Annotated in this window: 92 protein-coding genes, 3 tRNA genes, 3 rRNA genes, 1 other RNA gene and 2 pseudogenes (2 of these 101 only partly in view); 49 read left to right on the top strand and 52 right to left on the bottom strand. The window is 71.6% G+C overall.

Annotated features, from left to right (window positions below; all coding sequences use genetic code 11):
• From ABIH81_RS09715 to ABIH81_RS09700, 4 genes are all read left to right on the top strand, one after another.
• Positions 1–770 carry the final stretch of a carboxyl transferase domain-containing protein gene (locus ABIH81_RS09715; protein ID WP_349879972.1) on the top strand. It extends 838 nt beyond the left edge of the window, so only the last 770 of its 1608 coding nucleotides appear in the window; the start codon falls outside the window, past its left edge; its stop codon occupies positions 768–770.
• 11 nt (positions 771–781) lie between these two features.
• Positions 782–2797, top strand: a complete 2016-nt coding sequence (locus tag ABIH81_RS09710; protein ID WP_349879971.1) for a biotin carboxylase N-terminal domain-containing protein — start codon at positions 782–784, stop codon at positions 2795–2797.
• Positions 2794–3957, top strand: a complete 1164-nt coding sequence (locus ABIH81_RS09705) for an acyl-CoA dehydrogenase (RefSeq protein WP_349879970.1) — start codon at positions 2794–2796, stop codon at positions 3955–3957. The genes ABIH81_RS09710 and ABIH81_RS09705 overlap by 4 nt, the downstream gene beginning before the upstream one ends.
• An 84-nt stretch (positions 3958–4041) precedes the next feature.
• On the top strand, positions 4042–4749 hold the full coding sequence (locus ABIH81_RS09700) for a hypothetical protein (RefSeq protein ID WP_349879969.1): 708 nt from the start codon (positions 4042–4044) through the stop codon (positions 4747–4749).
• 63 nt (positions 4750–4812) lie between these two features.
• Here the strand turns inward: ABIH81_RS09700 and ABIH81_RS09695 are convergent, their stop codons facing one another.
• Positions 4813–6591, bottom strand: coding sequence for an alpha/beta fold hydrolase (locus tag ABIH81_RS09695; protein ID WP_349879968.1), 1779 nt, complete (start codon positions 6589–6591; stop codon positions 4813–4815).
• A gap of 235 nt (positions 6592–6826) precedes the next feature.
• Between ABIH81_RS09695 and ABIH81_RS09690 the strand changes: the two genes are divergently transcribed.
• On the top strand, positions 6827–7291 hold the full coding sequence (locus ABIH81_RS09690; protein WP_349879967.1) for a hypothetical protein: 465 nt from the start codon (positions 6827–6829) through the stop codon (positions 7289–7291).
• On the opposite strand, the gene ABIH81_RS09685 is transcribed toward ABIH81_RS09690, so the two are convergent.
• The 7 genes from ABIH81_RS09685 to ABIH81_RS09655 all read right to left on the bottom strand — a co-directional run bounded on the left by ABIH81_RS09685 (position 7278) and on the right by ABIH81_RS09655 (position 14999).
• Positions 7278–8753, bottom strand: coding sequence for a protein kinase (locus ABIH81_RS09685; RefSeq protein ID WP_349879966.1), 1476 nt, complete (start codon positions 8751–8753; stop codon positions 7278–7280). The genes ABIH81_RS09690 and ABIH81_RS09685 overlap by 14 nt on opposite strands.
• 30 nt (positions 8754–8783) lie before the next feature.
• Positions 8784–9242: a hypothetical protein gene (locus ABIH81_RS09680; RefSeq protein ID WP_349879965.1), complete on the bottom strand. Its 459-nt coding sequence runs from the start codon at positions 9240–9242 to the stop codon at positions 8784–8786.
• A 135-nt stretch (positions 9243–9377) separates the two neighbouring features.
• Positions 9378–12959 carry an adenylate/guanylate cyclase domain-containing protein gene (locus ABIH81_RS09675; protein WP_349879963.1) on the bottom strand — a complete coding sequence of 1194 codons (3582 nt, stop codon included), beginning with the start codon at positions 12957–12959 and terminating at the stop codon, positions 9378–9380.
• Positions 12956–13744 (bottom strand): MBL fold metallo-hydrolase, encoded by a 789-nt coding sequence (locus ABIH81_RS09670; RefSeq protein ID WP_349881055.1) that lies wholly within the window; start codon positions 13742–13744, stop codon positions 12956–12958. The genes ABIH81_RS09675 and ABIH81_RS09670 overlap by 4 nt, the downstream gene beginning before the upstream one ends.
• Before the next feature lie 129 nt (positions 13745–13873).
• Positions 13874–14335 carry a RidA family protein gene (locus ABIH81_RS09665; RefSeq protein ID WP_174535414.1) on the bottom strand — a complete coding sequence of 154 codons (462 nt, stop codon included), beginning with the start codon at positions 14333–14335 and terminating at the stop codon, positions 13874–13876.
• 5 nt (positions 14336–14340) lie between these two features.
• Entirely contained in the window at positions 14341–14496 is a 156-nt protein-coding gene (locus ABIH81_RS09660; protein ID WP_013289021.1) for a DUF4177 domain-containing protein, read from the bottom strand.
• Between the two features lie 62 nt (positions 14497–14558).
• Positions 14559–14999, bottom strand: a complete 441-nt coding sequence (locus ABIH81_RS09655; RefSeq protein ID WP_349879962.1) for a hypothetical protein — start codon at positions 14997–14999, stop codon at positions 14559–14561.
• Between the two features lie 334 nt (positions 15000–15333).
• Here ABIH81_RS09655 and ABIH81_RS09650 point away from each other — a divergent pair, with 334 nt between their 5' ends.
• From ABIH81_RS09650 to ABIH81_RS09640, 3 genes are read left to right on the top strand one after another with little or no spacing between them, the layout of a single operon-like run.
• The gene (locus ABIH81_RS09650; RefSeq protein ID WP_349879961.1) at positions 15334–15912 is read left to right on the top strand and encodes a hypothetical protein; all 579 of its coding nucleotides are present in this window, start codon (positions 15334–15336) and stop codon (positions 15910–15912) included.
• A gap of 49 nt (positions 15913–15961) precedes the next feature.
• Entirely contained in the window at positions 15962–16936 is a 975-nt protein-coding gene (locus ABIH81_RS09645; protein ID WP_349879960.1) for an ArsA-related P-loop ATPase, read from the top strand.
• A gap of 54 nt (positions 16937–16990) precedes the next feature.
• Positions 16991–18139 carry an ArsA-related P-loop ATPase gene (locus tag ABIH81_RS09640; protein ID WP_349879959.1) on the top strand — a complete coding sequence of 383 codons (1149 nt, stop codon included), beginning with the start codon at positions 16991–16993 and terminating at the stop codon, positions 18137–18139.
• 11 nt (positions 18140–18150) lie between these two features.
• Here ABIH81_RS09640 and ABIH81_RS09635 read toward each other — a convergent pair whose 3' ends face one another.
• Positions 18151–18471 carry a WhiB family transcriptional regulator gene (locus ABIH81_RS09635; RefSeq protein ID WP_013289026.1) on the bottom strand — a complete coding sequence of 107 codons (321 nt, stop codon included), beginning with the start codon at positions 18469–18471 and terminating at the stop codon, positions 18151–18153.
• A 403-nt stretch (positions 18472–18874) separates the two neighbouring features.
• Here ABIH81_RS09635 and ABIH81_RS09630 point away from each other — a divergent pair, with 403 nt between their 5' ends.
• Positions 18875–21316: a transglycosylase domain-containing protein gene (locus tag ABIH81_RS09630; RefSeq protein ID WP_349881054.1), complete on the top strand. Its 2442-nt coding sequence runs from the start codon at positions 18875–18877 to the stop codon at positions 21314–21316.
• A gap of 77 nt (positions 21317–21393) precedes the next feature.
• Here the strand turns inward: ABIH81_RS09630 and ABIH81_RS09625 are convergent, their stop codons facing one another.
• Complete coding sequence (locus ABIH81_RS09625; protein WP_349879958.1) at positions 21394–21849, bottom strand: GatB/YqeY domain-containing protein; 456 nt, start codon at positions 21847–21849, stop codon at positions 21394–21396.
• A gap of 25 nt (positions 21850–21874) precedes the next feature.
• Between ABIH81_RS09625 and ABIH81_RS09620 the strand changes: the two genes are divergently transcribed.
• The 5 genes from ABIH81_RS09620 (at position 21875) to ABIH81_RS09600 (ending at position 25543) form a co-directional block, all read left to right on the top strand.
• A complete protein-coding gene (locus ABIH81_RS09620; protein WP_349879957.1) occupies positions 21875–22768 on the top strand; it encodes a metallophosphoesterase in 894 nt (297 codons plus the stop codon).
• 131 nt (positions 22769–22899) lie between these two features.
• A tRNA-Pro gene (locus ABIH81_RS09615) sits at positions 22900–22976 on the top strand.
• A gap of 40 nt (positions 22977–23016) precedes the next feature.
• The gene (locus ABIH81_RS09610; RefSeq protein ID WP_349879956.1) at positions 23017–23625 is read left to right on the top strand and encodes a hypothetical protein; all 609 of its coding nucleotides are present in this window, start codon (positions 23017–23019) and stop codon (positions 23623–23625) included.
• Between the two features lie 51 nt (positions 23626–23676).
• Entirely contained in the window at positions 23677–24363 is a 687-nt protein-coding gene (locus ABIH81_RS09605) for an HAD family hydrolase (RefSeq protein ID WP_349879955.1), read from the top strand.
• A gap of 76 nt (positions 24364–24439) precedes the next feature.
• A complete protein-coding gene (locus ABIH81_RS09600; protein ID WP_349881053.1) occupies positions 24440–25543 on the top strand; it encodes an ionic transporter y4hA in 1104 nt (367 codons plus the stop codon).
• A 69-nt stretch (positions 25544–25612) separates the two neighbouring features.
• Here ABIH81_RS09600 and ABIH81_RS09595 read toward each other — a convergent pair whose 3' ends face one another.
• Entirely contained in the window at positions 25613–26086 is a 474-nt protein-coding gene (locus ABIH81_RS09595) for a hypothetical protein (RefSeq protein ID WP_349879954.1), read from the bottom strand.
• A 109-nt stretch (positions 26087–26195) separates the two neighbouring features.
• Here ABIH81_RS09595 and ABIH81_RS09590 point away from each other — a divergent pair, with 109 nt between their 5' ends.
• Positions 26196–27485 (top strand): MFS transporter, encoded by a 1290-nt coding sequence (locus ABIH81_RS09590; RefSeq protein ID WP_349879953.1) that lies wholly within the window; start codon positions 26196–26198, stop codon positions 27483–27485.
• Positions 27486–27565: 80 nt separating this feature from the next.
• Here the strand turns inward: ABIH81_RS09590 and ABIH81_RS09585 are convergent, their stop codons facing one another.
• From ABIH81_RS09585 to ABIH81_RS09575, 3 genes are all read right to left on the bottom strand, one after another.
• Complete coding sequence (locus ABIH81_RS09585; RefSeq protein ID WP_349879951.1) at positions 27566–29308, bottom strand: bifunctional metallophosphatase/5'-nucleotidase; 1743 nt, start codon at positions 29306–29308, stop codon at positions 27566–27568.
• 467 nt (positions 29309–29775) lie between these two features.
• Positions 29776–30402 (bottom strand): histone deacetylase, encoded by a 627-nt coding sequence (locus tag ABIH81_RS09580; RefSeq protein ID WP_349879950.1) that lies wholly within the window; start codon positions 30400–30402, stop codon positions 29776–29778.
• A gap of 13 nt (positions 30403–30415) precedes the next feature.
• Positions 30416–31195 carry a phosphodiesterase gene (locus tag ABIH81_RS09575; RefSeq protein ID WP_349879948.1) on the bottom strand — a complete coding sequence of 260 codons (780 nt, stop codon included), beginning with the start codon at positions 31193–31195 and terminating at the stop codon, positions 30416–30418.
• Between the two features lie 177 nt (positions 31196–31372).
• On the opposite strand from ABIH81_RS09575, the gene ABIH81_RS09570 reads away from it, so the two are divergent.
• Entirely contained in the window at positions 31373–32830 is a 1458-nt protein-coding gene (locus tag ABIH81_RS09570; protein ID WP_349879946.1) for a diguanylate cyclase, read from the top strand.
• A 111-nt stretch (positions 32831–32941) separates the two neighbouring features.
• On the opposite strand, the gene ABIH81_RS09565 is transcribed toward ABIH81_RS09570, so the two are convergent.
• Both ABIH81_RS09565 and ABIH81_RS09560 read right to left on the bottom strand, forming a co-directional pair.
• Positions 32942–34003 (bottom strand): aspartate-semialdehyde dehydrogenase, encoded by a 1062-nt coding sequence (locus tag ABIH81_RS09565; protein ID WP_349879945.1) that lies wholly within the window; start codon positions 34001–34003, stop codon positions 32942–32944.
• A gap of 6 nt (positions 34004–34009) precedes the next feature.
• Positions 34010–35275: an aspartate kinase gene (locus tag ABIH81_RS09560; RefSeq protein WP_091425876.1), complete on the bottom strand. Its 1266-nt coding sequence runs from the start codon at positions 35273–35275 to the stop codon at positions 34010–34012.
• Positions 35276–35513: 238 nt separating this feature from the next.
• On the opposite strand from ABIH81_RS09560, the gene ABIH81_RS09555 reads away from it, so the two are divergent.
• A complete protein-coding gene (locus tag ABIH81_RS09555) occupies positions 35514–36275 on the top strand; it encodes a hypothetical protein (protein ID WP_349879944.1) in 762 nt (253 codons plus the stop codon).
• A 10-nt stretch (positions 36276–36285) separates the two neighbouring features.
• Here the strand turns inward: ABIH81_RS09555 and ABIH81_RS09550 are convergent, their stop codons facing one another.
• Positions 36286–37272: a DUF5937 family protein gene (locus ABIH81_RS09550; RefSeq protein WP_349879943.1), complete on the bottom strand. Its 987-nt coding sequence runs from the start codon at positions 37270–37272 to the stop codon at positions 36286–36288.
• A 71-nt stretch (positions 37273–37343) separates the two neighbouring features.
• Between ABIH81_RS09550 and ABIH81_RS09545 the strand changes: the two genes are divergently transcribed.
• Both ABIH81_RS09545 and leuA read left to right on the top strand, forming a co-directional pair.
• A complete protein-coding gene (locus ABIH81_RS09545) occupies positions 37344–38618 on the top strand; it encodes an MFS transporter (RefSeq protein ID WP_349879942.1) in 1275 nt (424 codons plus the stop codon).
• Between the two features lie 237 nt (positions 38619–38855).
• A complete protein-coding gene (leuA, locus tag ABIH81_RS09540; protein ID WP_349879941.1) occupies positions 38856–40601 on the top strand; it encodes a 2-isopropylmalate synthase in 1746 nt (581 codons plus the stop codon).
• A 116-nt stretch (positions 40602–40717) separates the two neighbouring features.
• On the opposite strand, the gene ABIH81_RS09535 is transcribed toward leuA, so the two are convergent.
• On the bottom strand, positions 40718–42154 hold the full coding sequence (locus ABIH81_RS09535) for an MFS transporter (RefSeq protein WP_349879940.1): 1437 nt from the start codon (positions 42152–42154) through the stop codon (positions 40718–40720).
• Positions 42155–42262: 108 nt separating this feature from the next.
• On the opposite strand from ABIH81_RS09535, the gene ABIH81_RS09530 reads away from it, so the two are divergent.
• Together ABIH81_RS09530 and ABIH81_RS09525 are read left to right on the top strand one after the other, a co-directional pair.
• A complete protein-coding gene (locus ABIH81_RS09530; protein ID WP_349879939.1) occupies positions 42263–42922 on the top strand; it encodes an HNH endonuclease family protein in 660 nt (219 codons plus the stop codon).
• Positions 42904–43356 carry a hypothetical protein gene (locus tag ABIH81_RS09525; protein WP_349879938.1) on the top strand — a complete coding sequence of 151 codons (453 nt, stop codon included), beginning with the start codon at positions 42904–42906 and terminating at the stop codon, positions 43354–43356. The genes ABIH81_RS09530 and ABIH81_RS09525 overlap by 19 nt, the downstream gene beginning before the upstream one ends.
• A 52-nt stretch (positions 43357–43408) precedes the next feature.
• On the opposite strand, the gene ABIH81_RS09520 is transcribed toward ABIH81_RS09525, so the two are convergent.
• The 9 genes from ABIH81_RS09520 to ffs all read right to left on the bottom strand — a co-directional run bounded on the left by ABIH81_RS09520 (position 43409) and on the right by ffs (position 53748).
• Entirely contained in the window at positions 43409–44512 is a 1104-nt protein-coding gene (locus ABIH81_RS09520) for an oligopeptide/dipeptide ABC transporter ATP-binding protein (protein ID WP_349879937.1), read from the bottom strand.
• On the bottom strand, positions 44509–45624 hold the full coding sequence (locus ABIH81_RS09515) for an ABC transporter ATP-binding protein (protein WP_349879936.1): 1116 nt from the start codon (positions 45622–45624) through the stop codon (positions 44509–44511). Before ABIH81_RS09515 ends, ABIH81_RS09520 begins: the two co-directional genes overlap by 4 nt.
• 11 nt (positions 45625–45635) lie before the next feature.
• Positions 45636–46604: an ABC transporter permease gene (locus ABIH81_RS09510; RefSeq protein WP_128137904.1), complete on the bottom strand. Its 969-nt coding sequence runs from the start codon at positions 46602–46604 to the stop codon at positions 45636–45638.
• Entirely contained in the window at positions 46601–47605 is a 1005-nt protein-coding gene (locus tag ABIH81_RS09505; protein ID WP_194803309.1) for an ABC transporter permease, read from the bottom strand. Before ABIH81_RS09505 ends, ABIH81_RS09510 begins: the two co-directional genes overlap by 4 nt.
• A gap of 78 nt (positions 47606–47683) precedes the next feature.
• The gene (locus tag ABIH81_RS09500) at positions 47684–49345 is read right to left on the bottom strand and encodes an ABC transporter substrate-binding protein (RefSeq protein ID WP_349879935.1); all 1662 of its coding nucleotides are present in this window, start codon (positions 49343–49345) and stop codon (positions 47684–47686) included.
• A gap of 322 nt (positions 49346–49667) precedes the next feature.
• Complete coding sequence (gene recR / locus ABIH81_RS09495; RefSeq protein ID WP_013289050.1) at positions 49668–50261, bottom strand: recombination mediator RecR; 594 nt, start codon at positions 50259–50261, stop codon at positions 49668–49670.
• Positions 50262–50269: 8 nt separating this feature from the next.
• A complete protein-coding gene (locus ABIH81_RS09490; RefSeq protein ID WP_030502117.1) occupies positions 50270–50578 on the bottom strand; it encodes a YbaB/EbfC family nucleoid-associated protein in 309 nt (102 codons plus the stop codon).
• Between the two features lie 108 nt (positions 50579–50686).
• On the bottom strand, positions 50687–53551 hold the full coding sequence (locus ABIH81_RS09485) for a DNA polymerase III subunit gamma and tau (RefSeq protein WP_349879934.1): 2865 nt from the start codon (positions 53549–53551) through the stop codon (positions 50687–50689).
• Positions 53552–53658: 107 nt separating this feature from the next.
• An RNA gene (ffs, locus tag ABIH81_RS09480) (signal recognition particle sRNA small type) lies at positions 53659–53748 on the bottom strand.
• 81 nt (positions 53749–53829) lie between these two features.
• On the opposite strand from ffs, the gene ABIH81_RS09475 reads away from it, so the two are divergent.
• Positions 53830–53914, top strand: a tRNA-Ser gene (locus ABIH81_RS09475).
• Positions 53915–53984: 70 nt separating this feature from the next.
• Here ABIH81_RS09475 and ABIH81_RS09470 read toward each other — a convergent pair.
• Positions 53985–55205 (bottom strand): RNA polymerase sigma factor, encoded by a 1221-nt coding sequence (locus ABIH81_RS09470; protein WP_349879933.1) that lies wholly within the window; start codon positions 55203–55205, stop codon positions 53985–53987.
• A complete protein-coding gene (locus ABIH81_RS09465; RefSeq protein WP_030273827.1) occupies positions 55202–55534 on the bottom strand; it encodes a YciI family protein in 333 nt (110 codons plus the stop codon). Before ABIH81_RS09465 ends, ABIH81_RS09470 begins: the two co-directional genes overlap by 4 nt.
• A gap of 246 nt (positions 55535–55780) precedes the next feature.
• Between ABIH81_RS09465 and ABIH81_RS09460 the strand changes: the two genes are divergently transcribed.
• From ABIH81_RS09460 to ABIH81_RS09445, 4 genes are all read left to right on the top strand, one after another.
• Positions 55781–56293, top strand: a complete 513-nt coding sequence (locus tag ABIH81_RS09460; protein ID WP_349879932.1) for an NUDIX hydrolase — start codon at positions 55781–55783, stop codon at positions 56291–56293.
• A gap of 51 nt (positions 56294–56344) precedes the next feature.
• Entirely contained in the window at positions 56345–56959 is a 615-nt protein-coding gene (locus ABIH81_RS09455; RefSeq protein ID WP_349879931.1) for a hypothetical protein, read from the top strand.
• A complete protein-coding gene (locus ABIH81_RS09450; protein ID WP_349879930.1) occupies positions 56956–57477 on the top strand; it encodes a hypothetical protein in 522 nt (173 codons plus the stop codon). Before ABIH81_RS09455 ends, ABIH81_RS09450 begins: the two co-directional genes overlap by 4 nt.
• A gap of 179 nt (positions 57478–57656) precedes the next feature.
• On the top strand, positions 57657–58439 hold the full coding sequence (locus tag ABIH81_RS09445; RefSeq protein ID WP_349879929.1) for a transposase family protein: 783 nt from the start codon (positions 57657–57659) through the stop codon (positions 58437–58439).
• A 636-nt stretch (positions 58440–59075) separates the two neighbouring features.
• On the opposite strand, the gene ABIH81_RS09440 is transcribed toward ABIH81_RS09445, so the two are convergent.
• The 3 genes from ABIH81_RS09440 to ABIH81_RS09430 are packed head-to-tail and all read right to left on the bottom strand — an operon-like array spanning position 59076 to position 62206.
• A complete protein-coding gene (locus ABIH81_RS09440) occupies positions 59076–61571 on the bottom strand; it encodes a hypothetical protein (RefSeq protein WP_349879928.1) in 2496 nt (831 codons plus the stop codon).
• Positions 61572–61709: a hypothetical protein gene (locus ABIH81_RS09435; protein ID WP_349879927.1), complete on the bottom strand. Its 138-nt coding sequence runs from the start codon at positions 61707–61709 to the stop codon at positions 61572–61574.
• Positions 61706–62206 carry a DUF3578 domain-containing protein gene (locus ABIH81_RS09430; RefSeq protein WP_349881052.1) on the bottom strand — a complete coding sequence of 167 codons (501 nt, stop codon included), beginning with the start codon at positions 62204–62206 and terminating at the stop codon, positions 61706–61708. Before ABIH81_RS09430 ends, ABIH81_RS09435 begins: the two co-directional genes overlap by 4 nt.
• 135 nt (positions 62207–62341) lie before the next feature.
• Between ABIH81_RS09430 and ABIH81_RS09425 the strand changes: the two are divergent.
• Positions 62342–62611: pseudogene (locus ABIH81_RS09425) on the top strand (tyrosine-type recombinase/integrase); the annotation flags it as partial.
• A 63-nt stretch (positions 62612–62674) separates the two neighbouring features.
• On the opposite strand, the gene ABIH81_RS09420 reads toward ABIH81_RS09425, so the two are convergent.
• Positions 62675–62761: transfer RNA gene (locus ABIH81_RS09420), tRNA-Ser, on the bottom strand.
• Between the two features lie 75 nt (positions 62762–62836).
• On the opposite strand from ABIH81_RS09420, the gene deoD reads away from it, so the two are divergent.
• The 3 genes from deoD to ABIH81_RS09405 all read left to right on the top strand — a co-directional run bounded on the left by deoD (position 62837) and on the right by ABIH81_RS09405 (position 64760).
• Positions 62837–63544: a purine-nucleoside phosphorylase gene (gene deoD, locus ABIH81_RS09415; protein WP_043327826.1), complete on the top strand. Its 708-nt coding sequence runs from the start codon at positions 62837–62839 to the stop codon at positions 63542–63544.
• A 113-nt stretch (positions 63545–63657) separates the two neighbouring features.
• A complete protein-coding gene (locus tag ABIH81_RS09410) occupies positions 63658–64296 on the top strand; it encodes a TetR/AcrR family transcriptional regulator (RefSeq protein WP_349879926.1) in 639 nt (212 codons plus the stop codon).
• A complete protein-coding gene (locus ABIH81_RS09405) occupies positions 64293–64760 on the top strand; it encodes a thioesterase family protein (protein ID WP_349879925.1) in 468 nt (155 codons plus the stop codon). The genes ABIH81_RS09410 and ABIH81_RS09405 overlap by 4 nt, the downstream gene beginning before the upstream one ends.
• 29 nt (positions 64761–64789) lie before the next feature.
• Here the strand turns inward: ABIH81_RS09405 and ABIH81_RS09400 are convergent, their stop codons facing one another.
• The 4 genes from ABIH81_RS09400 to ABIH81_RS09385 form a co-directional block, all read right to left on the bottom strand.
• A complete protein-coding gene (locus ABIH81_RS09400; protein WP_193599503.1) occupies positions 64790–65227 on the bottom strand; it encodes a nucleoside deaminase in 438 nt (145 codons plus the stop codon).
• A gap of 178 nt (positions 65228–65405) precedes the next feature.
• A complete protein-coding gene (locus tag ABIH81_RS09395; protein ID WP_349879924.1) occupies positions 65406–65930 on the bottom strand; it encodes a tRNA adenosine deaminase-associated protein in 525 nt (174 codons plus the stop codon).
• Between the two features lie 122 nt (positions 65931–66052).
• Positions 66053–66223, bottom strand: coding sequence for a hypothetical protein (locus tag ABIH81_RS09390; protein ID WP_018786529.1), 171 nt, complete (start codon positions 66221–66223; stop codon positions 66053–66055).
• A gap of 72 nt (positions 66224–66295) precedes the next feature.
• On the bottom strand, positions 66296–66592 hold the full coding sequence (locus ABIH81_RS09385; protein ID WP_252448434.1) for a hypothetical protein: 297 nt from the start codon (positions 66590–66592) through the stop codon (positions 66296–66298).
• A gap of 175 nt (positions 66593–66767) precedes the next feature.
• Between ABIH81_RS09385 and ABIH81_RS09380 the strand changes: the two genes are divergently transcribed.
• On the top strand, positions 66768–67508 hold the full coding sequence (locus ABIH81_RS09380) for a M23 family metallopeptidase (RefSeq protein WP_349879923.1): 741 nt from the start codon (positions 66768–66770) through the stop codon (positions 67506–67508).
• 57 nt (positions 67509–67565) lie between these two features.
• Positions 67566–68636 (top strand): PHP domain-containing protein, encoded by a 1071-nt coding sequence (locus ABIH81_RS09375; RefSeq protein WP_349879922.1) that lies wholly within the window; start codon positions 67566–67568, stop codon positions 68634–68636.
• 4 nt (positions 68637–68640) lie between these two features.
• Here the strand turns inward: ABIH81_RS09375 and ABIH81_RS09370 are convergent, their stop codons facing one another.
• On the bottom strand, positions 68641–69615 hold the full coding sequence (locus ABIH81_RS09370; protein ID WP_349879921.1) for a DMT family transporter: 975 nt from the start codon (positions 69613–69615) through the stop codon (positions 68641–68643).
• Between the two features lie 73 nt (positions 69616–69688).
• On the opposite strand from ABIH81_RS09370, the gene ABIH81_RS09365 reads away from it, so the two are divergent.
• Positions 69689–71359, top strand: a complete 1671-nt coding sequence (locus ABIH81_RS09365) for a DUF885 domain-containing protein (protein ID WP_349879920.1) — start codon at positions 69689–69691, stop codon at positions 71357–71359.
• A 45-nt stretch (positions 71360–71404) separates the two neighbouring features.
• Here ABIH81_RS09365 and ABIH81_RS09360 read toward each other — a convergent pair whose 3' ends face one another.
• The 3 genes from ABIH81_RS09360 to ABIH81_RS09350 form a co-directional block, all read right to left on the bottom strand.
• Complete coding sequence (locus ABIH81_RS09360) at positions 71405–72940, bottom strand: DUF6114 domain-containing protein (protein ID WP_349879919.1); 1536 nt, start codon at positions 72938–72940, stop codon at positions 71405–71407.
• 77 nt (positions 72941–73017) lie between these two features.
• Entirely contained in the window at positions 73018–73641 is a 624-nt protein-coding gene (locus tag ABIH81_RS09355; protein ID WP_349879918.1) for a DUF6230 family protein, read from the bottom strand.
• Between the two features lie 392 nt (positions 73642–74033).
• On the bottom strand, positions 74034–75191 hold the full coding sequence (locus tag ABIH81_RS09350; RefSeq protein ID WP_349879917.1) for a DUF3068 domain-containing protein: 1158 nt from the start codon (positions 75189–75191) through the stop codon (positions 74034–74036).
• A 113-nt stretch (positions 75192–75304) separates the two neighbouring features.
• Between ABIH81_RS09350 and ABIH81_RS09345 the strand changes: the two genes are divergently transcribed.
• Positions 75305–76531 carry an acyltransferase gene (locus ABIH81_RS09345; protein WP_349879916.1) on the top strand — a complete coding sequence of 409 codons (1227 nt, stop codon included), beginning with the start codon at positions 75305–75307 and terminating at the stop codon, positions 76529–76531.
• A gap of 151 nt (positions 76532–76682) precedes the next feature.
• Positions 76683–77861 carry a glycosyltransferase family 4 protein gene (locus tag ABIH81_RS09340; RefSeq protein WP_349881051.1) on the top strand — a complete coding sequence of 393 codons (1179 nt, stop codon included), beginning with the start codon at positions 76683–76685 and terminating at the stop codon, positions 77859–77861.
• Here the strand turns inward: ABIH81_RS09340 and ABIH81_RS09335 are convergent.
• From ABIH81_RS09335 to ABIH81_RS09325, 3 genes are read right to left on the bottom strand one after another with little or no spacing between them, the layout of a single operon-like run.
• A complete protein-coding gene (locus ABIH81_RS09335) occupies positions 77846–78040 on the bottom strand; it encodes a hypothetical protein (protein WP_349879915.1) in 195 nt (64 codons plus the stop codon). The two genes, ABIH81_RS09340 and ABIH81_RS09335, sit on opposite strands and share 16 nt — an antisense overlap.
• Before the next feature lie 35 nt (positions 78041–78075).
• Positions 78076–79785, bottom strand: coding sequence for a hypothetical protein (locus ABIH81_RS09330; RefSeq protein ID WP_349879914.1), 1710 nt, complete (start codon positions 79783–79785; stop codon positions 78076–78078).
• Positions 79785–81668 (bottom strand): hypothetical protein, encoded by a 1884-nt coding sequence (locus tag ABIH81_RS09325; RefSeq protein ID WP_349879913.1) that lies wholly within the window; start codon positions 81666–81668, stop codon positions 79785–79787. The genes ABIH81_RS09330 and ABIH81_RS09325 overlap by 1 nt, the downstream gene beginning before the upstream one ends.
• A 162-nt stretch (positions 81669–81830) precedes the next feature.
• Between ABIH81_RS09325 and ABIH81_RS09320 the strand changes: the two genes are divergently transcribed.
• A complete protein-coding gene (locus ABIH81_RS09320) occupies positions 81831–86336 on the top strand; it encodes an alpha-(1->3)-arabinofuranosyltransferase family protein (protein WP_349879912.1) in 4506 nt (1501 codons plus the stop codon).
• Entirely contained in the window at positions 86333–87610 is a 1278-nt protein-coding gene (locus ABIH81_RS09315) for a polysaccharide biosynthesis protein (RefSeq protein ID WP_349879911.1), read from the top strand. Before ABIH81_RS09320 ends, ABIH81_RS09315 begins: the two co-directional genes overlap by 4 nt.
• Here the strand turns inward: ABIH81_RS09315 and nudC are convergent.
• Positions 87510–88424 (bottom strand): annotated as a pseudogene (gene nudC, locus ABIH81_RS09310) (NAD(+) diphosphatase); the annotation flags it as partial. The gene ABIH81_RS09315 and the pseudogene nudC overlap by 101 nt on opposite strands.
• 186 nt (positions 88425–88610) lie before the next feature.
• Between nudC and ABIH81_RS09305 the strand changes: the two are divergent.
• On the top strand, positions 88611–90425 hold the full coding sequence (locus tag ABIH81_RS09305; protein WP_349881050.1) for a VanW family protein: 1815 nt from the start codon (positions 88611–88613) through the stop codon (positions 90423–90425).
• Between the two features lie 59 nt (positions 90426–90484).
• On the opposite strand, the gene ABIH81_RS09300 is transcribed toward ABIH81_RS09305, so the two are convergent.
• The 5 genes from ABIH81_RS09300 to ABIH81_RS09280 all read right to left on the bottom strand — a co-directional run bounded on the left by ABIH81_RS09300 (position 90485) and on the right by ABIH81_RS09280 (position 97485).
• Entirely contained in the window at positions 90485–91111 is a 627-nt protein-coding gene (locus tag ABIH81_RS09300; protein ID WP_349879910.1) for an NADPH-dependent F420 reductase, read from the bottom strand.
• 204 nt (positions 91112–91315) lie between these two features.
• Positions 91316–91432 (bottom strand): 5S ribosomal RNA (gene rrf / locus ABIH81_RS09295).
• A gap of 73 nt (positions 91433–91505) precedes the next feature.
• Positions 91506–94614: ribosomal RNA gene (locus tag ABIH81_RS09290) — 23S ribosomal RNA — on the bottom strand.
• A gap of 372 nt (positions 94615–94986) precedes the next feature.
• Positions 94987–96501, bottom strand: a 16S ribosomal RNA gene (locus tag ABIH81_RS09285).
• The 16S, 23S and 5S rRNA genes sit together here, the layout of an rRNA operon.
• Before the next feature lie 696 nt (positions 96502–97197).
• Positions 97198–97485, bottom strand: a complete 288-nt coding sequence (locus ABIH81_RS09280; RefSeq protein ID WP_349879909.1) for a hypothetical protein — start codon at positions 97483–97485, stop codon at positions 97198–97200.
• A gap of 121 nt (positions 97486–97606) precedes the next feature.
• On the opposite strand from ABIH81_RS09280, the gene ABIH81_RS09275 reads away from it, so the two are divergent.
• The 4 genes from ABIH81_RS09275 (at position 97607) to ABIH81_RS09260 (ending at position 101957) form a co-directional block, all read left to right on the top strand.
• Complete coding sequence (locus tag ABIH81_RS09275) at positions 97607–98050, top strand: PRC-barrel domain-containing protein (RefSeq protein ID WP_349879908.1); 444 nt, start codon at positions 97607–97609, stop codon at positions 98048–98050.
• A gap of 266 nt (positions 98051–98316) precedes the next feature.
• A complete protein-coding gene (gene trpS, locus ABIH81_RS09270; protein WP_349879907.1) occupies positions 98317–99375 on the top strand; it encodes a tryptophan--tRNA ligase in 1059 nt (352 codons plus the stop codon).
• Positions 99376–99646: 271 nt separating this feature from the next.
• Positions 99647–101365: an arginine--tRNA ligase gene (argS, locus tag ABIH81_RS09265; RefSeq protein WP_349879906.1), complete on the top strand. Its 1719-nt coding sequence runs from the start codon at positions 99647–99649 to the stop codon at positions 101363–101365.
• 70 nt (positions 101366–101435) lie between these two features.
• Positions 101436–101957 carry an alpha/beta hydrolase gene (locus tag ABIH81_RS09260; RefSeq protein WP_349879905.1) on the top strand — a complete coding sequence of 174 codons (522 nt, stop codon included), beginning with the start codon at positions 101436–101438 and terminating at the stop codon, positions 101955–101957.
• 145 nt (positions 101958–102102) lie between these two features.
• Here the strand turns inward: ABIH81_RS09260 and ABIH81_RS09255 are convergent, their stop codons facing one another.
• Positions 102103–102396 carry a DUF4287 domain-containing protein gene (locus ABIH81_RS09255; RefSeq protein WP_349879904.1) on the bottom strand — a complete coding sequence of 98 codons (294 nt, stop codon included), beginning with the start codon at positions 102394–102396 and terminating at the stop codon, positions 102103–102105.
• Between the two features lie 182 nt (positions 102397–102578).
• On the bottom strand, positions 102579–104117 hold the full coding sequence (locus ABIH81_RS09250; RefSeq protein ID WP_349879903.1) for a non-reducing end alpha-L-arabinofuranosidase family hydrolase: 1539 nt from the start codon (positions 104115–104117) through the stop codon (positions 102579–102581).
• A gap of 310 nt (positions 104118–104427) precedes the next feature.
• Here ABIH81_RS09250 and ABIH81_RS09245 point away from each other — a divergent pair, with 310 nt between their 5' ends.
• From ABIH81_RS09245 to fxsT, 7 genes are all read left to right on the top strand, one after another.
• Entirely contained in the window at positions 104428–106473 is a 2046-nt protein-coding gene (locus tag ABIH81_RS09245) for a hypothetical protein (RefSeq protein ID WP_349879902.1), read from the top strand.
• 10 nt (positions 106474–106483) lie between these two features.
• Positions 106484–108745: a hypothetical protein gene (locus ABIH81_RS09240; RefSeq protein ID WP_349879901.1), complete on the top strand. Its 2262-nt coding sequence runs from the start codon at positions 106484–106486 to the stop codon at positions 108743–108745.
• Positions 108746–109020: 275 nt separating this feature from the next.
• The gene (locus ABIH81_RS09235) at positions 109021–109194 is read left to right on the top strand and encodes a hypothetical protein (protein WP_013289092.1); all 174 of its coding nucleotides are present in this window, start codon (positions 109021–109023) and stop codon (positions 109192–109194) included.
• A gap of 6 nt (positions 109195–109200) precedes the next feature.
• Positions 109201–111507, top strand: a complete 2307-nt coding sequence (locus ABIH81_RS09230) for an FxsB family cyclophane-forming radical SAM/SPASM peptide maturase (protein ID WP_349879900.1) — start codon at positions 109201–109203, stop codon at positions 111505–111507.
• Complete coding sequence (locus tag ABIH81_RS09225) at positions 111504–112346, top strand: AAC(3) family N-acetyltransferase (RefSeq protein WP_349879899.1); 843 nt, start codon at positions 111504–111506, stop codon at positions 112344–112346. Before ABIH81_RS09230 ends, ABIH81_RS09225 begins: the two co-directional genes overlap by 4 nt.
• A 93-nt stretch (positions 112347–112439) precedes the next feature.
• Positions 112440–113630 (top strand): TIR-like protein FxsC, encoded by a 1191-nt coding sequence (locus tag ABIH81_RS09220; RefSeq protein WP_349879898.1) that lies wholly within the window; start codon positions 112440–112442, stop codon positions 113628–113630.
• Positions 113627–115343, top strand: the start of a protein-coding gene (fxsT, locus tag ABIH81_RS09215) for an FxSxx-COOH system tetratricopeptide repeat protein (protein WP_349879897.1). Its footprint extends 2219 nt past the window's final position; the window shows 1717 of its 3936 coding nt (coding positions 1–1717); the start codon lies at positions 113627–113629; its stop codon lies off the right edge, out of view. The genes ABIH81_RS09220 and fxsT overlap by 4 nt, the downstream gene beginning before the upstream one ends.

Here is a 115343-nt window from a genome sequence, read left to right as displayed (position 1 = left end):
CCCGGTACGACCCGGAGGAGTTGCTCGGCATCGCCAGCGCCGACCTGAAGGTGCCGTTCGACCCGCGCGAGGTGCTGGCCCGGGTGCTCGACGACAGCGCGTTCGACGAGTTCAAGCCCGGCTACGGCACCGCGCTGGTCACCGGCTGGGGTGAGCTGCACGGCTACCCGGTCGGCGTGCTGGCGAACGCCCGGGGCGTGCTGTTCAGCGAGGAGGCGCAGAAGGCGGCGCAGTTCATCCAGCTCGCCAACGCGGCGGACACGCCGCTGGTCTTCCTCCAGAACACCACCGGCTACATGGTCGGCACCGAGTACGAGCAGCGCGGCATCATCAAGCACGGCGCCATGATGATCAACGCGGTGTCGAACTCGAAGGTGCCGCACCTGACCGTCAACCTGGGCGCCTCCTACGGCGCCGGCAACTACGGCATGTGCGGCCGGGCGTACGAGCCGCGGTTCCTGTTCACCTGGCCGAACGCGAAGTCGGCGGTGATGGGCCCGGCACAGCTCGCCGGTGTGCTGTCCATCGTGGCCCGGCAGGCCGCCGCCGCGCGGGGACGCGAGTACGACGAGGACACCGACGCCGCCATGCGGATGATGGTCGAGCAGCAGATCGAGTCGCAGTCCGGCGCGCTGTTCCTGTCCGGGCGGCTCTACGACGACGGGGTGATCGACCCCCGGGACACCCGTACCGTCCTCGGGCTGTGCCTGTCGGCGATCCACAACGGACCGGTGAAGGGCGCCGACGGTTTCGGCGTCTTCCGGATGTAGGGGGTTGGCCAATGATTAGAACGCTTCTGGTTGCGAACCGGGGGGAGATCGCCCGCCGGGTCTTCGCCACCTGCCGCGCCCTCGGCGTGGCCACCGTCGCCGTGCACTCCGACGCGGACGCCGACGCGCCCTTCGTCACCGACGCCGACCAGGCCGTACGGCTGCCAGGGAACACGCCGGCCGAGACGTACCTGCGCATCGACGCCATCCTGGACGCGGCCCGGCGTTCCGGCGCGGACGCGGTCCACCCCGGCTACGGGTTCCTGGCCGAGAACGCCGAGTTCGCCGCGGCGGTGACCGACGCGGGCCTGACCTGGGTCGGGCCGTCGGCCAAGGCGATCGCCGCGATGGGCGACAAGATGGCCGCCAAGGCGCTGCTCGCCGACGCGGGCGTGCCGATGCTGCCCACCTGGACCGACCCGGCCGAGGTCACCGCCTTCCCGGTGCTGGTCAAGGCAGCGGCGGGCGGCGGCGGGCGGGGCATGCGGATCGTCCGCGACGCCGCCGGGCTGGCCGAGGCCGTCGCGGGCGCGCGCCGCGAGGCGGCGGCGGCGTTCGGCGACGGCACTGTCTTCATCGAGCGGTACGTGGAACGCGGCCGCCACGTCGAGGTACAGATCTTCGGCGACACCCACGGCAGCGTCGTGGCCCTCGGGGTACGCGACTGCTCGATCCAGCGCCGCCACCAGAAGATCGTCGAGGAGGCGCCGGGTGTGCTGCCCGACGACGTGCGCGCCGCGCTGCACGAGGCGGCGGTGGCGGCCGGGCGCGCCGTCGACTACGTCGGCGCGGGAACCGTGGAGTTCCTGCTCGCGCCGGACGGGCAGGTGCACTTCCTGGAGATGAACACCCGCCTCCAGGTGGAACACCCGGTCACCGAGCTGACCACCGGGCTGGACCTGGTCCGGCTGCAACTGCTCGTCGCCGAGGGCGAGCCGCTGCCGGTCACCACCACGCCACCGGCGGACGGCCACGCCATCGAGGTACGGCTGTGCGCCGAGGATCCGGCCCAGGGCTTCCGCCCGGCCACCGGCACGCTGCGCCGGTTCAGGATTCCCGGGGTGGCCGCCGAGTTCGGTCCGGCCCGCGGCCTGCGCCTGGACTCCGGTGTGGTAAACGGCTCGGCGGTGAGCGTGCACTACGACTCGATGCTGGCGAAGTTGGTGGCCTGGGGGCCCACCCGCACCGAGGCGGCCCGCGCCCTGGCCGGCGCGCTCGCCCGCGCCGAGCTGCACGGCGTGGCCACCAACCGGGATCTGCTGGTCCGCGTGCTGCGCAGCCCGGAGTTCGCATCCGTGGACGTGGACACCGGCTTCCTGGACCGGCACCCGGGGGTGTTCGAGCCGCTGCTGCCGGCCGATCAGCTTCCGGTGGCGGCGCTGGCCGCCGCGCTGGCCGGTGCCGCCGCGCGCCGGGCCGCCGCGCCGGTGCTCGCCGGGCTGCCGTCGGGCTGGCGCAACGTGCCTGCTTTCCCGCAGGTCACCCGGTTCACCGGCCCAGGCGACGAGGAGATCGAGGTGCACTACCGCCTCGACCGCACCGGCGGGCTCGCCGAGTGGGGAAGGAAGGGCCCCCTCTTAACGGATCCGGTAGAGGAAGGGGCCCCTGTTAACACCGAGCTGCCGGTGGTCGAGCTGGTGACGGCCACCCCGGACCGGGTGGTGCTCGACGTCGACGGGGTGCGGCGGGCCTTCCGCGTACACCGGGTGGGGTCGTCGGTCTTCGTGGACGGCCCGGACGGGGCGGCGAGCCTCACCGAGCTGCCCCGCCTGCCCCTGCCCACCGCGGAGCTGGCGGCCGGGTCGCTGCTCGCGCCGCTACCCGGCGCGGTGACCCGGGTGCACGTGGAGGTCGGTCAGCGGGTCGCCGCCGGTGACCTGCTGCTGACGCTCGAAGCGATGAAGCTCGAACATCCCGTGCTCGCCCCCGCCGACGGCGTGGTGACGGAACTGCCGGTGCCGGCCGGCGGCCAGGTCGAGACGGGTGCCGTACTTGCCGTGGTGGACCCCGAGGAGGACTCGCAGTGAACTTCGACCTGACCCCCGAGCAGGACCAGCTCCGCGACGCCGTACGGGCGCTCGGCCGCCGATACGGCCATTCCTACTTCGTGTCCAAGGCGAAATCGGGGCAACACACCACCGAGCTGTGGCACGAGGCCGGCCGGCTGGGCTACCTGGGCGTGAACATCCCCACGGAGTACGGCGGCGGGGGCGGCGGCATCACCGAACTGGCGCTGGTGTGCGAGGAGCTGGCCGCGGCGGGCTGCCCGCTGCTGCTGCTCGTGGTCTCCCCCGCCATCGCCGCCACCGTGATCAACAAGCACGGCACCGAGGAGCAGCGCAAGAGGCACCTCCCGGGCCTCGCCGACGGCTCCCAGAAGATCGTCTTCGCGATCACCGAACCGGACGCCGGCTCGAACTTCCACCGCCTCGCCACTGTGGCCCGCCGCGACGGCGACGACTGGCTGCTCAGCGGCCGGAAGATCTACATCTCCGGTGTCGACGAGGCCGGGCACGTGCTGGTGGTGGCCCGTACCGAAGATTCCTCCACCGGCAAACTGAAGCCGGCGCTGTTCATCGTGCCGACCGACGCGCCCGGCCTGGAGAAGTCCAAGCTGGACATGGAGATCCTCTCGCCGGAGAACCAGTTCCTGCTCTTCCTCGACGACGTCCGGCTCCCCGCCGACGCGCTCGTCGGAGAGTCGCTCGACGCCGGGCTGCCGGCGCTGTTCGCCGGGCTCAACCCGGAACGCATCACCGTGGCCGCGATGGGTGCCGGCACTGGCCGGTACGCGATCGAGAAGGCGTCCGACTACACCGCCACCCGCAAGGTGTGGGGCGGGCGCTCGATCGGCTCGCACCAGGGGGTGGCGCACCCGCTGGCGCACGCGGCGGTGCAGGTCGAGCTGGCCCGGCTGATGATCCACAAGGCGGCGACGCTCTACGACGCGGGCCGCGACCTGGAAGCCGGCATCTCCGGCAACATGGCCAAGTACGCGGCCGGTGAGGCCGCCGCGCTCGCCGTCGACACCGCCGTCCAGGCGCTCGGCGGGGCCGGCATGACCACCGAGTACGGCGTGGCGACGCTGCTCGGCGCGGTACGCGCCGGACGGATCGCCCCGGTCAGCCGGGAGATGATCCTCAACTTCGTCGCCCAGCACGTCCTCGGCCAGGACAAGTCCTACTAGATCGCGCCGCTTACCCAGCCGCTCGGCTCGCGCCGGCCGGCAAACCCGGTCGACGTGCGGCGGGAGGGTGGGAAGAATGACGGGGTGGCGGTGCGTGAGCGGGAACGGGCGGGCGAGCGGCTGTACGCGGTGTTCGCCCACCACCCGATGCCGGCGGACATGGCGGCCTGCGACCACTGCGTGGACCCGGCGGAGGTGGACCGGTTCCGGCGCACGCCACTGCGGGCGCTGACCGCGGACCAGCTCGGCGCCTACCTGTCCCATCCCGGCACCTGGGGGGACGGAAGCGAGCTGCCGCACCTGGTCCCCCGGCTGCTGACCGCGTACGCCGACGGCGAGATGGCCGATCGGTGGTGGCCGGACACGCTCACGCGACGAGTCGGCGGGCACTGGGCGGGCTGGACACCCGCCGAGCGGGCTGCGGTGGAGGACTTCCTCCGGGCGTGGTGGCGCCGGACGCTGACGTCATGGCCGTCCACCACAGCGGCGGCAGACCTGCTGAGGGCCGTCGCCGAGCTGGGGCTGGACCTGACGCCGTACCTGGCGGCATTCGCAGAGCTGCCGGGCGAGGCGGTCCTCCGGCACCTCGCGCTGGTCATGAACGAGGGCCACGCCGGGCTCCCCGAGAAGCCGAGACGCCAGATGTGGCAGTGGCTCGCCTCCGGGGCTCCGGCGGAGTTGCTGTGGCCGGCGGCAGTGGAGCACGCGGGAACGCCGGTCGGCGACGAACTGCTCGACGCGGCGGAGCTGGCCGACCTCAGCCGCAATGCCCGGTCCAGCCCACACGACTGATGCTTCCCAGTGAGGCCCGGGGTACGGCGGGTGCCCGATCACCCGCCGCACCCCGGGGGTCCGTCAGCGGACGGTCAGCGTGCCGACCGCCGGTCGCGGCGTCGCCACCGGCGGCAGCCGCTTCGGCTCGCCCCGGCTCGGCTCGCCCGCCCGGGCCAGCGCGCTCTTCGACGCGTCCGCCCGGCTTGCCGCCGCGTCCTCCTGGAACGGCTGCGCGTCACCGACGCAGAGCGTGCCCTTGGCCGGCAGCTTGCCGGTCAGCAGGTACGCGTCGATCCGGCCGGTCGCGCACGCCGAGGTGCCGTACGCGGTGTGGCCCCAGCTGTCGCTGCTCAGCAGGCGGCTGTTCGGCAGCAGCCTGGCCGAGCTGACCGCGCCCTGGTAGTTGGTAGCCGGATCCCAGTAGTTGCCGACCACCAGCACCGGGGCGGCGGTGACCCGGTTGAACGGCCCGGTCCAGGCGTCCTCGTCCCGCACCGTCCAGGTGTTGCGGGCGCAGGGCGAGGTGGCCCAGGCCCACGCCCGCCCGAAGTACGGCGCGCGCTTGTCCTCCTTCGCCGACAGCGCCGGCCAGGCGTCGGCGCTCTTCGGGTGGTACGCGTCGGTGCAGTCGACGGTCAGGAACGTCTCCAGCCCGTTCTCGTACGGGAAGTCGTACCCACGCTGTTGCCGGGCCTGCGCGGCGCGGGCGGCGAGCGCCTTGCGGGCCGACGCGGTGGCGGCCTTGCCGGCGGCCGGGTCGGTCAGGGCCAGGAGCTGGACGGTCAGGTCCACCACGGACTGCCAGCCGTACGGGTCGTAGAGCGCGCCGAGCGTGGCGCCGACGAAGTCGGCGTAGCTGACGGTGAAGGAGCCGAAGTCCGGGTCCTCGATCACCACCGGCTTCTTGCGCAGCCGCTTCGCGACCGTGTCGTACGCGGCCAGCGGATCGCCGCCGGCGGCCAGCGCGCACTGCTCGGCGCCGGCCTTACCGCACCGGGCCAGGATCTCCCGCAGCGCCCGGTACGCCCCGTCGGCGCTGCGCAGTCGCGTCTCCTGGAGCTGGTTGCGGGCACTGCCCTGGCCGACCCAGGCGTTCGGGTCGAGCACGCCGTCGACGACGAGCGCGCGGAAGCGGTCCGGGAACATGTTGGCGTAGTACTGGCCCAGCGCGGTGCCGTAGCTGAACCCGAGGTAGGTGAGCAACTTGTCGCCGACGGCCCGGCGCAGCACGTCCATGTCGCGGGCCACCTCGGCGGTGGACGCCGCGCCGGTCAGCGGCTTGCCGGTGGTGGAGCACGCCTTGCCGACCGCCTTGGACGCGGCGACGTACGCCTTCTCCTCCGCCTTGGTCCACGGGAACGCGACGTTCAGCCCGGCGTACGCCCGGGTCTGGTCCTTCACCGAGCGGAAGCACTTGATGTTCTCGCTGGCCTCGACCCCGCGCGGGTCGACGCCGACGATGTCGAAGCGGTCGAGCAGGTCGTCGCCGAGGAAGTAGGGCGCGGCGAGCGCGATGCTCGTGCCGGAGCCACCCGGGCCACCCGGGTTGAGGAACAGGCTGCCGACCTTGCGCTGCTGGTCGCGGGCCTTGACCCGGAGCAACGCGACCTCGGTGGTGGCACCCTTCGGGTTGTCGTAGTCCAGCGGCAGCCGGACCGTGGCGCACTCGGCGTAGTCGTAGCAGGCGTACCAGTCGAGTTTCGGCGTCGGCACGCGGTCCACCCGGCGCGCCTCGGCGGCGCTGGTGCGGTCGTGCGCGGGTGGTTGCGGAGTCGCCGCCGCGGCGGGCGCGACGGCGGGTCCGGCGAGGAGGACGCCGACGATCCCGGTTGCGGCCAGGGATCGGATTGCACGGGGCATGAGGCTGCCTTCCGTCGGGGAACAGTTCCGTCGAGGAGACCTCGACCCCCGTCACTTTAGGGATCGACGCCCACGTTAGCGGCCCCCAAACGTGGATCGATGCGGCAAACAACCAGATGATGTAACGATTTTTTCTCGATCGTCGCTACCCGCGTCTCCGAAGTGGAGCGTCCGTGACGGGAAGCCGTCTCATCCCGCCGGTTGACAGGTGGACGCGCTGGGCCATGCTTGTCGGGTGAGATCGTTCCCGAAGCCCGATGCGCGGGCGAAGGCCGTCGTCGCGTCCATGGCGACGGTGGCGGCGGTGGTGACCCTCGCCGTGTGGCGTCCGCCCGGCATCCTGTCGGTCGTGCTGGCCCTGGTCTGCGTCCTGCTCGCCATGATCACGGGAGTGACGGTCACCGCCGCGCGCCAGCCCGGCGGCACCGGCCGGCCCGCCCCGCAGGCCGAGAGCTGGCCGGTCCCCCACCAGGGGTACGGAGTGGACGCCGACACGCTGGAGGCCATCGACCCGCGCGCGGTGCGGAACCTGCGCACCCCGGCGGGCCAGCCGATCGACGCGGACACGCTGGAGACGCTGGACCCGCGGGTGGTTCGCGGCATGCGGGCGACGACAGCGGTGGACGCCGACACGCTGGAGACGCTCGACCCGCGGTCGGTGCGGCAGGGCCGGACCGTGAACGGGCTCAGCGACCGGTGAGCGTGGGGCCGGCGAGCGCGTTGACGCCCCGCCCGGCCAGGCAGCGGTAGGTGGGGTCCGCCTCGGCCTCCGGCGGCAGCACCTCCAGGTTCCATCCGCTCGCCGACCTGCCACCGCTGACCAGCCGGAACGTGTCGGCGTTGCACACCCGCCCGACGGCCGGGTCGGCCGCCACCGTCTCGTGCCGGGCCCCGGCGAGAGCGGCCGGCAGGTCACCGGCGGCGTAGGTCTCCCAGGTGTGCTGGCCGTCGCACGGCACCCGGCTCGCCTCGGCCCGGTCGCGGCGCAGCCGTACCGGACCGAAGCACTCCAGCTCCGTCGCGCAGCGCGCCCCGGCGGGCAACCGCACGCCGGCGGACGCGCAGCCGGGCACCGGCGCCGCCCCGGCCACGCCGCTGGGCGCCGGTGTGGGCGCGACGGACGGCGCGTGCCCGGCGGCCACCCAGCCACCCCCGGCCGAGGCGGCGAGCGCCAGCACCCCGGCGCCGCCGAGGAACCAGCGCTTGGGCCAGCGCCGGGCACGGGAGGCCACCGTCGGGTGGTCGTCGTCGGCCGGCGGTCGCGGATTCGGCCCGCCGGTGCGGTGGAAGCGGTCGCCGGCGGCACCGTCGTACCGGCCGCCGGTCGCCGGGGCGCCGTCCAGCGGCAGCGAGGCGAGCAGGCCACGCAGCTCGACCGCGGAGGGCCGCGCACCCGGGTCGTTCGACATGCCCAACCGGAGTACGTCGATCAGCTCACCGGGCACGCCCGGCAGGCCCGGGATCGGCTGCTGGAACATCTCCAGCACGGTGACCAGGCTCGGGTTGCGTTCCGAGTGCCAGCGCGGCGGACGGCCGTACATCACCGCGTAGAGCGTGGCGCACAGCGAGTAGACGTCGACGGCGGGCGTGGGCGGGCTGTGGTTGAACGTCTCCGGTGGCGCGTACGCCGGGGTGAGCGCCTCCAGCATGACCGAGGAGTCACGGAACTCGGCGAGCACCGCCAGGCCGAAGTCGGCCAGGACGGCCGAGTTGAACTCGGAGTGCAGGATGTTCGCCGGCTTGACGTCGCGGTGCAGGACGCCCGCCGCGTGCGAGTGGGCCAGCGCGTCGGCGATCTTCACGCCGAGGTCGCGCGTCTCCGCCGGGCCCAGCGGCGAGGTGCGCATCCGCTCGGCGTACGAGCCGTCGCACAGTTCCATGATGAGGTAGGGGTGCTGGTCGACGGTGACCCCGACGTCGAACAGATCCACCACGTGCGGGTGCGACGACATCCGCCCGGCGGCACGGGCCTCGCGCAGGAAGCGGGCCTGGTCGCGCTCGCTGTCCAGCGTGCGGTTCTCGATCTTGACCGCGACCTCGCGTCCCACCGAGATCTGGGTGGCCCGGTAGATGGTGGCGTAGCCGCCCCGGGCGAACACCTGCAGATCGGTCAGACCGGGCACGATGGGCAGCCGCAGGGCGCCGGGCGGGGTCTCGGTCACGGCTCGAAAATACCCAACGATCCGGACCCGTCAGCGCGCCGCGTCGGTGGCCGGCACCGGACCCGGGACGGAGTCGTCAGTGGCGGCACCCGCCCGGCGGGCGTCCCACCACAGGCCGGCCGCTGTCGCGACAGCGCCCAGCCCCTCCCACGCGGCGACCGCGAGGAAGCGGTCCGGCGCGACGTCGGAGAGCACCGCGATGGTGAACACGGTGAAGGTGACCAGGCGGAACCACACGGTGAACCGGTAGAACGGCCGCCATTCGGTGGCGACGGCGAGCAGGTAGTAGACCCCCATGTTGAACGAGGCCATCGAGGACGCGGTGAGGAACGTGCCGGTGTAGTCGCCCGGAGCGCGCTCGGCCGGCACCTCGAAGCCGAGCAGGCGCAGCTGCGTCTCCGGCCAGATCAGACCGAGCGCGCCGAGCAGCAGCGCGAGGAGCCCGAATACCGCGATCGTCCAGCCGGCGACCGAGCGCGGCAGCCTCATCGTTCCTCCCCAGCGTGGTCTGCCGGTGACGCAGGCGCGCACCGGGAGGCGACAGCCGATCCACCACTGTCGCCGCCCCACGCTAACCGGCCCCACCGACGAACACATCCCCGGAACCGTCAGAACAACTGGCGATCAGCCGCCGGAGAGGCGCACCCGCAACGCGTCCGCGACGATCCGCTCACTGCGCTGCTCGGTGGCGTACGCGAGGCGTACCGCCTCCTCCGCTCTCGTCAGCGCCTCGGCCCGGCGACCGCAGGCGTCGAGCGCCTCGGCCAGCACCAGCAGCGCCACCACCTGGCTGCGCACGTCCTCGGCCGGGGCGGTGATCGACCGCTGCGCCCAGTCGAGCGCCTGCTCGCGCTGGCCGTGGGCGAGCAGCGCGGCGGCGTACCGGGCCATCGTCTGCCGCCGCGAGAACAGCAGCGAGGGCGCGTTCGCCGCGCCGGTGGCCACCGGGGCGAGCAGCCCCACGGCGGTGCCCGGATCACCCGCCGCGAGGCGGGCCATGGCGAGCAGCACCCGCGGCGCGACCTGGGCCGGCGCCTGCGGGTTGTGCGGCTCCACCCGGGTCAGCACCGACCGCGCCTCCCGCTCGGCGGTCTCGTGGTCGCCCATGTCCAGCGCCACGAAGCCGCGCAGCGTGCCGGCCATGCCGGTGAGCAGTGGGTGGGTGGTCCGGTCGGCGTACTCGAGCGCCTCGGTGAACAGGTCGGCCGCGTGTTCGGGCTCGCCCAGCCCGCGCGCCACCACCCCGCGCACCACCAGCGCGAAGCCCTGCCCCCAGTCGTCGCCCACCTCGGCGAAGTCCCGGTACGCGCGCCGCGCGGCCCGGTCCGCCTCGGCCAGGTCGCCCAGCTCGGCGGTGGCGTACGCCTCGACCGCGCGCAGCGTCCCCACCGCCCACGCCTCGCCGACCCGCTCCCCGAACGGCAGGAACACCCGCGCCATCCGGCACGCCTCCCGCAGCCGGCCGGCGAGCAGCCGGGCGAACGCGGTGGTGCCGCGCAACCAGGCCCGCCCGTACGGATCCTTCAGCTCGGCGAAGAGCCGGGCGGCCCGGCCGAGCACCGCGTCGGTGCCGGCGAAGTCACCCCGGGTGGTGGTCACCCAGGCCAGGTTCTGCAACGACCAGGCCTGGCCGCGGGGATCCCGTGCGGCGAGGCTGACCTGGTAGGACGCGGCCAGCCGGCTGCTCGCCTGCCCGAGCCGGCCGGCGATGAAGTCGGCCATGCCGAGCCGCCGCATCGCCGACGCCCGCAGGGTGGGCAGGTCGGCCTCGGTGGCCACCTGCAACGCCTCCTGCCAGTTGCACTCGGCCCGCTCGGCGTCACCGAGGGTCTGCTGGGCCTGCCCGGCGAGCAGCAGCGCGGCGGTCCGGGTGGCCGGGTCGCCGGTGTTCGCGGCGATCTTCTCGGCGAACGCGAGCGCGTCGGCCGGGCGGCCGATCTGGAGCAGCGCCCGGGCGTGCACCACCCGGTCGGCCGGTGGCACCCCGTCGCGGGCCAGCTCGGCCGCGCGCTCGGCGTACTCGACGGCGAGCGCCGGCTCCCCCGACCGCAGCGACCGGCGGGCGGCCCGGCCCAGCGCGGCCACGCCCAGCGGGGTGACCGCCCTGGCCGGCGCGTCCGGGCGCAGCTTGACCGCGTCGGCGAGCGCTGTGGCCCGCTCCACGTGCCCGGCGACGAAGTCGTCCCGGGCGGCCTCGGTGAACGCGCCGCCCGGGGCTCCGCCGGTCCCGTCGACGCTCTCCGGCGCGGCCCAGCGGGCCAGCGCCGCGTGCCGCTCGGCCAGCTCGGCCTTGCTCACCCCGGCGTACGCGGCCTCCCGCATCAGCGGGGTGGCGAAGGCGAACCCGCTGCGGGTGCGGTGCAGCATGCGCCGTTGCAGAAGCTCCTCCACGGCCCGGTCCAGCTCGACGGCGGCCACCGCGGCGGGCCGCCCGTCCCGCCCGACCCGCTGCTCCCGGAGCGCCTCCAGCGCGCCCGCCGGCACGGTGTCGCCCACCACCGCGGCGTCACGCAGCGCCGAACGGGCGTTCGGCGGCAGCGCGTCGATACGCGCCGCGAGCACCGCGGCCAGATCCCGGGAGAGCAGCCGGCTGCCGAGCGAGCCGGGGGCGAGTCGCCAGCCGACGTCCGCGCCCCGGCCCGGGCCGGCGGTGAGCGCACCGCGCTCCATCAGCAGCGTGACCAGCTCGGCCAGGTAGAACGGGTTGCCCTGCGCGGTAGCGAGCAACCGGTCCGCGTCGGCCTGGGGCATGCGGCCACCGGACAGGTAGCTGGTGAGCAGCCGGGACGCGTCCGCGCCGCGCAGCGGCGGCAGCGCGTGCACCTCGGCGTCCGCGACGCGGGTCAGCGCGCCGGCGGTCCGCACCAGCTCGGGGCGGCCGAGCAGCAGCACCAGCACGGGCCCGCTGAGCCGGTTGAGGGTCAGCGCCAGCGCCTTGAGCGTCTCGGCGGTCGCGTCGTGCAGGTCGTCCACCACGATCACCAGCGGCGCCTCACCGGCGAGCGCGCTGAGCAGGTCCGCGACCGCCGTCGGCACCGCTTCGTCGTCCGGCGGGGGTCCGGCCGCGTTCCACTCGCCGTTCTCGGTGGCGAGCGGGAGTTCGGCGTACCCGAGCAGGGCCAGGAGCTGGTCCACGGCGATCGGCGGCGGGTCGCCGGGAAGCCGGGACAGGCGCTGGCCGAGGCGGCGCAGCCGCTCCTCGACGGCCGGCCGGGTGACAGCGGTGGCCGCGTCGCCGGGCAGGCCGACGGCGGCCCGGACCAGGTCGGCCAGCGGGGCCAGGCGGCGGCGTTCGCCGAACGCGGCGCACCGCACCGAGAGCACCCGGGCGCCGGTGTGCGCCGCGTACCGCCCGGCGCCGACGTCGTAGCCGGCGGCGAGGCGTTCCACCTCGGCCGCGAACCGGGACTTGCCGATCCCCGCCTCGGCGGTCATCAGCAGCACCCGGGGCTCGCCCCGGTCGATCACTTCGGCGAGCCGGCCGGCGACCCGGCCGATCTCGGTCTCCCGGCCCACGAACGGCGCCTCGTCACCGAGACCGGACCGGGTGCCGGGCGCGTCGAGCAGGCCCAGCAGCTCGTACGCCTCGACCGGTTCCCGCTTGCCCTTGAGCCGCAGCGGGCGTAGTGCCCGCCAGGAGGCGACGTGCCGGGTGGCGGCGGAGGTGCGCGCCCCGGCGTAGACCGCGCCGACCGCGGCGGCGTCGGCCAGCCGGGCGGCGGTGTTCACCGTGTCGCCGATGACGGTGTACTCGATCGCCGCCTGGATGCCGGCGATCACGTCCCCGGTGTTGAGGCCGACGCGCAGGCCCAGCGGCGCGCCGCCGCCGCGCTCGTCGTCGAGCACGCGCCGCACCGCACGCTGCATGGACAGCGCCGCGCGGACCGCCCGCTCGGCGTCGTCCTCGTGCGCGACCGGCGCGCCGAAGACCGCCATGATCCCGTCGCCGGTGAGCTTGTCGACGTGCCCGCCGAACGTCTTGACCGCGCCCGCGAGGGCGGCGAGCACCCGGTCGGTGACCGCGCCGACCCGTTCCGGGTCCAGATCCTCCGACCAGGAGGTGAAGTCGGACAGGTCGCCGAAGAGCACCGTCACCACGCGGCGCTCGGCGGCGGGCAGCGTGGCGGCGGCCGGCAGCGCCGCCCCGCAGTTGTGGCAGAACCGCGCCCCGGGCACGGCCACGGTTCCGCACACCGGACAGGTCACGGCTGCTCCACCCCGAGGTGTTCGAGCTGGGCCCGGACCGACCACTCGGCGGCCCACCACAGCGACCTGTCGACGTCGGCGTAGACCACGGCGACCACCTCGGCCGCGGTGGTGGCGCCCGCGGCGACGGCGGCGCGGACCTGGTCCAGCCGGGCCCGCCGGTGGGCCAGGTAGAAGTCGGCCGCCACACCGCAGTCGGCCAGTGCCGGGCCGTGACCCGGCAGCGCCGGGATCCCCCGGTACGTGGAGAGCAGCTCCAGGCTCGACAGGTAGTCGCCGAGGTGCCCGTCCGGGTGGGCGACCACTGTGGTGCCCCGGCCGAGGATGGTGTCACCGGTCAGCACGACGCGCTCGCCGCCGTGCGCGGCGACGAGGCAGACCGAGTCGGCGGTGTGCCCGGGGGTGGGCAGCAGCCGGATCTCCAGGCCGAACCCGCCGAAGTCCTCGCCCGGCTCGGTCAGCGGCTCACCGCCGATGGTGTGCGCCGGGTCGGCGGCGAGCACGTGCACGCCGCCGAGCAGCTCGCTGAGCCGGGGCGCGCCCTCGGTGTGGTCCGCGTGCCCGTGCGTGATCAGCACGAGCCCGACCGGCCCGCGCGCCGCGATGGCGGCCAGGTGCCCCTCGTCGGCGGGCCCCGGGTCGACCACGACGGCGGGCGCGTCCGGGCCGGCCCGCAGCACCCACGTGTTCGTCCCGTCGAGCGTCATCGGCCCCGGGTTCGGCGCACGCAGCAACGTCACCCACGCCGGCAGCCCGTCCGCTAGCGCCCCCGCCGCACCGGCCATACGCCCACCCATGACTGCGATCGTACGACTCCGCCCGCCACTCCCCGCGATCTTGCAGCTCCGGCCCGGCGTTTGTCCCCGTCTGGGGCTTCTGCCGGGGCCGCAACCGCAAGATCGCGGGCGCGAGGGTCAGGCGACCTCGACGATGACCTCTACCTCTACCGGGGCGTCGAGGGGGAGTTCGGCTACGCCTACGGCGCTGCGGGCGTGGCGGCCCGCCTCGCCGAACACGGCGCCGAACAGGTCGGAGGCGCCGTTGATCACGCCGGGCTGGCCGGTGAAGCCCGGTGCGCTGGCCACGAAGCCGGTCAGCTTCACGACCTTCACCACGTTCTCCAGCCCGACCAGCGCGTCGATCGCGGCGAGCGCGTTGAGCGCGCACCGCTGCGCCAGGTCCTTCGCCTGCTCGGCCGAGACGCCGTTGCCGACCTTCCCGGTGGCGAGCAGCTTGCCCTCGGCCATCGGCAGCTGGCCGGACACGTAGACGTGCTGCCCGGACTGGACGGCCGGCACGTAGCTGGCCACCGGCGGCACCACCTCGGGCAGTTCGAGGCCGAGCTCGGCGAGCTTCGCGTGGGGTCCGTTGCTCATCGAGGTCAGCCCTTCGGACGCTTCAGGTACGCGACGAGCTGCTCCGGGTTCGGGCCGGGTACCACGGAGACCAGTTCCCAGCCGTCCTCGCCCCAGTTGTCGAGGATCTGCTTGGTCGCGTGGACCAGCAGCGGCACCGTGGCGTATTCCCACTTCTGCATCGGAGGAGGGCTCCCTTGCCTGACTTGGACTTCGGTCAGGCACAGCCTACGGTCCGCCGCCGTCACCAGGACGCGGGACGCGGCTCCGGCGCCGGCGGCGGCTCGCCGCACGGGCCCTCGTGCTCGAAGCGCTGCGGGCACCGGCTGCGGTCGGGCAGCAGCAGGTCGCAGAAGACCCGGTGCCGGTTGTTCTGGTCGTCGGCGGTGGAGACGGTGGTCTCGCCCGCGTCCAGCTCCACCAAGAAGCCCAGCGAGGTGGCCACGGTGCCGGCGAGCGCGGTGGCCGCCGCCAGGTCGGGCACCCGGACCTGGAGGTGGATGACGTAGCCGGGCTCGTCCTCGTCCCGCACCTTCCCGCCGGAACGGGGAAGCGTCCGGACCCCTTCGGCCGCGGAGCCGTAGGACCGCTCGTTGAACGGCGCGCCCGGCCCCTCGGCCTCGCCCGGCCGTCCGGCCCGGTCACCCGGGAACTGGGCTCGGGGACTGTTCTCCGCGTCGCGCATCCGTCGCCTCCGGGCGTCGTACCTGTTCACCAACACCGCCATCCGGCTCGGAGCCGTCCCCGGCCCGGCTCTCCGCGTCGGGACGAACGTAGATCCTGCGACAAGTCCCAGCAACGGGACGCGCACGCCTCGCCACCTCCAGTCACATTTGCGACACAAGGCTGGTCGGGAACGCGGTGGCCGTCTCCGTCCGGCGGGGCGCGTACGCGGGGCTGGCAAGCGCCCCGCCGACCGCTACCCTTCCGGACTGGACGCGCGCCGACGCGCGCCCGCACACCTCGACCCGTGCCCGTCGCCTGGGGCGGCGACGGGAGCCGCAACCCGGGGGAGACAGATGACCCAACCGCCCGCCGGTGGCGACACCGGCACGCCCGGCGACCCGAATCCGCAACCGCCGCCCACCGGCGGCGCGCCGCCGGGATCCGCACCCGCAGCCGGCCCGCCGGCGTACCCGTCCGGCACACAGCCGCGCAAACGACCGGCGGTGCTGATCGTCTCGCTGGTGCTGGCCGCCGCGGTCCTGCTCTGCGGCGGTGGGGGCACGGCCGCGTTCCTCGCGCTGCGCGACAGCGAGGACGGCCAGGGCGCGAAGGAGCCGCAGGTCGCGGTGGACGGCTTCCTCAAGGCCGTCTACCAGGAGCGCGACGCCGAGAAGGCGGCGGCGTTCGTCTGCTCCGCGGCCCGCGACGACGAGAAGATCGCCACCAAGGTCGCCGAGGTGCAGAAGTACGTCGCGCAGTACCAGAACCCCCGGTTCCGCTGGCCCACCCCGACCGTCGACAACCAGACCGGGGACCGGGCCACCGTCTCCGCCCGGGTGACCATGACCACCGCCGACGAGAAGGTCGCCGAGCAGGCGCTGCGTTTCACGGTCGTGCGGAAGACGGGTTGGTGGGTCTGCGAGGTCGGCTGATCCCACCGGCCGGACAGAGCTGGTCCCAACGGCTGGTTAGGCTCGACGGGTGGCAGCTAGTGAGCAGCCGGCCGAGTCCGCCGGCAGATGGCCGGCCCGCCTGCACGTGGTGACCGGCAAGGGCGGCACGGGAAAGACGAGCGTGGCCGCCGCGCTGGCCCTCGGCCTGGCCGCCGGGGGCCGGCGCACCCTGCTGGTCGAGGTGGAGGGCCGGCAGGGCATCGCCCAGCTCTTCGGCACCGATCCGCTGCCGTACGAGGAGCGGCACCTCGCCGACGCGCCCGGCGGCGGTGAGGTGCGGGCGCTGGCGGTCGACGCCGAGGAGGCGCTCCTCGAATACCTGGACATGTTCTACAAGCTCGGCGCCGCCGGCCGGGCGCTGCGCAAGCTCGGCGCGATCGACTTCGCCACCACGATCGCGCCGGGCCTGCGGGACGTGCTGCTCACCGGCAAGGTCAAGGAGGCGACCACCCGGACGAGCGGGTCGCGCCGGACGTATGACGCGGTGGTGCTGGACGCGCCGCCGACCGGGCGGATCGGCCGCTTCCTGAACGTGACGGCGGAGACCGCCCGGCTGGCGAAGGTCGGCCCGATCAAGACCCAGAGCGAGGGCGTCTCCGCGCTGCTCCGGTCGCCGATGACCGCTGTGCACGTGGTCACGCTGCTGGAGGAGATGCCGGTCCAGGAGACGCTCGACGCGGTGGCGGAGCTGGCCCAGCTCGGTTTCCCGGTCGGCCGCGTGATCGTCAACGGCGTCCGCCCGCCGGTGCCGGCCGGGCGGGCGGTCACCGCGGCCGAGCTGAAGCGCGGGCTGGCCGCCGCCGGCCTGCCGACCGACGGCCCGACCGTGGCCGGGCTCGTCGAGGAGGCGCGTGACCAGCAGGTACGCCGTGAGCTGGAGGACTCCCTCCGGGGTGACCTGGTGGATCTCGGCCTGCCCCTGGTCGAGTTGCCGCTGCTGCCCGAGGGGGTCGACCGGGCCGGGCTGGAGACGCTCGCCGAGGCCCTCGTCCGGGCGGATTGACTCACACCTGCGGCCGGCACGGAGCAGAGTGCCCCTCGGGACCGATACGCTCGATTGGTGCCTTCCGAAGACGCGGCGCCTCCGCTTGACGTCGACCAGATCCTCGCCGACGACGGCGTACGGATCGTGGTCTGCTGCGGGGCGGGCGGCGTGGGCAAGACGACCACGGCGGCGGCGCTGGCGTTGCGCGCGGCCGAGCGGCACGGCCGGCGGACGGTGGTGCTCACCATCGACCCGGCCCGCCGGCTGGCCCAGTCGCTCGGCCTGACCGAGCTGGACAACACACCCCGGCAGGTCAAGGGCATCGACGTCGAGGCCAGCGGCGGCGAACTGCACGCCATGATGCTCGACATGAAGCGCACGTTCGACGACGTGGTGCTCCAGCACACCGACCCGGCGAAGGCGGCGGAGATCTTCGCCAACCCCTTCTACCAGGCCATGAGTTCCACCTTCGCCGGCACGCAGGAATACATGGCGATGGAGAAGCTGGGCCAGTTGCACGCCCGGGGCGAGTGGGACCTGATCGTGGTGGACACCCCGCCGTCGCGCTCCGCGCTGGACTTCCTCGACGCGCCGGCCCGGCTGTCCCGGTTCCTCGACGGCCGGATGCTGCGGCTCCTGCTGGCCCCGGCGCGCAGCGGCGGACGGAGCATGTTCAGCCTGGTCACGGCGAGCTTCGGGATGTTCTCGAAGGTGGTGCAGAAGGTGCTCGGCGCCCAGCTGCTCACCGACCTGTCCGGCTTCGTGGCCGCCCTCGACTCGATGTTCGGCGGGTTCCGGCAGCGCGCCGAGCAGACGTACCGGATCCTCCAGGCCCGGGAGACGGCGTTCCTGCTGGTCGCGGCGCCGGAGCCGGACGCGGTCCGGGAGGCCGCCTACTTCGCGGGCCGCCTGCGGGAAGAGCGGATGCCGCTGGCCGGGCTGGTGCTCAACCGGGTGCACCGGCCGGCGGCGGCCCTGTCCGCCGCGGAGAGCCTGGCCGCCGCGGAGCGGCTGGCCGGCGCGGGTGGGCACGAGGGCACCGTCGAGGTGTTGCGCGCGCACGCCGCGCTGGCCCAGCAGGCGGTACGCGAGGAGCAGGTGGCGGCCCGGTTCACCGAGACGTTCCCGGCGGTGCCGGCGGTGTCGGTGGCGGCGCAGCCCGCCGACGTGCACGACGTCGACGGGCTGCGGACGATCGGCGAGGCGATCAGCCGGAGCTGACCGGTCCCCGGTCAGTTGGCCGTGGTGACCAGGATCTTGTCCTTGCCGGCCTTCTCCTTGGCGTTCTTCTTCATGGCCGCCTCGAACATCTTGCGCCAGCTGGTGACCTGCGGGTGACGGCGCAGCAACGCCCGGCGCTCGCGCTCGGTCATGCCACCCCACACGCCGAACTCGATCCGGTTGTCGAGCGCGTCGGCCAGGCACTCGTACCGAACTGGGCAGCTCCGGCAGATCCTCTTCGCCACGTTCTGTTCGGCGCCCTGTACGAACAACGCGTCCGGGTCTCCGTTCTGACACGCCGCCAGTGACGGCCAGTCAGTGATCATGCCCATCTGTACACGTCCCCCCTTGCAGTACCTACCGACTTCGCGCGAGCAGCCCTCGTACTTCCCCCCGGTCGTTCGCGCCGGCCTCCCCAGGGCGGCACGAACGACTCATGGCTGCGGTCGCCGCCACCATCATGCTGTGTAGTCGCCCGATTACGCAACGTTGTCGGCGAAATCCATCATTCCGGACACTCCCGGCTTCCCGGGCTTTCGCCCCGCGACTACCCGGCCCGAGTACGTGAAAACGCTGCGCCACTCCTGGACTTCGGAGAGACTTCCGCCGGATCTCACGCAACCCCGGACCAGGGCTCGTGCGTTTAGCACAACGAGGCCGGCGCGTGCAGGAAATGGGGAAAGTTCCCCGCGCGCCCGCCGTTCCCTACTCGCGTACCCTGTCGAGGTGACCTGGATGCGGAAACGTGACCACAACGTGCTGACCAACGCCGCATCGCTGCTGATCTGCGGCCTCTTGGCCGGAGTGGTGGTCGCCGCGGCGGCCTTCCCCGTGGCAGCGATGTCCGGACTGGCCGCCAAGGCCGGGGCGGAGACGTTCGAGGCGCTGCCCAAGGAGCTGACAGTCGCCCGGGCGCCCCAGATCACCCGGCTGCTCGCGTCCGACGGCAAGACCGTGCTGGCCACGATGTACGACGAGAACCGCAAGGACGTCAAGCTCAAGGACATCTCGCCGTACATGCAGAAGGCCATCATCGCGGCCGAGGACCACGACTTCTACAAGCACAACGGCGTGGACATCAACGGTGTGGCGCGGGCCTTCGTCAACAACCAGTCCGCCGGCGCCTCCCGGCAGGGCGCGTCGACGCTCACCATGCAGTACGTCCGGCTGGCCATCTCCTACTCGGCCACCCACCCGGCCGACGTGGTCGCCGCGACCGAGGACACCAGCGGCCGCAAGCTGCGCGAGATGAGCCTCGCGCTCCAGGTCGACAAGGAGCTCTCCAAGGACGAGATCCTGGAGCGCTACCTGAACATCGCCGCGTTCGGCAACGGCGCGTACGGCATCTGGGCGGCCAGCCAGGTCTACTTCAACAAGCCGCCGAGCAAGCTCGACATCCAGGAGTCGGCGATGCTCGCCGGCATGGTGAAGGCCCCCACGGCGTTCGACCCGACCACCAAGGCGGGCTACCCGGAGGCGGTCGGCCGGCGCGACTACGTCATCGACAACATGGTGCAGATCGGCGCGATCACCCAGCAGGAGGCGGACGCCGCCAAGAAGATCAAGCTCGAGGTCAGGGGCAAGCGCACCCCGAACGGCTGCACCCAGACCACCACCCGCTCGTGGGGCTTCTTCTGCGACTACCTCTACCGGTGGTGGCTCCAGCAGGAGACGTTCGGCGCCACCTCGTACGACCGGGAGCGGCGGCTCAAGAGCGGCGGCTACACCATCATCTCCACGCTGGACGTCCAGGCGCAGAAGGGCGCCGACAAGGCCGTCCGCAACAAGCTCGGCGAGAGCAGCAAGGCGGCCCGCATGGTGGCCGCCGTCGAACCGGGCACCGGCCGGGTCCGCGCCGTGGCGGTGAACCGGAACTTCAAGCTCGACGACCCGGCCGACCCGCAGAACAAGATCTCCAGCGACCCGAAGAAGGCCAAGAAGAAGATCCGGGGCAACTACCCCAACACGGTGAACCCGCTGGTCACCGGTGGTCCCGGCATCGCCGGCTACCAGGCCGGCTCGACCTTCAAGATCTTCACGCTGGTGGCCGCGCTGGAGAAGGGCTACCCGCTCAGCTACAGCATCAACGCGCCCCAGCAGTTCAAGTCGGACTACCCGGTCGAGTTCAACTCGCCGGCCGCCTGCAAGGGCACCAGCAAGTACTGCCCGACCAACGCCAACCCGGCGATGGCCGGCCCGCACACCATGTGGAGCGGCTTCGGCTTCTCGGTCAACACGTTCTTCATCGACCTGCAGCAGCGGGTCGGTGCGGAGAACGTGGTGAAGGCGGCGCAGAAGCTCGGCATCACGTTCCGCTCGTCGAGCGACGCGCTGCTCGCCGCCAACCCGCACCAGTGGGGCGCGTTCAGCCTCGGCGTCTCCCAGACCACGCCGCTGGAGCTGGCGAACGCGTACGCCACCCTCGCCGCCGACGGCAAGTTCTGCGAGCCGATCCCGGTACAGGAGATCCGCGGCCCGGACGGCGAGAAGCTGGACGTCGCCAACCCCCGCTGCGAGCAGCGGGTCAGCACCGAGGTGGCCCGCGCCGCCGTCGACGCCGCGCGCTGCCCGGTCGGTGACCGCTCCTCCACCACCAAGTGCGGCCCCGCCACCGCCGGCAACGTCCGCAACATCGTCAACGCGCCGGTGGCCGGCAAGTCCGGCACCACCGACTCCGACCGCACCTCGGCCCTGGTCGCGATGACCAAGCAGTACGCGGTGGCCGGCATCATGGCCGACCCGGACTGGCCGCAGACCAACCAGAAGATGGGCCACGACGAGACGCCCCAGGGCATCAACCCGGCGGTCTACCAGACGCTGCGCGACGCCATGAAGGGCAAGGAGCGGAAGAACTTCACCCCGCCCAGCGGCAAGATCGTCCTGGGTGACCAGCGCTCCATCCCGGGCGTGAAGTGCGAGTCCGTCGAGACCGCGAAGTCCCGGCTGAAGGGTGCCGGCTTCGAGCCGGTGGTCTCCAGCAACAAGGTGCCGTCGGAGTGCCCCGCCGGCACCGCCGCCGGCACCAGCCCGGACGGGCGCACCATCAAGGGTGGCGTGGTGATGATCGAGGTCAGCTCCGGTAAGGGCACCCCGGAGCAGGGCGGTACCGCCACACCGGACCGGCCGGGTGGCCCGGGCGGACCGGGTAACGGCCGGCCAGGACGACCGGGGAACTGATCCCGGACAGCAGACAACGACGGCCACCTCCTGCGGGAGGTGGCCGTCGTCGTTTCCGCGCTCCGGAGAGCGCCGGCTCAGAGGCCGAGCTGGCGGCGTACCTCGGAGGCGACCCGGCCACCCTCGGCCCGCCCGGCCACCGCGGCCTGGGCCGCCTTCATGGCCGGGCCCATCTGCGCCTTGCCGGTGAAGCCGCCCGCGGCGAGCGCCCCCGAGACCAGCTCGGCCAACTCCTCGTCGGAGAGCTGCCTGGGCAGGTAGCGCTCCAGCACCTCACCCTCGGCGGTCTCCTTGCCGGCCTGCTCGGCGCGCCCGGCGTCGGCGAACGCCACCGCCGCCTCGCGGCGCTTCTTCGCCTCCTTGGTCAGCACGGCGAGCACCTCGTCGTCGCTGAGCTCGCGCTTTTCCCGGCCGGCGACCTCGGCGTTGCCCACGGCGGCCAGGGCCATCCGCAGCGTGGAGGTGGTCAGCTCGTCGCGCGCCTTGAGAGCGGCGCGCATGTCTGCGGTGAGACGGTCCTTCAGCGTGCTCATGGACGGTGAAACTACCCTGAACGGCATGCGAAAGCGCACACTATTCCGGCTCGCGGCCGGAACCGTCGCCGCCGGCGCGGCCACCCTGGCGTACGCGTCGCTCATCGAGCGCAACATGTTCACCCTCCGCCGGTACGACGTGCCGGTGCTACCGGCCGACACCGAACCGCTGCGGGTGCTGCACCTCTCCGACCTGCACATGATGCCCGGCCAGCGACGCAAGCAGGACTGGGTGGCCTCGCTGGCCGCGCTCGACCCCGACCTGGTCGTGGTCACCGGCGACAACATGGCACACCCCGAGTCCGTGCCGGGCGTGCTGCGCGCCCTGCAACCGCTGCTCGACCTGCCCGGCGGGTTCGTCTTCGGCTCCAACGACTACACCGGGCCGGTCCTGAAGAACCCCTTCACCTACTTCCTGCCCGACCGGGAGTACACCGAGGGCGTGCCGCTGCCGTACGAGGAGCTGCGCGACATCCTCACCGGCGCCGGCTGGGCCGACCTGAACAACGCCCGCACCACGCTCAAGGCCGGCGGGCGGGAGATCGAGCTGGCAGGCGTGGACGACCCGCACATCGAACGGGACGACTACGACGCCGTGGCCGGCCCGGTCAGTGGCGACGCGGCGCTGTCGATCGCGTTGTCCCACTCCCCCGAGCCCGTGGTGCTGGACCGGATGGCCGCCGACGGCTTCGGTCTGCTGCTGGCCGGGCACACCCACGGCGGCCAGGTCTGCGTGCCCGGGTACGGCGCGCTGGTGACCAACTGCGGGCTGCCCCGCTCGATGGCGCGCGGGCTGCACCGCTGGCCCGGCTCGGACTCCTGGCTGCACGTCTCCGCCGGCCTCGGCACCCACCCCACCGCCCCGATCCGCTTCGCCTGCCCCCCAGAGGCCAGCATCCTGACGCTGATCCCCCGCTGACCCCTCGGCAGATCTTGGTACGCGCCCGCCCCTCCGGGGGCCGATCCGTACCAAGATCTGCCGGGTGCGAGGGGCGGGGGGTACCGAGTTTGACCGCGGGGGCGGGTGGGCTACTATTTGTCGGCACGCCTCGGGGTGTGGCGCAGCTTGGTAGCGCGCTTCGTTCGGGACGAAGAGGTCGTCGGTTCGAATCCGGCCACCCCGACCAGAGGCAAGAGGGCACATCCGATCATCGGATGTGCCCTCTGGTGCATCTCCAGGACGGCGGGTCGACGGCACACAGGGACGGCAACGCTCCGCGCCTGTCGTCCATGGTTCAAGGCTTCCACGACGAAGGCGGCGCGATGACTGGCCGGCATCATGCGACTGTCAGCCCTGGGCCCCTGTTCGACTGGATCGCTCGGTCCCGGCTGCGCATCGTCCTGTTCTGCTTGGCTGGTGCCGGTCTTGTCGCCGGGGGAATCCTTCAAGCGCACCGTACTGACGTTCGTATCCGCCACCTCGTGGCGACCGGCGAACCGGTCCAGGCGACCATGGAGGGGTTCAAGTTCGGCGATCACGCCAGGTATGTGATTCACGGCCGAACCTGGAATGTCCCCTTGGAGAGTGCGTGGGGTAACGGGCCCGGCTACTCGCGAGGTGAGGCCGTCACCATCTATGCGTCGCAGAACGACCCGCAGTTCGTCGCGACCAGGGATGGCTATGTGACCAGCAGCGTGCGAACACATGCGCCGTTCCCGCTGATCGGGGCCGGGGTGCTGGTCATTCTCCTTGCCGGGCCAGGGCTTGCTACGTGGGCAGCTCGTGCGAATCCGGCCACGCCGACCAGAGGTGAGAGGACACATCCGAGCATCTGATGTCCCCCCTGTCGTTCCGGACGGCGCTCACCGTCGCAGTAGGATCCCGCCATGCCCCGGCCGGTGGTCTTCGACCTCTTCCACACCCTGGTCCACGGCGCCGACGACGAGCGGGACCGCGTGGTCGGTGAGATGGCGCTCATGGTCGGGGTGGATCCGGCGGCGCTCGTCGCCGCGTACCACGCCACCTGGCGGGACCGCCTGGTCCGGTGGAACGCGGCGGAGACCGTACGCATCCTCGCCGAGCGTCTCGGCGGCTCGCCGACCGATGAGCAGGTGACACGGGCCGCCGCGCACCGGCTGGCCCTCGCCCACCGGGTGCTGGGCCGCGTCCCGCCCGCCACGCTGGACGTGCTCGACGCGCTGCGCGAGCGCGGGCACCGGCTGGCCCTGATCAGCAACGCCACGTCCGAGACGGCCGAGGCGTGGGCGGACGGCCCGCTCGCCCGGCGTTTCGACATCGCGGTCTTCTCCTGTGCGGTCGGGCTGGCCAAGCCGGACCCGGCGATCTACCGCACCGCCGCGCAGCGGCTGGGCGTCGCGCCGGCCGACTGCGTGTACGTGGGTGACGGCGCGGACGGCGAGCTGGCCGGCGCGGCGGCGGTCGGCATGACGGTGCTCCGGACCACCGAACACCAGGACACCGATCCCGGCTGGATCGGACCGGTAATCGCCGATCTTCGCGATCTGCCCGCCCGCCTGGCGGAATCGGCCCCGGTGCCCAGCGCGATCGAATAGATCCACAGAACTGCCCGAATCCACCCCGCCACGCGCGGTTGACCCTGAGTCCTGGCAGAGTATGCGCATGCCGCCGATGATCCGATCCCGCCTGGCCGATTGGACCACCGTCGCGCCCCTGGTCGCCGTGCTCGTGCTCGTGATGACCTGGGGACGGGAGTTGCCCGGCCCGCTCATCTTCGTGGTGGCGGCCCTGCTCGCGGCGGCTGTGCTGGCCGCGGTGCACCACGCCGAGGTGGTCGCGCACAAGGTCGGTGAACCGTACGGGTCACTCGTGCTCGCGGTGGCGGTCACCGTGATCGAGGTCGGTCTGATCGTCACTCTGATGATCAGCGGCGGCGACAAGACGCAGGCGCTGGCCCGGGACACGGTCTTCGCCGCCGTCATGATCACCTGTAACGGCATCCTCGGGCTGTCGCTGCTGCTCGGTGCGCTGCGGCGGCGGATCGCGGTGTTCAACCCGGAGGGCACCGGCGGGGCGCTCGCCACGGTGGCCACGCTCGCCACGCTCAGCATGGTGGTGCCGACGTTCACCACGAGCCGGCCGGGGCCGGAGTTCTCCCCCGCGCAACTCGCCTTCGCAGCGGTCGCCTCGCTGGCGCTCTACCTGCTGTTCGTCATGGTGCAGACCGGCCGGCACCGCGACTACTTCCTCCCGGTCACGCAGGAGGGCAGCATCCTCGCCGAGGACAAGACCGGCGACGGGCACGCCGAGCCGCCGTCCACGCGTACCGCGCTGGCCAGCCTGGCCCTGCTCGTGGTGGCGCTGGTCGCGGTGGTGGGCGACGCGAAGACCATCTCGCCGGCGATCGAGACGGCGGTCAGCGCCGCCAACCTGCCGCAGGCGTTCGTCGGCGTGGTCATCGCGCTGCTGGTGCTGCTGCCGGAGACGCTCGCCGCCGCCCGCGCCGCGCGGCGGGACCGCGTGCAGATCAGCCTCAATCTCGCGCTCGGCTCGGCCATGGCCAGCATCGGCCTGACCATCCCGGCCATCGCGATCGCCTCGATCTGGCTGGACGGGCCGCTGGTGCTGGGCCTGGGCGGCACCCAGATGACGCTCCTGGCGCTGACCGCGGTGACCGCTGTGCTCACCGTGGTACCGGGCCGGGCCACGGTGCTCCAGGGCGGGGTGCACCTGGTGCTGCTCGCCGCGTTCGTCTTCCTGGCCGCCAGCCCGTGAGCCGACGCGCCGGCCACCGGCCCGTGAGCAAGCACGCCGCCGGCCCGTAGCCGCCGGCCAACGGAACCGTCAGTCGTGCAGCTCGGTCCGGGCCACCTCGGCGAACGCGGCGATCAGGTACTCGGCGAACGGGCGCCCGGTGACCGCCAGCAGATCGGCCACCAGCAGCGGCGCGTGCCGGGCGATCGCCGCCGGGTCGGGCGGGTCGACGTCGTCGCCCGGGTCGTAGACGCCGAGCGCGCCGGCCAGCAGCACCAGCAGCACGTGCGGGTCGACGTCGGGCCACCACGGCGTCGCCGACCGGACGCACTGTTCCAGCACCTGCCGTACGTCGTCGCCGTCCAGCCCGTCCGGATGCCCCTCCTCCAGCAGCAGCCGGGCCACGCCGCCGAGCACCAGCCCGGCCCGGTCGGCGGCGGCCAGCCGCTCGACGGCCGGGGCGTACGCCTCGGCGTCGCGGGCGCGGGCGGCGGTCACCGCGTCAGTGGCCGTCTGGGCGATCTCGCGGGCCGGTGCGGGAAGGTGCCGCCAGGTCGTCGTCACCGGGTCAGCATGGCAGAGCACGTGTGATCGCTCACCTTCCGGCCCGGCGCCCGCGTGTGTAAGGGGTAAACGGGTCGCGGTAGTCGTACCCGCCGAACAGAATCCCAGCATGCTGCGCCGCGCCCTGCCCGCCCGTCCCGAAGCCCGCCGGATCCTCCTGGGCACCCTGTTCTCCGCCGTCGGGCGCGGCCTCACCCTGCCGTTCCTGTTCATCTACCTCACCGACGTACGCGGCCTGACCGACACCCGGGCCGGGCTGGTGATCGGCTGGTTCGGCGCGGTCACGCTGGCTCTCTCGCCGCTGGCCGGCACGTTCATCGACCGGTTCGGCGCGCGCCGGGTGGTGCTGCCCTGCCTGGTGATCGAGGCGATCGGCACCGGCTCGCTGGCGCTGGTCGACTCGACCGCCTCGGCGTTCGGCGTGATGACGCTCGTCGCCGTGGGCAGCTCGGCGATCTGGGCCGGGCAGAACACGATCCTCGCCTCGCTGACCGACGACGGCGAGCGGCAGCGCGTCTTCGGGCTCAACTTCGCGCTGCTCAACCTCGGCATCGGCACCGGTGGCCTGATCTCCGGCGCGGTGGTCGACGTGGCCCGTCCGATCACCTTCGAGGTGATCTACCTGCTGGACGCGGTGAGCTACCTGACGCCCGCGCTGATCCTGCTGAGCCTGCCGCACGTCGGGCGCCGGCCGGTCGTGGCCGCGGGCGCGAAGTCCGCCGACCGGGGGACCGGCGGCTACCTCACGGTGCTGCGGGACCGGCCGTTCCGCCGCCTGGTCATCTTCGGCCTGGTGCTCACCACCTGCGGGTACGCGCAGATCGAGGTGGGCTTCGCGGCGTACTCGGTCCGGGTGGTCGAGGTGACGCCCCGGGTGGTGGCGTGGGCGCTCGCGGCGAACACGGTGATGATCGTGCTCTCGCAGTTGCTGGTGATCCGGCGGTTGGAGGGGCGCAGCCGTACCCGTGCGCTCGCCACTGTCGGCGCGGTCTTCGCCGGCGCCTGGCTGGTGCTCGGCGCGGCGGGCGTGGTGGGCAGCGGCAACGCGGTGCTCGCGGCGCTCGGCGTGGTGGCCTGCTCGGCGATCTTCGGGTTCGGCGAGACGATGCTGTCGCCGGTCATGCCCGCCCTGACCAACGCGCTCGCCACCGACGAGCTGCGCGGCCGGTACAACGCGATGAGCTCGATGATCTTCGGGATCAGCGGGGTGGTCGGCCCGGTCACCGCCGGGCCGCTGATCGGCGCGGCGCACGGCCGGGTCTGGGTGGCGGTGGTGGTGGGCGGCTGCCTGGCCGCCTCGGTGCTCGCGCTGTCGCTGCGTCCGCTGCTCACCGCCGCGCAGGACGGCCGCCCGGCGGCCGCCGCGACGCCGGAGCCCGAGCCCGCGCGGGCGACCTGACGCGAAGCGGCGGCCTGAGACGAAGCACAGACGGGCCCCGGAGCGTTCGCTCCGGGGCCCGTCGGCGGTGCGGTCGGCCGTCAGCCGGCGGCGACCTCGGTGGTCGTGCGGATCCGGTCCAGCGCCGGCGGGGAGACCGGCGACTTCTCGGTCAGGTACGCGGTGAAGGCGTCCAGGTCGATCTGGCCGGTCACCGCGTTGGTGCCACCGGTCAGGACGCTGAAGCCGTCGCCGCCACCGGCGAGGAAGTTGTTCACGGTGACCCGGTAGGTGGCGGTCTCGGTCACCGGGGTGCCGTTGATGGTGAGGCTGCCCCGGACCACCCGGGTGCCGGCGCACGGCGTGCCGGCCGGCGCGGTGGTGCCGTTGACGTCCACGACGTAGTTGACGGTCGAGGACGCGTAGAGCACGCGCGCCACTGTGAACTGCTGCTCCAGCATGCAGTAGAGCTGCGCGCCGGTCAGGTCGAGCGTCACCAGGTTGTTGGCGAACGGCTGCACGGTGAACGCCTCGGCGTAGGTGACCGGGCCGGCGTCGAGGTCGGCGCGTACGCCACCGGGGTTCATGAACGCGGCGACCGCGTTCTGCTCGGTGTCGGTCGCGGCGAGCTGGGCGTCGGCGATCAGGTTGCCCAGCGGCGACTCACCGGTCTGGTACGTCGGCTTGCCGTTGGCGTCGACCCCGGTCTGGTACAGGTTCTCCTGGGTCTTGGTGATCGCGGTGGTGGTCTCGCCGACCACCCGGTCGGCCACCGGGCCGAGCGCGGTCTTGTACCGGTTGATCAGCTCGGTCGAGGCCGGGTCCTTCTCGACGTCCCGGGTGACCACCACGTTGTTCGCGGACGCGGTGACCACGTCGCGGGTACGCGGGTCGATCTTCAGGTCGATCTGGGTGACCAGGCGGCCGAACGAGCTGGCGCTGGTGACCAGCTTGTTGTTGATGTTGCAGTTGTACGCGGCGTGGGTGTGCCCGCTCACGATCACGTCGATGGACGGGTCCATCCGGTTGGCGATGTCGACGATCGGGCCGCTGAACCCGGTGCAGTCGTTGATGCCGCCGCCGTTCTGCACGCCGCCCTCGTGCAGCAGCACGACGATGCTCTTGACCCCGAGCAGGCGCAGGATCCTGGCGTACTTGTTGGCCGTGTCGGCCTCGTCGGTGAACCGCAGGCCGGCGACGCCCTGCTGGCTGACGATGTTCGGGGTGCCCTCCAGGGTCATCCCGATGAAGCCGATCGGGACACCCTTGACGATCTTGATGCCGAACGGCTGCATCAGCGGCAGGCCGGTGGAGGTCTTGAAGGCGTTCGCCGAGAGGTACTTGAACTTGGCGCCGCCGAACGGGGTGCCGTCGGCGCAGCCGTCCACCGGGTGGCAGCCGCCGCGCTGCATGCGCAGCAGCTCGGCCGCGCCCTCGTCGAACTCGTGGTTGCCGACGCTCGCGAACTCCAGCCCGGCGAGGTTCATCTCCTCGATGGTGGGCTCGTCGTGGAACGCCGCGGAGAGCAGCGGCGAGGCGCCGATCAGGTCACCGGCGGCGACCGTGACAGTGCCCTTGCCCTGCTGCTTGGCGGCGGCGCGCATCGACTTGAGGTGGCTGGCCAGGTATTCCGCGCCACCGGCCGGCTGACCCTCGATGGTGCCGCTGGAGCCGGTCGGCGGCTCCAGGTTGCCGTGGAAGTCGTTGATCGCGAGCAACTGGACGTCGACCGGCTTCGGGCGGGCCTCGGCCTGGTCGGGGGTGACGGCGACCGCGGTGAACGCGGTCGCGGCGAGTGCGGCCAGGCCGACGGCGGCCCGGCGTCGCATCCCGGTGACGGACATGGAACTCCTCGTGAGATGCCGGTATGTGGCGTCCGGGCGATGGTTCGCCCGGCGACCCTGATCCGTGCCGTGACAGGTGTCGATCGCGGAGGACGGTACTCGGGGGAACGCCGCCCCGCCGGGGTAGCTTCTCATCCACCGGCCGCCAGGTCGAACGGGGCGGCATCAGGAATCGTCGTTGTCCTGGGCGGCCCGCACCGGTCTGCCGGACGAGTCGGACATGACGGTCAGGTGAAATTCCGCGCGGCGCACGCTGTCGATGCCGCCCGTCGTCGAAGGCGCCGGCTCCCAGGGACAGGGAGCCGGCGCCGACGCTCATGTCACGCGGAATTCCTTGCGCTGGCAACCGTCCTCGCCGGAATCACCCCCTGCCGGACACCCATCGCGGACCGAACGGTCGTTCATGTCCGACGGCCCGGCATATCGAGCAAACTGTCCGAACTCGACTGACACCCCGGAGGGCCGGTCTAGGGTCCGCTGTGGGCGGTGCCGACGAGCCTGCGCAACGCCGGCCGCGTCCACCGCCCGGCGACCCCCGGCCGGCCCGCCAGGTAGCCGACGGTCCGCGCGGCGTCCCAGCCGTGCGCCTCGCGCAGCCCGCGCGCCAGCATCCCGAGATAGACCGGAGCGGGCCGGGTCCACTGCACCTCCACCGCCCGGTGCGGCGCGGTGAACGTGAGCATCGGCAGATCCTCGTGGACGCCGACGCGCAACAGCGTCTCGTAACGGCCCGGCCCGAGCGTCGCCCGCCCGGTCTGCACCGCCGCGAGGATCCCGGCCAGGTCGGCGCCGGGCGGCCGGTACATCTCCTGCGCGGCGATGTCGGCGAACTGCTCGACGGTCACCAGGTAGCCGCGCGCCGCCGCCCGGCCGGGCAGCAGCGGGTCGTAGAACGCCATGCCGCCGGTCCAGGCCCGTGACTCACCCGCGAAGTAGACGCCGCCGGGGATCAGCACCGGAACCGTCCGGCGCGGTGGCCGGCGGTCCCGGCAGCCGGGGTACGTGCGCAGCCCGCCGGGTGGACACCCGCCACGCAGATACCAGTCGAGCCGCGCGGCGTGCAGATTCGAGCCGTACGCGACGTACCAGAGCATCGGCGGCGCGGCTCTAGAACCAGCAGGTGCGCCCGGCGGCGTGGCTGACCTGGACGGTGTGCGTCACGCAGCCGCCGTCGGCGATGCGGTGCAGCAGGAAGGCGGTCGGCTCGGCGACGAAACCCGGCTCCTCCTCGTCGGTCATGGTCAGGCTCACCTGGATCCAGGTGCTCGGCGCGGTGGTCAGCACCGTACCGGCGAACGCGCTCGTCACCTGACGGTGCAGGTGACCCGCGGCGACGCGTACGACATGGGGGTGACGGCCGATCACGGCGGCGAGCGCGTCGGCGTCGGCGAGGCCCATGCCGTCCATGACGGGTGCGCCCACCGCGACCGGCGGATGGTGCAGGCACACGACGGCGGGCGCGTCGGTACGCCCGGCGAGCACCCCGTCCAGCCAGGCGAGCTGCTCGTCGCCGAGCCGTCCGCCGGGGCTGCCCGGGGTGAGCGAGTCGAGCACCACGAGCGTCGCGTCCGGCAGGTCGACGTGGTAGTGCGCCGAGAAGCCACCGGCCAGGTAGGGGGTGCCGCCGAACGTGTCGAGCAGCGACTCGCGGTCGTCGTGGTTGCCGGTCACCAGGTGCACCGGCAGCGGGAACGCGCCGACGATCTCGCGCAGGGCGAGGTATTCGTCCGGCCGGCCGTTGGCGGTGAGGTCGCCGGTGATCACCACGCAGTCGGGCCGGGGACGCAGCGCGAGCACCGCGCCGAGCGCCCGGTGCAACCCGGACGCCGGTTCGGCCGCGAGCAGACCGGTGGTCACGTGCGGATCGCTGAGCTGGGCGATGAGCATCGGCCGCCTCCTCGGGTGCCCGGGCCCTCACGCTATCGCCGCGCGGCCTCCCCGCGCAGGCCCGATCTCGCCCACAGGCTGCGTCCACAGCCTGTGGATAGCACATGTGTACGAAGGTCGGCGGCGGTTGCGCTGAGTACCCTTGATCGCGGCCCGACCCCTCCGAGCAGGAACGACGTGGATCACGAGCGAGTCCTCCGCGACGTCACGGTGCGCCTCCCCACGGCGTCCACCGTCCCGGAGGCGTGCCAGTGGACCGTCGCCGCGCTCGCCCGGCACACCCCGGCGACCGCCACCGTCCTGCTCCGCGTCCACGACCGTCTGCGCTGCGTCGCCGCCACCGGCGCCTGGCAGGTCTTCTCGCACGTGCCGGCGACCGCCGACGGCACCCCGCCGGGCCGTCACCGGCCCGAATCCTCGGTGGTGCGGCGGGTCTACGCCTCCGGGGTCACCGCCGCCGTGCCCGACGTCAGCGCCGACCCCGACTACCTCGAGGTCCGCCCGGACGTCACCGCCGAACTCTGTGTGCCGGTACGCGACCCGGACGGCCGGCCGATCGGGGTGCTCGACCTGCAGTGGAGCGAGCCGGTCGTGCTCGCGGCGTGGCGGGAGACCGCCGAACTGGTGGCCGACCGCCTCGGCGGGCGGATCGCCGCGCTCGGCGGGCCACCGGCCGAGAGCCGCAGCGAGCAGCTGCTCCGGCACGCCGCCGCGTTCACCGCCGCCCCCACCGACTGGGACCTGATGACCGCCGCGCTCGCCGCGGCCCGGGACGTGTCAGCGCTCTCCGCCGCCGTGCTGGTGCTCACCGGCCGGCGCGGCCCGCGCCTCGGCGCCCCCACCGGCACCCCGGGCGAGCTGGAGGCGCGGATCCGGGCCGAGCTGGACGGGGCCGGGCCGGCAGCGCTCGACCGCATGATCGACCGGGCCCACCGGTACGGCTCGGCGTACACGCTGGGCGAGGCGGGCCATCCGCCCACCGACGAGTACCTGCCGCTGACCCGGGCCGGCGCGCGCACGCTGGTGGCGGTGCCGGTCGGCACACCGGCCTCCGGTGGCGTGCTGCTCGTCGCCGACGAGCAACGCCTGTGCCCCGACCCGACCACGGTCAACCTGATCGAACTGCTCGCCGGGCAGGCGTGGACCTGCCTGGACCGGTTGCGTACGCTCGCCCGGCTGCGCGAGCAGGCCAGCTCGGACCCGCTCACCGGGTTGCGGCACACCGGCCCGTTCGGGCAGCGGATCGCCACCGCCACGCCGGGACGTACCGCGCTGCTGGCGATCGACGTGGACGGGTTCAAGGACGTCAACGACACGTACGGCCACCAGGCCGGCGACCGGCTGCTGGTGGGGCTGGCCCGGGCTCTGGAGGGCGCGCTGCGCCAGGGCGACGAGCTGTACCGGACCGGCGGCGACGAGTTCGTGGCGGTGATCGAGGTGAGCCGCCCGGAGGAGGCGGTCCGGATCGCCGAACGGCTCACCGAGGCGGCCCGCCGTACCGGCCGGACGATCAGCGTCGGCGTCGCGCTCCCCCGCCCCGGCGAGTCCCCCGAACGCACCCTGCACCGAGCCGACCAGGCCCTGTACGCCGTGAAACGCCACGGCCGAGACGGAGTCCACCTCAGCGCCGCCTGACCCCACCCCTCTCTCCCCCGCGATCTTGCACTTTGGGCCTCGACAAGTGCGGCATAAGCCCCATGATCAGGGCCGAAAGTACAAGATCAACGCCGAAGGGGGCGGAGGGCGTCAGCGACGGGTGAAGTCCTTGGCCAGGAGTTCGGCTATCTGGGCCGTGTTGAGGGCGGCGCCCTTGCGGAGGTTGTCGCCGGTCACGAACAGGTCCAGGGCGCGGGGGTCGTCCACCGCCCGGCGGATCCGGCCCACCCAGGACGGGTCGGTGCCGACCGCGTCGATCGGCATCGGGAACTCCCCGGCCGCCGGATCGTCGACCAGGATCACGCCCGGGGCGTTGCGCAGTACCTCGCGGGCGCCCTCGGCGTCCACCTCGGTGGCGAAGACCGCGTGCACGGCGACCGAGTGACCGGTCACCACCGGCACTCGTACGCACGTGGCGGACACCTTGAGGTCGGGCAGCCCGAGGATCTTGCGCGACTCGTTGCGCAGCTTCATCTCCTCGGAGGACCAGCCGCCGTCGGCGAGCGAGCCCGCCCACGGTACGACGTTCAGCGCCAGCGGCGCCGGGAATGGACCCAGTTCGTCGCCGACGGCCTGCCGCACGTCACCGGCGCGGGAACCGAGCACCCGATCGCCGGCGATCTTGCCGAGCTGGAGGTGCAGCGCGTCCACGCCGGCCTGACCCGCCCCGGAGACCGCCTGGTACGACGCGAGCACCAGCTCGCGCAGCCCGTACTCGCGGTGCAGCGGCGCGACCGCCACGATCATCGCCAGCGTGGTGCAGTTGGCGTTGGCGATGATGCCCTTGGGCCGGTTGCGTACCTGCTCGGGGTTGATCTCGGGGACCACGAGCGGGACGTCGCGGTCCATCCGGAAGGCGCCGGAGTTGTCCACCACCACCGCGCCGCGCGCGACAGCGACCGGGGCCCACTGTGCGGAGACGTCGTCCGGCACGTCGAACATCGCCACGTCGACGCCGTCGAGCGCGTCGGCGGTGAGCGCCTGGACGGTCAGCTCCTCGCCCCGGCACTGCACGCGCCGGCCCGCCGACCGCTCGGAGGCGAGCAGCCGGATCTCGCCCCACACGTTGCGCCGGGAGGAGAGGATCTGGCACATCACCGTACCGACGGCACCTGTCGCCCCGACCACGGCGAGGGTGGGCAGCGACGCCATGGCGCGTTACCGCCCGGTGCCGGCGTAGACGACGGCTTCGGTGTCACCACCCAGCTCGAAGGCGTCGTGGATGGCCCGGACCGCCTTGTCGAGGTCGGTGTCGCGGCAGACCACGGAGACCCGGATCTCCGACGTGGAGATCATCTCGATGTTCACGCCGGCCGCGCCGAGGGCGGCGAAGAAGCCGGCGGCCACGCCCGGGTGCGAGCGCATGCCCGCGCCGATCAGGGAGACCTTGCCGACGTGGTCGTCGTACAGCAGGCCCTTGAACTTGACCGACTCCTGGATCTTGCTGAGCGCCGTCATCGCGGTCGGGCCGTCGGCCTTGGGCAGCGTGAACGAGATGTCCGTGCGGCCGGTGCCCTCGGTGGACACGTTCTGCACGATCATGTCGATGTTGATCTCCGCGCCGGCCACGGTGTCGAAGATCGACGCGGCGGCGCCCGGCTCGTCGGGCACGCCGACGATCGTGATCTTCGCTTCGCTGCGGTCGTGGGCGACCCCGGTGATCAGTGCCTGTTCCACAGGAAGGTCCTCCATCGATCCGGTGACCATCGTGCCGGTGTTGGTCGAGTATGACGAACGGACGTGGATCGGCAAGCCCGCGCGCCGCGCGTACTCGACGCTGCGCAGGTGCAGCACCTTCGCGCCGCAGGCGGCCAGCTCCAGCATCTCCTCGTAGGTGATCAGCTTGATGTGCCGCGCGTTCGGCACGATCCGCGGGTCGGCGGTGAAGATGCCGTCCACGTCGGTGTAGATCTCGCAGACGTCCGCCTCCAGCGCGGCGGCGAGCGCCACGGCAGTGGTGTCCGAGCCGCCCCGCCCGAGCGTGGTCACGTCCTTGGTGTCCTGCGAGACGCCCTGGAAGCCGGCCACGATGACCACCGCGCCCTCGTCCAGCGCGCCCTTGAGCCGCCCCGGGGTCACGTCGATGATCCGGGCCCGGCCGTGCACCGAGGTGGTGATCACGCCGGCCTGGGAACCGGTGAACGAGCGGGCCTCGTACCCCAGGTTGTGGATGGCCATGGCGAGCAGCGCCATGGAGATCCGCTCCCCGGCGGTGAGCAGCATGTCCAGCTCGCGGCCCGGCGGCAGCGGGCTGACCTGGTTGGCCAGGTCGAGCAGCTCGTCGGTGGTGTCGCCCATGGCGGACACCACCACCACCACGTCGTCGCCGGCCTTGCGCGCGGCCACGATGCGCTCGGCGACCCGCTTGATCCGCTCGGCGTTGGCGACGGAGGACCCGCCGTACTTCTGCACCACGAGTGCCACGACGGTGCACTCCCTCCCAGCGACGACCCTGAGCGTGCCGACGCCGCCGGGTCTCTTGGTCCGGCGGCGCGTGTCAGACCGCCTCAGCCTATCGGGCGGCCCGCGACGCCGGGTCGGGTGATCCCACCATCCGGCCCCGGCGTGGGGCGGCTCACCAGCCCGGGAGTACGCGACACGCCAAGCGGTACAGCCGTACGGTGGGCTGACCGGGACCATGCCGACGACGCAGAATGAGCCGGTGCACGCTCATCGACGTGCGGCCCGCCTGACCGGCGTGCTCGCGCTCACCCTGCCGGCATTGCTGGCCGCCTGCGACGGCGGCCGTCCCGAGGCGGCGCCCACCGGCACCGCCGACCCGGTCCCGGTGCAGGTCGACGCCGCCCGCGAGGAACTGGCCGGGCTGGCCGCGGCGGCGCAGGACCGGCACCTCACCGCCACGTACGCGTTCGCGCCCGCCGAGGGCACCCCCCGCACGGTGGCCTTCACCAGCGCCAACGACGGCAGCTGGCGGGTCGACGTGCCCGGCTGGGGGCACGCCGGCACGGTGGACGTCTCGCTCGCCGGCACCTCCGACGGGCTGTTCCAGTGCGCGCTGCCGTCGGCCGGCTGGGCACAGGCGGCGACCTGCGTCCGCCTCGGCGACGCCGACGACGCCGTGCCGCGCCGGCTCGACCCCCGGGTGCAGCACCCGTTCACCGACTGGCTGGAGGTGCTGACCGACCGGCGCGCGCCGCTCGCGGTCTCCCCCGCCGAGCCGCTACCCGGCGCCGACGGCCCGTGCTACACGGTCGACAGCACCTCGGCGTCGCTGAACGCGCCGCTGGACGTGGGCATCTACTGCTTCCGGGAGGACGGCACACCAGCGGCCGTCCGGGCCGGATTCGGCACCCTGACGCTGACCGGCGAACCGGGCGCCGCGCCGGGCACCGTCGAGCTGGCCGGCGCGGTGACCGACGGCGAGCCGGTGAGCCGGGACGCCCCGAGCCCCGGTACGCCGTGACGCGTCCCGCTCAGCCGCCTCGCGCCGCGCGGAGCAACGCGGCACCGACCTCGGTGTTGCGGTAGAGCACGTGCCGCCCGGCCCGGGACCGGACGACGAGACCGGCGGCGTGCAGCGCGGCGAGGTGCTGGGACACGTTCCCGGCGGACAGCCCGGTGAGCCGGGCGAGGTCCGTGGTGGTCGTCGCCGCGTCGAGCAGGTGCAGCAACGCGGCCCGGCCGCCGCCGACCACCCGGGCGAGCGCGTCGCCGGCCGGTTCGGGTCCGCGTTCCCAGAGCGTCCCGACCGCCCGGACCGGGTACGCCCCGGCCGGCATCGAGTCCTCCAGCAGGTTCCACAGCACCCGCTGGTGCGTGAACACGCTCGGATTCAGCGCCAGCCCCCGCCCCCGCAGGTCGAAGTCCCGCTCGAACGGGTCGTCGCTGACCACCCGGTCACCGAGCCACCGCAGGCTGGGGTGGAGTCGCTCGAACAGCTTCCCCGTGCCGCCCTCGGCGAGCTGGGCCGCCCGGTACGCGACGTCGGCGTCCAGCAGCGCCCGCATCCGCGGCCAGTCCGGGGCGATCGCCTCGTCGTACCAGACCCGCAGCGCCTCGACGAGCTGCGGCAGCAGCCCGGCCGGGTCGGCGAGCAGCGCCCGCCCGAACGGGCGTAGCGGTCGGCTCGGGGCGGTCGCCAGCAGGTCCCGGACCACCACGTCGGGCGGCGTCGCCGCGATCTGGTCGAGCTGCTCGGGCATCTCCACGCCCGGCCGGGCCGCCGGGGTGAGGAAGTCCGGCAGCCAGCGGCGCGGCAGGGTCAGCTCCACCAGCGGGCGGACCCGCCCGGCCACCTCCGGGCGGCGCAGCGTCGCCCGGGCCCGGTCGGTCCAGGGCAGGTGCACCGGGTAGCGGGCCGGCTCGGCCAGCGCCCACAAGCTCATGACCGTCTCGTTGGCCGGTGACACGCCGAACCGCACGCCTGCGACATCGGTCAGCGTGAACCGCAACTCGGACATGCGCACCTCCCGGATTCGGCTCAGCCTAAAAGGCTCGACCGGACCGTGGGGACACGGTTTGCTCACCGGTCATGGGGGCCAGAGAAAGCATCCGCACCGCCGTCCGTCACGTCGTACCGCCGGCCGGTCTGACCCGCGCCCTGGCCGTGCAGGCCATGGTGTTCGCCGTCGGTCACGGCCTGTTCCAGGCCGGCAGCGCCGTCTTCTTCACCCGGGCGCTCGGGTTGAGCCCGGCCCAGGTGGGGCTCGGCCTGTCCCTGGCCGCCGGGGCGTCGCTGCTCGGCACCGTGCCACTGGGCGGGCTCACCGACCGGTACGGGCCGCAGCGGGTGTGGATCGTCTGCCTGCTGCTCGACGCGGCGCTGTTCGCGGCGTATCCGTTCGTCGGCGGCTTCGCCGGGTTCGTCGCGGTGGTGATCGCGCTGGCCGTGACGGGTTCGGCGACCGGCGTGGCCCGCCAGGTCTACTCGATCAACGTGCTGCGGCCGGAGGAACGGGTCACCGCGATGGCCTACCAGCGCTCCTCGCTGAACGTCGGCTTCGGGGTGGGCGCCCTGATCAGCGGCCTGGTGCTGGCCGTCGACACGATCTGGGCGTACCGCGGGATGGTCTGGTTCATCGCCGTGGTCTTCCTGGTGACCGCCGGTTTCGTCCGCCGGCTGCCGCGACTGCCGGAGGTGACCCGCCCGGCCGAGCCGATGAGCCGGCTGGCGGTCCTGCGCGACCGCCCGTTCATGACCGTCGCGCTGCTCTCCGGGCTGCTCACCGCACATCAGACGCTCTACCTGACGGTGATGCCGCTGTGGATCCTGACCCACACCGACGCGCCGAAGACGATCATCGCCGCGCTGGTACTGCTCAACACCGTCCTGGTCGTGCTGTTCCAGGTACGGGCCAGCCGGGGCGCGGACACCGCGCCGGGCGCGGCCCGGGCGTCCCGTCGGGGCGCGGTGCTGATCGCCCTGTTCTGCCTGGTCCTGCCGGTTTCCGGCGCGACCCGGGGAGCGCTCACCGTGGTGGCGCTGGTGGCCGCCGCGACGCTGCTCATCCTGGCGGAGCTGATCGAGTCGGCGGGCACCTGGGGACTCACCGCCACGCTGCCGCCCGCCGCCCAGCGCGGCGCTTACGTCGGCGCGTTCGGGCTCGGCTCCCAGTTGCAGTTCCTGATCGCGCCGGCCGGGCTGACCGCGCTGGGCGTGAGCACCGGCGGCTGGGGCTGGTACCCGGCCGCGGCGCTGTTCGTCCTGGTCGGGCTGGCGATCGTGCCCGCGGTGACCTGGGCGGAGCGGACACCTCGGCTACCGGGCGTGGCGAAGTCCACCGACTCCGTGACTCTGGTCCCATAGTCCGGACCGGCCTTCCCACCACCCGTCCCACCACGTAGGGTGACCTTGTCATGTGGCGCGCGTACCTTCTCCTTGGCTGCCGCGACGAGGCCTGACCGGCCGGCACCTCGTCGCGGAGTAGAAACGCGCCGTCCAGCACATCCGATCTTCTTCTCGGCACCGCCGCGCACCGTCGCCCGGCATCTCGCCGACACCTTCCGATCTGCTGACGCCACATGTTCCAGGGAGCACTCCGAGATGGCTCAACCTGTCACCGAGACCGATCCGTTCGCCCGCCAGCGCCCCAGCCGGATGCCGGTCCACCGCTACGTCCCGTACGACCGTGAGTTCGGCGTCGACCTGCCGGACCGCGCCTGGCCGACCCGCCGCGTCGAGGCCGCGCCCCGCTGGTGCGCAGTCGACCTCCGCGACGGCAACCAGGCGCTGATCGACCCGATGTCGCCGGAGCGCAAGCGGCGGATGTTCCAGCTCCTGGTACAGATGGGCTACAAGGAGATCGAGGTCGGCTTCCCGTCGGCGAGCCAGACCGACTACGACTTCGTACGGCAGCTGATCGAGCAGGACCTGATCCCCGAGGACGTCACCATCCAGGTGCTGACCCAGTGCCGGGAGCACCTGATCGAGCGGACCTTCGAGTCGCTGCGCGGCGCGCGCCGGGCCATCGTGCACTTCTACAACTCCACCTCGACGCTCCAGCGCCGGGTGGTCTTCGGCCTGGACCGCGACGGCATCACCGACATCGCCACGCAGGGCGCGCGGCTGTGCCAGAAGTACGCGGAGATCCACACCCCGGACACCGACATCCACTACGAGTACTCGCCGGAGTCGTACACGGGCACCGAGCTGGAGTACGCGCTGGAGGTCTGCTCGGCGGTGATCGACGTGATCGACCCGACGCCGGACCGGAAGCTGATCATCAACCTGCCGGCCACCGTCGAGATGGCGATGCCGAACGTCTACGCCGACTCGATCGAGTGGATGCACCGGCGCCTGCCCCGGCGGGACAGCCTGGTGCTGAGCCTGCACCCGCACAACGACCGGGGCACCGGCGTGGCCGCCGCCGAGCTGGGCCTGCTGGCCGGCGCCGACCGGATCGAGGGCTGCCTGTTCGGCAACGGCGAGCGCACCGGCAACGTCGACCTGGTGACGCTGGGCCTGAACATGTTCTCCCAGGGCATCGACCCGATGATCGACTTCTCGAACATCGACGAGATCAAGCGCGCCGTGGAGTACTGCAACCAGCTGCCGGTGCACGAGCGCCACCCGTACGCGGGCGACCTGGTCTACACCGCGTTCTCCGGCTCGCACCAGGACGCGATCAACAAGGGCTTCGCCGCGCTGAACGCCGACGCGGCGGCGGCCGGGGTGCCGGTCGACGACTACACCTGGGCGGTGCCCTACCTGCCGATCGACCCGAAGGACCTGGGCCGCACCTACGAGGCGGTCATCCGGGTCAACTCGCAGTCCGGCAAGGGCGGCGTCGCGTACATCATGAAGACCGAGCACCAGCTCGACCTGCCGCGCCGCCTCCAGATCGAGTTCTCCGGCGTGGTGCAGCAGGTCACCGACCACGACGGCGGCGAGGTCGAGCCGGGCGCGATGTGGGAGATCTTCGCCCGCAACTACCTGGTCGACCACCAGGTCGACCCGGCCGTGAAGCTGGCCGACTACACCATCGGCACCGTCGACGGCAAGGTCGAGATCGACGCCCGCGTCGGCTTCGGCGGCGAGACCCGAGCGCTCACCGCCGTGGGCAACGGCCCGATCGACGCGTACGTCAACGCGCTGCAGTCCCTGGGCGTGGCGGTACGGGTGCTCGACTACCACGAGCACGCGCTGTCCTCCGGCGGTGACGCGCAGGCAGCCGCGTACGTGGAGTGCGAGGTGGACGGCCGCACGGTGTGGGGCGTCGGAGTGGACGCCAACATCGTCACCGCCTCGATCAAGGCGGTCACGAGCGCGGTGAACCGCACCCGCGCCTGAGATGTTGTAAGGAGGGGCCCCTTCTTAACGCTTCACGCATAGGAAGGGGCCCCGCTTAACACCCCGCACCATTCGGGCGTCCTTGTTAAGAAGGGGCCCCTCCTCTACCGGAGGCGTTAAGAGGGGGCCCCTCCTTTCACCGGGCGGTGGATCAGCACGGCGGCGAGCACCGCGCCGGCCAGCAGCAGCCCGGCGCACCACGCCAGCGCCCCCCGGTACGCGTCGGCCAGCGCGCCCTTCTGCTCGTACCCGGTGCCGGAGAGCCCGACCAGCAGCGGCAGCGCGGCCACCGCGAGCAGGCCGCCGGCCCGGGAGGCGGCGTTGTTGAAGCCGCTCGCCACCCCGGCGAAGCGGTCCGAGACCGCGCCGAGCACCGATGTGGTCAGCGGCGCCACCACGAGCGTGAGCCCGGCGCCGAACAGCGCCACGCCTGGCAGCACGTCCACCCAGTACGACGCGCCCGGCCCGACCCGGCGCAACAGCAACAGGCCCGCCGCGGCGATCACCGGGCCGACGGTGAGCGGCAGCCGGGGGCCGATGCGGGCCGACAGCGCACCCGCACGTGGCGAGCCGACGAGCAGCAGCACCGTCATCGGCACCGTCGCCAGGCCGGTGAGCAGCGCCGACCAGCCGACCACGTTCTGCAGGTAGACGGCGAGGAAGAAGGTGAACCCGCCGAGCGCCGCGTACACCACCACTGTGAAGACGTTCAGCACGGAGAACAGCCGGCTGGAGAACAGCCCGGTGGGCAGCATCGCGGTGTCGCCGCGCCGCCGCTCGACGAGCACGAAGACCACCACGGCGGCCACCCCGAGCACCGCCGCGACCAGCACCGCCGGGGAGTCCAGGCCGCGCGCCGGTGCGTCGATCAGCGCGTACGTGACTCCGCCGAGCGCGAGCGCGCCGAGCAGCGCCCCGGCCATGTCGAACCGACGCCCCTCCCCGGTACGCGACGCCTCCTCGTCCCGGCTCTCCGGCACCCAGCGCAGCGCGGCGAGCACCACGCCGACGGCCAGCGGCAGGTTGACGAAGAAGATCCACCGCCAGGAGAGCGTGTCGATCAGCCAGCCGCCGAGCAGCGGGCCGAGCGCCGTGGACACCCCGGACAGCCCGGACCAGGTGCCGATCGCCCGGCCCCGGTCGTCCGGGTGGAAGCTGGCCTGGAGCACCGACAGCGAGCCGGGGGTGAGCAGCGCCCCGCCGGCGCCCTGGAGGAACCGGGCGGCGACGAGCCATCCGGTGTCCTGGGCCAGCCCGCAGAGCACCGACGCCACCGCGAACCAGACCACGCCGAGCAGGAAGATCCGCCGCCGGCCGAACCGGTCGCCGAGCGCGCCGCCGAGCAGCACGAACGCGGCGAGCATGAGCAGGTAGCCGTTCACTGTCCACTGCAGACCGGCGACTGTGGCGTCCAGCTCGGCGCCGAGGCGCGGCAGCGCGACGTTGACGACTGTGGTGTCCAGGAACACCATGCCGGAGGCGAGGATCGCGGCGAGCAGCGTGCCGCGTCCGGCGGCGGAGCCGGTACGCAGCGCGGAAGCGGGTGCGGTCACGTCTCATCACTCTGCCCGCCGCCCACCTTCGACGCCACGAATCGCGGAAACCGCCGCCGGGTACTGTGCGGACTCGCCCGGAGCACGCAAGCTGGAGAGGTGTCGTCTGTGCGTACCAGATCAGGAGCCCGAGCCGGGCTGGCGGCCGCGCTGAGCGCGGTGCTCGCCCTCGGCGTGGCCGGCTGCGACGTGTCGGTCAGCGAGCCGGAGGCGCCGCCGAGTGCCGCCGGGAACGTCAACAAGCAGCTCGGTGAGCTGACCGTGGCCACCGCCGGGTCGATGAAGGGCTACAGCCGCTCCCGCTTCCCGCACTGGCGCGACACCGGCAAGAACTGCGACGTACGCGACAGCGTGCTGCAACGCGACGGCGAGGGCATCAAGCTGTCCGGCTGCAACGTGGTGGGCGGCCGGTGGGAGAGCGTCTACGACGGCGTGGTGCTCAACGATCCGTCGGACGTGGACATCGACCACACCGTGCCGCTGGCCGCCGCGTGGCGCTCGGGCGCGGACGAGTGGGACGACTCGAAGCGCGGCGACTTCGCCAACGACCTGACCCGGCCGCAGCTCATCGCGGTTTCGGCGCGGTCCAACCGGGCAAAGGGTGACCAGGATCCGTCCCAGTGGAAGCCGCCGAACCGGTCGTCCTGGTGTCAGTACGCGGCGGACTGGGTGACGGTCAAGCACTACTGGCGGCTGACTGTGACAAGTGCCGAGAAGGCCGCTCTCACCGACATGCTGGAGGGCTGCACATGGGCGAGCAAACCGTGACCGGGCCGGACGCCACACCGGCCCCGGAGGCAGGCGCCGCACCGGCCCCGGAGTCCGCACCGGCCGGTCCGGCCTCGGCCGGGATGACGGCTGACGGCCGGCAGCCGGCGCCCGCCGACGTCGCCGGGGCGGGCATGACCGCCGACGCGGTGCCCGGCGCACCGGCCGGGGGCGCGCCGGCCGGACCGGCGGACCGCACCACTGACATCACCGCCGGTCCGGGCGGGGTCATGACGGACGAGGTGGGCGTGGTGACCGGCGAGTTGACGCTGCGCACCGAGCACGCCGACGGCCGGGTGACGCTGCGGGTGCAGTACAAGGACGCCGACGAGTGGTACGCGGTCACCGGCGGCTCCGCGCCGCTGGCCGACCCGGCCGCGCTGGACACCGTGCACACCATCGCGGTGGGCCTGCTCAACCGCCCCGAGGGCTGACCGGCGAGCAAGCGCGTCCCCACCCGGGCCGGGCGGGGACGCGCTCGTCGTGTCAGACGTACGATCCGGGCTCGCTCGGCGCGGAGACCACGCCGGGTTCCTCGCCGTCGCCCTCCGGCCGGGTGATCTTCGCGGTCACCTCGTGCGGGCGCAGCTCACCGGCGGCGATCTGCTCGGCCCAGTGGCAGGCCACCCGGCTGGCGCCGATCGAGCGCAGCTCCGGCCGCTCGTCGGCGCAGCGGGTCGGCTGCGCCCAGGGGCAGCGGGTGTGGAACCGGCAGCCCGACGGCGGGTTCGCCGGCGACGGCAGGTCACCGGCGAGCAGGATGCGCTCGCGCCGGTCCTCCACGTCCGGGTCCGGCACCGGCACAGCCGACATCAGCGCCCGGGTGTACGGGTGCAGCGGCTCGGTGTAGAGCCGGTCGCTCGGCGCCTCCTCCACCAGCGCGCCCAGGTACATCACGCCGACCACGTCGGAGATGTGCCGCACCACGGCCAGGTCGTGCGCGATGACCAGGTAGGTGAGGCCGAGGCTGTCCTGGAGTTCGTCGAGCAGGTTCACCACCTGCGCCTGGATCGACACGTCCAGCGCGGAGACCGGCTCGTCGGCGACGATCAGCTCCGGGCCGAGGACCAGCGCGCGGGCGATGCCGATGCGCTGGCGCTGGCCGCCGGAGAACTCGTGCGGGTAGCGGGACAGCGCCCACTTCGGCAGGCCGACCGCGTCGAGCGTCTCGCCGATGATCCGCCGCCGGTCGTCCCGGTTCGTGCCGATGCCGTGGGTCTGGAGGCCCTCGGTCAGGATCGACTCGACGTTCTGCCGGGGATCCAGGCTGGACATCGGATCCTGGAAGATCATCTGCATCCGGCGGCGCATCGAGCGCAGCTTGCCGGAGGGCAGCGTGGTCAGCTCCACGCCGTCGAACTTCACCTCGCCGCTGGTCGGCGGGTTGAGCTGGAGCAGGGCCCGGCCGAGCGTGGACTTGCCGCAGCCCGACTCGCCCACCAGCCCGTACGTCTTGCCGCGCGGGATGCTCAGGTCGACCCCGTCGACCGCCTTGACGTGCCCGACCGTCCGGTCGAACAGCACGCCCCGGCGGATCGGGAAGTGCACCTTCAGGTCGCGGACCTCGACGAGGATGTCGTCGTCGCTCATGGGGTCTCCTCCTCGCGCGGAGCCGGTCCGGAGCCGGGCACGGCGGGCGGTTCGGCCGGCTCGGCCTGGGCCGGCACCGCACCCGGCTCGGTCGTCGTCGGCTCGGTCGCCCGGGCGTCCGCCTCCGGGGTCAGGCCGGGGACCGGCACCGGGTTGACGCAGCGGTAGCTGCGCGCGTCGTGGGTGAGCACCAGCTCCGGCGGCTCGCCCACGCACGCGTCGACGCGGCGGGCGCAACGCGGGGCGAACGCGCAGCCGTCCGGCCAGGGCAGCACGTCACGCACCGAGCCGGGGATGGGGTTCAGCCGTTCGCCGCGGCCGGCGTCCAGGCGGGGCACCGAACCGAGCAAACCCTCGGTGTACGGGTGCCGGGGCTGGCGGAACAGCGGACGGCGGGTGGCCGTCTCCACCACCCGGCCGGCGTACAGCACGTTGATGGTGTCGCACATGCCGGCCACCACGCCGAGGTCGTGGGTGATCATGACCAGGGCGGTGCCGGAGTCCCGGACCAGATCCTTGAGCAGTTCCAGGATCTGCGCCTGGATGGTGACGTCGAGCGCGGTGGTCGGCTCGTCGGCGATCAGCAGCCGGGGCTGGCAGGCGACCGCCATGGCGATCAGCGCCCGCTGCCGCATGCCGCCGGAGAGCTGGTGCGGGTACTCCTTCAGCCGCCGCCGCGGGTCCGGGATGCCCACCCGGTCGAGCAGGTCGGCCGCCTCCTTGGTGGCCGCCTCGCCCTTCATGCCCCGGTGCCGGGCGAGCACCTCGGTCACCTGGAGCCCGATCGGGATGACCGGGTTCAGCGAGGACAGCGGATCCTGGAAGATCATCGCCACGTCCCGGCCGCGAATGTCGCGGCGGGACCGGTCGTCGAGCTGGAGCAGGTCGGTGCCGTCGAAGACCGCCTTGCCGCCGACCCGCAGGCCCGGCTGCTTGGGCAGCAGACCCATGATGGCCAGCGACGTGACGCTCTTGCCGCAGCCGGACTCGCCGACCAGGCCGACCACCTCGCCGGCGTCGACCGAGAAGGACACCCCGTCCACCGCGTGCACGGTGCGCTGCCCACGACGGGCGAACGTGACGGAGAGGTCGTCCACTTCGAGCAGTGCCATGACTGACTGACCTACTTCCGCAGCTTCGGATCGAGGGCTTCGCGCATCGCCTCACCGAGCAGGGTGAACCCCAGCGCGGTGATGATGATGCCGAGCGCCGGATAGATCGCCAGGCCCGGCCGGATGCCCAGGTACGGCTGCGCGTCGGCGAGCATGACGCCCCACTCCGGGATGGCCGAGTCGGGGTTGCCGAGACCGAGGAAGGACAGCGCGGCCGCCTCGATGATCGCGGTCGCGAGCGTCAGCGTGGCCTGCACGATGACCGGGGCGATCGAGTTCGGCACCACGTGGGTGAGGGCGATCTTGGACCGCTTCACGCCGAGCGACGTCGCGGCCAGCACGTAGTCGCTGTTGGACTGGGCGATCATCGAGCCGCGCAGCAGCCGGGCGAAGATCGGCACAGACACCACACCGACGGCGATCATCACGGTGGTGAGGCTGGCGCCGAGCAGCGCCGCGATGCTCACCGCGAGCAGCAGGCTCGGCATGGCCAGCAGCATGTCGATGAAGCGCATCAGGGTGGTGTCGATCCAGCGGCCCCAGCGCCCGCCGAGGCCGGCCGCGGCACCGGCGACGCCGCCGATCAGCGCGCCGACCGCGAGACCGATCAGGGTGGAGACGACGCCGACGAGCAGCGTCTGCCGGGCGCCGACGATGAGCCGGCTGAACTCGTCCCGGCCCTGGTGGTCGAAGCCGAGCCAGTGGTCGGCGGAGACGCCCGGGATGATGCCCTGGCCGGACTTGACCAGGCCCTCGCGGATGCCGATGGAATCCGTCGGGCTGTACGGGACGAGGAACGGCCCGATGACCGCGACCAGGACGAAGACCGCCAGGATGACCACGCCGATGACGGCCGCCGGGTTGCGCCGCAGCCGGCGGAACGCCTCCTTCCAGAGGCTCACCCCCTGCTCGTCGTCGCGGGCGGCCAGCTCGGCGAGCCGGTCGATCTTCTCGCGCTTCTTGCCAGTGGTGATGGTCATCGCACCCTCACCCTCGGGTCGATCACGCTGTAGGAGAGGTCGACCAGGAGATTCACCAGCACGTACACCACCGCAATGATCATGATGAAGCCCATCAGCACCGGGTAGTCGCGCTGACTGATCGACTCGGCGACGAACGCGCCGATGCCGCTGAACGCGAACACGGTCTCGGTGAGCACCGCGCCGGAGAGCAGGAGACCGGTCTGGAGACCGATCGAGGTGGCCACCGGCAGCATGGCGTTACGCAGCACGTGCCGGCGCCGTACGGTCCGCTCGGTCAGGCCCTTGGCCTCGGCGGTCCGGACGAAGTCCTCGTTGAGCACCTCCAGCACGCTGGCCCGGGTGATCCGGACGATGATCGCGAGCGGGATGCTGGCGAGCGCGATGCCCGGCAGCACGAGGTGCCAGAGCGCGTCGGCGGCGGCGTCCCACTCGCGGGTCATGAGCCCGTCGAGGACGAAGAAGTTGGTGACCCGGGTCGCCCCGATGGTCGGGTCCTGCCGGCCGCTGGAGGGGAACCAGCCCAGGTTCTCCGCGAAGATCGCCTTGAGCACGTACGCCAGGAAGAAGACCGGGATGCAGATGCCGATGAGCGATCCGCCGACCGAGGCGTGGTCGAGGAACCGGCCGCGACGGCGGGCGGCCAGGTAGCCGAGCGGGATGCCGATGCCGACCGCGAGGATCATGGCCATGATCGTCAGCTCGACGGTGCCGGGGAACCGCTCCACGAACTCCGTGGTTACGGCCCGCTTCGTACCGGTCGAGGTGCCCAGGTCCAGCCGGATCATCCGCCGCAGGAAGCGGGCGTACTGGACCAGGATCGGCTCGTCGAGGCCGAGGTTGCGCCGGATGGCGGCGCGCGTCTCGGGCGTGCCCCGTTCACCGAGGATCGCGGTCTCGGGCCCGCCGGGAAGTCGGTGGAGCCAGATGAACAGCAGGACGGAGAGCCCGAACAGCGTTGGTATCAGCTGTAGCAGGCGTCTGATGATGAACCGGAACACGGGCGCCTCGGAGGGTGTGCGGAGGGGTGCGGGCGGGCGCTGTGGTCACAGCGCCCGCCCGCGTACGGTGCCTTCAGATCACTTGAACTCTGCGGTCGCGTACCGCTCGTCGGTGAGCGGGCTCGCCTTGATCCCGGTCACGTCCTTGCCGAACACGATCGCCGGCGGGGAGTGCGAAATCGGCACACCCGGCAGGAAGTCCATGATCGACTTGTTCAGTGCCTTGTACTTCTCCGTACGGGCCGCCGCGTCGGCGGTGGTGTCGGCGTCCTTGAACTGCGCGAAGAGCTGGGGGTTGTTGAAGCCCCACTCGTCCTTCGGGCGGTCGAAGAAGGTGCCGATGAAGTTGTACGCGTCGCCGTAGTCACCGGTCCAGCCGAGGAAGTGCAGGTCGTGCTTGGCGCCGGAGGTGGTCGCGTTGAGGTAGTCCGGGCTCCACTTCAGCGGGATGGCCTGGACGTTGATGCCGACCGCCTTGAGGTCCGCCGAGAGCAGCTCGAAGATGTCCTTCGGGTTCGGCATGTACGGCCGGGTGACCTCGGTCGGGTAGTGGAACTTCAGCGTCAGGTTCGACGCGCCGGCCTCGGCCAGCAGCTGCTTGGCCTTCTCCGGGTTGTAGTCGTACTTGGTGACGTCGCCGTTCCAGCCCTCGACGGTGTCCGGGAAGAAGTTCATCGCGACCTTGGCGCCCGGGGGCAGCTTCGAGTCGACCAGGGCCTGCCGGTTCAGCGCGTGCGCGATGGCCTGCCGGACCTTCAGGTCGGCCAGCTTCGGGTTCCCCTTCTGGTTGATCGCCAGGTAGAGGATGTTGAAGGCGGGCCGGGTGAGGACGTTGAAGCCCTCCTTCTTCAGCGGCTCGACGTCGGCCGGGCCGACCAGGTCGTAGCCCTGGATGTCACCCGAGCGGAGCGCCTGCTTGCGGGCGTTCTCGTCCGAGATCGTCTTGAAGATGATGGTCTTCAGCTTGGCCTTGTCGCCGTAGTAGTCGTCGTTGCGCTCGATGGTGAGCGACTTGTTCGCGACGTCCCACGCCTTGAACTTGAACGGGCCGGTGCCGGTCGGGTGCTCCATCGCGTACGCCGGGTACTTGATGTCCTCGGCAGTGCCGGTCACGTTGCTGGCGTCGTACTGCTCCATCGCCTTCGGGCTCTGCATCGAGAACGACGGCAGCATGAGCGCGGCCGGGATCTTGCTGGAGACCCGGGTGAACGCCAGGTCCACGGTGGTGGCGTCCTTGGCGGTGCAGGACTTGAAGAGGCTCGGCGGCAGGTCCGGGTTCTCGTTCTTGGCGAACCCGCCCATGACGTCCTGCCAGTACGCGGTCACGTCCGGGCTCTGCATGAGGCCCTTGGCGTTGTACCAGCGGTTGAAGTTGGCGCAGACGGCCTCGGCGTTGAAGTCGGTGCCGTCGTGGAACTTGACACCCGAGCGGAGCTTGAAGGTCCAGGTCGTGCCCGCCGCATCCGGCGTCCAGGACTCGGCGAGGCCCGGCGTCACCTTGGTGCCGCCCTCCTCCGGACGGACCAGGGTCTCGAAGACCTGGCGCGCCACGCGCAGCGACTCACCGTCGCTGGCGAAGCTGGGGTCGAGCACCTTCGGGTCTCCGGCGACGCCGAAGACGAGGGTGTCCTTCTTGCTATCTCCGGAGCCACTCTCACGGTTGCTCTCGGCGCAGCCTGCAACCGCGAGGGCCGCGACCGCGACGGCCGCGATTGCGACCTTCGGCCTGGATGCACGCATGGTGCTTCACCTCGTCCTTGGGGGTACGGACAACGTGGTGACAGGGTCACCGATGTGCGCAGACCTTAGCCCTCGGTTGGACGGCGCGGAAACGGGCGGGGGGCGGGTTGGTATCGAATCGTGTCTGTTCCGCAACGAGGCATACGAATCGAAGGAGAATCTCTTACGACGCCGAACTTTCGTCGGTTTGAAGGGCGAATTTATTACGTCGATCCGGTCCCGGACGCACGTTCCTGTTAGATCGACGGGCGTCCCGGCCCGGCCCGGAGACACGTCCGGCGGGCACCCCGGAGGGCACCCGCCGGCGGCGGTACGACTGAATTCAGACGGCCCGTCGGCCCTCGAAGGCCCGGCCCAGCGTGATCTCGTCGGCGTACTCCAGGTCGCCGCCGACCGGCAGTCCACTCGCGAGCCGGGTCACCGCGATCCCCATCGGCTTGACCATCAGAGCCAGATAGGTGGCGGTCGCCTCGCCCTCGGTGTTCGGGTCGGTGGCGAGGATCAGCTCGCGGACCTCGCCGCCGCCGAGGCGGGTCATCAGCTCACGGATCCGCAGGTTGTCCGGGCCGATGCCCTCCAGCGGATTGATCGCGCCGCCGAGCACGTGGTAGCGCCCGCGGAACTCGCCGGTCCGCTCGATCGCCACCACGTCCTTCGGCTCCTCGACCACACAGAGCACCTCATCGGTACGCCGTGGGTCGCGGCAGATCCGGCACTGCTCCGACTCGGCCACGTTGTAGCAGGTCGTGCAGAACCGGACCAGGTCCTTGACCTTGCGCAGCGCGCCGGCCAGCCGGTTGACGTCGGCCGGATCCGCCGACAGCACGTGGAACGCGATCCGCTGGGCACTCTTCGGGCCCACGCCCGGCAACCGGCCCAGCTCGTCGATCAGATCCTGGATGGCACCCTCGTACATCTGCCGGCTCAGAACCCGGGCAGGCCGAGGCCGCCCATGCCGCCCGCGACCGGGCCCATCTTCTTCTCGGTCAGCTCGCGGGCCGCCTCGGCGGCGTTGTGCACGGCCGCGACCACCAGGTCCTCGAGCGTCTCGACGTCCTCCGGGTCGACCGCCTTCGGGTCGATCTTGATCGCCTTCAGCTCACCGGTACCGGCGACGGTAGCGGTGACCAGGCCGCCGCCCGCGGTGCCGGTCAGCTCCGCCTCGGCCAGCTCGGCCTGGGCCTTGGCGATCTGCTGCTGCATCTTCTGCGCCTGCTTCAGCATCTGCTGCATGTTCGGCTGTCCACCTGGGCGCACGGACCGCTCCTTCTTCCACTCGTCTGCTCGGCCGCGCCCAGCCTAGTCGGGCCACGGCACCGCTGAATCGCGGTCGGCGCGCGCTCAGCGCGCGTCCACCTCGTCGATCTTCTCCGCCCCGAACGTCTCGCGCAGCAGCTGCACCGCCTGCTCCTCGCTCGACTGCCGGGCGGTCCGCTCGTCGATCACGTCGTCCAACGGCTCGTCACCCGGATCGAACCCCTCGTAGGCGGGCGCCGCCGCGGGCGCGCCCCCGCCCCGCACCGGGCCGTCGTAGTCCGGGTCGTAGGGCGGCTCGCCCGCCCACTCGGCGTCAGCCGTCTTCCGCGCCGGCTGCGCCGCGCGCGGCCCCTTGCCGGGACCACCGCCCGCAGCGGCCGCCGCCGCGGCCGCACGCGCCGCCGCGATCGCGCTGTTCTTCGCCCCCGCCGGCCTCGCCCCACCGGCAGGCGCCGGCGCCGCCGCGGGTGCGGCAGGCTTGGGTACGACGACAGGCGCGGTAGCGGTTGCCGTGCCCCCGCCCGGACGGGCCGCCGCCGGCCAGTCCTCCGCGTCGCCGGCGCTCGCCGCCGAGGCGGTGCCGGTGGCCGAGGCCGTGCCGGGGGCCGCGCCACCGAGTCGGGCCGGCTCCGGCCAGTCCTCCTCGCCGGCCTGGTCGGCAGCAGCGGTCGCCGTCGGCCGGTGCGAGACGCCGGGCGAACCCGAGCCGGAGACCGGCTGTCCCGGGGCGACGCCGGACGTCGAGTGCCCGACGGCACCGGAATCCGGACGGCCCGGCCCGGCGTCGGCTGCGTCGGCGTCCGGACGGCCGTGAGCGGCGCCTACCGCCCCGGAATCCGGGCGGCCGGGCCCGGCGTCGGACGCCGGACCGGGCGGGGCGGCCGCCGGGCGGGCCGGAGCGCTGTCGGGCGCGCTACGGGCCGGTGCCGCGTCGGCCTGCGCGCGACTCGCTCCGGACGGACGGGACGGGCCACCGAGTGAGGACGCGCCACGCTCGCCGGCCACCTCGCAGCGGATCTGCCAGCGGCCGCCCAGCTCCTCGTAGAGCGCGTCGGTCAGCACGGCGGCGTGGTCGGCCATCATCTTCGCCAGCACCGTCGACTTCACGGTCAGCACGAGCGTGTCGCCGTCCAGGTCGCGTACCACCGCGTCCCGCATCAGCGCGGCGATCCGCTTGTTGCTCCGGTTGACCTTGCCGACCACCTCGGGCCAGACCCGGCGCACCGCGACCGCGTCGAGCGCGCCGGGATTGCCCGCTCCGGGGCGGGGCGGCTCGGGCGTGGCCGGGTCGGGCATCACCGCGGACGGCGGTACCGGACGTCGGGCAGCGGCCTGACCGGACGTCGTCGAGCCGGCGGCGGCGCGATCGGAGGCGGCCGGCGCGGGGAACCCGGCGTCCGTGTCGGTGTGGACCCCGGCACCCGCGGCCGCTTCGGTCGCCACCGGGGCGGAGCGCGGGCCGGAGTCGGCAGACGCCGGGCCGGACTCGGCAACCGCACCGGCCGCGGGACGGGAATCGGTGCCCACACCGTTCGAGGCCGGACGGGAACCGGTGGCGGGGCCGGCCGGACGGGAACCGGGTGCGGCGTTCCGGGCACCCGCCGCAGCGGCGGCAGCGGCACGGGCGGCGGCGGCACCGGTCGGGGCGCCGGCAGCCGCCGGCGTGCCGGCGGTATCCGCGTGGACCGCGGCGGCAGCCGCGCCCGGGGCGGGAGCCGCCGGGCGTACCCCCTGGTTCTGGGTGGGGTGCGCGGAGTCGGCGGCGGCCGGCGGCAGCTCGGCGCCCCCGAGCGTCAGCCGGCGCTCCATCCGCTCCAGGCGCTGGAGCAGGCCGGCGGAGGAGTCGTCCGCGCCGGGCAGGAGCATGCGCGCGCAGATCAGCTCCAGCAGCAGCCGCGGCGCTGTGGTGCCGCGCATCTCGACCAGGCCGTTGTGCACGATGTCGGCGCAGCGGGACAGCGTGGCCGGGCCGAGGCGCTGGGCCTGGGCGGCCATCCGCTCGATCTGGTCGGCCGGGCCGTCGATGAGGCCCCTGGCGGCGGCGTCCGGCACCTGCTGCAGGACGATCAGGTCGCGGAGACGTTCCAGCAGGTCGGAGGCGAAGCGGCGCGAGTCGTGCCCGGCTTCGGCGACCCGGTCGACGGTGGCGTACGCGGCGGCGCCGTCACCGGCGGCGAGCGCGTCGCACATCTCGTCGATCAGCGCGGCGTCGGTGACGCCGAGCAGCGCGGCCGCCCGGGCGTAGTCGACGCCCTCCGGGCCGGCGCCCGCGATGAGCTGGTCGAGCACGGAGAGGCTGTCGCGCATGCTGCCCCCGCCGGCGCGAACCACCAGCGGGAAGACCGCCGGCTCGACCTTGACGCCTTCTGCCTCGCAGAGCTGCTCGAGGTAGGGGCGGACCACCTTCGGCGGGAACAGCCGGAACGGGTAGTGGTGGGTCCGCGACTTGATCGTGCCGAGGACCTTCTCCGGTTCGGTGGTGGCGAAGATGAACTTGACGTACTCCGGGGGCTCCTCGACCAGCTTGAGCAGGGCGTTGAAGCCAGCCGACGAGACCATGTGCGCCTCGTCGATGATGTAGATCTTGAAGCGGCTGCGGGCCGGGGCGAAGAACGCCTTCTCGCGCAGCTCACGGGCGTCGTCGACACCACCGTGGCTGGCCGCGTCGATCTCGATGACGTCGATCGAGCCGCCGCCGTCGGGAGCCAGCCCGCGGCACGAGTCGCACTGCCCGCACGGCTCCGGAGTGGGGCCCTGCTCACAGTTGAGCGAACGGGCCAGGATCCGGGCGCTGGAGGTCTTGCCGCAACCACGCGGGCCGGAGAAGAGGTAGGCGTGGTTGAGCCGCCCGCTGCGCAGCGCCTGTGACAGCGGCTCGGTGACCTGCTCCTGGCCGATCATCTCGGCGAACGTCCGCGGCCGGTACTTGCGGTAAAGGGCCAGTGCCACCCGTCCCGCCTCCTCTCGACCGAGCCATTCTGCGCCGGTCGGCCCCGGGTGACCACCCACCACCCCGTGACCCGACCCGCAGCGACGTTACCCGGCCCGGGAGACAGAAAGGCCTCCCGTGCACCCGGCAGAGCTCGCTTATCCTTGCTGCCTTCCGGCCCTGGGGAGGTTCACGAGGTACCGCCGCACGGGAGGTGACGCCAAGCCTACCCGAAGGGTTGTGGATCTTCCGGGAGGGTGGAGTGGCCCGCCGTCGGGAGACCTGTATCCTGGCTCGCGGAGGATTCGCCTAGAGGCCTAGGGCGCACGCTTGGAAAGCGTGTTGGGTTTACACCCTCACGAGTTCGAATCTCGTATCCTCCGCTCTCTTGAGCAGGAAGAACGACAGGGCCGGCCCCCACGGGGACCGGCCCTGAGTCGTCCTCCGGCACCCTCACCCGCCGCCCAACTGGTCCCGCCGCCGCTTCAGGTACGCCGTCTCCGCGCTGTTGCCCGCCAACTCGATCGCCCGGTCGTACGCCGCCCGCGCCTCCGCACCCCGCCCCATCCGGCGCAACAACTCGGCCCGCGTCGCGTGGTACGCGTGATAGCCCTCCAGCGGCAACCCGTCCACCTCCGCCAGCGCGACCTGCGGCCCGTCCAGTTCGGCGACCGCCACCGCCCGGTTGAGTCGCACGATCGGCGACGGGTCGACGCGTACCAGATGGTCGTAGAGCGCGGCGACCTGCGCCCAGTCGGTGTCCCGCGCGTCGCGGGCGTCGGTGTGGACGGCGTTGATCGCGGCGAGGATCTGGTAGCGGCCCGGCGGCCGGCCGGCGGCGATGCACGCGCGGACCAGGGCGTGCCCCTCGGCGATCAGCTCGCGGTTCCAGGCGCCGCGGTCCTGCTCGGCGAGGACGACGAGTTCGCCTGCCGCGGACACCCGGGCGGGCCGGCGGGCCTCGGTGAGCAGCATCAGGGCCAGGAGTCCGGTGGCCTCGTGGTCGTCGGGCAGCAGCGTACGGACCAGCCGGGTGAGCCGGATCGCCTCGGCGGTCAGGTCGGCGCGGACCGCCTCCTTGCCGGGGTCGGACGCGAGGTAGCCCTCGTTGAAGATCAGGTACAGGACGGCGAGCACGCCGCTGACCCGGGCCGGCAGGTCCTCTCGTGACGGCACCCGGTACGGGATCCCGGCCGCCTTGATCTTCGTCTTGGCCCTGGTGATCCGTCTGCCCATGGCGGGCTCCTGGACCAGGTACGCCCGCGCGATCTCCGGCACGGTGAGCCCGCCGACCAGGCGCAGCGTCAGCGCCACCCGCGCCTCCATCGCCAGCGCCGGGTGGCAGCAGGTGAAGATCAGGCGGAGCCGGTCGTCGTCGATGACACCAAGCGGTTCCGGGACGTCGGCCAGCATGAGCGCCTCCCGGTGCTTGTCCTCCCGCCGGCTCTCGCGCCGGATCCGGTCGACGGCCCTGCGGTACGCGGTGGTGGTGAGCCACGCGCCGGGGTTCGGCGGTACGCCGTCGGCCGACCACCGTTCGACGGCGGCGGCGAACGCGTCGGCTGCCATCTCCTCGGCCACGTCGAGATCGCCGATCCGCCGCGCGAGCGTGGCGACCACCCGGGCCCACTCCTCGCGGTGGACCCGGGTGAGCACGTCACCGACGTCTGTCACGCGCCCAGGAACGGCCGCAGCTCGACCCGCCGGTTGCACCGCTGCGACGCCAGCGCGGCGAGCGGCAGCGCCACGTCGAAGTCCGGCGCCTCGATGATCCAGAACCCGCCGACGTACTCCTTCGTCTCCAGGTAGGGCCCGTCGGTGAGCAGCGGACTCCCGCCCCGCGCGTCCACGACCGTGGCCGTCTCCGGCGCCGCGAGCCCACCGGCGAAGACCCAGTGGCCGTCGGCTCGCAGCCGCTCGTTGAACTCACCGATCGCGGCCATCTCCGCGTCGGTGGCCGAGCCTGTGGTGTCGTCGAGTACGGAGATCAGGTACTGCGCCATCGGTCCCTCTTTCGCTCTCGTCGGCCGTCGGCCGGGCCGCCGTCACCCCGGCTACGAACGCCGCCGCCCCGATCCGACAGCCTCCGCCGAGATCGATCAGGCGATTCTCGTACGCGAACGCCGGGGCTGCTCGTCGCAGTCATGGACGTGCCACAGCTTCTGGACCGGCTTCGCGACACCATCCGGGAGCGGCGATGGGTGGCGCTGCCGCTGCCGACGGGGTGAGGACGGCCGACAATCGTCGGCATGGCCGACGAGCGTCCCCTGTACGAGCGAGATCCGGCAGCCTGGCAGGTCCACCTCGCCGAGGGCAACGCGCGGCAGCCCCGGAAGCGGGTGGGAGCCGACGTACTGCTGCGCAACGGTGACGGCGACATCCTCTTGGTAGATCCGCGCTACAAGCCCGACTGGGACCTGCCGGGCGGCATGGCGGAGGCGAACGAGCCGCCGCACCTGGCCGCCGAGCGGGAGATACGCGAGGAGTTGGGTCTCGAACTGCGCGTCGGACCGTTGCTGGTCGTGGACTGGGTGGCACCGCACGGCCCGTGGGACGACAGCTTGATGTTCATCTTCGACGGCGGCGCACTGCCTCCCGCCAAGCCGCTGAAACCGGCTGACGGCGAACTGGCCGACGCACGATTCGTTGCGCTCGGTGATGCGCAGGCGCTGCTTCGCCCGTACGTTTGGCATCGGCTGCGTCACGCGGTGGCCGCGCTGAGCGACGGACGCCCGAGATACCTGATCAACGGAACCACCTGAGACCGTCGTACACATGTTCCATCCACAGCCTGTGGACGCCGAGAGGACCGGATGAGTTACCAGCTCAGCGGCGTGGTCGCCGACGTCGAGCTGCTTCGCGAGCAGACCGCCGACCTGGACCACGCGGTGCTCGCCGCGCTCCGCCAGGACTTCGCGCTGCTGCCGGTCACCCCGCAGCTCGTGCAGGAACTGACCGGCGGACTGCCGGACTACGCCACCGACGAGCCGCGCGCCGAGCGTCCGTTCCGGCTGGTGCTCTCGCCGCCGCTGGCGGAGGTGCTGGCCCGCTGGTCGAGAAACGGCCCGGTGGCGTACCTGGAGGCGGAGTTCGCGGGCGGCCTGGGCCACCAGTCGGCGGTGGTCTGGCTCGGCGGCGAGGTGAGCTGGGGCCCGCGGTACGACGCCACGCTGGACCGGCCGCGTACCGAGTGGCCGATCAACACCGCGCTCGCCCGGCTCGGCGCGGAGCCGGGCGCGTGGATCGACCCGTTCGCCGAGCTGGGCCTGCACCTGGAGCGCGACACGGACGGCTGGCTGGCGCACGGCCGGCGCGGACTGTCCGCCGACTACTGGGACGAGCTGGCCGACGAGTGGGAACTGCGCCAATCCGACCAGCACCAGCAACCTCATCGCCCCGGTCCCGTTGGTGGCTGGGGGATTGCATGAAACTACGACAATTCGGCTTTATCGCCGCGCTGCTTGCTGCCGCGTCCGCAGCCGGCAGCGGCGTTCATCCACAGTGGCCGGCCCGCCCGGTCGGCGCCGCTCAGGTGGTTGGCCTGGAAGGCCTGCGCAACGCGGAGTTCGGTGACACCGAGGCGGACCTGACCCGGCGCGGTGTGCTGCGCGCCGACGAGGCGGCCTGCGGTCCCGCGCTGGTCGGGCACGGGTCGGTCAGCCCGATCTTTGTCGACGACCGGCTCGTCCTGCTCTGGCTCGACGATCCGATGAGCACACCCGAGGGCATCAGCGCCGGCACGCCGGTAGGCGAGGTCCGCGCCGCGTACCCCGGCGCCGTCGACCTGCCGGCGCCGGCCGGCAGTCACCGCTTCGCCGGGCTGCTCGCCCGCGACGGCGACCGCGCGTACCTGTTCCTGCACGACGGGGTCACCGTCCGCGAAATCATCGCCGGGTACGCGGACTGGGCCCGCCGCCTCTTCGACGAGGGCTACGGGCCCTGCTGACCGTCTACCGGTCTTAGAGATGACGAGCGACAAATCAGGCTGGCGACCCAAGCACTGAGCCATTTTCATCGTGACGGCGCAGGTCACGGGCGGTGCGGGAGGCCGGTGTCCATGTAGGACGAGGCTCCCGGTAAGACAGCAATCGACCAAGATCAGATGCCCCAACCGGGAGCCTCGCTGTGCTGTCTTACCCTGCCGCGATTCCGTTGTCCACCGCCAGCCTGAACCACCTCGCTGCCCTCATCCGAACCCGCCGCCAGCAGCGACGGTCCCGGTGGCGACGCCTCGACCCCGGCCGGCAAGCCCTGCTCGCCCTGGCCCACCTGCGCAATGGCGACACCCTGACCCGCCTGGCCGCCGGATTCGAGATCGGCGTCACGACGGCCTGGCGTTATGTCCGCGAGGCCATCGACCTCCTCGCCGCGACCACCGACGACCTGGCCACGGCCATGACCAGGATCCGGCTGCTCGCCTACGCAATCCTCGACGGCACCCTGATCCCGATCGACCGGGTCGCCAACCAGAAGCCGTACTACTCCGGGAAGCACAAGCGTCACGGAGTGAACGTGCAGGTCATCGCCGACGCGGCCGGGCGTCTCGTCTGGGCCTCGGCCGCGCTGCCCGGCTCGACGCATGATCTGACCGCCGCCCGCACCCACGGCATCATCGACGCCCTGACCAGCGCCGACGTGATGACCTTCACGGACAAGGGCTACCAAGGCGCCAGCGGCAGCGTGCGCACCCCGTTCAAGCGGCGCCGCTTCCGGCCGAAGCTGTCACGCCGGCAAAAGGCCGTCAACCGGGCCCACGCGAAGATCCGCGCCCGCGGCGAACGCGCGATCGCCACACTCAAGACCTGGAAAATCCTGACCAAGCTGCGCTGCTGCCCACACCGAGCGACCGCGATCGTGCAGGCCATCCTCGTCCTGCACCGCGTCGAAGCCGACTGCTACGCAGGATGAAAATGGCTCACTGCAAGCCGGACCAACTGGACTACGGGTCAGAAGGCGGTTCCGAACTTGACGCGCTCCATGGTTTCAATGACGTAGTGGACGATGCGGGCAGCAGTGCGAGCCCAAGTCGAACCAGAACCCTCGCTACCTGCGGTACTCTGGCGGCCATCTCGGCGTTGCAATGGATCATCGACGACCTGGCCAAGGAGGCAACCGCCCGGCGGCGAGGTGACTGACGAGCATCACCGAACCGCCGTGGCCGCCGCCCACCAAGCGGCATCAGTCGACGGCGACTTGAGAAAGCCGGAAACGACGAAGCGCCCGGATCAGTCCTCCTGGACTACCGGCGCTGCGCCTCTTCAAAGGCGGTGGCGGCGGGATTTGAACCCGCGGAGGGCGTGAATCCTCACACGCTTTCGAGGTCTGCGATCCGCTGCCCGTGTCGGACCGGAAACCATCGGCGGCCAGCGATGACCATGAGAAACGGCAAGCCAGCGAACGCAGCCAAACGCAAGCGAACGAGACCAGAGCCTAGACCACCGAGACGACCTGCCCAGCCTCCTCGCGCCTGGCGGGTCGCGGCGCTGGCCACCCCTGACGGCTTTCGGCACTTGCACTTGCGGCTAGTGGACCGCACCGTAGACCCTACCGCGGAGCCATCCCCTCTACCAGGTGTATCTGTTTGAGATCGCCCCAGATCCACTCGACGACAAGCTTAGTTGCGGGCAATTGATGAAGCGCCGAGAATCTGTCGCCGCCAGCGAGCGTGTTAATCGTCCAAGATGGCAGCCCCGCCCGGCGAGCCCTCCGCTTGCGGAACTCATCCAGAAATTCATCCGAATGACCCGGGAATTCCTCATCTCCTGCGGAAGGCAGAATTTCGACCTTTTCCTCCGAGCCTTCAACAAGCGGAAGAATCTTGTAACGCACATGTGCACCGAGATCTAGAACCCGGACGTCACCGCTCATCTCAATCGGCCTCAGGCTCTGCCGATTCAACATGGAGGTCATATCGGCGAAAAACTCCGACACGAGTTCGCCGTACCCTGCCAACGCCGCCTGATAGATGGCTGTGAACCGAAGCGCCAACCGATCCGGGGAGTAATCGTTCCACCCCTCCAGATCAAGCGGGGCCCTGTCAGCTCCCGGGTACGGCCCCTCCATCACGCGGGTCAGCTGGGCATCCGACAGATCACAAATTATTTGCAAGAGGTGCCGGCTGTACGTTTTATTGCGCCCGATCTGGACAACGTCAGCATTGCACTCTAACAATATTCCGAGAAGCTCGCCAGCCTTCGATCTGGCCTTCTCAACGGACGCAGCTGCTCCGATCAATGAGGCTTCGATAAACCCGCCCGGAAGCAGCGAGCAGGCGACCTCGCGATACCACTCCGGCTCTAGCGAGGGAACGTCCGGATTGCGCGAAAAATTCTTGAGAAATTCTTCAAGCACACGGCTCACGACCGATTGGACGAAACGCCACGGCCAGGCCGGATGACTCGCGCAGCCAATGGCTTGATGCCAGAGCAAACGCTCTGATTGCCCGGAGGCATCGCCTCCAGCGCTCGAATGCGCTTGCCAAATTTGGAAGTCTGCCATGTTGGCGCTTACTGCCAGTTCCACCTGGACCGAACCCCACGAAAGTCCGTAGCGAGCTGCGAGCAGTTCGAAGGGTACGGGCATCGCTTTCTGCCATACGTCGAGCGAAGTTCGAATCCGCTCCTTCAGCACATCGGCCGGTGGCAGGGCAACGGGGTCGTCTTCTTCCATCGATTCCCCCCGGGACTGCCACTTTGGAACTGTCTCACCGATTAACCACGACGCGATCCCGGGGCTTACCGAGAGAAGCGGGGAAATCAAAGATCGACTCTGCTCCCAGCTTCCGATTGCAACCGCAAGCATCCAGGCCAACCGCCATCGCTCCCAGATGCCCAGGGAACTGAGTTGCCTCTCAATTGGAACCTCGCCCGCAAGTAGGGCCTGCGCGGCGAAGTACTGTTCAATGACAGGGCTGGGAAACCCAAGAAGTCGGTTCCGTCTTACAACCAAGCGAGTAGCGATTAGGGTGTCTCGAACTTCAAGGGGACCAATTTCTGACTCAGGCACCCGCCCCCCGTACTCAGTCGTGCGACAGGCGAGATTGCGGAGGGCTTCGTGCACATCAACCCCTGGTCGCTTTTCTCTGGCAAGGACGTCCTCTACCAGGATGGCCAGGAGGCCGGCGGGAGTAACCGACCGCGGCCTGTCTAGAGAGAAGTATCTCCCCGCCAGAATCGCAAAAAGCGGCTTCCGAAGCTCGGGCCGGAGAGACCGAGGGAGCGTGCTCGGATGGAGCCTTCTTCCAGCTACTATCTCTAGGATCTGGCCGATCTGCGTCTCAGAGAGCGGCGGTATTGGAGCCGAGTCGCGCCATCTGACGAAACCGGGCCGCGCGAAAATTACGATCCTGGATCGTGGAGAGCCGAGCGCCAGCGAGCGGGCGTTTTTGAGGATTTCCTCGGCGGCATCTAGGCCAACTTCGTCAAGTCCGTCCACCACCAAGGAAAAGGCCGCGCAACCCTGCGGCACACTACGTTCGACGATCGCAGTCAGGCCATCCCGCGCAGCGCCTCGCGCATCAACGAGGATGGGCCAGCGCTCGGCGGGATCTCTCAGCGCGGCAGAGATCGCGCGGCGGTGAACAATCTCCGCCAATGTAGACTTTCCGGAGCCAAGGTCTCCGGTGAAAAGCGCGATGCCAGACTGCAACTGCTCCATCGACGGTAACAGTTCCTCAATCTTGAACTCTAGCCCGTCCACGACCTCGGATGGCAGTTGAAGAGACTCCCAACGCTCGCGCATTCGAATAGCCGAGTCCTGGGCCATAGCCGCCAGGACCTCCTCTCGTGTGCGGTCAATGGCGGGCTCGGAATTGGACGGCTCACTTTGCTGTTTCGGCGCTTGGGAAAAGACGGTAGCGGCAACGCTGACGATCAAGTGGAGCAGTATCGCACACACCAGCAAGACGATAGGGGCCAGCTCGGGCCGTCCAGTCGCTACATTGACTGCCGCAGACACTGCAGCTGCAATAAGAACTTCGGAGACAACCTTGGCAAGCCTTACATCCAAGATTGCGCGAGTCAGCTTACGCTTCTTGCTCAATCACACCACACCCGATGCGCTAGCAACTGCGGACGGAAACTTGGAGGCGGCCAATAGCCCGGCGGCCTTGGCTTGCTTCGCGAAGTCGTTTAGCAGAGCCTCATGACGTGGCTTGCGGTCTTGGACAAACGCCTTCATCTGGGCACGGTACTCTGCGGGAGTCTTGGGACGGAACGCCGGGGGCTTGGGCTTAACTTGGGCTTGGCCTTCACTGAACTGGCCGCCGCCTTGATAAGGCCCGACTCAATTGCCTCTTTCAGGCCGGCCGACACCTTATCGCTGAGGTGCTTGCGCAGCAGAGCCGCGTCCGCCCGGAGCTCGGCCAGAGCCGCCCGGTCCCGCGCGACACCGGCTAGACCGGCCTCTCCGGCGTTCCGCTGATGCTGGGTCGCGCCCTGGTTCATGCTCAGGTAGAGCCGCGAGAGATCCGGCCAGTACAGGTGGACGACGTAGAGCCCTTCCTGTGCCGTAGCGGTCACATTGCTATCGAGGACAGCGATCCACGGCACCACGGGCAAGCTCTGGCCGGCGCTGCTGGCGAGCACCTTCATCCCCGACGGCACGAGCGCTGGCAGCTCACGCCGGACCGCCTGTAGGTGCTGCTGCGCAGGCTGGTCCCTCCCCTGCGAGTGCAGGTAGGCCTTCAGTTGAACACAACAGAGTGCGCCCCCAAATCCATAGCAACGGATCTTAGGGAGGTTTACGACAGTACGACTCAGCCAGCCGCCCGCCGTCCCGCCACTAATGGTTGCATGTAGCTTCCACTGATCGATTACGACGAGTGGAAGCGGCTGCTCAAGCTCGCTGGCTTGCGGGACGGCCGACTACACGACGCTCGCCACACCGCCGCCACGGTGGTGCTGATCCTCGGCGTGGCCGAGCGAGCCGTGATGGGCATCATGGGCTGGTCCAATTCCGCGATGGCGGCCCGGTACCAACACCTCACTGCCTCGGTCCAGCGAGACATCGCGCAGCCCGTCGGCGGACTGCTCTGGGACACCCGCCGGAGAGGCCAAATCGGCCTCTTGAGCACAAACTGAGACCACAAGCGGAACGCCCGGCCGATCCTCGCGGATCGTCCGGGCGTTCTCGCTGTTCACGAGCGGTGGCGGCGGGATTTGAACCCGCGGAGGGCGTAAACCCTCACACGCTTTCGAGGCGTGCTCCTTAGGCCACTCGGACACGCCACCGCCGACGAGGGTACAGGACCGCCGGCTTGGACGCCGAACGGGTATCCCTCCACCCGGCCTGGCAGGATCTTTGCCATGAGTACGCACATCGGCGCTGAGCCGGGAGAGATCGCCGAGCGGGTCCTGATGCCGGGCGACCCGCTGCGGGCCAAGTGGATCGCGGAGACCTACCTGGAGGGGGCCCGCTGCTACACGACGGTGCGCGGCATGCTGGGCTTCACCGGGAAGTGGAACGGCGTTGACGTGTCCGTCCAGGGTTCCGGCATGGGCATGCCGTCCGCCTCGATCTACGCCCACGAGCTGGTCAACGAGTACGGCGTGAAGTCGCTGATCCGGGTCGGCTCCTGCGGCGCGCTGACCGAGGATCTGCAACTGCGGGACGTGGTGGCGGCCATCGGCTCGTCCACCGACTCGAACATGAACCGGATGCGCTTCGACGGGCTGATCGACTACGCCCCGGTGGCCGACTTCGGGCTGCTGCGTACCTCGGTCGAGGTGGCCGAGCGGCGCGGCATCAGCATGCGGGTGGGTCCGATCCTGGCGGCGGACGCCTTCTACACGGACCGGCCGGACCTGTACGACACGCTCGCCGACTACGGCGTGCTGGCGGTGGAGATGGAGTCGGCGGCGCTCTACACGATCGCGGCGCGTTTCAAGGCCCGCGCGCTGACGATCCTGACCGTCAGCGACCACATCAAGACCGGCGAGAAGACCACGTCGCAGGAGCGCGAGCAGACGTTCGGCCAGATGGTCGAGATCGCGCTGGACACCATCATCGCCTGACCTGACCGACCCGAGACCGCCCCGCCACCGCTGAAGTGGCGGGGCGGTTCGCGTTACCGGCGTCACAGAAAATAAATACGACCGGTCGTGCTTGTTTCCCCTACGCTGATCGCATGACCTCCGACGGCCGCGTCGCCCGCGGCGACCGCACCCGCACCGCGGTGCTGGACACCGCCGTGGCGCTGGCCACCGAGGTCGGCCTGCACGGTCTCTCCCTGGCCCAGCTCGCCGACCGGCTGGAGGTGAGCAAGTCCGGCCTGTTCGCGCACTGGCGCTCCAAGGAGGCGCTGCAACTCGCCACCGTCGACCGGGCCGTGGCGCAGTGGCAGGAGCGGATCGTCGCCCCCGCTCTGCACGCCCCACGGGGCGTACGCCGGCTGCGGGCGCTGCACGACGCCCGCATCGACTTCTACGCCGCCCGGGTGCTGCCCGGCGGCTGCTTCTTCGCCAACACCGAGTTCGAGTACAACGCCCGTCCCGGCCCGGTCCGGGACCGGCTCGCCGAGGCGTTCGGCAGGTGGACCGCGCTGCTGGAACGCCTCGTCCAGGAGGCGGTCGACCTCGGCGAGCTCCCCGCCGACCTGGACGTGCCGCTGCTCGCGTACGAGATCGACGCGCTGGGGATCAGCGCGGTGATGCGGTCCCGGCTGCTCGACCCGGACGCCACCTACCGGCACGCCCGCCAGGGCCTGCTGAACCGGCTGCGGGCGCTCTGCCCGGATCCGGCCCTGCTATCGGAAGGCCAGTCATGAGCCACGCCACCACCGACCGGCCGGTCGCCGAGTTCGGGCACGTCGAGCACGTGCCGGTGCACTTCGACGACCTCGACGCGATGGGCATCCTGCACAACGCCCGCTACGCGGTGCTGCTGGAACGCGCTTTGACGCCCTACTGGGCCGAGCGCGGTGTCGCCTTCCGGGGCGACGTGCACGCCGCTCCCGACGTGTTCCACGCGGTCCGCGAGTTCACCATCACCTACCAGGCCCCGGTCATCGGTGTCGGCACGGTGGCGGTGCACTTCTGGCTGGAACACTTCGGCACCAGCAGCGCTCGCTACGCCTTCGAGTTCCGCTCGACCGACGGGGCCACCGTGCACGCCACCGGCACCCGGTCGATCGTCCGGCTGGACCCGGCCACCCTGCGCCCGACCGCCTGGACCGAGGTCGGCCGCGCGATCGCCGCGACGCTGCTCCGCCCCGCGCCGGCCGGCGCCTGAGCCCGAAAAGCGCCTGAGACCAGAACTCCTCAGCGGAAGAAGGCGCGCAGCAGCGCCGCGCTCTCGCGTTCCAGCACGCCGCCGTACACCTCGGGGCGGTGCGTGACACGGCGGTCGCGCAGCACGTCCCAGAGCGACCCGACGGCGCCGGTCTTCGGTTCCCAGGCGCCGAACACCACTGTCGAGACGCGGGCCAGCGCGATCGCCCCGGCGCACATGGTGCACGGCTCCAGCGTCACCACGAGAGTGCAGTCGTCCAGCCGCCACCGGCCCAGCCGCTGCGCGGCCCGGCGCAACGCCAGCACCTCGGCGTGCGCGGTCGGGTCGCCGGTCAGCTCCCGCTCGTTGCGTCCGATCGCCAGTTCGGCGCCGTCGGGGCCGTAGAGCACCGCGCCGACCGGCACGTCGCCGGCGTCGGGGGTCGCCTCGTCCGGGCCGGTCACCGCGACCTCCAGGGCCCGGCGCATCCACAGCTCGTGCCGCTGCCGGCGGCCCACCGCGCCCGGGTCGGCCAGCGCCTCGTCCGCGCCGGGACCGACGCGCGCGGCCCGGCCGGGGGTGGGCTGCCCCGGGCGTACGGTCTCCAGCGCCGGATCGGTCGCGTCGGCCGGTTCGACGGCGCCGGGCGTCAGGGCCTCCCCGGGCTCAGACCTCACGCAGCTCCTCGACCTCGTCCGCGCAGCCGAGCACCTGGCAAATCTCGGCGGTCACGTCGGCCGGCATGGAGCCCTCGTGCGCGCAGAGCGCCAGCAGCTTCTGCGCCGGGATGCCCAGGTCGGCGAGGATGTCGGCGTCGCCGACCGGGTCGGCCTCCGGGTCCACCGCGGGCTGCTCGTTGTCGTCGTCGCCGCCGGAGGCGCGGGGCTCGTCGACGTCCTCCAGCCCGGTCACCGAGGTCTTCAGGTCACCGACGAGCAGCGCGCCCAGCCGGGACTCCTCCGCGTACGCCGAGTCCGAGCCGAAGACCCGCAGGTCCTCCCCCTCGTCCAGGCGCAGGATGACCAGGTACGTGTCGTCGGCCTCGACGAACAGCAGCGAGAGGTCGGCGTCCGGCTCGACGTCGCGCAGCCGGTCGGCCACCTCCTCGATGTCGGTGACGCCACGCAGGCTCACCTCACCGGCGGTCCAGCCGCCGTCGATGCGCGCCACGGCAGCAGCGAAGTACGACACGGTCCCCCCAAATTGGCCTCGGCAGCACGCCGACACGTCACGCGATGCACGTTAACCGGTCGGGTCGGCAGGCGAGCGGTCAACGCCCCGTATGGGCCGGCCGTTCCTTGAGAGAAAGCCGGTCAGCCGACGACGCGCCGGCGGGTGGCGATGAGTTGGCGCAGCCGCTCGGTGCGCGCCCGCTGCGGCCGCTGGCGCTGCTGTACCGCACGGGCACCGGCCAACTCGGCGAGGAGTTGCAGGCGACGGCGGCTCCGGTCGGGGTCGAGCCGCGGCGGTGTGGTCCAGGCCATACCGCGAGCGTGGACCGTCCTCAGGCGTACGTCAAGGTGGCCTTCGCTACGCAGCGAAACCGGCACCGAAGGTCACCAGAGCGGCCAGTCTCCGGTCTGCGCCCACCGGGTCGCGACGATCGCGGCGGCGATGCTCCAGCCACCCGCGGTGACGATCGCCACGCCCGTCGCCACTCCCCGGTCGCCGTGGCGGACCAGCACCGCGGCGGCCAGCCAGGCCAGGCCGCCGGCCAGCAGCGTCCACCAGGCGTAACCGGCCACGCCGCCGCCGACCAGCCCGAACAACAGCAACCAGGCGAACGCGACCAGCGCGCCGACCGCGACGCCGGCGCCGGTGACCGGGTACGGCTCGCGGTAGCTGGGCCGCATCGACGTGCTCGACGGGAACAGCCCCGAGGGCGTACGCGGCGGTGGCGGGAACGCCCCCGGACCGGTCCCCTCGGGTCCGCCGTGCCATCGCTGCGTCACCGCCGCCCCCTTTCCCGGACCGTCCGTCCCGCGTTCGGCATTCGTCCCTACGGTAGTGGTCTGTCAGGATGACCGGATGCGCTCGCCATCGATCGGACGCCGCACGCTGCCGGCGTACCCGGTCCTGCTGCTCGTCGCGGCGCTCGCCGCCGGGTGCGGCTCCCCCACCGGGCGCGCCGACAGGTGGCAGGAACCGAGCCCGATCGCGTCGGCCGCGCAGCCCGCCGACCCGGCGAGCCCGGCACCGCCGACCGTCTCCCCGCCGTCGCCGGCGCGCACCGACGTGAAGCGGGTCTTCCCGGTCCGGGCCGGCAACGTCGACTACCACCCGACGCACGGCGGCTACCCGGGCACCGACCTGTTCGCCGACTGCGGGGAACCGGTGGTGGCGGTCACCGACGGCGTGGTGCTGGAGGTGAGCCGCGTCGACCGGTTCGACAAGCGCGGGCCGCTGGGCCCGGACAACGGCGGGCTCTCCGTCTCGCTGCTCGGCGACGACGGGGTGCGCTACTACGGCTCGCACCTGAGCGCGATCACCGCCGGCGTCGACGCCGGGGTACGGGTGCGCGCCGGGCAGCAGCTCGGCAAGGTGGGCCGCACCGGCAACGCCAACAACGTCTGCCATCTGCATTTCGGCCTCTCCCCGAAGTGCACCGGCGCCGACGACTGGTGGATCCGCCGGGGCGTGGTCTGGCCGGCGCCCTACCTGAACTCCTGGCGCAAGGGCGGCAACCGCTCGCCGGTCGCCGAGGTCACCGCATGGCAGCGCAAGCACGGCTGCCCGGCCGCGCCCGGCCGGTCCACGCGCGGCGGCTGACCGACTCGCGCTGCGGGGACACGCGGCGGACGGCGGATGCGCGTAGGTTCGGAGGACATGAGTACCCGGGATCCCATCGCCGACCTGCGCCGGATCGCGTTCCTGCTGGAACGGGCGAACGAGGCCACCTACCGGGTCCGGGCGTTCCGGTCGGCGGCGAAGACGCTCGGCGCGCTGCCCGCCGCCGAGGTGGCCGAGCGGGCCCGCACCGGCAAGCTGACCGAGCTGTCCGGCGTCGGTGACGTCACCGCCCGCTGCGTGGCCGAGTCGCTGGCCGGCGAGGAACCGGTCTACCTGCGCCGGCTGCTGGCGACCGAGGGCACCGACCTGGACGAGGCGGCGGCGAAGCTGCGGGACGCGCTGCGCGGCGACTGCCACACCCACTCGGACTGGTCCGACGGCGGCTCACCGATCGAGGAGATGGCGCTGGCGGCGGTCGAGCTGGGTCACGAGTACCTGGTGCTCACCGACCACTCGCCGCGGCTCACTGTGGCCCGGGGTCTGACCGCGGAGCGGCTGCGCAAGCAGCTCGACCACGTCGCCGCCGTCAACGAGGCGCTGCCGAAGGGCTTCCGCCTCCTCACCGGCATCGAGGTCGACATCCTCGCCGACGGCTCGCTCGACCAGGACGAGAACCTGCTGGCCCGCCTGGACGTGGTGGTCGGCTCGGTGCACAGCGGCCTCAACGACGACCGGGCGAAGATGACCCGCCGGATGCTGACCGCGATCGCGAACCCGCACCTCGACATCCTCGGTCACTGCACCGGCCGGATGGTCTCCTCCCGGCCCGCCGGGGTGACCGGGCCCGGCGACCGGGGGCACCGGGCGCGTACCCGTAAGGAGAGCGAGTTCGACGCGGACGCCGTCTTCGCCGCCTGCGCCGAGCACGACGTGGCGGTCGAGATCAACTCCCGGCCGGAGCGGCAGGACCCGCCGAAGCGGCTGATCCGCCTCGCGCTGGAGGCCGGGTGCCGGTTCGCGATCGACACCGACGCGCACGCGCCGGGCCAGCTCGACTGGCAGCGCTTCGGCTGCGAGCGGGCCGCGCTGTGCGGCGTACCGGCGAAGCGGGTGGTGAACACCTGGACCGCCGACCGGCTGGTGAAGTGGACGGCCGGCCGCGGCTGACGGGTCAGCCCCGCGTGGCCGGCTCGGCCATACGGGCGGTGGGCGCCACCGGCTCCGGGCGTGGCCGGCGCCGCCCGAACAGGCCCTGGGCGACCGCCACGCCGACGAGCACCACGAACGCGCCCACCGGCTGGTGCCAGTTCATCCGCTCGCCGAGCACCACCGCGCCGACGAGCACCGCGAACACCGGGATCAGGTACGTCACCGTGGACGCCGTGCTCGCCCCGGCCAGCCGGATGTTGCGCATGTTGATCACGAAGGCGAGCCCGGTGCCGAGCGCGCCGAGCGCCAGCACGCTCGCCGCCACGCGCGGGGAGAGACCGATCGGCGACGGCGGCGTACCGACGAACGGCGCGACGAGCGCGAGCTGCGCGGTCGCCACCAGCAGCTGGGCCGCCGACAGCGACAGGCCGGAGTACGCGCTGCCCGCGACGAACTTCTTCTGGTACGGGATGGCCAGCCCGTAGCAGGCCGCCGCGCCGAAGCACATGAGCTGGCCGACGAAGTGGGCGCCGCCCACGCCCTCCCAGACGCCGAGCACCACGAGCACGCCGGCGAAGCCCAGCCCCAGCCCGACGGCACGCCGGACGGTCAGCCGCTCGGTGCGGAACACCAGCACCGCCAGCGGCAGCACGATCAGCGGCGTGGTGGCGTTCCAGATGCCGGCGAGCATCGACTCGACCCGCTGCTCGCCGTAGCCGAACAGCGTGAACGGCACCGCGACGCCGAACGCGGCCACCACGAGCATGTGCGCCCACACCCGGGGGTCGCGGGGCAGCCGGTCACGCAGCACTGCGAGCACCACGAGCAGCGTCAGCGCGCCGGTGGCGACCCGGTAGAGGGTGAGGTGCACGGGGTGCAGCTCGGTCACGCCGACCTTGATGAACAGGAAGCTGGAACCCCAGATGGCGGCGAGCGCGACGAACCCGGGCAGCCAGCTGCGCACCGGCGCGCGGTCAGGAGTGATCTCGATGGTCACCCCTGACACTCTGCCGCAGAGGTACGACGAAGTCGCGCGGTATTCCGGATGCGGCGTCACGTAGGGTCGCCTCGTGGGACGAATCGATGACCTCGCCAACCGGTACGTGGCCGAGTGGGCCCCGCTGAGCCCGACCGGCGCCACCTACGTCGGCATCGCCGGCTACGACGACCAGCTCGACGACCTGTCGCCCGAGGGTTACGCGGCCCGCGCCGAACTGGCCCGTCGCACGCTCGGCGAACTCGACGTGACCGAGCCGGAGACCGAGGCGGAGCGGACCGCCCAGGAGGCCATGCAGGAGCGCCTCGGCCTGGAGCTGGCCCGCTACGACTCGGGCGAGACCGGCAGCGAGGTCAACGTGATCGCGAGCGGGCTGCACGAGATCCGGATGGTCTTCGACCTCATGCCGACCGACGGCGAACAGGCCCGGGCGAACGTGGCCGCCCGGCTCAACCGCTTCGCGTCCGCGCTGGACGGCTACAAGCGCACGCTGCGCGAGGCCGCCGCCGCGGGACGGGTCAGCTCGCGGGTGCAGCTCGTCGAGGTCGCCAAGCAGTGCGACGTCTGGGTCGACCCGGAGGGCGACAACTTCTTCCACGGGCTGGTCGAGCGGATCGACGCCGACGGCGCGCTCGGCGCGGAGCTGCGCAAGGGCGCCGCCGCCGCGACCGCTGCCACCGCCGAGTTCGGGCAGTTCCTGCGCACCGAGCTGGCGCCGGTGGGGCGGGAGAAGCAGGCCGCCGGGCGGGAGCGCTACGAGCTGGCCTCGCAGTACTTCCTCGGCGCGAAGGTCGATCTGGACGAGACGTACGCCTGGGGTTTCGCGGAGCTGGCCCGGCTGGAGGCCGAGATGCGGGCGGTGGCCGCGCGGATCGCCGGGCGTGGCGCCTCGGTCGACGACGCGGTGCGCGTGCTCGACGCGGACCCGGCGCGGACGGTACGCGGCAAGGAGGCGTTCCGGGACTGGATGCAGGCGCTCGCCGACAAGGCGGTCACCGAGCTGAACGGCACCCACTTCGACATCCCCCAGCAGGTACGCCGGATCGAGTGCTGCCTCGCGCCGACGAGCGACGGCGCCATCTACTACACCGGCCCGAGCGAGGACTTCTCCCGGCCGGGACGGATGTGGTGGGCGGTGCCGCAGGGCATCACCGACTTCTCCACCTGGCGCGAGGTGACCACCGTCTACCACGAGGGCGTGCCGGGTCACCACCTCCAGGTCGCCCAGACCGCCGTCCGGGCCGACCTGCTCAACCGCTGGCAGCGGCTGCTGTGCTGGGTCTCCGGGCACGGCGAGGGCTGGGCGCTCTACTCGGAGCGGCTGATGGACGAGCTGGGCTACCTCGACGACCCGGGTGACCGGCTCGGCATGCTCGACGGGCAGGCGCTGCGCGCGGCCCGGGTCATCGTGGACATCGGCATGCACCTGGAGCTGGAGATCCCGAAGGACAACCCGTTCGGCTTCCACCCGGGCGAGCGGTGGACGCCGGAGCTGGGCTGGGAGTTCATGCGGGCGCACTGCCGCGTGCCGGACGAGAACCTGCGCTTCGAGCTGAACCGCTACCTGGGCTGGCCCGGGCAGGCGCCGTCGTACAAGGTGGGCGAGCGGATCTGGTTGCAGGCCCGGGAGGACGCGAAGGCCCGCAAGGGCGCCGGCTTCGACCTCAAGGAGTTCCACCGCCAGGCGCTCGACCTGGGTTCGCTGGGGCTGGACCCGCTGCGCAAGGCGCTGGCCCGGCTCTGAGCCGGTGCCGGGTGCCGGCGGTTGGTTACGCCGGCACCCGTCTGGTCAGGCGCCGAGCGAAAGCCGCAGCGTCGGCCGGCCGGTGAGCGTGTTGCTGGTGACGTACGCCAGGTCGATGACCGGGTCGGTGAACGTCACCGGGATGGGCAGCGTGACCGGCAGGCCGTCCGGGAAGGGCAGGTCAGGGGTCAGCGTCAGCTTGATGCCGGCGAGCTTGCCGACGAACCGGGTGCAGTAGAACGCGACGTCGTCGCGGACTGTGAGGCGGTCGGTCGCGTACCGCTGGGTGCGGCCGCGGGGACCGTCGGCGACCAGCAGGAAGTCGTCGGTCACCGCTTCCTTCATGCTGAACTTCAGCACCTTGAGCACGCCCTGCTCGGTCTGGAGGTCGGTGATCCCATCGAACCGCAGCCCGGTCATCGTCACCTTGGAGCCGGTGAGCTTCGACGGCTGCCGGCCCACCTTCGGCAGGCTCGGGTCGGCGGCGATACGCGGCAAGGGCTTGCCGGGTTCCACCTTGCCGGGCTCCGCCGGTTCCTCCTTGCCCGGCTTGCCCGGCGCCGGGCAGTCGGTCGAGCCGGGACGGGTCGTCGGCTTGCTCGTCGGGGCCGCCGACCCGTCCCGGCTCGCGGCCGGTGTGGGCGAGGGCGTCGCGCTCTCGCCGCTGCCGCCCTTGAACAGGTCGCCGATCCCGTCGAAGAAGTCGGTGATGATGTTGCCCTCCCGCGTCGGGCTCGCGCTCGGCGTCGGGGTGGGCGTCGCGGAGGGTGCGCTCGCGCCGGACGACGGCGTGGTGGGCTTCGACGGGCAGGCGCTCGCGGCGGGCTTGCTCGGGGCGGCCTGCACCGCCCTCGGCGCTACGGCGAGGCCGGCGGTGGCGAGGCCGAGCACCACGAGGACGATGCCGAACGCCTTCGGGTCCGCCGAACGGCCCGCCCACTCCGGTGGGCCGCCGTCGGATCCGGCCGGCTGCCCGTTCACCGGCTGCCGAGGGACCGGCCGCTCCCCGCCCGGCCGCTCGGCAGTCGGCTGCTCGACGGCCGGGCGCACGGTGGCCGGCACCTCGACGGTCGGCCGCTCGTCCGCGGGCCGCTCGTCCGCGGCGGTCTCGGGTTCGTCGTCCACCGTGGTGCCGGGCTCGTCGGTGTCACGCTCGGCCTCGGCCGCTTCCGGACCGGCGGGACCGGCCGGAGCGGCCGGCACCCAGGCGAACGCGAGCGCGCTGCCCACGATGCCGAGCAGCAGGCCGAGGAAGAAACCGCCGAGGTTGAGCCCGATCAGGGAGTAGACGGCGGTGATCGCCGCGACGATCGAGTAGAACAGCCGCTGCGCCGGACTGAGCCAGAGCAGCACCCCGCAGGTCACCAGGATGCCCGGGATCAGCAGGGCGAGCAGGCCGGTGGCTCCACTGCTGAAGCTCAGGCCGTTGAGGGTCAACCGGGTGGAGGCGAGCATCTCCACCCCGGCCAGGATGATGAACAGGCCGCCCCAGAACGGCCGGCTCCGCTGCCAGTGGCGGAAGGTCCGCCATGCCCGGGCCGCGGTGCCGAGCCGGGCGTGGGACGGTTCGACGGTTGTCACGTACTCCTCCTGGCGGAGCGGGGACGGGGACGGTGGGGCTGGCCCGCGGTGGTCGGCCACCGCGGGCCGCGCTCAGCTCAGAAGCACTCCTTGCCCTTGGCGTCGTCGCCCACGTTGACCTTGAGCCGGAGCCCGACCAGGTTGAACGTCGAGGAAGTGGTGTAGCGGGACACCTGCTTCAGGTCACGGATGGTCACCCGGTCGGAGTTCTGGCCGAACGAGCCCCGCTGCGCCGTCGGGTTGAGGTCGCTGGCGTCACGGCCGATCTGGATGTTGGTGAAGGTCGCGTTGCCCTCGAGCGAGTCCATCGCGATCACGAGATCCTTGGCCCGGGCGGGCTCCTTGCCCTCACCGGCGTTGATGGTGAGCACCACCGGCAGGCCGGGCAGGTCGGCGCGGACGGACTGGCAGAGCTTGTACAGCTCGGCGCTGCTGATCTCGGCCATCGCGACCGGGCGCGTCGTGCCGGCCTTGCCGTCCTCGCCCTTCTCGCGGACGATGCCGCCGTACTGCTTGAAGCCCTCGCCCTCCAGGCGGTCGGCGCCGATCTTGAACGTCTGCCCGGACACGGTGATGTCGGAGGCGATGGCGCCGGTCGACATGCCGAACAGGATGGCACCGGCGGCGGCCGTGGTGGGCACGATCATGGCGGCGAACCGCAGCCACCGGGTACGACCCTGGTTGTCGAGCCGATTCTGCACGGGTTCCTCCTCGAACGAATGTGCGCGGCGGCCGGTGGCGAACCGGCGGCCGGCGCCGGGCCCGTCCTCTGTTACCGACGGGTAACGATCGAGCCTGATCGTGCACCCGATGCGGCGCAGCTCACAACCCCCTGCTTACCCGGCGGTAACACCAGGGTGAGACGGGGAGGTGACCGGCCGTCACGAAATCCCTGCCCAGGCGGGATGCAGAGGGCGAAATGTCGCGCCAAACCGGGCATAGATGATGGTGAGCGCGACGGAAAGTCACCGGATATCTCGCCGTTACAATCGAGTAACGAATGTAAAGTAGGCTCGCCCGCATGGGAGATCTCGACGACGGAGGGGTGGACCGCGGCGCGGCCCACCCCTCCGTCGTGCTTCCGGCGTACCGGTCAGCGGCGCTCCACCTCACCGGTGCCCGAACGCTGGGCCGGCACCGACGGATCGTCGGACCGCCAGTTCGTCGACGCCGGCGGGATCTCGTCGTCGAGCGGGCCGCCCACGGGCTCCTGGTCGACGCGGGTGGACGTCGGGTCGGACGTCGGCTCGTCCGCCCGGTGCCGGGCGCTGCTGTCACCCTTGGGCCGGGTCACCAGCCACACGCCCGCGATCAGGGCGATCAGGCCGAGCACACCGGCGATGATCGGGCCCCAGACACTGATCAGGCCGATCTTGAAACGGTTGTCCTTCACCGTCTCGACGCTGCGGCTGATCGTGTCGTCGTTGTAGTTGAAGTCCGCGTCCAGCAGCACGGTCGGGGCGCCGGTGTCCGGGCGCAGCTCCTTGTACTGCTGCTCACGGACCTTGACGTAGGCGCCGGTCACCGGGTCGACCCAGAGCGTACGGGTGTTGCTGTAGACGACCTGGCCGCTGGTCGCGCCGGGTGCGAACCTGCCCAGCAGCGTCTTGACGCTGTCCTCGGGCGTGTTCAGCGGCTCGTTCTCGATCCGCTGCTCGAAGCGGTACGTCTCGACGCCCTTGATCTTCTCGGTGCCGGTGAACCGCGCCGGGATCGCCTTCTTCAGGTCGCGGTCGAACACCTGGTAGTCACGCTTGCCGGTGCCGAACGGGAACTTGTAGATCTGGCCGGAGTAACGCACGTTGCCGACCGGGGTCTGCTTCGCGCCCGACTCGTTGAGCCACTGCTCGTCCCACGGCGCGGCCGCGCCGGAGATCCGGTACAGCGCCAGCTCGGTGCTGTACTGGCTGATCACATCCTGGTTGTCGCCGCGCTTGACCGTCTGGAAGACGTTCCAGATGACCGCGTCGCCCTTCAGCTCCTTGGGCAAGCGGTCCTTCGTGTCCTCCGGCTGCGGGATGACCTCGACGCTGGACACGAGGTCGGCCTGCGGTACGTCGATGCTCACCGAGCCGTCGCCGGCGGTGATCTTCAGGAACTTCGCGCCCTTCGCCTCGGCGACGGACGTCGTTGGTTCCAGGTCATAGGGCAGCTTGGTCACGGCGGGGGCCACGTAGAACGGCAGCCCGGCCGCGAAGACCAGCAACAAGACACCTAGCCCGAAGAGCGCGGCGCCCACGCGAAGCTTCACTCATCCTCCTGTAACCTGCCGCCCTACGGTCTGTCGTCCGGGGCACCCGATCCTTAGCATTGGCGGGAGGTTACTCCCCAGTCACCTGCAAAAGCGACCCCCTGGATGTCCAGATGTCCACAGCCACCACGCCAACAATCCCGGAGCCATCGGTTACGGGCCGTCTTCCCGCCCTCGACGCGCTGCGAGCGATCGGCGCGGTGGCGGTCGTCGGTCACCACGTCGGCTTCCAGACCGCCGTCACCATGAACACCCCGTGGGGCGGCTGGTTGGCGCGCCTGGACGTGGGCGTGGCGATCTTCTTCGTGCTGTCCGGCTTCCTGCTGTTCCGTCCATGGGCGCTCAGCATCGCGACCGGACGGCCGCGACCCCGCGCCAAGCGGTACTTCTGGCGCCGCGCGCTGCGGATCCTGCCCGCGTACTGGCTGGCGGTGGTGGTCTGTTTCGTCGTCCTGCCCGGCAACCACCCGGTGTCGGCAGGTGACTGGCTGCGCCACCTCACGCTCACCCAGATCTACGGCCCGGGCCAGCTCCGGCACGGGCTCAGCCAGACCTGGAGCCTCGCCACCGAGGTCGTCTTCTACCTGCTCCTGCCGCTGCTCGCCGTGCTCGCCGTGGGCCGGACGTGGCGTCCCGTCCGCACCGTGCTGCTCGCCTCCTCCGGGGCGCTGCTCACCCTCGCGTGGGTCGCCATGATGGGCGCCGGCTGGCTCGACGGCGCGCTGCACACGATGTGGTTCCCCTCGTACGGCGCCTGGTTCGGCGGCGGCATGGCGCTGGCCGCGGCGCACGTGGCCCTGCGTACCGGCACCGCGCCGGCCGCCTTCCGCGTGCTCGACGACCTCGCCTCGGCGCCGCTCGCCTGCTGGGCGGCGGCGGTCGCGGTGATGGCGATCGCGACGACGCCGATCGCCGGCCCGCGCGACCTGACCAGCCCGACCGCTGTCGAGTTCGGCACCAAGCTGGCGCTCTACCTCCTGATCGCCGCCCTGATCACGATCCCGGTGGCGTTCGGCGGGCAGACCCGGGCGAAGGAGATCTTCAGCAGCGGGTGGGCGCGGTGGATGGGCCACGTGTCGTACGGCCTGTTCCTCTGGCACCCGCTGGTCATCGAGCTGATCTACCTGCTCGACGACCGGCCGCTGTTCACCGGCGGGTTCGTCAACATCTTCGCCCTGACCATGGTCTTCGGCCTGGCGTACGCCGCGGTCAGCTACTACGGCGTCGAGCGCCCCCTCCAGACGCTCGGCACGCAGCGCCGCCGGCCGGCCGGCCGCGGTCCGGCGTCCGGGACACCGGCCGTCCCCGCCACCACGCCGGACGTCGCGGCGCCGGCCTAGCTGTCACGTACCGCTCACCTTCGGTCACCCGGCCCCGACCGGCGGCCCGACGCCGCCGGTCGGGGCATTGCCCGGGCGCAGGCCCAGCCCTTAATGTGACGCGCACCGCAAATTACTTGAGAGTAGGGTTCGCGTGGAGCGTCGCTTCGGCATGCCCGGACACGTGCTGTTCCTCAACTGGCGAGACACTCGCAACCCCGAGGGCGGCGGTTCCGAGGTGTACGTGGAACGGATCGCCGCCGAGCTGGTGGCGCGCGGGTTCCGCGCCACCCTGTTCTGCGCCGCGCACCGCGAGGCCCCTGCCGACGAGGTCAACGACGAGGGCATCCGGTTCGTCCGGCGCGGCGGCCGGCACACCGTCTACCTGTGGGCCGCGCTCTGCTACCTGGCCGGGGCGTTCGGCCTCGGCCCGCTCGCCGCGCGCCGGGGCGGCCGGCCGGACATCCTCGTCGACGTCTGCAACGGCCTGCCGTTCCTCTCCCCGCTCTGGGCCCGGCGCCCGGTGGTCAAGCTGATCCACCACGTGCACCGCGAGCAGTGGCCGGTGGTCCTGCCGCAGTGGGCCGCCCGGTTCGGCTGGTGGGTCGAGTCGTCGCTGGCGGTACGCGTCTACCGGCGGTGCCGGTACGTCACCGTGTCCGAGGCGACCCGGCGCGAACTCGCCACCCTCGGCGTACCGCCGGCGCAGGTCTCGGTGGTCTACAACGGCACGCCGGAGCTGCCCCGTACCGACGCCGAGCGCGCCCCGTTCCCGCTGCTCGTGACGCTGAACCGCCTCGTGCCGCACAAGCGGGTGGAGGTGGCGCTGCGCGCGGTCGCGGCGCTCGCCGACGAGCTGCCCCAGCTCCGGCTGGTGGTCGCCGGGCAGGGCTGGTGGGAGTCGCACCTACGCGAGGTCGCCGACGAGCTGGACATCACCGACCGGGTGGACTTCCGGGGCTTCGTGACGGAGGAGGAGAAGGCCGCGCTGCTCGCCTCGGCCTGGGTCGCCCTGACGCCGTCGCTCAAGGAGGGCTGGGGGCTGACGATCGTGGAGGCCGGCGCGGCGGGTACGCCGACCGTGGCGTTCCGGGAGGCGGGCGGCGTCGCGGAGGCGGTGGTCGACGGGCGTACCGGCCTGCTGGCCGACGACATCGACGACTACCTGGCGAAGGTGCGCGCGCTGCTGCACGACGACGAGATGCGTCAGGAGATGGGCGCTCAGGCCCGGCGGCACGCGGCGAACTTCACCTGGCCGGTGGCGGGGGAACGCTTCGCGACACTGCTGGAGACTGCGGATTCGCCCCGCCCGGTCCAGCGGCGGGGCGACCCGTCCTACCTGTTGCCGTAGACCTCGGGGGCGTACGGATCCTGCTTCCCGGCCCGCTTGGCCGCCTCCGTGGCGTTACGCGCCTCGGTCGCGGCCTCCTCGGCCGTGGCGGTCGCGGCGGCCGCGAGCCCGCCGAGGGCCAGGATCCCCAGCAACGCCGCCACCAGGCCGGACACGACAAGGGTCAAAGCTCTACGCATGCCATTCCTCCGATGGTGAGACGTGCGAGCGGACGTTACCACGCAGTAGCTCGCCGGCGTAGGGTCGAAAAGGCGGCAGCCATGACCGCCAGAACGGCAGTTCCGCACGCGAGCACGACCAGCCAGCGACCGGCTCCGGCCCGAGGCGGCGAGCCCGAGGCGGCCGGGTTCCGGTAGAGGCTCAGCGACTCACCCTCGTACCGGAGGTCGAGACCGGCCAGGACGTCCGGGTCCACTGTGCTCGGCGTACCGTGCTGCACCACCACCCAGCGCACGCCGGTGGCCGAGACCGGCCGGCCCTCGGCGAGCACCCGGCGCACCTCGCGCAGGCGCGGATTCTCCCCGGTCACCGCGACGTCGTCGACCACCAGCGTGTCGTCGGTGAGCACGGTTCCCGGCAGATAGCGGGGTGCCGGGTCCAGCACCACCCGGCCCGGGTTCCACGGATAGGCCCGGTAGGTGGTCAGCGGCAGGGCGAGGATCTCACCGGGGTCGCCGGGCAGGCGCTCGGCGACCGCCCGCCAGTCCGCCGGGTAGCGCACCGGGCTGATCCGGCCGGCCCCGCCGAACGCCAGGTCCGGCATCGCGGCCACCGGCAGGAGCAGCAGCCCGGCCAGCACGATCCCGCCCACCTCGCGGTCGATCCGGGCCACCAGCCGTTCGGCGCCGAGCGCCGCGCACACCACCAGCACGAGGGCGTACGGCGCGAGGAACTTCTGCCCGTCGCGGAGCAGTCCCGCCCCCGGGACGTGCGCCACCGCCCAGCTCAGCGCCGAATTCCCGCCGGGCAGCACGGCGAGGGCGGCCAGCAGGTACGCGCCGCCGGCCAGCACGCCCAGCCGTACCGCCGCGCCCGCCGGCAGCCGGCGCCGCAGCAGGCCGGCGCCGGCCACGGCCAGGACCACGACCACCACCGTCGCCAGCGGGGCCAGCGTGGCGGACCGGCTGGCCGGGGTGGCCTGCGCGTTCCAGATGCCGCCGGTGCCCGCCAGCGCCACCAGCGGGCCGGCCCAGTTCTCGGCGCGCGCCGCGAACGCCGCCACGCCGGCCGGGTCGGACGTGCCGCCCGCGCCGGTGACCAGGGCCGCCACGATCCACGGGGCGTTGAGCAGCGCGACACCGCCCACCGCGACCGCGGACAGCCGGAGCCGGGCCCGGTCCGCCGCCAGCACCAGCACCGTCGCCAGCGCGATCAGGCCGCCGGTCGGGGTGATCGCGGCGGGCGCGGCGAGCAGCACCACCCGGGCGAGCGCGCCGTCGCGGCCCGCCCGCAGGTCCAGCGCCGCCCGCACCAGCCAGGGCAACGCGGCGTACGCCAGCAGCAGCCCCCACTGCCCGATCAGCAGCCGCTCGGCCAGGTACGGCGTCCACGCGTACGCCACCGCGGCGACCAGCCGCACCGCACGACGCTCGGTCGGCACCAGCCGTCCCGCGCCTGCGGCGGCGAACAGGACCGCCCCGGCCAGCGCCACCCGCTGCACCGCCCAGCCCGGCACGAGCTGGGTCACCAGCGAGACCAGCGCGTCCATCGGCACCGCCCGGGGCAGGCTCTGCGCCGGGGCCACCAGATCCCAGCTCAGCGGCTGCCGGGGCACGAACACCATGTCGTACCGCAGCGCGTAGCCCGGCGCCGCGAGCGGAGCCAGGACCAACACGGTGACGACGACCGCCACGACGTACAGCGGCAGCGTCTCCCGCCACCGCCGGACCTCGGGGCCGCCGGCCTCGGCGGGACGTCCGGTCATTACGGCTTCGGCACCGCCCGGCCGATGGTGACCAGGTTGGTGCACAACCGGACGCCCGGCGTGTCCACGGTCAGCTCGACGGCGGACCCGGCGCCCTCCAGCATGAAGAACACGTCGTTCAGCCCGCTCTTGAGCGTGAGTTCACGGGTGGCGTCGCCGAGCTTGAACACCGCCGTCGAGTCACCGGAGCTGACGTAGCCGAAGTGCACCACGTACGGCCACTCCACCAGATAGCCGTCCATCGGGATGCGGGCGGTCCGGCCGCCCTCGGCCAGGTGCCCGCAGCCCTCCACGGTGCCGGGCGCGACCTTGCGTCCCTCGACCACGACCGGGCGGATCCGGCCGTTCTCGTCGAACGTCGACGGCTTCTCGCTCATCGTCACGAACGTCGGCCGGCGCTCCGCCGGACGGAAGAAGTGGGACTGGAGGTTGTCCGGCCAGAAGTACCCGGCCACGACCCGGTCCGGGACGATCGTGTCGAAGAAGACGGTGCCCGGCGGCGCGGCGGCCAGTTCGGCCTGCGTCGTGGCCAGGTAGTCCCGCCCGTGCTTGGTGCTCCAGTTGTCCCCGAACCGCGCGGTGCTCCACAGCGTGCCCACGCCGATGGTGGCCAGCAGCACGACCATCGAGACCAGGCCGACGGCGAAGGCGCCCGGCTCCCGCAGCACAGTCGGCAGCGGCCACGCGGAGACGTCGTCCTCGTCGTTGTCCTTCATCCCGAGCAGCGCCACCCCGACGCAGATCGCGGCCACCAGCACCACGTCCGCGACGTACCGGGGGACGACGCCGACGAGCGGCCCGAGCGGTCCGCCGAGCCGGGTCACCGCGAACAGCGCCGCGACCAGGCCGAGGTAGCAGGCGAGCAGCAGCCAGGCCCGCCCGGCGGACGGCCGCCGCCGCACGGTGACCACGATCAGCGCCGCGAGCACCGCCCAGGACAGCCACTTCGCGATGTCGTACGGGTCGGACAGCGGCGGCCCGTCACCGGCGTACGTCCAGCGCCACGGCCCGCCGAGCAGGCCCGGCACCACCGTGTCGCCGATCAGGTCGCTGAGGAAGGAGAAGACCTGCCCGGGGGACGTGGCCTCGTCCAGCACCCGGGCCGGGCGGGTCAGGTAGTACGCCAGGTACGCCCCGGACAGCACGGTGAGCATCAGCCACGCCGGCCAGAACCGCACGACGGTGGTCACCAGGCTGCGCCACGCCCGGCCCTTGGTGAACAGGAACGCGGTCAGCAGGAACAGCAGCGGCACGATCAGCAGCGCCTTGGTGTCGAAGAGCAGGCCGAACACCAGCCAGCACGCGACCAGGACGAGGTGCCGCCTGCGGCCGGTGCGCGCGTACCGGACCTGGGCCGCCACCGCGAGGACCAGGGCGAGCTGCGGCGGCAGCACCAGCAGCCCGACCAGCCACAGCGACGACACCTCGAGCGTCAGCGGGCTGAACAGGAACAGGCTCAGCGGGACGAGCAGCCCCCAGCCGGGCCGGAGCAGGTCACGGAGCAGCCGGTAGAGGGCGATCCCCACCGCCGCCTGCCCGGCCGCCAGCAGCAGGATCCACGGCCAGCCGGCGAAACCGGCCACCCGGACCATCACCCAGGCGACCGCCAGCCCGGCCGGCATGAGGTGGTTGTTGAACGTGCCCAGGAGGTAGTCCGGGTCCAGCCGGGTGTCGAGCACCTGCGCGGCGATGACGAACTCGTCCTGCGAGAACCAGCCACGGGCGGCCAGCCCGGCGCGCGACACGACGGACACGATGATGAGGGCGATCGCGACCGCGCGGACGCGGTCTGCGCGTATCCAGCGACCGAGCGGTCCGGGTCCGTCGTCCTCCGCGCCGACGGCTGCCGGATGCGTCTCGGCCGCTGCTTGTGGCATTGACATGGTCGGCAGCCTGCCACACGCTTACACGCCGTGGGGACGGCCGTTCTCCTGATAACGCCCCGCAGCGCCCCCAGGTCGCCGCTGCGCGTCCGGTCCGGATAACGTCGCGCGACACGCGTCATGTTGCAGGTGCGCGTACGGCCGGCGAGACAGGAGCCGAAAATGCGTGCGGACGGGACGACAACGTCGCCGGCGGGCACGGACACCCCCGCCCGGGAGACCGGCCGTGCCCGGCAGACGGCGCGGCGGTTCCGGCACCTGACCATCTGCCTCGCGCTCACCGCCCTCGCCTTCCAGCAGGCCCCCGGGCAGGTCGTCCCGGACACCAAGGTCGACCTGAACGTCAATCCGGCCGGGTGGCTGCTGCGCTCGCTGCACCTGTGGGATCCCACCGGCACGTTCGGCCAGCTCCAGAACCAGGCGTACGGATATCTCTGGCCGATGGGCCCGTTCTTCCTGCTCGGGACGGAACTGGGCATCGCGCCGTGGGTCGTCCAGCGGTTGTGGTGGGCGCTGCTGTTCTGCGTCGCGTACCTCGGTGTGGTGCGGCTGGCGGGCCGGCTCGGCATCGGCAGCCCCGCCGGGCGGATGATCGCCGGGGTCGCGTTCGCGCTGTCCCCGCGCATCCTGACCCAGCTCGGCTGGTCGTCGGTGGAGTCCTGGCCCAGCGCCGTCGCGCCGTGGGTGCTCATCCCGCTCGTGGGACTCGCCCGGGGCGCCCGGCTGCGCCGCGCGGTCGCCGGGTCGGCGATCGCCGTCGCCTGCGCGGGCGGTGTCAACGCCACCGCCGTCGCCGCCGTGGTGCCGCTCGCCCTGCTCTGGCTCGCCACGCTCCGGCCCCTGCGCCGCCGCGTCACCGCCCTCGCGGCCTGGTGCGGCGCGGTCGCCCTGGCCACCGCGTGGTGGCTGATCCCGCTGCTGGTCCTCGGCCGGTACAGTCCGCCCTTCCTGGACTACATCGAGACCGCCCGCAACACCACGAGCGTCACCGACGCGGTGACGACGCTGCGCGGCACCTCCTACTGGGTCGCGTACCTGGCCTCCCCGTTCGGCGCGACCATCCCGGCCGGCGCGCGGCTGGCCAACGACACGCTGCTCGTGGTGGCCACCCTGGCGGTCGCCGCGCTCGGGGTGCTCGGCCTGTCCCGGCGGGGAATGCCGCACCGCAGATTCCTCATCACCGGCCTGCTGCTCGGCGTCGCGCTCGTCGGGCTCGGGCACACCGGCGACCTGCCGAACATCCTCGCCGGGCCGCAGCAGCAGTTCCTCGACGGCGTCGGCGCCCCGCTGCGCAACGTGCACAAGTTCGACGTGCTGCTCCGCCTGCCGCTGGCGCTCGGCCTGGCGCACCTGGTCAGCCTCGCCGTACGCGCCGCCCGGACCGCGCCCGAGCAGCGTCGCGGCCGCGCCACCGCCCGGGCCTGGCTCACCGCCGGCACGGCCATGGTCGCGGTCGCGGGCGTCGCCTCACCGGCGCTCGCCGGTGGCCTCGCCACCCCGGGGGCGGTGAAGGACGTGCCCGGCTACTGGCACGAGGCCACCGACTGGCTGGACGCGAACACCGGACGCGGACGCGTGCTCGTCGTCCCCGGCGCGCGCTTCCCCGCGTACGACTGGGGCAGCACGACCGACGAGATCGCGCAGCCGCTGCTGGACAGCCGGTGGGCGGTCCGCAACGCGATCCCGTTCACCCCGCCCACCACGATCCGGCTGCTGGACGCGATCGAGTCGACGCTCGCCACCGGCGCCGGGTCGACCGGCCTGGCCGACCTGCTCGCCCGCTCCGGGATCAGCCACGTCCTGTTCCGCGCCGACCTCGACCACGGCCGCTCGGACACCGCCCGCCCGGCGGTCGTCCGGCAGGCGCTGGAACGCTCACCCGGGCTGACCCGCGTCGTGTCCTTCGGCCCGGTACGCGGCGGCTCCGACTCCCCGGACGAGTTCCGCGACCAGGGCCTGGACGTGCCCGGACGGGCACTCGAGGTGTACCGGGTGGACCGGGCCGTCCAGCCGGTGGTCGCGTACGACCGCGACGACGTGACCACTGTCGTCGGCGGTCCCGAGTCGCTGCTCGACCTGGCCGCCTCGGGCCAGCTGAGTGCCGCGCCCACGGTCCTGGCCGGCGACGCGAAGGCCGGCGGGAGCACCGGGCCGGTCGTGATGACCGACGGGCTGCGCCGACGAGACGTCTCGTTCGGCCGGCTGCGCGACAACTCCTCCCAGACGCTCACCGCCGACGACACCTTCGCGGTGTCCGCGCCCGCGCACGACTACCTGCCCGACTGGGGACCGGAGTGGTCGACTGTCGCCCGCTTCGAGGGCATCAGCGCGATCCGCGCCTCGACCGCCCGCTCCCAGATCGACGCCACCGGCGGCGCCCGGCCGGAATACCAGCCGTACGCGGCGATGGACGGCAACACCGCCACGTCCTGGCGCTCGGCGCCGCACTCGCGCAGCGACAGGCAGTGGATCGAGGTGAGCCTGGCGAACCCGACCCGGGTCACCCGGGTGGAGGTGTGGTTCGACCTGAAGGCCGACGCCCTGCCCACCACAGTCACAGTGACCGCCGGGTACGAGAGCCGCACCGTCGAGCAGTTCGGTGACCACATGGTCTTCGAGCTGCCCGGCGTCCACGCCACCCGCAAGGTCGAGGTGTCCGTCGACGCCGCGTTCGACCTGCGCCCGTTCGGCGACAAGTCGGTGGGCATCACCGAGATCAGGATTCCCGGAGTCGAGACCGGCCGGACGCTCCAGTTGCCCGCCGCCCCCGCCACCGACCGGCCGGCCGGCGTCGTCGTGTCGGCGGCGCCGTCCACGCCCGCCTGCTTCACCGTCGACGGCCGCCCGCGCTGCTCCACCGACGCGATCCGCGGCTCGGAGGACGCCACCACCATCGACCGCACGTTCACGCTGCCGGTGGCCGGGACGTACGACGCGAAGCTGTGGGCGCGGCCGACCCCCGGCCCGGAGCTGAACGCCGCTCTGGACAAGCTGGTCGCCGACGCCCAGCCGTTGCGCCTCGCGCCGCAGGTCACCGCGTCCTCGACGGCAGTACCCGACCCGGCCGGCCGGCCCGGCGCGGTCCTCGACGGCGACCCGGCCACGAGCTGGTCACCGGCGTTGAACGACGAGGCGCCGATCCTGCGACTCACCTGGCTCGAACCGCAGGTCATCAGCCGGATCCGCTTCACCGTCGAGGACGGGACCGCGGCCACCCGGGTCGGCAGCGTACGGGTGGTCGGCGACGACGGGTTCCGCAGCAACCTGCTCACCAACGACGGCGTGCTCAGGCTCGACCCGCCGATGCGGACCGACTCGATCACCATCCAGTTCCTCGACAAGCCGTCCGCCACCAGCACCGACCCGTACGGTCTGCGGCTGCCCGAGAAGCTGCCCATCGCGGTCGGCGAGCTGACGGTGCTGCCCCTCGGGACCACAGTCGCACCCCGTCCGGAGACCCCGCTGAAGCTGGCCTGCGGCTCGGGCCCGACGCTTCAGGTGGGGGCGTCCCGGATCACCACCACGCTCACCGGCACGGTGCGCGACCTGCTGGAAATGCGCGAGATGCCGGTGACCGTCTGCGGCCGGAACACGCCCCGGCAGCTCGACCTGGGCAGCGGCGAGCACCGCGTCGTCACCACGGCGAGCACGCTCGCGACCGCGACCCGGGTCGCGCTGGCGCCGCGGAACGCCACGCCCGCCGCGGCGGCCACCGCCAGCGACATCGAGGTGGGTTCCTGGTCGGCCACCGAGCGGCGGGTACGGGTGTCCGAGCACCCCGTCGACCGGGTGCTCGCGGTACGGGAGAACACCAACACCGGCTGGCAGGCGACCATCGGCGGGAAGACGCTCACCCCGCTCGTGGTGGACGGCTGGCAGCAGGGCTGGATCCTTCCCGCCGGTGTCTCCGGGGACGTGGTGCTGCGCTTCACGCCCGACACCCCGTACCGGATGGGCCTGCTGCTCGGCGGCGTCCTGCTGGCGGCGGTGGTCCTGCTCGCGGTGCTGCCCGATCGCCGGCCGGCCGGGGATCGCGCGGTCGTTGTCGTGCCGGCGGCGCGGCGCCGGCTCACCCGCTCCCTGCCGCTGCTCGCAGTCGGCGCCGCCGCGCTCGTGCTGCACAGCGGCCTGCTCGGCGCCCTGCTGGTCGCGGCGGGCTTCATGCTCGCCGTACCCGGGCCGCGCCGCCTGCCCTGGACCGGCGACCCCCGGCGGGTCAGGAGGATCGCCCGGGCCGCCGAGACGTGGCTTCCCGGCGCGCTCGTGGCGCTGGCCGGATGGGTCTACCTGGAATCGGCCGACCAGCACACCGTCGCGCTGCCGCAACTCCTGACGGTCGCCGCCCTGGGCGCGCTCTGGCTCTCCACGACCGCCCGCCGACGGCCCGTACGCCGGATCAGGCCGGCCTCGGCGGCGGCCCCGGCCGTGCCGGCCCCCCGGGCGCCGAAGCCGGCCGGGCAGCCGACGCCCGTCCCCGCCCTCGCCGGGGCCGCCGCCGCTCCCGCCGCCCACATCGACCCGGGCGCGGATCCTGATCCAGCGCCGGACCTCGACGCCGAGCCGGAGCCGGACCGGGATGCGGATCCGGACGGTCCTGCCGAGCCCGACTCGGACGGGCGGCCGGGGCCGGACGGCGGCCCGGTGTCCCGCGTCTCGGAGATCACGTGAGCGAGGGCCGGCCGGAGGCGGCGGACGGCCGGAGGACCGGGCTGGGGGCGGCGGGCGTCGCCGTCACGCTCGCCGGTGTCCTGGTCAACGGCCTGGCCTACCTGGTGCCGGTGCTCGCCGCCCGGAAGCTCGACGCGGACGACCTCGGTGCGCTCGCCACCGCCCTCGGCCTGGTGGCCATCGCCGGTGTGCCGGGGCTCGGCCTGCAACTGGCAGTCGCCGTGCACCACGCCCGGCACGGCCCGTCCGACACCCGGCGGCTCACCGTACTGACCGCCGCCCTGTGCGCGGGGGTGCTGCTGGTGGCGACGCCGGTGCTGGTCGCCGCACTGGACCTGCCGGCGGTGGTACCGGCGCTGCTGGCGGTCACCACGGCCTCGGTGGTGCTCTCGTCGCGCTCGCTCGGCGAGTTGCAGGGCGGCCAGCGCTTCCTGCGGCTCGCCACCGCGATGGCGCTGCTGGCCGCCGCCCGCTACGGCGGGGTGATCGTGGGGCTGCTGCTCGGCGCGGGCCTGACCGGCTCGCTCGCGATCGGGGCGCTCACCGCCGCGGCGGCGCCCCCGGCACTGGCCTGGCTCACCGGTACGCCCCGGCGTCCCTCGGCCGCCCCGCGCCTGACCGTCGCCCAGGTGACCGCCGGATGCGGCGCGACGCTGGCGATGCTCGTCGTCTCCTACGCCGACCTGCTCCTGGCCCGGCAACTGCTGCCACCGTCGGGCTCCGGGGCGTACTCGGTGGGGACGGTCCTGACCAAGGGCGCGCTCTGGGCACCGCAGGTCGCCGCCGTCCTGGCCCTGCCGCGCCTGGCTCGCGGGGACCGCCGCAGCCGCACCGTCGCGCTCGCGGTGACGGGTGCCTGCGGTCTGGTCCTGGTGGGCGCGTCGGCCGTCGCCGGCGGGCTGGCCTTCCGGCTCGTCGGCGGACCCGACTACACAGCGCTCGGCCGGTACGCGCCGCTGTTCGCCGCCGTCGGCGCGCTCTACGCGGTGACGTTCGTGCTGCTCAACGATCGTCTCGCCGGGGGCGTCAGATGGGCCGCGGCACCGCTGTGGCTGGGCACCGCGACGCTGGTGACGGTCGCCGCGACCGTGCGCCCGCGTACCGTCGGCGGTCTGGTCGTCGCGGCTCTCGCCACGGCCGCCGTCACGACACTGCTGATGGCCGTGCCGGGCCGTCGGCGGCCAGCCAGTCACTCAGCAGCAGGTGATCGATCGAGTCCACCCGGCCCAGCGGCCGACCGGACGCGATCCGCTCCCGCAGCTCCGCCCGGGTGAACCAGCGCGCCTCCAGCAGCTCCACGCCGTCGACGCGGACCTGCTCGGAGGTGGCGACGGCCCGGAAACCCACCATCAGGCCGGCGGGGAACGGCCACGCCTGCGACCCCTGGTAGGTCACGTCGGTGACGGTCACCCCCGCCTCCTCCGCCAGCTCCCGGCGGACCGCGTCCTCCAGGCTCTCACCGACCTCGACGAAGCCGGCGAGCGTCGAATAGGCCCCCTCGGCCGCGCCCGCGTGCCGGGCCAGCAGGCAGCGTCCCGGCGCGCCGGGCGCCTCGACGAGCACGATGACGGCCGGCTCGATCCGGGGGAACAGCAGCCGCCCGCACTCCGCGCCGGCGCAGGTCCGGACGTGCCCGCCACCCCCGGCCACCGCCGCCGCGCCACACGCGCCGCAGTATCGCTGCTGCCGGTGCCACAGCAGCAACCCCCGGGCGTACGCCTGCACGGCCGCCCCGGCCGGGTCGAGCCGGCCGGCCAGCGCCCGCAGGTCGACAGCCCGCGTCGCGGCGGCCGCCTCCACGGCGGCCCGCTCGCCGAGCGCGGAGAGGTCGACGGCGAACACCGCGTCGTCGCCGTCGACTCCGAGGAAGACGGTCTCGCCCGCGGCGGCCCGGACGGCCGACGCACGCTCCCCGGTGAGCCGGACCGGCCCGTCCCCGTCGATGAGGCAGCGGTCCCGCCACAGCGGCAGCACCACGCTCGCCGGATCGGTCAGCCGCTCGGCCAGCCAGTCCGCGTCCGCGCGCCGCGCCGCGGCCCGGTCCAGCCGTCCGCCGCCGTACGCCGGCACCCGATCCTGTGTCCGCACCAGCTCACCGTGCCACGATCCCCACCGCGGCACGGCCCCGAAACGGGTGATCGGTGCGACACCGGCGGTCAACCGAAACGACCGCCGGACCGGACACTCCCGGCGGGCCCGAGCGTTGGTTACCGTAGGTGTCTCCCGCGGGGGAAGCGGTCCCCGCGCGTACTTCCGATCGAGGTTGCAGTGACGATGTACGGCGAGAAGATGCCGGCTGCCGACGACCGTCCCACCATCAAGGTGTCGGCGGTGAGCTGGCCCGGCGTCGAGATGGAGCCGGTCGCCACACCACCCGGAGGCGGCGCCAGGCCGACACGCTCGCGACGGGCCCGGCTGCTGCTGGCCGGCGGGATCGTCGCGGCCGTGCTCGCCGGCGGCGTCGGCCTGGGCGCCTACGCGTACGCCGGTGACGTGCCCCGCGGCACCACGGTGCTCGGCACCGAACTGGGTGGGCGGAGCCGCGCGGAGGCGGCCCAGGCGCTCCGCACCGAGCTGGAACGCCGGGCAGACAGGTTGAACGCCCCGCTCCCGGTCACAGTCGGTGAGAACAAGGCCGAGCTGAAGCCGTCCGACGTGGGGCTCGCCATCGACGTGGAGGCGACGGTGGCGGCGGCCGCCGAGGCCGAGGCGCACGCGGTGAGCCGGCTCGTCGGCTCCCGGGCGGTCGAGCCGGTGGTCACCGTCGACCAGGCCAAGCTGGGGGCGGCCCTGCGCAAGGTGATGGGCGCGCAGGGGCGTGAGATGACCATGCCGGCGATCATCTGGACCGAAACCACACCGAAGCCCGTCTACCCGAAGCCGGCGCTGACGATCGACGCCGACGGCGCCACCGCAGTGGTGAAGGCCGGCTGGCTGGCCGCCGAGCCGGTCACCGTGCCGCTCGTCGAGAAGTGGCCGGCCACCACCCGGGAGGAGGTGGACCGGCTCGTCGCCGAGCTGGCCCGGCCCGCGGTGGCCGCACCGGTCACGCTCAGCACCGACGGCGGTTCGATCACCATCCCGCCCGCCGCCATCGCCCGGTCGCTGCGCTTCTCCGCCGACGACGCCGGCACGCTCACCCCGAAGGTCGACGTCAAGCGGCTGCGTACCGCGCTCGGCGACCGGCTGACGAAGCTCGAGGTCGAGCCGCGGGACGCCGGGCTGACCATCAGCGGCGGCAAGCCGAAGGTGCTGCCCAGCAAGGCCGGGCGCCAGGTCGACGCCGCCGCGCTCGGCCCGGCCCTGCTCGCGGTGCTGCCGAAGACCGAGGGCCGTACGGTGACCGCCGAACTGAAGCCGGCCGCCCCCGAGCTGACCGAGGCGGAGCTGGCGAAGCTCGGCGTCAAGGAGCGGGTGTCGACGTTCACCACCCACTTCACCGGCGGCCTGTCGTCCCCGCGCAGCCAGAACATCGTCCGTGCGGCGAAGGACGTGGACGGCGCGCTGGTGAAGCCGGGCGAGACGTTCTCGCTCAACGGGCACACCGGCGAGCGCGGCTACGACCAGGGCTACAAGGACGCGCCGACGATCGTCGGCGGCAAGCTGGTGCCGGGCGTCGGCGGCGGCGTCTCCCAGTTCACCACCACACTGTTCAACGCCACCTACTACGCCGGGCTTGAAGACGTCGAGCACAAGCCGCACTCGTTCTACTTCAGCCGCTACCCGGCGGTGATCGAGTCGACCATCTACTGGCCGCAGCTCGACTTCAAGTTCCGCAACAACACGCCCCACGGCGTCCTGATCGACACGTCGTACACGTCCAGCTCGATCACCGTCTCGATCTGGAGCACCAAGATCTACGACAGCGTGAAGACCGAGTACGGCCCGCGCCGCGACATCACCCAGCCGAAGACGGTCTACCTGACGCCGGGACCGACCTGTATCGCCGCCGCCGGCGCCGTCGGGTTCGCCCAGGACGCGTACCGGGTCATCAAGAAGGACGGCAAGGTGTTCAAGCGGGAGAAGTTCAGCTGGCGCTACGACGCCGAGCCGCGCTTCATCTGCGCCCCGAAGCCGGGCGACGACTGATCCACCGGAACGACGAGAGGCCCCGCCGGACGTATCCGGCGGGGCCTCTCCCATGCTTCTCACGGCCGCGCCGCGGCCAGCCCTTCGCGTACGCCGCCGGCGTCCCGGTCGGTGCCGTAGACGGGCGTGTCCGGCTGCTGCCGCCAGCTCTCGTCCAGGGTGCCCGCGTCGACCGGGTCGAAGCCCAGCTCGTCCACCAGCCCCATGACGACCCGCTTGGCGTCCGCGTCGTCACCGGCCACCGGCAGCGCGATCCGGCCCGCCGTACCCGCCGGCTTGCCCTCGTCCATCAGGTGCGCGGCCTGGATGTTGTTGAAGACCTTCACCACCCGGGCGCCCTTGAGGTGATCAGCGGTCCAGCGGCTGGAGCTGAGGCTGCGGTCCAGCAGCTCGGGGATGTCGCCGTCGCGCTGGGGGTAGTAGTTGTTGGCGTCGACCACCAGCTTGCCGTCGAAGAGTGCCGCCGGGAGCTGCGGCACCGCCTTCAGCGGGATCGCGATGACCACCAGTTCGGCGTCCTGGACGGCGTCCTCCACCGACACCGCCCGGGCGCCGGTCTCGGCGGCGAGGTCGGTCAGGCTCTGTGGCCCGCGGGAGTTGGCCACCGCGACGTCGTGACCGAGTGAACGCAGACGACGGGCGAGGGTGCCCCCGATGTGCCCCGACCCGATGATTCCGATCTCCATGCCCACTCCTGTACCCCGTGCGGTCGGACCCGATCACGGTCCCGGCGTACGACACGTCACGTTTCGCGCCGCCGAGCCGGCGGGCGAGCGTGCGTCGACGGTCCCGGCTCGACGGTACGAGACCGAGGCGGCCCGTCGTGGTGTTTTCCGGGGGAGAAAACGATTCAGGGCCACCCCGTTGGGGGTGGCCCTGAATGAAAGATTGTCCGGCGGTGTCCTACTCTCCCACACCCTCCCGAGTGCAGTACCATCGGCGCTGGAGGGCTTAGCTTCCGGGTTCGGAATGTTGCCGGGCGTTTCCCCTCCGCCATGACCGCCGTAACTCTATGAACATGTCAAACAACCCGCAGGTTGCTGTTTGTTCAGAGTTGCACAGTGGACGCGTAGCAGCTTGGTAGTCAAGTCCTCGGCCTATTAGTACCGGTCAACTGAACCCGTTACCGGGCTTACATTTCCGGCCTATCAACCCAGTCGTCTAGCTGGGGGCCTTACCCCACAAATGTGGGTGGGATACCTCATCTTGAAGCGAGCTTCCCGCTTAGATGCTTTCAGCGGTTATCCCTTCCGAACGTAGCTAACCAGCCGTGCCCCTGGCGGGACAACTGGCACACCAGAGGTTCGTCCGTCCCGGTCCTCTCGTACTAGGGACAGCCCTTCTCAAGTATCCTACGCGCACGGCGGATAGGGACCGAACTGTCTCACGACGTTCTAAACCCAGCTCGCGTACCGCTTTAATGGGCGAACAGCCCAACCCTTGGGACCTGCTACAGCCCCAGGATGCGACGAGCCGACATCGAGGTGCCAAACCATCCCGTCGATATGGACTCTTGGGGAAGATCAGCCTGTTATCCCCGGGGTACCTTTTATCCGTTGAGCGACACCGCTTCCACATGCCAGTGCCGGATCACTAGTCCCGACTTTCGTCCCTGCTCGACCTGTCAGTCTCACAGTCAAGCTCCCTTGTGCACTTGCACTCAACACCTGATTGCCAACCAGGCTGAGGGAACCTTTGGGCGCCTCCGTTACCCTTTAGGAGGCAACCGCCCCAGTTAAACTACCCACCAGACACTGTCCCTGAACCGGATAACGGTCCGAAGTTAGATACCCGAATCAACCAGAGTGGTATTTCAAGATTGCCTCCACCCATACTGGCGTATGGACTTCACCGGCTCCCACCTATCCTACACAAGCTAATTCAGATACCAATGTCAAGCTATAGTAAAGGTCCCGGGGTCTTTCCGTCCTGCCGCGCGTAACGAGCATCTTTACTCGTAATGCAATTTCGCCGGGCCTGTGGTTGAGACAGTGGGGAAGTCGTTACGCCATTCGTGCAGGTCGGAACTTACCCGACAAGGAATTTCGCTACCTTAGGATGGTTATAGTTACCACCGCCGTTTACTGGCGCTTAAGTTCTCCGCTTCGCCCCGAAGAGCTAACAGGTCCCCTTAACGTTCCAGCACCGGGCAGGCGTCAGTCCATATACATCGAATTACTTCTTCGCATGGACCTGTGTTTTTAGTAAACAGTCGCTTCCCCCTGCTCTCTGCGGCCATACAACGCTCCACCCGCGCGGGGCTTCACGTCTCCGGCCCCCCTTCTCCCTAAGTTACGGGGGCAATTTGCCGAGTTCCTTAACCACAGTTCGCCCGATCGCCTCGGTATTCTCTACCTGACCACCTGTGTCGGTTTGGGGTACGGGCCGCTAAGAACTCGCTAGAGGCTTTTCTCGGCAGCATAGGATCACTGACTTCACCTGAATCGGCTCGGCATCACGTCTCAGCCTCATGGTGTGCGGATTTGCCTACACACCGGCCTACACGCTTACCCCGGCACAACCACCGGCCGGGATCAGCTACCTTCCTGCGTCACCCCATCGCTTGACTACTACCCGTCAGGTTCCCACGCTCACCGCCATAGGTCCGAAGACCGCCGGCAGCTCGGGTGGTTAGCACAACGAGGTTCGTCAGGGACGCTCTTTCGCGGGTACGGGAATATCAACCCGTTGTCCATCGACTACGCCTCTCGGCCTCGCCTTAGGTCCCGACTCACCCAGGGCGGATTAGCCTGGCCCTGGAACCCTTGGTCATCCGGCGGAAGGGTTTCTCACCCTTCTTTCGCTACTCATGCCTGCATTCTCACTCGTGCCGCGTCCACAACTGGGTCACCCCGCTGCTTCACCCCCGGCACGACGCTCCCCTACCCATCCACACACCTGCACCCGGCATCAAGGCCGAGCGAAGTCAATATGTGAATGCCACAGCTTCGGCGGTGTGCTTGAGCCCCGCTACATTGTCGGCGCGGAACCACTTGACCAGTGAGCTATTACGCACTCTTTAAAGGGTGGCTGCTTCTAAGCCAACCTCCTGGTTGTCTATGCGATCCCACATCCTTTTCCACTTAGCACACGCTTAGGGGCCTTAGCTGGTGATCTGGGCTGTTTCCCTCTCGACTACGAAGCTTATCCCCCGCAGTCTCACTGCCGCGCTCTCACTTACCGGCATTCGGAGTTTGGCTGATTTCGGTAAGCTTGTGGGCCCCCTAGACCATCCAGTGCTCTACCTCCGGCAAGAAACACGCGACGCTGCACCTAAATGCATTTCGGGGAGAACCAGCTATCACGGAGTTTGATTGGCCTTTCACCCCTAACCACAGGTCATCCCCCAACTTTTCAACGTTGGTGGGTTCGGCCCTCCACGCGGTCTTACCCGCGCTTCAGCCTGCCCATGGCTAGATCACTCCGCTTCGGGTCTAGAGCATGCGACTAAAAACGCCCTATTCAGACTCGCTTTCGCTACGGCTCCCCCACACGGGTTAACCTCGCCACATGCCACTAACTCGCAGGCTCATTCTTCAAAAGGCACGCCGTCACCCCGCAAGGCTCCGACGGATTGTAGGCGAACGGTTTCAGGTACTATTTCACTCCCCTCCCGGGGTACTTTTCACCATTCCCTCACGGTACTCGTCCGCTATCGGTCACCAGGAAGTATTTAGGCTTACCAGGTGGTCCTGGCAGATTCACGGCAGATTTCAGGGGTCCGCCGCTACTCGGGAACACCCACAGAAGACCAGCAGCTTTCACCTACCGGACTATCACCGTCTACGGTCAGCCATTCCAGACTGTTCGACTAGCCACTGACTTTGTAACTCCTCGAATGCGTGTCAGCACACTCAGCAGGGTCCCACAACCCCGACGACGCAACCCCTGACAGGTATCACACGCCGCCGGTTTAGCCTCAATCCGCTTTCGCTCGCCACTACTCACGGAATCACTATTTGTTTTCTCTTCCTACGGGTACTGAGATGTTTCACTTCCCCGCGTTCCCCCCACACACCCTATGTGTTCAGGTGCGGGTGACATCACATGACTGATGCCGGGTTTCCCCATTCGGACACCCTGGGATCACAGCTTGGTTGACAGCTCCCCCAGGCCTATCGCGGCCTCCCACGTCCTTCATCGGCTCCTGGTGCCAAGGCATCCACCGTTCGCCCTTGACAACTTGACCACAAAGATGCTCGCGTCCACTGTGCAATTCTCAACAAACAACCAACCCACAACCCACAGCCCCACACCTACAACCCACCAAGGATTACGGTTTGCGAGACCAGGCCGCGCCTGGCGCCCGACAGACTCTGCGGTCCGTCTCAAGGCTCTGAAAAAACAACCTCGGTTGTTCCTTCAGGACCCAACAGGGTGCTTACATCCCGCGCCAGCCGCACCAGAACCCCGTTCCCACCACCCGGAGGTGGCTGTACTAGGAAAAGTCCCGGCCGTTGCCGGCGCCTGACTTGCCAGTGTCTCCGCCATCTGAGCACCCCACCACCACGTTCGGGCGGTGCGGGCTCCATGCCACCTTTCGGTGGATGGTGCTCCTTAGAAAGGAGGTGATCCAGCCGCACCTTCCGGTACGGCTACCTTGTTACGACTTCGTCCCAATCGCCAGCCCCACCTTCGACGGCTCCCTCCACAAGGGTTGGGCCACCGGCTTCGGGTGTTGCCGACTTTCGTGACGTGACGGGCGGTGTGTACAAGGCCCGGGAACGTATTCACCGCAGCGTTGCTGATCTGCGATTACTAGCGACTCCGACTTCACGGGGTCGAGTTGCAGACCCCGATCCGAACTGAGACCGGCTTTTTGGGATTCGCTCCACCTCACGGTATCGCAGCCCATTGTACCGGCCATTGTAGCATGCGTGAAGCCCTGGACATAAGGGGCATGATGACTTGACGTCATCCCCACCTTCCTCCGAGTTGACCCCGGCAGTCTTCGATGAGTCCCCGCCATAACGCGCTGGCAACATCGAACGAGGGTTGCGCTCGTTGCGGGACTTAACCCAACATCTCACGACACGAGCTGACGACAGCCATGCACCACCTGTGACCGCCCCCGAAGGACCTGCCATCTCTGACAGTTTTGCGGCCATGTCAAACCCAGGTAAGGTTCTTCGCGTTGCATCGAATTAATCCGCATGCTCCGCCGCTTGTGCGGGCCCCCGTCAATTCCTTTGAGTTTTAGCCTTGCGGCCGTACTCCCCAGGCGGGGCGCTTAATGCGTTAGCTGCGGCACAGGGAACCGGAGAGGCCCCCCACACCTAGCGCCCAACGTTTACAGCGTGGACTACCAGGGTATCTAATCCTGTTCGCTCCCCACGCTTTCGCTCCTCAGCGTCAGTATCGGCCCAGAGACCCGCCTTCGCCACCGGTGTTCCTCCTGATATCTGCGCATTTCACCGCTACACCAGGAATTCCAGTCTCCCCTACCGAACTCTAGCCTGCCCGTATCGACTGCAGGCCCGCAGTTGAGCTGCGGGTTTTCACAGTCGACGCGACAAGCCGCCTACGAGCTCTTTACGCCCAATAAATCCGGACAACGCTCGCGCCCTACGTCTTACCGCGGCTGCTGGCACGTAGTTGGCCGGCGCTTCTTCTGCAGGTACCGTCACTTACGCTTCGTCCCTGCTGAAAGAGGTTTACAACCCGAAGGCCGTCATCCCTCACGCGGCGTCGCTGCATCAGGCTTCCGCCCATTGTGCAATATTCCCCACTGCTGCCTCCCGTAGGAGTCTGGGCCGTGTCTCAGTCCCAGTGTGGCCGGTCGCCCTCTCAGGCCGGCTACCCGTCGTCGCCTTGGTAGGCCATCACCCCACCAACAAGCTGATAGGCCGCGAGCCCATCCCAAGCCGAAAAACTTTCCACCACCGACCATGCGGTCAGCGGTCCTATTCGGTATTAGCCCCGGTTTCCCGGGGTTATCCCAAAGCCTGGGGCAGGTTGCTCACGTGTTACTCACCCGTTCGCCGCTCGAGTACCCCGAAGGGCCTTTCCGCTCGACTTGCATGTGTTAAGCACGCCGCCAGCGTTCGTCCTGAGCCAGGATCAAACTCTCCAACAAAAACTTGTCGAACAGCATCCTGGCAACAAAAGTGTTGCCAAAGGAATCCCAACCAGCCAAACCCTAAGGCCCGACCAGTCCGGGGTATAAAACAATTGGCACTGGCTTTACAAGCACCCTGTTGAGTTCTCAAAGAACAACCACACACCAACCACAAGCCCCACAACCGTGGAACCCCGATCAGGGCATTTCGTTCGCCCGCCGCTCTCGCGCCGGGCACTTTTACTACGTTACCTCACCGTCTCTGCCGTGTCAAACCGTGTGTCCCGGTCTGTCACGCTTCGTACGGGTTGGCGCCGCTGAGCACGCGCAGCAGTCAACCGCTGCGCCTGATCATCGGATTTGGCAGGCCGGCCGCTGCGGTTTCCCGCGAGCTCGCCCGGTGCCCTGCCGGTCGACAACCTTACCCGGTCGGTTCCGCTCCGCCAAATCCGCCCTGCGGCGTTTCGGTGAGCCTCGCCCGGACCGCGTCCTCGCAAGACTTAAAGCCTTGGTCGGACCCGGCGCCAGCCCTGTTCGGCGCTCCCGGGCTTTCGTCCCGTTTGCCCCGTTCCGCGCTGGCAGAGAGAAAGTTACGCGTCCCCAGGTTTGATCGTCAAATCGGGGGGTAGCGGCGCGCGTCACACCGCGCCCCGCTCTCGTCGATCAAGGAGTTCGCGTCCCCATTCGAGCCCTCCGAGGACACAAACTCCTTGATCACCGGGGCGGGGAGGGGTGGGAGGGCGGGGAGGGCGGGGAGGGGTGGCGGCGGGAGGCGCGCCACGCCCTGATGCCCAGGGCTCCTACCGTCGTGCCGATGGCCAGGGACGCGGCGATCAGCAGGGCGTGTACCCAGAGGAAGCCGGTCGGGCTGCCCTCGCCGACGGCGCCGGCCGACCAGGCGCGCTCGTCGTTCCAGATGGCGACCGCGAACCTCGGCCAGATCGCCCACGTCCAGACGCCGACGGCGACCAGGAACAGCGACCAACCACGTGACAGGACCATGGTCGGCCAGTATGCCAGCGCGCCATCTGCCCAGGTCACGCCCGCGTCCGGCGCAGCACGCGTTTCCGTTCCCGCCGCCGGGGCACTGTTCTGTCGAGCCGATTCGACGGAGGTGCCACCGATGCAGCCGTTCAACCCGTGGACCTGGCGGGATCCGTCCGCCCTGGCCGGTGGGTTCGACCAGACCCGGCCGGGAGACGTACCGCAGCAGCGCACCGGTGACGCGGACGACGGCCCGGACGCCCCCGGCCCGGGTACGCCGGTCGACCTCACCGGCTACCGGGTGGAGGCGTCGGACGGGCGGATCGGCTCCATCGACGAGGCGAGCGAGGACGCCGACGCGCGGTACCTGGTGGTGGACACCGGTCCGTGGATCTTCGGCAGGAAGGTGCTGCTGCCGGCCGGCACTGTGGCGCAGGTCGACCACCTGGACCGCGTCGTGCACGTGGACCGCACCCGCGATCAGGTGAAGGAGTCGCCCGCGTTCGACCCCGACCACTTCGCGCACCCCGAGTACCGGGAGCAGGTCGGCAGCTACTACACCGAGAGCTATCGACAGCAGTAAGCGCAGCAGGAGGCAGCGGCGCAGGCCGGTGAGCGATACCGTGTCAGTCATGGTCCGGCCGCGCAGCTGCCTCCCGGAGACCCGTGGCGGTCTCCCGGGCCACGCTGTCGACGACCGGGAGCAGATCCTCGACGTACTGCGTGCCGGCGGACTTCGGTTCCGCGCCGGCGGGCGATGGCGGCGCTCGTTCTGACGAGCCCGCTCCACCGACCTGGGCGACCGGGTCGCGTATCCCCGCCAGCGAACGGCACGAAAGGCGTACGACCATGTCCTCTGCACGCATGCTCACCGGCGACCGCCCGACCGGGCGACTGCACCTCGGCCACTACGTGGGCAGCATCGCCAACCGGGTGCGGCTGCACCAGCGCTACGAGAGCTTCTTCATCATCGCCGACCTGCACATGCTCACCACGCGCAACAGCCGCGCGGACATCGAGCAGGTCGCCCGCAACGCCCGCGAGATGGTCACCGACATCCTCGCCGCCGGCGTGGAGCCGGAACGGGCGACGTTCTACCTCCAGTCCGCGATCACCGAGGTCGGTGACCTGAACACGCTGTTCCAGAACCTCGTCACGGTGCCCCGGCTCGAACGGGTGCCGTCGCTGAAGGAGATGACCCGGGACGCCGGCAAGGACGAGATGCCGTACGGCCTGCTCGGTTATCCGGTCCTCCAGGCCGCCGACATCCTCTGCGTGAAGGGGCAGGTCGTGCCGGTCGGGAAGGACAACGCCGCGCACGTCGAGGTGACCCGGGAGATCGCCCGGCGGTTCAACCACCTCTACGGCGAGGTCTTCCCGGTCCCCGACATGATCATGTCGGAGACGCCCACGCTGGTCGGCACCGACGGCGCCGGGAAGATGAGCAAGAGCAAGGGGAACGCGATCGCGCTCTCCGACGACGCGGCGACGGTGCGCCGCAAGGTGATGGGGATGTTCACCGACCCGAACCGGGTCCGCGCCGACGTGCCCGGCACGGTCGAGGGGAACCCGGTCTTCGAGTACCACGACATCTTCAACCCGGACCGGGCTCAGGTGGCGGAGTTCAAGACGCGCTACCGGGCCGGCCGGGTCGGTGACGTGGAGGTCAAGGAGGCGCTGGCAACGGCGCTCAACCGGTTCCTGGACCCGATCCGGGAACGACGGGCCCGCTTCGAGGCTCAGCCCGGCCTGGTCGACGAGCTGATCGTCACCGGCACCGAGCGGACCCGCGAGCAGGTGCGCCGCACGCTCGTCGAGGTCCGCCGGGCAATGGGCCTGAGCAGCGCGTACACCCAGGTGCGGCGCCGGGCCGAGCGCTACCGCAAGGCCGTCGCCACGTCGGCCTGACCAGGAGCCGGTCCGGGGTACGCGCTTGCGCCGACCCCGGACCGGCCGGTTACGCTGCCGGCATGGCCTGCTCGCACGCGTACCCGGTGACGGCCTCCGACGTCCGGCTCGGCGCGCTGCGACGCCGGCGGTCCCGCGACCGCCTGCGCTGAGCCTTCCCCTCCTGCGACCGGCGGATCGAGCCGCCGGTCGTCATCGATCGTCCTCGCTCCGCCGTCGCGTTCCCATCCGGTGATCCGCGCGGCGGATCCACAGCGAGATCGGCGTACTCATGGATCTTGAAAGGTTGCTCAGCGACCGGCTGGCGCCGGCGTTCGCGGCGGTGGCCGGCGGGCCGGTGGACCCGGTCGTGCGGCGCTCCCAGCACGCGGACTTCCAGTCCGACGCGGCGCTGGGGCTGGCCCGCCGGCTCGGCCGCCCGCCGCGGGAGATCGCCGCGGAGGTACGGGAGCGCGCCGCGCTCGGCGACCTCTGCGCGTCGGTCGAGGTGTCCGGTCCGGGTTTCCTGAACCTGACGGTGGCCGGGCACGCGCTCGGCGGGCTGGTGTCCGCGATGGCCGCCGACCCGCGGCTCGGCGTGCCGGTGGCGGCCGAGCCGGAGACGGTGGTGGTCGACTACTCGGGGCCGAACGTGGCGAAGGAGATGCACGTCGGGCACCTGCGTTCGACCGTGATCGGGGACGCGGCGGCCCGGACGCTGGAGTGGCTCGGTCATCGGGTGTCGCGCGCCAACCACCTCGGCGACTGGGGCACTCCGTTCGGCATGCTGATCGAGCACCTGCTCGATCTGGGCGAGGCCGGGGCGGCGCAGGAGCTGTCAATGGGTGACCTGGACGGGTTCTACAAGGCGGCGCGGGCGAAGTTCGACGACGACGAGGCGTTCCGGGAGCGGTCGCGGCAGCGGGTGGTGGCGCTGCAGGGTGGCGACCCGGCGACGTTGCGGCTGTGGCGGCTGCTGGTGACGCAGTCCGAGAGCTACTTCCTGACCGTGTACGGCCTGCTCGACGTGACGCTGACCGGCATCGACTTCCGGGGCGAGAGCAGCTACCACGACCAGCTCGCGCCGACCGTCGAGGAGCTGGACCGGCTCGGACTGCTGCGGCGCAGCGACGGCGCCGACTGCGTGTTCCCGCCCGGCTCCGTGGGCCGTGACGGCGAGCCGTTGCCGCTGATCGTGCGCAAGTCCGACGGCGGGTACGGCTACCCGGCCACCGATCTGGCCGCGCTGCGGCACCGGACCGGCGCGCTCGGCGCGACCCGGCTGCTCTACGTGGTCGGGCTGCCGCAGCGGCGGCACTTCGAGATGGTGTTCGCGGTCGCCACACAGGCCGGCTGGCTGGCCGCGCCGGTGCGGGCCGAGCACGTCGGGTTCGGCTCGATCCTCGGCCCGGACGGGCGGATGCTGCGCAGCCGGGCCGGCGGGTCGGTGAAGCTGGTCGGGCTGCTCACCGAGGCGGTGGAGCGGGCCACCGCGCTGGCCCGGGAACGCAGTCCGGAGCTGAGCGAGGCGGAGGCCGCCGAGGTGGGACACGCGGTGGGCGTCGGCGCGATCAAGTACGCGGACCTGTCCGGGGACCGGCACAAGGACTACGTGCTGGACTGGGAACGGATGCTGTCGCTGGACGGCAACACCGCGCCGTACCTCCAGTACGCGTACTCCCGGGTGCGGTCGATCTTTCGGCGGGCCGGGGCGGCGGCACACCCGGACGCGGACGTCTCGCTCACCGATCCGGCCGAGCGGGCGCTCGCGATGGAACTGGTCGGCTTCGCCGCGGTGGTCGAGGAGGTGGCGGGCAGCCTGGAGTTCCACCGGCTGACCGCGTACCTGCACCGGCTGGCGGTCGCGTTCAGCGCGTTCTACGAGCGCTGCCCGGTGCTGCGGGCCGAGGGGCCGATCCGGGAGAGCCGGCTCGTGTTGTGCGAGCTGACCGGGCGGGTGCTGCGGCAGGGCCTGGACCTGCTCGGCATCCGTACCCCGGAACGGCTGTGAGGCCGAGGGGTCACCGGAGACCCGTGCGGCGGCTAGCGTGACGCATCGATCGAACGCAAGGGAGGCGACCATGGCGGATCGGCGCGCGGTACTCGCTCCGGGACGGGGCTACGACACCCGGGGCCCGCTCTTCGTCTACATCGGTGAGGCGTTGCGCCAGCTCGGCTTCGACGTGCACGAGGTGACCTGGCGGTCGCTCGGGGATCTGCGGCTGGACAGCGCGCCGGAGTGGGTCGCCGAGCAACTGGATCCGGTCCTCGACGCGGGGGTGGATCTGCTCGTGGGCAAGTCGCTCGGCAGTTTCGCCGCGCCGCTCGCCGCCGACCGGGGCATCCCGGCGGTCTGGCTGACGCCGCTGCTGACCGACCCCGCGGTACGGGAGCCGCTGGGCCGGGCCACCGCGCCGTTCCTGCTGGCCGGCGGCACCGCCGACCGGGTCTGGGACGGTGCGGTGGCGCGCCGGCTCACCCCGTATGTGGTGGAGGTCGCCGACGCCGACCACTCGATGATGGTGCCCGGCCCGCTGGCGCGCTCGGCCGAGGCGCTCGGGCGGGTCTGCACGGCGGTGGAGGAGTTCGTCGCCGACCGGTGACGGTCAGCGGCGGCGTCGCCGCGCCCACACCCCCGCCGCCACCGCCGCGACGATCGGCAGGAGGCAGCAGAGCGCCAGGACGGACAGGTGCCACGGCTTGATCGCTCCCATGGCCCGAACGGTAGGCGCCGCTGTCCACAGCCCGCTACGCGGTGGCTCGGGTGGCCTTGCCGTCCAGCCACAGCGTGTCGCTGTCGTCGCGGTGGGAGCCGGTGGAGCCGACGTGCTTGGCGCTGATCTTCGGCCCGTTCTTGATCACGTGGACCAGGGCCATCGCGTGTCCCCGGCCGAGGCCGTACTCGTCCTTGAGCCAGCCCACGATCACGCCGGCCTTGACGTCGGCGGCGTCGTAGCCGCGCTCCTTGGCCTGGTCGACCAGGACGCGCGGGGTCTTGCCGGTCTTGTCCTCGATCGCGTCGAGGTACGCCTGGAAGGACATCTGCCCAACCCTTCGTCCGGGAGGTGGTGACGACCTCCACCCTCCCGGGCGGGGCGGTTCCGATCAACGACGAACCGGGCCACCATCGTTGCCTCGGGGGCAACGATCGCCGCCGGGCGAGACGCCGGAGAGCCCGGCCCGCGTGGTCGCGGGCCGGGCTCTCCAGATCTCGGGGTACGTGCTCAGCGCTGGAGGGTGAGCAGTCCGGGTCGGTAGGGCAGGAGGCCGTAGTCGCCGCCGGAGTTGGGGGAGCGGCCCTGGTAGAGCAGTTGGAGGTTGCAGGGGTCGACGGTGAAGGTCTGGTCGGCGGTGGTGCGGATCAGTTCGCCGTGGCTGATGTCGTTGGTCCAGGTGGCGCCGCTGTTGGCCTTGCCGGCGAACGGGTTGGACTCGGTGGCGGCCTGGGGGGTCCAGGAGCCGTTCAGGCTGGTGGCGGTGAAGGACCGGAAGTAGCGGCCCTGGGAGCCGATCGCCTCGACGATCATCAGGTAGCGGGTCTGGCCTTGCAGTTTGTAGACCTGCACGGCTTCGAACAGGTTGTTCGTGGTGTCGGACATGATGGTGGTGTAGGTGGAGCCGAAGCTGCCGGGGAAGTTCCCGATCGGCATGCTGGAGCGGTAGATCTTGCCGTTGTCACCGGCGAAGAACAGGTACATGTTCTGGTCGTCGGCGATCAGCGTCTGGTCGATCGGGCCGGTACCGGAACCGGAGATGCTGCCGGTGAACAGCGGCTGCGCCGACGACCAGCCGTTCGGGTTCGTCGGGTTCGTCGAGGTCCGGTAGGAGAACGCGGTCGGTCCCCACTGGTAGGCCAGGACCCAGATGTTGCGCGGCGCGAAGTAGAACAACGTCGGCGCCACCGTGCCGGAGGACATCGCGTTCTGCGACGCCGTGGCCATCTGCGACCAGTTGGAGAACAGGCCGAAGTTCATCGACCCCCACGACGTCCCGGTGTCGTGCGTGGTGGCGTAGACCAGGTGCTGCCCGTTGTACGGGACCACGGTGAAGTCCTTCAACGACACCCACCCCGACCGCGGCTGCGCCAGCACACCCGTCGACGACCACCGGTACGACGACGGCAGGTTGCACGTACCACCCGGCGGCGGCGTCGTCGGAGGCGGCGTGGTGGGGTTGCCGCCGCCGTCGACGCGGACGAGCTGCCACTGCTGGTTGGCGCCGTTCCAGTCGTCGTACTGGACGATGTTCCCGCCGTCGGCGGTCGAGGCGCCCTGCACCTCCACCACCTTGTTGCTGTTGCGGTTGATCAGGCGGACGTAGCCGCTGTCGGAGTCGGCCAGCCGGAACTGCTGGTTGGTCCCGTTGAGGTCGGACCACTGCACGATGCTTCCGCCGTTGGCGGTCGACCAGTTGTAGACGTCGAGCACCTTGCCGGACAGCCGTGACTTCAGCCGGTAGTAGCCGCCGCCGGAGTCGACGAACTGCCACTGCTGCTGGTTGCCGTTGTTGCGCGACCACTGCACGATCCGCGCGCCGTCGTTGGTGGCCAGGTTGTAGACGTCGAGCGCCTTGCCGCTGTTGCGGTTGACCAGGACGTACCAGGCGTTCGTGTCGACGCTCGCCGCGGCGGCGGGCGCGGACACGACCGCCACGGCACCGGCGCCGACGAGTACCGCTGCCGCGCCGGTGGCGACGACGCGCGGCAGCCAGCCGCGCCGTCGTGGCGGCGACACCGTCGATGGGGACCTACCGAAAGCGAACATGATCCTCCCTCAGATCAGACATGTTGTGAGCGCTAACAATCCGTCGAAGCGCACTGATCCCACACCCGGCCTGCCACGCGTCCATCCGCGCCCGCCCGGTGAGCCGTCCAAGCCGTCGCCCTGTGCCATCGACTGTGAGCGATAACACGCCGTTCGTCAAGTCGTAACAGTCGATGGACGGCGGGCGGGTGACGCCACGAGGCCATGTCAGCTTCTCGACCCAGCACTACCGCTGCCCCCGAGGCGGCCCGACAGTGCACACGGCTGGAGGGTGGTGGGGGAGTTGGGGCAGCCGGCGGACGAATCCGTCATGATCCGGGACTGGTTCAGCGTGCCGCGGGTGCCCGCCGAGGACCGGGCCGCGGTCTTTGGCGGACGCACCCAGGATCCACGGGTGGAGTTCGTCGCGCTGACGATCCGGTACTGGACGGACGCGCACGCCACGCGCTCGATGACCCGCGAACGGGTGCTGGCCGCGATGACCGGCCGCATCACCCCGGACAACGTCTGGGACCTGGTCTCGATGCTCGCGCGACTGCGGCTGGCCGAGGCGTTCTTCGACCTGGCCGCCTCCGACGTCGACTCCGACGGCGCGTTCCGCCGCTACCTGATCGATCTCGATCCCGCGCTGCTGGACGCGATGCGGCACTACGCGGCCTGGAACGGGATCGACCCGAAGTTGTTCCTGGACGGCTTCGCCGTCGGCGTCGGGGAGTCCGTCGCGACTGTGGTCGTCGACCTCGGCAAGCTCGTGCAGCTGATCGGCCGCCTCCAGCAGGAGCAGTTCACCACGCTCATCGTGCTCACAGTCGACCCGCGCGCCGGTGTCCAGCGCCTCGCCGACCAGGCCACTGTCGTACGCCAGGCGCTGGCCGGGATCGTCGCCGCGCTGGACCCGACAACCGTCCCCGAGCGGCTGCTGGCGCTGTGGCGCGGATGGGCGGCCCAGTTCGCCCGGCACCTGGACGACCTCGACCCGTTCGCCGCCGGCCGCCTGCTCGGCCGCGTCGCCGGCGACCTCTGTCAGGTGCTCACCGGCCTGGTGCAGCTCGCCCGGCTGCTCGGTGGCGTCGCGGTGCACGCCGCCGTACGGTACGTGCCGCTGCTGCTCGCGGGCGCCCGGGAGGCGCGCCTGATGACCACCCGGATGGCCGCGCTGCTGGTGGCGATCGGCCGGGCGGCGATCGTCGCCACGCCCCAGGTGGGCCTGGCGGTGCTGCGGACGCTCTTTCCCCCGAGGGTGCTCGACGCGCTGTTCCGGCAGGGCCGGGCGCTGCTGGTCGACGCCGAACTGACCCTGACCCTGTTCAACCAGGCGGCGCACGCCGAGGCGTTCGCGGGCGCCGGGGCGGGTACCCGGCTCGGCGCACTGGTGAGCCTCGACGGACGGCCGGTGCTGATGGCGAGCATGTCGGAGACGGTGTCGTCGGCCGGCCGGGCCGCGACCCGCGCCGAGCTGACCGAGGCGCTCGACGAGATCATCAAGCGGGTCGAGGACCTCCGCGAGCTGAAACCACCGAAGACACCCCGGGACATCCAGGCCGCCGCCGTCCGCGCCGCCATCGCCCGGCAACTGGAGCAGCGGCTGACCACGGCGTTCAACCGGGCGCTCCAGACCGCCGCGTACGAGGAGTTCCGCGCGTTGCGCAAGGCCGGGCAGGCGCAACCGTGGCGGCTCGGCCAGCAGGTGCACCGGCGGATGGCGGCCGAGGTCGCGCAGCTCGTCGGCCGGTCGCCGGGCCTGGAACCGTTCGCGGAGAAGTCGCTGGCGACAGTGGTCGAGGCGGTCCGCGCGGCCCACCCGGAGCTGGCGCCCGCGCTGCGCGGATCCGAGGCGGTGCTGCGCCGGACGGTCGCCCAGATGCTGCTCGGCCACCCGGACCGGGATCTGCTGCTGCGGCTCGTCGGGTTCACCGGCAACCCGGCCGCGACCGGGGCGGAGAAGGCGCTCGGCACCCACCTCGCCGAACGGTTCCGGTGGAAGGCGTCCACCACGGTCGGGGACCTCCGCTCCGACCTGCTGCTCGTCGACCCCGAGGCGGCCCGCGTCACGAACGTCGACTGGACGTCCTCGACGAAGCTGGAGCGCTTCGAGAAGACCTGGGGAACTGTCGCCGACGACCTCGGGGAGACGTTCGACGGTCGCTGGGAGGCGATCGCGGAGGCGTACCAGCGAGCCGCGAAGGGCGGTGTGCCGGCCGAGGTCGTCACCGGCCTCGAAGAGCTGACCGCGCACGCCGTACGCGAGACGGTCGTCCGCCAGGCCGCACTCAGCCAGTTGTTCCCCGGGTTCTTCGTCACCTCGCACGAGATGACGTACCGGGGGCTGCACGCCCTGTTCGAACTGCCGCTGTAGAGGAGCACCGATGGGCAGAGTCGTCGTCGCCGACGCCGATCCGGCGACGCTTGGTTTCAGCACCGCGCATTCCGACCGGTACGTCTACTCCAACTACTTCGTACCGGTCCGGCTCACCTTCGGCGGTGGCGAGACGCCCATCCTGCCGTTCTACGTCAAGCAGGCGCTGATCGAGGCGATCCGCTACGGCGGGCTCGACGGCGACCGGCTGCCGCACCTGCTCAAGGAACTCGGCCTCCACGACCTGTGGAAGGCCAACGAGATGGACGCCGCCACCGAGGCGCTGCCCGGCGCCGACTCGGGCATGTCGTACCGGGAGCCGCCGGCGCGACGCCAGACGCTCCTCGGCGACCAGCAGGCGGAGTTCCTCGCCGGCCTGCTCCAGTCCGACGTGGGCATCGCGTTCCTCGACCGCACCCGGATCCGGCCGGTGGGCTTCGCGCTCGGCGAGCACGTCTACGCGCTGGCGCTCGCCCCGGGCGAGGAGGCGGTGCTGGAGCAGCGCACCTACACCAAGCGCGAGCTGACCCTGGAGGAGCAGAACGAGTCGGAACAGCAGACCGACGTCGAGCTGACCAGCGCGCTCACCACCGAACTCCAGGAGGGCTTCGAACGGCAGAAGTCGCTCACCGACACCTGGGGGCTCAACGCGAGCCACACCGGCCAGTACACCAGCCCGACCGGCGTCTGGGGCACCTTCAACGCCAGCCACACGATCGGCTTCGCCACCAGCGTCACCGCGGCGAGCCAGGAGACGAGCCGCCGCGCGGTCAAGGACAGCCGGACCGCCACCTCGAAGGTCGCGGCGCGCTACCGCACCCAGCACAAGACCGACTTCAAGCTGGTCAGCGAGACCGGCACGGAGTCCTCCTCGAAGCGCACCGTCCGCAACCCGAACCGGGCCACGCCGACCACGCTGCACTACTTCAAGGTGCTGCAACGGCTGGAGCTGGCCCACGAGCGGTACGGGGCACGGGTCTGCTGGGCCCCCACGATCAAGGATCCGGCGTTCGCCTTCGCCCAGAAGATCACCGGCGGGCGGCAACGGATCCGCGACAACGCGGTCGCCGCGCTGCCCCCGATGCCGGTGAAGCCGGAGCGCCCGCCGCGTGGCGCGCCCGCCGTTGTGGAGACGCGCGTCGTGTACTCCCCCGTGGTCACGCTCGACAAGTGGGGATTCACCGGCGACATGAGCGCGGACTACGACGTCGACGTCGCCTTCGACGCCGGCTGGGAGTGGGACGGCGACATCGACACGATCCGGCAGAACCTCACGCTGATCACCCGCCGCCCGCCGGACGCGATCGCCGCCCGGGTGGTGGGCGTGCCGGTCGTCACCGAGGCGGACGGCCGGCCGGTGCTGCGCGTACGCGTGCACGTCGGCGCCCGGAGCTGGCTGGCCGGTCCGGGCGCCGACGTGCAGCTGGCCGCCGGGTTCCGGCGTACCCCGACGGTGGTGGACCAGACCGCCGACGACGCCGCGTACAACGCGCTCGTCGCGGGCTACCTGACCGATCTCCAGGAGTGGCAGGACCGGCGCGACGAGGCGCTGGCGGCGGCGGAGACGGCCGGGGACGAGTTCGAGGCGCGGTTGCGGGCCGGCTTCTCCCCGGTGAACGAGATGGTCTCGCAGATCGTGGAGGCGCACTTCCCGGCCAGCGTGCGGGACGAGGCGTGGGAGATCGACTTCTGGCACCGCGTCTTCGACTGGGAGCGCGCGTCGTTCGTGGCGTACCCCGGCTGGTGGTCCGGCGGCGACGCCCGCGCCCCGGAGCGCGACCCCGGCGACTTCGTCAACGCGAGCTGGGCGAAGCTCTACCTGCCGGTGCGGGCCGGCATGGAGCTGACCGCGCTGCGGTGGATCTTCGGCAAGGTGGTGGCGACCAGCCTGGCGCCGCAGGTGGAGCACGAGCTGACGGCGTTCGTCGACGAGCTGACGACGTACCGGACCGGCCACCTCGGCACCGGCGACGAGATGCCCGAGCTGACCACCGAGTGCCAGGACGTGCCGGAGCGGGTGTACTGCCTGGCGAAGTGGACCGAGTTGATGCCCACCGACGGCACCCATCTGGAGGTGGTGCAGGGGGCCACGACAGCGGCCGACGCGGTGACCGCCAAGGAGATCAGCGACGCGGAGGCGCTGCGGGCGGCGCTGCTCGACGGCGAGGTGCAGACCAACCGGCTCCGGACCAGGGCGTACGACCAGATGACCGAGCCGGCCGACGTCGGCGTCCACCTCGGCACGACCTCCGGGAGCGGCCCGGCCGTCTGAGCCGCTCGTCCACCCCGATCCCTCGCCTGACCAGGGGATCGGGGTGGCCGATTTCTGGCAGAGTCTGAACTTTCGATTCGTGGTCTAGATCGGCAAAAAGGCGCATAATTGATCCCTTACGGTCGCTCCCCCGGGCGACGACGACGCCGATCGGCGAACCGTCCAAAAAGAACCGTCTCCCCACCGGTGGGTCGATGGCGCTGGATCCCCAAAGCCACTAGGTTGACCGTCGCCGCTGTGCTCGGCCGGCGTATTCACGAACCTAAGGAACACTCATGACAACCGCACCCTTGCGCCAGGATGAGCCCCCGGTCTCGCTGGGCAGGGTCCGCGCGGAGCCGCTCGACCGGCTCTCCGCCGCGGACATCTCCCCCATCGTGCGCCGGGTGATGGCGGCTCACCTCGATCAGACCCGGATCCCGGCGGCGAAGTTCTCGTCGTTCATCTGATCCGCGATGGCCCCGGGGCCCGCCCGCGCGGCGCTCACCGAGTTCGTCCTCAAGGTGCACGCCAGGTGTGACCTGGCGTGCGACCACTGCTACGTCTACGAACACGCCGACCAGAGTTGGCGCCGGCGCCCGGTACGGATGACGCCGGAGGTGCTCCGGGCCGCGGCCGGGCGGATCGCCGAACACGCCGCGGCCCACGACCTGCCGGACGTCACCGTCATCCTGCACGGCGGGGAACCGTTGCTGCTCGGCGCCGAGCGGCTGGGCGAGGTGCTCGCCGGCCTCCGGCGTGTCATCGACCCGGTCACCCGGCTCCGGCTCGGCATGCAGACAAACGGCGTACTGCTCTCCGAGCGGCTCTGCGACCTGCTCGCCGAACACGACGTCGCGGTCGGCGTCTCGCTCGACGGCGACCGGGCCGCCAACGACCGGCACCGGCGCTTCCGGTCCGGAGCCGGCAGCTACGACCAGGTGCTGCGCGCGCTCGCCCTGCTGCGCCGCCCGGCGTACCGGCGGATCTACTCCGGCCTGCTGTGCACGGTGGACGTGCGCAACGACCCGATCGCGGTGTACGAGTCGCTGCTCGCCCAGGAACCTCCGCGGATCGACTTCCTGCTCCCGCACGCCACCTGGGACGACCCGCCGTGGCGGCCGGCCGGCGGCGGTACCGCGTACGCGGACTGGCTGCGCGCCGTGTACGACCGCTGGCGGGCGGACGGCCGGCCGGTCTCCGTCCGCCTCTTCGACTCGCTGCTGTCCACCGCCGCGGGCGGGCCCAGCGGCACCGAGTGGCTCGGTCTCGACCCGGTCGACCTGGCGGTGATCGAGACGGACGGCGAGTGGGAGCAGGCGGACTCGCTCAAGACCGCGTACGACGGTGCGCCGTCCACCGGCATGACCGTCTTCTCGCACGCGGCCGACGACGTGGCGGCCAGCCCGCTCCTGGCCCGCCGCCGCTCCGGCCGGGCCGGGCTCAGCGACGAGTGCCGGCGGTGCCCGGTGGTCGACCAGTGCGGCGGCGGACTCTTCGCCCACCGGTACGGCGCCGGGCACTTCGACCATCCGAGTGTCTACTGCGCCGATCTGAAAGAGCTGATCGTGCACGTGAACGAGAACCCACCAGCACCCGTCCGGCTCGACGCCGGCCTGCCCGACGACTTCATCGACCGCCTCGCGGCCCTGACCGGCGACCGGGTCGCCATCGGCCGCCTCGTGGAGGCACAGATCACCATCGTCCGCGCGCTGCTCGCCGAGGTGGCCGACCGACTGCCGGCCGGCGGGGCCGGAGCCGACGGCTGGGCCGCGCTGACCGCCCTGGACCGGAGCGCTCCCGAGTCCGTGGCCCGGATCGCGGCCCATCCGTACGTGCGGGCGTGGGCCGTCGACTGCCTCGCCGGCACCGGCACCGGCGCCCGGCAGGGACCGGACTACCTGACCGCGCTCGCCGCCGCCGCCGCGCTCGACGCCGGCACCCCGGTACGCCTGGACGTGCCGGTGCGATCCGGCCGCCTGCACCTGCCGACAGTGGGCACCGTCCTGCTGCCCGAGGTGGGCGACGGTGCCGCACGGGTCGAGACCGGCCCGGGTTCGCTGCGGGTGACCGCCGGAGACGTGACAGTGGCGATCCGCCCCGGGACGCCCGGGGACGCGCCGAGGTGGTGGCCGACCCGTGTGCTCGCCACACCGGACGTGAGCGTCCTGCTGGAGGACGGCGACCCGCACCGCGACTGCCACCGGCTGCCGGCCGGTGACCGGCTCGACGACGCCGGCGCCGCGCGCTGGGCCGAGACGTTCGCGGCGGCGTGGCAGGTGATCCGGGACGAGGTGCCGGGCCACGCCGAGGAGCTGCGCGCCGGGCTGCGGGCCGTGGTGCCGTTGCGGCGCAGCGGCGCGGGGGTCAGCGAGGCGTCGACCGCGCGGCAGGCGTTCGGCGGCGTCGCGGCCACGGAGACCGACGCCGGATCGCTCGCGGTGCTGCTCGTGCACGAGTTCCAGCACAGCAAGATGAACGCCCTGCTGGACATCTGCGACCTGGTCGACGGCACCCGGCCGATCGACATCACAGTGGGCTGGCGGCCCGATCCCCGGCCCGCGGAGGCCGTCCTGCACGGCATCTACGCGCACGCGGCGGTGGCCGGCATCTGGCGGATCCGGGCCGACCGCCAGGTCGACGGCGCGCAGGCGGTCTACCGGCGGTACCGCGACTGGACGGCCGAGGCGATCGGCGCGCTGCAACGGGCGGACGCGCTCACCCCGGCGGGCTCGCGGCTGGTCCGGCAGGTCGCCCGCTCGATGTCCGGGTGGCCGTCGTGACCACCGCCACCCGGACCGCGTACCGGGCCGGCACGCTCGCCGCCGACCTGCGCGCGCTCGGGCTCGGCCCCGGTGACGTGGTGCTCGTGCACTGTTCCCTGCGCACCCTCGGACCGGTCGACGGCGGCGCGGGCGCCCTGGCCGGGGCGCTGCGCACGGCCGTGGGTCCGGCCGGCACCGTCGTGGTCCCGGCGCAGACCCCGGACAACTCGGTGAGCAGCGCCGCGTACCGCGCCGCGACCGCCGGGCTGACCGACGAGGAACGCCTGGCGTACGAGGAACGGATGCCCGGCTTCGATTCGGCCGTCACACCGTCGTTCGGGGTCGGCGCGTTCGCCGAGCACGTACGCCGGCTGCCCGGCGCGGTCCGCAGCGGGCACCCGCAGACTTCGTTCAGCGCGTGGGGGCCCCGGGCGGAGGAGCTGATGCGCGTCCACGACCTGGACTCCCATCTCGGGGAGCGGTCCCCGCTGGCCGCCCTGGAGGCGGCCGGCGCGTGGACGCTGCTGCTCGGTGTCGGCTATGCGACATGCACCGCGCTGCACCTCGCCGAGTACCGGTTGCGCCGCCCGCCGCAGCGGCGCCCGTACCGCTGCTACGTGGTGCGCGACGGCCGCCGGGAACGGCTCGACTTCGAGGCGCCGCACCTCGACGCGGCCCTGTTCAGCGAGATCGGCGCGGAGCTGGACCGGGCGGCGTTCACCCGGCACGGGACGGTCGGCGACGCGCCGGCCCGGCTGCTGCCGATATCCGACGCGGTACGCGCCGCCGTGGCCTGGATGGACGCCCACATCGGACGGTCAGGGCCTGGTAACCCGGGCGCAACCTCTCTACCCTGATCGATAGGCGCCGTGTCGTGTCGACTGGGGAGCAACGCGTGATCATCAACGGTTGGGGGTCAGGCGCTCTTCCCGTGGAACGGTCGTGTCGCCGTGACCTCTGAGCGGCCCGCGCTGCCGGGCCCGCCCTATTTCTTCCTCAGCTACGTCCCTCCGCCGACGCACAACGACCGCACCCCGGGCGACCACTGGGTCCGCCGCTTCTACCACGACCTCAACCTGACGATCGACGGCCGGCCCGGCGACCGGTTACGCCGGCAGGGTTTCGCCGACTTCATGGTGCGGCCGCCGGACGACCGGACGGAACGAAAACGCACCGCACTGGCCGAGGCCGAGGTGTTCGTGCCGTTGTACTCGCCGGACTACCTCAACCGGGACGACTCGCGCCGGGAACGGGAGTGGTTCCGGCAACGGCTGATCCGGGCCGGCCGGCCGGCCGACGGCGACAACATCCTGCCGGTCCTGTGGATCCCGTCGCCCGCCGCGGTGCACGCGCCGGACCAGGCCCGGGCCGTGGCGATGGCCGCCGACGTGGACGCGTACGCCGCGAACGGCATGAGCGCGCTCTGCCGGCTCCAGAAGTTCCAGCACGCCTACAAGGAGGTGCTGGGCCGGCTCGCCCAGCACATCGTCGACACCGCCGAGCAGACGCCGCTGCAACCGGCCGAGCCGCCGACCGGCCCGACCGACCTGCCGTCGTCGCCGACCAGCGAGGTGCCGTTCCGGGCGGTGGTGATCGCGCCCGAGGAACCGGCGGACCCGGGCCGGCTCAACGGGCGGTCCGACACGCAGGCCGGCCGGTGGCGCCCGTTCCGCGGCCGGCCGCCGGTGGTCGACGACGTGACCGACGCGGTGCAGCGGCTGCGGATGCCGATCGACGTCCGCGACTTCGTACCCGATGCCGGGCTGTTCCGGGGCTGCCCGGGGGTACTCATGATCGATCCTCGGGTGGTCGAGACGCCGGACGGTGCGGAGGCCGTCCGCGCGGCCGTCGCCTCGCTGCACCGATGGGTGGGCGTCGTGGTGATCATCGAGGACTCGGCACCCGGCCGCCGCTCCCACTCTGCGGTGCTGCTCGACCGGGCCATCGCGATCTTCCCGGCCGCGGCACGCCCGCTGGCGATCACGACGTACGACGACTGGCGGGCCGGGATCCACGGCCTGGTCGACCGGATGCGCCGCCGCTACCTGGAGGCGAGACCGGCCTACCCGCCGCCGGGACGGCCGATCAGCAAACCCCGGCTCTGGGAGAACCCGCCGCCCGACGAGGGAGTGGACACATGACCCGACGCGAGGGACAGGTCGTCACCTTCTACTCCTACAAGGGCGGCACCGGCCGGACGATGGCGCTGGCGAACGTCGCCTGGATCCTCGCCGCCAACGGCAAGCGGGTGCTCGCAGTGGACTGGGACCTGGAATCCCCCGGCCTGTCGCGCTTCTTCGCGCCGTTCATCGACCGGGACGCGTTGGAGAGCACCGGCGGGGTGATCGACCTGATCCGGGAGTACGAGTGGGCGACCACCACCAAGCAGGACAAGGGCGACGACCGCTGGCACGAGCAGTACGCCCGCGTGCACAAGTACTCGTTCTCGCTGAACTGGTCCAACTTCCCCGGTGACGGGACGCTCGACTTCCTCGGCGCCGGCCAGCAGAACAACGACTACGCCGGCGCGCTCGCCGGGATGAACTGGGACGAGTTCTACGAGCGGCAGGGCGGCGGCTACTTCTTCGACGCGCTGCGCGCCGACATGAAGCGCAACTACGACTACGTGCTGATCGACAGCCGTACCGGGTTCTCCGACGTCGCCGACATCTGCACCATCCAGCTGCCGGACGTGCTGGTCACCTGCTTCACCCTCAGCGAGCAGGGCATCACCGGCGCGGCCAAGGTGGCCCGGCTGGTCGAGCACCGCTACGGGTCGCGGCGGATCCGGGTGCTGCCCGTGCCGATGCGGATCGACCCGGCGGAGAAGGTCAAGGCGGACACCGGGCGGGCGGTGGCGCGGCAGCGCTTCAGCGGTCTGCCGAGCGGGATGAGCGAGGCCGACCGGGACCGGTACTGGGCCCGGATGCAGGTGCCCTACCAGGCGTTCTACGCGTACGAGGAACTGCTCGCCACGTTCGCCGACCAGCCCGGCGTGAACGGGTCGCTGCTGTCCGCGTACGAGGTGCTGGCCCGGGAGATCACCCGGGGTGAGGTGGAGTCGCTGCCGCCGATGAGCAGCGCGGTACGCGAGCGGGTCAACGCCCGGTTCACCCGTACCTCCACCTCGGTGGAGAACGAGATCCTGCTCCGGCACGCCCCGTACGACCGGGTGTGGGCGGAGTGGATCGGTCACCTGCTGGTGTCGGCCGACGTCCGGGTGACCGACCCGTGGTTCACCGACGACGAGGCGCCCCGGACGGCCCGGGAGCTGATCATCGTCTCCGAGTCCAACGCCAACGAGGAGGCGGTCCTCGCCGCGCCGGACCGCTCGCCCGACCAGGTGCCGCTCGTGGTCTACGTCGCGGACGTGCGGCGCCTGGCGAACGTGCCCGCCGCGCACACCGTCTCGGTGGCCGGGCTGGAGGCCCGGACCGCCGCCGCGCGGATCCTGCGCCTGGTCGGCCGCGAGGGCGTGCCGGCCGACCTGGAACTGCCGACCGGTCCCCGGTTCCCCGGCCGCGACAACACCGTGTTCGAGGTGCCGGGCCGCAACAAGCGCTTCACCGGCCGGGAGGCGGACCTGCGCGAGCTGCGGACGCTGCTGCGCAGCAGCCCGAAGGTGGTGCTCTCCGGCACCGGGCCGGTGGCGTTGCAGGGCATGGGCGGCATCGGCAAGAGCCAGCTCGCGCTGGAGTACGCCCACCGCTACCGCGCCGCGTACGACATGGTGTGGTGGATCGACGCCGACCAGGTGCCGTTCATCGAGTCGGCGATCGGTGACCTCGCGCCCTACCTCGGCGTACCGTCGTCGGAATCGAACCGGGAGAACGCCCGGCTGGTGCTCCAGGCGC

This window comes from Micromonospora sp. HUAS YX12 (genome assembly GCF_040215685.1).
In the GTDB taxonomy this organism is placed as follows: Bacteria; Actinomycetota; Actinomycetes; order Mycobacteriales; family Micromonosporaceae; genus Micromonospora; species Micromonospora tulbaghiae.
Note: the sequence above shows the minus strand (reverse complement) of the source record. Positions and strands in the feature narration are given on the sequence as shown.

Bases quoted from the DNA above. Each gene is read 5' to 3' on its own strand.
- ABIH81_RS09620 (WP_349879957.1), top strand. From the start codon at position 21,875: ATGCGAAAGCGCACACTATTCCGGCTCGCGGCCGGAACCGTCGCCGCC.
- ABIH81_RS09520 (WP_349879937.1), bottom strand. From the start codon at position 44,512: ATGAGCGACGACGACATCCTCGTCGAGGTCCGCGACCTGAAGGTGCAC.
- ABIH81_RS09585 (WP_349879951.1), bottom strand. From the start codon at position 29,308: ATGTCCGTCACCGGGATGCGACGCCGGGCCGCCGTCGGCCTGGCCGCA.
- ABIH81_RS09260 (WP_349879905.1), top strand. From the start codon at position 101,436: ATGGCGGATCGGCGCGCGGTACTCGCTCCGGGACGGGGCTACGACACC.
- ABIH81_RS09465 (WP_030273827.1), bottom strand. From the start codon at position 55,534: ATGGCGCAGTACCTGATCTCCGTACTCGACGACACCACAGGCTCGGCC.
- ABIH81_RS09280 (WP_349879909.1), bottom strand. From the start codon at position 97,485: ATGGTCCTGTCACGTGGTTGGTCGCTGTTCCTGGTCGCCGTCGGCGTC.
- ABIH81_RS09630 (WP_349881054.1), top strand. From the start codon at position 18,875: ATGCGGAAACGTGACCACAACGTGCTGACCAACGCCGCATCGCTGCTG.
- ABIH81_RS09635 (WP_013289026.1), bottom strand. From the start codon at position 18,471: ATGGGCATGATCACTGACTGGCCGTCACTGGCGGCGTGTCAGAACGGA.
- ABIH81_RS09660 (WP_013289021.1), bottom strand. From the start codon at position 14,496: ATGCAGAAGTGGGAATACGCCACGGTGCCGCTGCTGGTCCACGCGACC.
- ABIH81_RS09245 (WP_349879902.1), top strand. From the start codon at position 104,428: ATGATCCGGGACTGGTTCAGCGTGCCGCGGGTGCCCGCCGAGGACCGG.
- ABIH81_RS09250 (WP_349879903.1), bottom strand. From the start codon at position 104,117: ATGTTCGCTTTCGGTAGGTCCCCATCGACGGTGTCGCCGCCACGACGG.
- deoD (WP_043327826.1), top strand. From the start codon at position 62,837: ATGAGTACGCACATCGGCGCTGAGCCGGGAGAGATCGCCGAGCGGGTC.
- ABIH81_RS09375 (WP_349879922.1), top strand. From the start codon at position 67,566: ATGAGTACCCGGGATCCCATCGCCGACCTGCGCCGGATCGCGTTCCTG.
- ABIH81_RS09575 (WP_349879948.1), bottom strand. From the start codon at position 31,195: ATGCTCATCGCCCAGCTCAGCGATCCGCACGTGACCACCGGTCTGCTC.
- ABIH81_RS09605 (WP_349879955.1), top strand. From the start codon at position 23,677: ATGCCCCGGCCGGTGGTCTTCGACCTCTTCCACACCCTGGTCCACGGC.
- ABIH81_RS09655 (WP_349879962.1), bottom strand. From the start codon at position 14,999: ATGCGCGACGCGGAGAACAGTCCCCGAGCCCAGTTCCCGGGTGACCGG.
- ABIH81_RS09545 (WP_349879942.1), top strand. From the start codon at position 37,344: ATGGGGGCCAGAGAAAGCATCCGCACCGCCGTCCGTCACGTCGTACCG.
- ABIH81_RS09335 (WP_349879915.1), bottom strand. From the start codon at position 78,040: ATGCGTAGAGCTTTGACCCTTGTCGTGTCCGGCCTGGTGGCGGCGTTG.
- ABIH81_RS09710 (WP_349879971.1), top strand. From the start codon at position 782: ATGATTAGAACGCTTCTGGTTGCGAACCGGGGGGAGATCGCCCGCCGG.
- recR (WP_013289050.1), bottom strand. From the start codon at position 50,261: ATGTACGAGGGTGCCATCCAGGATCTGATCGACGAGCTGGGCCGGTTG.
- ABIH81_RS09490 (WP_030502117.1), bottom strand. From the start codon at position 50,578: ATGCAGCAGATGCTGAAGCAGGCGCAGAAGATGCAGCAGCAGATCGCC.
- trpS (WP_349879907.1), top strand. From the start codon at position 98,317: ATGTCCTCTGCACGCATGCTCACCGGCGACCGCCCGACCGGGCGACTG.
- ABIH81_RS09665 (WP_174535414.1), bottom strand. From the start codon at position 14,335: ATGAGCAACGGACCCCACGCGAAGCTCGCCGAGCTCGGCCTCGAACTG.
- ABIH81_RS09255 (WP_349879904.1), bottom strand. From the start codon at position 102,396: ATGTCCTTCCAGGCGTACCTCGACGCGATCGAGGACAAGACCGGCAAG.
- ABIH81_RS09230 (WP_349879900.1), top strand. From the start codon at position 109,201: ATGGCCCCGGGGCCCGCCCGCGCGGCGCTCACCGAGTTCGTCCTCAAG.
- ABIH81_RS09325 (WP_349879913.1), bottom strand. From the start codon at position 81,668: ATGTCAATGCCACAAGCAGCGGCCGAGACGCATCCGGCAGCCGTCGGC.
- ABIH81_RS09680 (WP_349879965.1), bottom strand. From the start codon at position 9,242: ATGAGGCTGCCGCGCTCGGTCGCCGGCTGGACGATCGCGGTATTCGGG.
- ABIH81_RS09510 (WP_128137904.1), bottom strand. From the start codon at position 46,604: ATGACCATCACCACTGGCAAGAAGCGCGAGAAGATCGACCGGCTCGCC.
- ABIH81_RS09590 (WP_349879953.1), top strand. From the start codon at position 26,196: ATGCTGCGCCGCGCCCTGCCCGCCCGTCCCGAAGCCCGCCGGATCCTC.
- ABIH81_RS09300 (WP_349879910.1), bottom strand. From the start codon at position 91,111: ATGGAGATCGGAATCATCGGGTCGGGGCACATCGGGGGCACCCTCGCC.
- ABIH81_RS09380 (WP_349879923.1), top strand. From the start codon at position 66,768: ATGCGCTCGCCATCGATCGGACGCCGCACGCTGCCGGCGTACCCGGTC.
- ABIH81_RS09390 (WP_018786529.1), bottom strand. From the start codon at position 66,223: ATGGCCTGGACCACACCGCCGCGGCTCGACCCCGACCGGAGCCGCCGT.
- ABIH81_RS09625 (WP_349879958.1), bottom strand. From the start codon at position 21,849: ATGAGCACGCTGAAGGACCGTCTCACCGCAGACATGCGCGCCGCTCTC.
- ABIH81_RS09435 (WP_349879927.1), bottom strand. From the start codon at position 61,709: ATGAAGGCGTTTGTCCAAGACCGCAAGCCACGTCATGAGGCTCTGCTA.
- ABIH81_RS09650 (WP_349879961.1), top strand. From the start codon at position 15,334: ATGACCCAACCGCCCGCCGGTGGCGACACCGGCACGCCCGGCGACCCG.
- ABIH81_RS09340 (WP_349881051.1), top strand. From the start codon at position 76,683: ATGCCCGGACACGTGCTGTTCCTCAACTGGCGAGACACTCGCAACCCC.
- ABIH81_RS09525 (WP_349879938.1), top strand. From the start codon at position 42,904: ATGGGCGAGCAAACCGTGACCGGGCCGGACGCCACACCGGCCCCGGAG.
- ABIH81_RS09515 (WP_349879936.1), bottom strand. From the start codon at position 45,624: ATGGCACTGCTCGAAGTGGACGACCTCTCCGTCACGTTCGCCCGTCGT.
- ABIH81_RS09600 (WP_349881053.1), top strand. From the start codon at position 24,440: ATGATCCGATCCCGCCTGGCCGATTGGACCACCGTCGCGCCCCTGGTC.
- leuA (WP_349879941.1), top strand. From the start codon at position 38,856: ATGGCTCAACCTGTCACCGAGACCGATCCGTTCGCCCGCCAGCGCCCC.
- ABIH81_RS09460 (WP_349879932.1), top strand. From the start codon at position 55,781: ATGGCCGACGAGCGTCCCCTGTACGAGCGAGATCCGGCAGCCTGGCAG.
- ABIH81_RS09320 (WP_349879912.1), top strand. From the start codon at position 81,831: ATGCGTGCGGACGGGACGACAACGTCGCCGGCGGGCACGGACACCCCC.
- ABIH81_RS09455 (WP_349879931.1), top strand. From the start codon at position 56,345: ATGAGTTACCAGCTCAGCGGCGTGGTCGCCGACGTCGAGCTGCTTCGC.
- ABIH81_RS09240 (WP_349879901.1), top strand. From the start codon at position 106,484: ATGGGCAGAGTCGTCGTCGCCGACGCCGATCCGGCGACGCTTGGTTTC.
- ABIH81_RS09275 (WP_349879908.1), top strand. From the start codon at position 97,607: ATGCAGCCGTTCAACCCGTGGACCTGGCGGGATCCGTCCGCCCTGGCC.
- ABIH81_RS09500 (WP_349879935.1), bottom strand. From the start codon at position 49,345: ATGCGTGCATCCAGGCCGAAGGTCGCAATCGCGGCCGTCGCGGTCGCG.
- ABIH81_RS09345 (WP_349879916.1), top strand. From the start codon at position 75,305: ATGTCCACAGCCACCACGCCAACAATCCCGGAGCCATCGGTTACGGGC.
- ABIH81_RS09305 (WP_349881050.1), top strand. From the start codon at position 88,611: ATGTACGGCGAGAAGATGCCGGCTGCCGACGACCGTCCCACCATCAAG.
- ABIH81_RS09330 (WP_349879914.1), bottom strand. From the start codon at position 79,785: ATGACCGGACGTCCCGCCGAGGCCGGCGGCCCCGAGGTCCGGCGGTGG.
- ABIH81_RS09670 (WP_349881055.1), bottom strand. From the start codon at position 13,744: ATGGCCGGTGCGGCGGGGGCGCTAGCGGACGGGCTGCCGGCGTGGGTG.
- argS (WP_349879906.1), top strand. From the start codon at position 99,647: ATGGATCTTGAAAGGTTGCTCAGCGACCGGCTGGCGCCGGCGTTCGCG.
- ABIH81_RS09235 (WP_013289092.1), top strand. From the start codon at position 109,021: ATGACAACCGCACCCTTGCGCCAGGATGAGCCCCCGGTCTCGCTGGGC.
- ABIH81_RS09405 (WP_349879925.1), top strand. From the start codon at position 64,293: ATGAGCCACGCCACCACCGACCGGCCGGTCGCCGAGTTCGGGCACGTC.
- ABIH81_RS09580 (WP_349879950.1), bottom strand. From the start codon at position 30,402: ATGCTCTGGTACGTCGCGTACGGCTCGAATCTGCACGCCGCGCGGCTC.
- ABIH81_RS09695 (WP_349879968.1), bottom strand. From the start codon at position 6,591: ATGCCCCGTGCAATCCGATCCCTGGCCGCAACCGGGATCGTCGGCGTC.
- ABIH81_RS09450 (WP_349879930.1), top strand. From the start codon at position 56,956: ATGAAACTACGACAATTCGGCTTTATCGCCGCGCTGCTTGCTGCCGCG.
- ABIH81_RS09385 (WP_252448434.1), bottom strand. From the start codon at position 66,592: ATGCGGCCCAGCTACCGCGAGCCGTACCCGGTCACCGGCGCCGGCGTC.
- ABIH81_RS09565 (WP_349879945.1), bottom strand. From the start codon at position 34,003: ATGGCGTCGCTGCCCACCCTCGCCGTGGTCGGGGCGACAGGTGCCGTC.
- ABIH81_RS09410 (WP_349879926.1), top strand. From the start codon at position 63,658: ATGACCTCCGACGGCCGCGTCGCCCGCGGCGACCGCACCCGCACCGCG.
- ABIH81_RS09550 (WP_349879943.1), bottom strand. From the start codon at position 37,272: ATGTCCGAGTTGCGGTTCACGCTGACCGATGTCGCAGGCGTGCGGTTC.
- ABIH81_RS09400 (WP_193599503.1), bottom strand. From the start codon at position 65,227: ATGCGCCGGGCCCTGGAGGTCGCGGTGACCGGCCCGGACGAGGCGACC.